Consider the following 113,206-nt stretch of genomic DNA (forward strand, 5'->3'; position numbering starts at 1 on the left):
ACCCAGGGCGTCCTGGCCGTTGAGCTGCCGCGCAGTCTGACCACCGCGATGGAGCGCGACGGCATCGAGGCCCGAGTCGAAGGCCTGGGCCAGCGAGCCGGGTTGCTCCGTCAGCTCATCGCGGCGACTCCGCTCGCCGAGATGGACCTCGAGTGGTTGAAGCTGCCCGCCGAAGGGGTTGCGGTCGAGGTGCTGCAGAGCGGATGGACGGAGGCGGTCGTCCGCGAAGGCAGCCAACCCGCGCCGAGCCGAGAGCTGGCAACAGTCTGGGCGCGCGAGCTGTTGCGCGCCTCGGCCAACACCGGCACACGCAGTCCGGCCGAGTTACTACGGCTGCTCCCACCCGACGAGTGGGCGCCCGCAGTCACCGCGCTGCGCAAGACCGTCGACATCACCGAGCTGGTCGGCGGCCTTCCCGTCCCCTGGCCCGCAACCCTGGCGACCGACCTGCTCGACCAGCTGGCTAAGGCCGGCAGTGGTCGCGACTGGGCCCGCCTCGCGAGCGTGACCGCGCGCGCCGTCCCACCCGAAGTGCTCGACCATCCGATCACCCGCGAGTCCACCGGCGAAGAAGACACCTGGCGCCGCCGTCTCGTCGAGACCCTGACCTTCCGCCGCGAAATGTACGAGGAGCTTTCATGACTGAGGTACTGCGGCCGCACGCCGAGACCGAGTACGCCGACGAGCTGGCGGCCCTGGCGAGCGCGGACGATCGGCCGCGGCCGCCGGCCTGGCAGTTGTCGCCGAGTGCGGTCGTGACGTATCTGCTCGGCGGTCAGGCCGGCGGGGTCGAGATCACGCCCAAGTACGTCGGGCCGCGGCGGCTGATCGAGGTGGCCGTGGCAACGCTGGCGACGGATCGGGCCTTGTTGTTGCTCGGCGTACCGGGGACGGCGAAGACCTGGGTCAGTGAGCATCTCGCGGCCGCGATCAGCGGGGACTCGACACTGCTCGTCCAGGGGACGGCGGGGACGGCCGAAGAGGCGATCCGGTACGGGTGGAACTACGCGCAGCTGATCGCGCAGGGCCCGAGCGAGGGCGCGCTGGTGCCGAGCCCGGTCCAGCGGGCGATGGCGGATGCCAAGATCGCCCGGATCGAGGAGCTGACCCGGATGCCGTCCGACGTCCAGGACGCGCTGATCACGATCCTGTCCGAGAAGACGCTGCCGATCCCCGAGCTGGCGACCGAAGTCCAAGCCCGTAAGGGTTTCAACGTGATCGCCACCGCGAACGACCGGGACAAGGGCATCAACGAGCTGTCCAGCGCGCTCCGCCGCCGCTTCAACACGGTCGTCCTCCCGCTGCCGGAGTCCGCCGAGGACGAGGTCGGCATCGTCTCCCGCCGCGTCGCCCAGCTCGGCTCCGCGCTCGAACTGCCGCCCGCGGACGACGCCCTCGACGAGATCCGCCGGGTCGTGACGATCTTCCGCGAGCTGCGCGAGGGCCGCACCGAGGACGGCCGGACGGCGGTGAAGTCGCCGTCCGGGACGCTGTCGACGGCCGAGGCGATCAGCGTGGTCACCGGTGGCCTCGCCCTCGCCGCGCACTTCGGCGACGGCGTCCTCCGCCCGACGGACGTCGCCGGCGGCATCCTCGGCGCCGTCATCAAGGACCCGTCGGCGGATCGCGTCGTCTGGTCGGAGTACCTGGAGACCGTCGTCCGCGAGCGCGACGACTGGGCCGTCTTCTACCGCGCCTGCCGAGAGATCTCGGGATGACCGTTCACCTCTTCGGGATTCGGCATCACGGGCCGGGGTCGGCGCGGGCGGTCGCGACCGCGCTGGCTGAGCTGCGGCCGGACGTCGTACTGATCGAGGGGCCGCCCGAGGCGGACAAAGTGGTCGAGCTGGCGTCGTCGGCGGAGATGGAGCCGCCGGTGGCGTTGCTGGCGTACGCCGTAGACGATTCGACCCGGGCGGCGTTCTGGCCATTCGCGGTCTTCAGCCCGGAGTGGCAGGCGATCAAGTACGGGTTGGCGGCCGGGGTGCCGGTGCGGTTCTGCGATCTGCCGGCCGCGCAGCAGTTCGCGTCGGCCAAAGGAGAGGGACGGCGAGGGCTGTCGATCGACCCGCTCGCGACGCTGGCGAACGCCGGCGGGTACGACGATCCCGAGCGCTGGTGGGACGACGTCATCGAATCGCGCCGGGAGGGCGCCGAGCCGTTCACCGTGATCGCCGACGCGATGCGCGAGCTCCGCCACGGCGAGCAGGCGACCGGCCGCGAGGCGCAGCGCGAGGCCTACATGAGAACCGTTGTCCGCAAGGCGATGCGCGAGGGTTTCGAGCGGATCGCGGTGGTCTGCGGGGCCTGGCACGTCCCGGCCCTGGAGCAGCCGTTGCCGCCGGCAACACATGACGCCCGCATCCTCAAAGGGCTGCCCAAACGCAAGGTCGCCTGTACCTGGGTGCCTTGGACGCACGGCCGGCTCGCGGCGACCAGCGGGTACGGCGCCGGCATCACCTCACCCGGCTGGTACCACCACCTCTTCACCGCACCCGACCAAATCACCACCCGTTGGCTGACCAAGGTCGCCCAGGTCCTCCGCGCCGAGGACCTGCCGGTGTCGAGCGCGCACGTGATCGAGGCGGTCCGGCTCGCCGACACGCTGGCGGCGCTCCGCGGCCGTCCGCTGGTCGGGCTGAGCGAGGTGACCGAAGCAACGAGAGCAGTGCTCTGCAACGGGAACGATGTTCTCCTCGACCTCGTCACCCGGGAGGCCGTCGTCGGCGAGCTGCTCGGGACCGTTCCCGGCGCGACCCCGCAGGCGCCGGTCGCGGCCGACCTCGCGGCCCAGGCCCGGCGGCTCCGGATGAAACGCGACGCGACCGAGCGCGTGATCGAGCTCGACCTGCGCAAACCGAACGACCTGGAGAAGTCCCGCCTGCTGCATCGCCTCCGGATCCTCGGCGTCCATTGGGGTGTCCCGGCCACGGACGAACGCCGCGCGCAGGGCACCTTCCGGGAGATGTGGCGCCTGACCTGGGATCCGGGTCTGGAGGTCGAGCTGGTCGCGGCCGGCGCCCACGGGACGACGGTCGTCGGCGCCGCGACCACCGTCATGCTCAAGGTTGCCGCCGACTCCGCGACCCTGGCCGAGATCACGGCGGCGTTGGAGAAATCGCTCTTAGCTGACCTGGCCGACGCCCTCCCCGAGCTGCTCCGAGGCGTCGACACCCGGGCCGCGGCCGATGCCGACGTCGGGCATCTGATGGAGGCGCTGCCCGCCCTCGCCCGCTCGTCCCGGTACGGCGACGTCCGCGGCACCGACACCGCCGGGCTCGGCGCGGTCGCGAGCCGGATGGTCTCCCGGATCTGCGCCGGCCTCGGCCGCACCGTCCACGGCCTCGACCCGGACGCCGCGAACGCCGTCCAGGAGCTGATCGACGGCGTCCAGGACGCGACCGCGTTGCTGGCTGAAGAAGTCCGCGCCGAATGGTTGCGAACGCTGGAGGGGTTGAGCGACCGGACGTCGGTCCCGCCGCTGATCCGCGGCCGGCTGACCCGGCTGATGCTCGACACCTCTCGCCTGGCCGACCACGAGGTCGCGCTCCGCCTCGGCCGCGCGCTCACCGCGGGGACGCCGACCGCCGACGCGGCCGGCTACGTCGAAGGCTTCCTGGCCGGTGGCGGCCTGCTGCTCATCCACGACGAGCGCCTGCTCGCCCTGGTCGACGGCTGGCTCGGCTCAATCCCGGACGACGCCTTCACCGAGGTTCTCCCGTTGCTCAGAAGGACTTTCGGCACCTTCGCCGCACCCGAACGCCGGACGATCGGCGCCCGCGCCAAGGTCCTGGCCGACCCGGAGAGCGCCGCAACCGTCGCGGACGACGACCTGGACGCCGAGCTGGCCGCGACCACGCTGCCGGTCGTCGCCCAGCTCCTGGGGGTCGGATGACCGACGAACGCCTTCGCCGCTGGCGCCTCGTCCTCGGCAGCGAAGCCGAGGACGAGACCGGCGCCACGCTCTCGACGGCCGACCTGTCGATCGACAAGGCGCTCGCCGCCCTGTACGACGCCGCCCCGGGCGAGCACACCGGCCAACGGGCCTCCGGGCTCGGGTCGTCCGCGCCGCGGGTGGCGCGCTGGCTCGGCGACATCCGGCAGTACTTCCCGAGCACCGTCGTCCAGGTCATGCAGCGGGACGCCGTCGAGCGGCTCGGCATCACCCGGATGCTGATGGAGCCTGAGCTGCTCGGCGCGGTGGAGCCCGACGTCCACCTGGTCAGCACGCTGCTCGCGCTCAACGAGGTGATGCCCGAGGAGACCAAGCAGACCGCCCGCGAGGTGGTCGGCCGCGTCGTCCGCGAGCTGGAGGCGCGGCTCGCCGAGCGGACCAGGGCAGCCGTCACCGGCGCTCTCGACCGCGCGGGCCGGACCGGCCGGCCGCGGCACTCCGACATCGACTGGGACCGGACGATCCGGGCCAACCTCAAGCACTTCTCACCGGCCCTCGGCACGATCGTCCCGGACCGGCTGGTCGGCTACGCGCGACGCAACCACAGCATTCAGCGGGACGTCGTCCTCGCCATCGACCAGTCCGGCTCGATGGCGGAGTCGGTGGTGTACGCCGCCCTGTTCGGCGCGGTCCTCGGGTCGATCCGCACGCTGCGGACCAGTCTGGTCGTCTTCGACACGGCCGTGGTCGACCTGACCGACCAGCTCGACGACCCGGTCGACGTCCTGTTCGGCACCCAGCTTGGCGGCGGGACGGATATCAACCGCGCGCTCACGTACTGCGAGTCGCTCGTCACCAAACCTTCGGACACCGTTCTCGTACTGATCTCCGATCTCTACGAAGGTGGGGTGCGCGAGGAATTGTTGCGGCGGGCCCGTGGTTTGGTGGAGTCAGGGGTGCAGGTGATGGCGTTGCTGGCACTGGCCGACTCCGGCACCCCGTCGTACGACGCCGAGAACGCGGCCGCGCTCGTGGAGCTCGGCGTCCCGACCTTTGCCTGTACCCCGGACCGGTTCCCGGATCTGATGGCGGCCGCCATCAGGCACGAGGACATCACCGGCTGGGCCGCGACCAACCTGACCTGAGAGGAACCCGATGACCACCGTCGAACTGACCCGCTTCCGCGTCCTGCCGGAGAAGGCCGAGGAGCTGCTCGCGGCACGGGCCGACATGCTGACGGACTTCGAGGCCGACCGCACCGGCTTCCTGAACGCCCGCCTGGTCCGCCTACCGAACGACGAATGGCTCGACATCGTCGAGTGGGAGTCCGCCGAGGACTTCGCCGCCTCCCGCGAAAAAGGCGGCAACCTCCCCGGTATCGCCCGCTTCTTCGCCGCCATCGACTCCCTCGTCACCGCCGAAGAGGGCACGATCGATTGAGTGATCCGGGGGCCGGCGCGGCCCCCGGAGACCGTCCTCAGCTGTGTGTGACGGAGACGTTGTAGACGACGACTTCGCCGTAGTTGGCGGTGCTGCAGGGGGCGGAGTTCGTGCAGTTGGCCTGGGTGTAGACGCCGGCCTTGAAGTAGCCGCCGGTGAACGTCTTCGGGATCGTTGCCTGCAGCACGTTGTTGTAATAGGCCTTGATCGAGCCGTTGCTGACCACGAACTTGGCCTGGAACCGGGTGCCGAGCTGGTAGTTGCTGGTGATCAGCTTGTAGCTCGAGTTGTTCTCGTCGGTGACGTAGAGGCTGGAGCCGTTCAGGCGGAAGGTCGCCATGTCGTTGCCGTTGTGGATCTGGCCGGCGACGACCTGCGGTTTGTCGTTCGGCCGGTGCGTGATGGCCTGGTCGATGACGAGTGTGTGCGTACCGGACGTCGACGACCAGGACGCCGCCGACGAGCCGTTCATCTCGCGGAGTTCGGAGCGCGCGTACGTCGTGTTCGGGGTGGTGACGCCGTTGACCGCGTTGCGGAAGCGGACGCCGTTGCAGTTCGGCTGATCGTTGAACCAGGGGGAGAGCTCGAAGCTGTTCAGCTGCGGCTGCCTGACCTGGCGGACCTGCGTACCGGACTGGTTGGGGTCGTCGACGGGCAGTTGCAGCGTCCAGTTGGCCAGGTTCAGTACGTCACCAGGTACTGAACAGGCTGCCGGGGCTGCGGTCGCCGTACCGGTGAGTGCCGTGGCGCTCACGAGGGCGGCGGTGAGGAGCGATCGGATGAACATGCGGTCTCCTTCGGGGCGGGGCCTACCTGTCAATAGCGCTGGGCCTTGTCGACCTGGTTGATCAACGGGTCTCCAGCGAGGAATCGGCGTGCGTTCTCCAGCAGTACGGCGAAGCGGCGTTCGTCGGCGTGCGGGCCGGCGCCCGCGACATGCGGCGTGATCAGCACCTCGGGCCGGCGCCACAGTGGATGGTCGGCCGGCAGCGGCTCGGTCTCGAACACGTCGAGCGCCGCGCCGCGCAGCCGACCGGATTGCAAAGCTTCCTCGAGGTCGTCGAGCCGCACGGTCGGCCCGCGCCCCACGTTCACGAACAGCGCACCAGGCTTGAACTTGCGCAGCCGCGCGGCGTCGATCAGCCCTTCGGTCGCGGGCGTGTGCGGCACTGTGAGTACGACGAGGTCGGCGTCCGGCAGCGCGTCGTCCAACTCCTCGACCGGCCGCACCCGAGCGAACCCCCGCGGCGCCTCCCGGATCCGCGGATCGATCCCCTCGACCCGCGCTCCGAACTCACTCAGCAGCCGCCCGATCTCGGCCCCCACGGCCCCCGTTCCCACGACCAGTACTCGCGACTCACCAAGCACCACCACGCTCCCCGGATCCCAATCCGGAGCCCACTCGGCAGCCTCCTGCGCACGCACATATCGCGGCAGGCCCCGCGCCATTGCCAACACCAGCGCCAACGTATGCGCCGCCACATGATCCGTGTACGTGTCCCGCATGTTCGTCACCACCACCCGATGCGCCACCAACTCCGGGTAGTAGAACTCCGGCGCTGGCCCAGCCTGCGGCGCCTGCAACCACCGCAGCTTGGTGCTCACCGCAAGCAACTCCGCAGGAAGCACCCCATAAACCGCATCCGCCTCCGGAAGCGCCGCAGCGTCACGGACAACCCACAGTCCAGGCAGCTCCGCCTCCAGCCGAGCCGGCCAGTCAGCGGTCTCCGGGGTCTCGGGCTGCAGGAGTACAAGCGTCGCGCTCATGCTGAAGCCGCCCGAATCCGCTGCAAGCGCTTCTTGGAGGCCAGGCCGGCGTGGTAGTAGCGGACCTCGGAGGCGCCTGCTTCGAAGAGCTCTTCGACGCCGTCCCAGCGCTCTTCCAGCACAGTGACGTTGGCGATCAGCGGGACGTCGGTGCGCGCCGCCGCAGCTTTGACCTGGCGAGCGGCCGCGCCGACGTCACCCCAGCACTTCAAGACGTAGGCGTCCGGGCGGTGTGCCTGCAGATCGACACCGACGTCCGGCCCGGTCACCCACGGGTCATCAGTTGCCATAAGCAACAGACGGCGATCGCCCGCCAATGTTTGAGCCTCGCGGATGAGCTCGCCGATGACTGCGGCGCGGTGGGTGAGCAGGGGCTCGGCCTCGGGCAGCGCGGCCGGTTGTGCGCCGAGAAGCTCGGCGTCGACCGCGGAGCGGACGGACGCGGCCAGGGAGTCGGCTGATGGGCCGAGGGCGGACCGGCAGGCGGGGCAGAAGCAGATCGACAGCAGACGGCGGGCGTTGGCCGACAGCTCGGCGCCTTCGGTCTTCTCGTGCAGGCTGCCGTGGTCGAACCCCAGCCATCCGCAGGCTTCGAGCATCAGCGCGTCGACGTCGTACTGCTCGACGACCTCCCGAATCAGCGTCAGCGCATACGTGCGGACCGATTCGTGCGACGGGCAGAGCGCGTACGGGTAGCGCTCGCCGTACGCGTTCTGCACGGTCACCTCGGGATGTGCCGCCCCGACTGCCGACGAATGGGTGAGGACGAGCCATGCCTCGACCCCCAGCCCGGCCGCCCGGAGCGCGCGCGTCGCCGTACCGAAGCGGTCCGGGTTATCCACAGCCCAGCTGGGGGCGAGTGGTCGCAGGTCGCCCCAGACGGCGTCGCGGATCGGGAAGTACGCCGCGGCGTGCGCTGCGTGGACGACGCGGTGCGCCGGGTGGAACGGCGTGATCCCGCGGACGGCGTGGTACGCCGCCTGCAGCGTGACCGTGTCGACCCCGAGCCCGGCGATCCGCTCGGCCGCGGCCGGATCGCCGACCAGATCCCAGGTGTACGCGAACACGCCGTGGCTCACCGGCGACCTCCTCAAGACTGGTGGTAAACGCTTGCCAACTCCCGCTCAGAGTAGAGCGGCGGGTCGTCCCCGGCAAGAGCTGAGAAAGCGGTTTCATATCCACAGATTGTGCATTACCTGTGGATTAGCGATTCTGAGGAAGGGTTTTCACAAGGAGGTGAGACAGTCGCGGGCACGGACGCAGCGGGTCACGATCACCCAGGTCGGCCAGGCCGCCGGGGTGTCCCCGGCGACGGTCTCGCGCGTCCTGAACGGGACGGCGAAGGTCGACGCGGTGCTCGCCGAGCGCGTTCAGACCGCCGTCCGCGCGCTCGGATACCACCCGAACGCCGCCGCCCAGGGCCTGGCGAAGGGGCGCTGGGGGACGATCGGCGTCCTGGTCCCGGATCTCGCCAACCCGTACTTCCCGGAGATCCTCAAGGCCGTCAGTGCGGTCGCCCGCGCGAACGGCCACCGGGTGATGATCATGGAGTCCGAGGAGAATCCGGCCGTCGAGCCGGAGCTGGTCGCCGATCTGCTCCGCAGCTGTGACGGCCTGCTGCTCTGCTCACCGCGGATGCGCCGCGACCAGCTTGCCGATCTGGTCGCCCGCGCGCACCCGATGGTGCTGGTCAACCGCATCGTCCCCGGCCTCGCCGTCCCGGCGATCTCGGTCGACTTCTACGGCGGTACGACGTCCATCTGCGGTCATCTCGCGCAGCTCGGCCACCGCGAGGTCGCTTACCTCAGCGGCCCGGACGCCTCCTGGGCCAACGCCGAACGCATCCGCGCTCTCCGAGCGGCCGCGGCATTCGGCCTGCACGTCACCGTCGTCCCAGCCGGCGCAACGGCCGCGGACGGCGGGGCGGCAGCCGAAGCGGCGCTCGCCACCGGGGCCACCGCGGTGGTCGCCTACAACGACCTGGTCGCCCAAGGTGCGCTGGCCCGGTTCCGGCAGCTGGACGTCGACGTCCCGGGCGAACTCTCAGTCGTCGGCTTCGACAACCTCTCGCTCGACTGGTCGGGCCAAGCCACCCTCACCACGGTCTCGATGCCGCGCGACGAGCTCGGCCGGCAAGCCGCCGACCTCCTCGAGCAACTGATGACCGGCGCCCCCGACACCGATCCCAAACTGCTCCCGATGGAGCTGCTCATCCACGAGACGACAGCCCGGGCGCGCGTCTAACCCGCGATCTCCAGGATGTCGATCTCGGTGTACGGGTCGGCCTCGGCGAACCGCAGCGCCCAGCGGACGGCGTCCTCCTTGGAGTCGACCCGGATGATCGACAGCCCCGCCACCAACTCCTTGGTCTCCGCGAACGGGCCGTCCATGACCCGCGGCGGGCCCGGCTGCGCGACCGAGATGCGGGCGCCCCGGGAGCTCGGCATCAGCCCTTCGGCGACCTCGAGGACGCCGGCCTGCCGCATCTCCTCGAGGACGGCGTCCGCCCGGGCCAGGATCTCGGCGTCCGGCGGGTTACCCGCTTCGAGTCCGTCGTTGGTCTTGTGGAGCAGCATGAACCGCATAGGGCCGACCTTAGTGGAGCTGCGCCCAGAACGCTTCCGGAATGTCGTGCTCGAGCCAACCGGCGACCTCGGCGATCTCCTGCGGCGTGCGCGCCCCGACGACCACAGCCGGTACGGCGGGGTGCCGCAGCGGGAACTGAACGGCCGCAGCGAGCAGCGGTACGTCGTACTGGCGGCACAGCGCGCGGAGCTGGTCGATCCGGGCCAGCAGCGCCGGTGGGACTTTTGCATACCCGTGCGGAGCGCCGTCCGCCGTGTCAGCCAGGACGCCGCCCTGGAACACACCCGCTGCGAGGACGGCGACGCCGAGCTGCTCACACAGCGGTAGCAGCTCGTCGGTCGCGCTCTGGTCCAGCAGGCTGTAGCGCCCGGCGAGGAGGATCGCATCCGGCCCGTCGGCCCCGGTCTCGCGGAGGAAGCGGGCGGCGACGTCCGCGTGGTTGATGCCGAGCGAGATCGCCCGGATGGTGCCGCGCCCGCGCAGCTCGCGCAGCGCCCGGAGGGTCTCGGTGGACGCCGTCGCGAAGTCGAGGTCGGGGTCGTGGATGTGCAGGATGTCGATCCGGTCGATCCCCATCCGCTCCAGGCTGGCCTCGAAGGAGCGGATGACGGCGGCGTACGAGTAGTCCAGACGCGGACCGAGGCCGGCCGGCGGCTCGGCCCAGATCGGCTGGATGTCCGGCCCGCCCGGCTCGATCAGCCGGCCGACCTTGGTCGACAACACGAACCGGTCCCGCGGCCGGCCGCGCAGCGCCAGCCCGGCGCGCTGCTCGGACCGGCCGTAGCCGTAAACGGGCGCGGTGTCGAACAGCCGGACGCCGAGCTCCCAGGCCCGGTCGATGGTCGCGATCGCCTGCGATTCCGGGACGGCGGCGAACATCCCGCCGAGGGACGCGAGCCCCAACCCCAGTCTGCTGACTCTCAACCCCGTCCGGCCCAGCTCCACAGTCCGCATGGCACGAACGCTAGGAGGCGCCACCGACAATCAGCTGGCCGATCCGGCTCGGTGCGTAGTACGTCTCGGGGGTCGGACAGACCGGCGCCTCGGTGAGCCGCTCGGGGGTCGCCAGCAGCACCGCGTGACCGCGCGTGATCGGCCCGGCGAGGTACTCGTGCCCGGGGAGCTCGGCGACCGCCGTCCGGCAGCCGAGCGCCATGCCCTCGAACAGCGCGGTGGTCGAGACGCCGACCTGGTACGTCGCCTGCGCCAGCAGATCGAGCGTGTTGCCGTCGGTGGACAGCTCGACCCCGGCCGGCATCGTGTAGTCGGCCGCGTGCTCACTCGGGTGCAGCCGGAACCGGACGGTCAGCTCGGGATGCGTCTTGGCGACGGTCTCGGCGACCTGGAGCAACCCGTGGCCGGTCGTGCCCTGGGAGAGGAAGACCGCCAGCTTCGGGTCCTTGGCGGTAGCGGCCGGCAGGTACGGCGAACCGACGACCTCGGTCCGCATCCCGGCAGGCAGCTCGGCGACGTCCGTCCAATAGTCGCCGAAGCACCACAGCTCGTCGGGCTGGTCGGCGACCTCCGGGCGGCCGGGGTAGCTGTAGCCGAGGTGGAACGGACTGATCGCGCCGTGCTGCAGCTCGACGACCCGGACGCCGAGGTCGCGGGCCGCGCCGACGATGTGCTGATGGAAGTACGCGACGACGACGTACACGGTCTTGATGCCGTGCCGTTTGAGCAGCGCGCGGTAGAGCGCGCGCAGGCGCAGGTGCTTCGGGACCTCGCGAGCCAGCAGCGCGCTGGTCGGGACGCCGACGCCCGTCAGCTCCTTGAGCGCGGCCGTGATGCCGCGGTCGTCGGCGGCCCGGGCGTGGACGGCGCCGGCCGCGGAGGTGAAGAAGTCCAGGTTCCGGCTGCCGGGGAGCGGGGTGCCGTTGATCCCGGAGTCGAGGATCAGCGTCGACGGGCCGAGTGCGGCGCGGAGCTCGTCGGTGTAGATCTCGACACCGTCCGGTTTCCGCGGATGCGGGACGACCATCGCGTCGTACCGGCCGACGAACGGGTTGCGGGTCGCGAGACCGGCCACGTGCCGGCCGACCAGACCGAGCTTGTCGGTGGCGCTTCGGCGGACCGGATGCGGGACGCCGTGAATGCCGCTGCGCCGGGTCAGCTCATGGAAGACGCGCATCCGGATGATCGGCCACGGGTGCATGCCCCGGATCTGCCAGTCGAGGAGCCGCAGCTCCTCCTCCACCTGCCAGATCGCCCGGCACAGGCTCGCCACCGTCGCCGTGCCGTTCCCGGTACTCGTCATGATTGATCCCCACTATGCCCGCCAGGCTGCCGATACCGGAGAAGAACCGGCGGACCGCCTTGAGCAGATGCGTCTTCCGGCCGAGCAGCAGCCCGGCGAGCGCGTAGCCGATCGCCGAGACCACCCGGGCCGAAGCATAGGCCAGCACCAGCACGTAGCTGACCGCGCCCGGACGGATCAGCAACCGGCTGATCGTGTCCCCGCTGCCGCTGCGGAACGCCCGCCGGACCAGCCAGCTCAGCGTCGTCCGGGCCGGCGGCACCTCCTCGGCGATACAGGCCTCTTCGCACCAGACGATCCGGAACCCGGCCCGGTGCACCCGTAGGAAGAAGTGCAGATCCGACGAGCCCGTGTACCGGAAAGCGGGATGAAAACCCGGCGTCACCGTGTGGTAGACCCGGCGGCTGACCAGCGTGTTGTTCGTGTACGCCTTCCGCAACTCCAGCCCGGTCGTGTGCCGCCCGGTCGAGTCGTGTACGTCGCTGTAGTGGTTCCACGGCGGTGCGCCGGCCGGCAGATTCCCCTTCACCGGCCCGGTGACAACGTCGGCCCCGGTGCTCTCCCACGCCAGCAACAACGTCGCCAGCCAGCCCGGCGGCGCGACCTCGTCGTCGTCCACGAAGATCAGCGCGTCATCGTTCCAGCACAGCTCCACCGACCGCTCCCGCGCGAACGGAATCCCCGGCTCCGGCTCCACCACCGACTCGATCGGATACCGGCCCCCGTCGAACCCCGCCACCACCGCGGCCGCCGTCCCATCCGCATCGTTGTCCACCACCACGATCCGGACCGCGTAATCCGCTCCCGCCGGCAACTCCTGCGCCTGCAAACTCGCCAGCAACCCCCGCAACAGAGCAGGCCGCCGAAACGTGATTACCGCAATGGCGACGCTCGTACTCATAGACCCCGAGACTATCGGTTCCGTCCAGCCGACGGAGACCTAGCCGGGCGTGTACCTCTGAGTACAGTTATTCGCGTGGAGACGGTGGAGCGGTTGATCCGGAGTATGCAGGGGTTGTTGTGGGAGCGGGGGTATGTGGGGGCGAGTCCGAAGGCGGTGCAGCGGGAGAGTGGGGCGGGGCAGGGGAGTATGTACCACCACTTCAGTGGGAAGGCGGAGTTGGCGCGGGCGGCTATTGAGCGGTCCGGGGTGGAGATGCGGGTGAAGGCCGCGGAGGAGTTGGGGGCGGAGGGGACGGCGGTGGGGCGGATCTCGGCGTACCTGGGGCGGGATCGGGAGGTGCTGAAGGGGTGTCCGGTGGGGCAACTGGCGGCGGATCCGGAGGTGGTGGCGGATCCGGCGTTGCGGGGGCCGGTGGACGAGACGCTCGGATGGTTGCGTGGGCGGCTCGCGGAGATTGTTGCTGAAGGCAAGGAAAAGGGGGAGTTCGCCGAGTCGGTGGTGCCGGAGCGGTTGGCAGCGACGATCGTGGCGACCTTGCAGGGCGGGTACGTGCTGGCGCGGGCGGCCGGGTCGGAGGAGCCGTTCGAGCTGGCGATCCAGGGGCTGCTCGATCTGCTGGCGACCGAGTGAGGACGCCGATGGGCGGCGCGCTGGGCGCCACCCATCGGGCGACTTCACTTGATCAGCTGGTTCAGGCCCTTCGCGACGTCGGCTCGCGGCTGAGGTGAGCCGAACGGACGGAAGTCCTGGGTGCAGATCGAGCCGTCGGTCGGAGGTTGCAGGTCGACCAGGTAGCTCTCGACCTTGGCGTTGACGCAGTTGCTCTTCAGGTAGCTGGTGTGACCCCAGCCCTCGACGGTGACCATCCGGCCCCGGGGGAACAGGTTGGTGTACGGGCGAGTGGTGGCGTACGGCGTCCCCGGGTCGAAGCGGGTGCCAACGACCATGACCGGGACCTGGACGTCGTTCGTCCAGTCCTTACCGGTGAAGGCGTCGGTGTCGTGCACCGGCAGGAACTCGCACTCGAATCCGATCCAGCCGCGGTAGGGCCCGAAGCCCGGCGTCCGGCGCTCCTCGGCGGCTGCGTAGGCGGGGTAGGCCAAGGGCCGTCCGGTACGACGGGAGTCGACGCAGGCTTGGTAGTTCGATCCGGCCGAGACGTACTGCTCCTTCGGCACCTGAGCCGTCCGGGCGCCGGCGGTGGATCGAGTGCGGAGCGCCTTGTCGATCTCGACGAAGTCGTGTGCCAGACCGGCCCAGGTGAACGGCGCGTATGTCGCTCGGTACGCCATCTGCACCGCCCACTGGTAATTCACCAGCTGTCGCGTCCCGTCGGACAGGGTGATCGTCACCGGCTGCGTCTTGAGGCGTTCGAGGAGCGCCTTCGTCACCGTGGCCGGGTCGCCGAGTTTCGCGAGCGAGCACCCGGCCGGGCCGGCTTTGCGGCACTCCTCGTTGAACTGCGTGAAGGTCTTGGCCGCCTCGGCGGCCTGCCCGATCCGGATGCCGAACGGCCGCGGGTCGCCGTCGCTACCGGTCCAGGCGACCGGATCGACCGTCCCGTCGAGGACGAGCGTCCGGACGGTGTTCGGGAACAGCTTGGCGTACGTCGCGCCGAGGAAGGTGCCGTACGAGTAGCCGGCGTAGTTCAGCTTCGCGTCGCCGACCGACTGCCGGAGCAGGTTCAGATCGCGGGCGACGTTCGCCGTCGAGAAGTGCGCCATCCGGTCGCCCGAGAGTTTCGCGCAGTTCAGGCTCAGCTTCGTGAGGCCCTTCATGAACGGCTTGAGCTCGGACTGCGCGACCGGGAACAGCGGGATACCGCTCATCAGCGCCGCCTCCTCGGCCGCCGTCCGGAAGCAGGTCACCGGATCGGACGCGCCGACTCCGCGCGGATCGAAACCGAGAATGTCGAAGCGCTGCCGGATCTTCTCGCTGTAGCCGAACTGCGCGGTGTCGTGCACGAGGCCGACCCCCGACCCGCCGGGCCCGCCCGGATTGACGAACAGCGTCCCGAGCTTGTGCGCCGGATCGGACGCCGGCAGCCTGGTCATCGCGATCGTCGTGGTCGGGCCGCGCGGGTGGTCGTAATCGGTCGGCACCTCTACCGTCGCGCACTGGAACGCCGCGAGGTCGGGACCACAGGAACCCCAGTCGATCTTCGGCACGGCCGGTGCGGCGTACGCCGGTGCGGGCGCCAGTAGAGCCAGCGCGGCCACGACGGCCGCCGTACGGAAAGCTCTCATCACTTCGCTCCTTGCGAGTCGAACGGACGCCGGTCCGGCGTACACGTCGAGTTGTCGGTAGGCGCCTCGAGATCGACCAGATAGGTCTCGACCAGGGCGTCGACGCACTTGCTCTGCGATGCGGCCACGTGACCCCAGCCCTGGTAACCGACCATCCGGCCGGCGGGGAACAGATCGGCGTACGGGCGCGTGTTCTTGTACGGCGTCGCGGGGTCGAAGCGGGTCCCCACCACCAGGACCGGCGCCTGGACCTTGTTCTGCCAGTGGTTGCCCCGGTAGGCGTCGCGATCCCTGATCGGGAAGAACTCGCAGTCGAGACCGATCAGCGCGCTGTACCTGCCGAAGTGCGGCGCCGTCTTGTCGAGCTTGTCCATCCAGCGCGCGTACTCCCAGGGCCGGCCGGTCGCCGGGCCGTCCACGCAGGTCTGCATGAACGAGCCGTGTGACACGTACTGCTCGGCGGGCTCGGACTTGGCCGACGTCCGAGCTGACGGAAGCCCGCGTTGGGCCCGGTCGAGCTGGACGTACAGATCCGCGAGCTCACGCCATTTGAGTGGGTCGTAGAGGGTTTGGAACGTCGAGGTGACGACGTCTCCGTAGGTGAGTCGCCCGAAGGCGGGCAGGTCGACCGGGCTCTTCTTCAATCCCTGCAGGACGCGCTCGGTGATCGCCGCTGGGTCGCCGGCCGCGGCCAGCAGGCACTTCGCGCCACCGGCCCGGCGACACTCGTCGGCGAACGCGCCGAACGCCTCGACACCAGCCGGACCTTGCCCGGACCGGACGCCGAACGGCCGCGGGTCGCCGTTCGAACCGGAGTAGGCGACCGGATCCGTCGTACCGTCGAGCACCATCGTGCGGACGCGGTTCGGGAAGAACTTGGCGTACATCGCGCCGAGGAAGGTGCCGTACGAATAGCCGGCGTAGCTCAGTTTCGTGTCGCCGACGGCCTGTCGCAGCAGTTCGAGATCGCGGGCGACGTTCGCCGTCGAGAAGTGCGCCATCTTGGCGCCGGAGCGCTTGGCGCAGCTCTGGCTGAGCTTGCGGACCATCTCGAGCCCGGTCTTGAACTCGCTCCGGTTGAGCGGGATCAGCGGAGCCGTCTGCCGCAGCGCGGCCTCCTCGGCGGCGGTCGGGAAGCAGGTCACCGGATCCGACTTGCCCACTCCGCGCGGGTCGAAGCCGAGAATGTCGAAGCGGGCCAGGACCTGCGGCCGGTACGTCGTCCGCGCGTACTGCTGGACGAAGTCGACGCCGGAGCCGCCGGGCCCACCCGGGTTGACGAACAGCGTCCCCAGCTTGCGGGCCGGATCGGATGCCGGGAGCCGGGTCAACGCGATCGTCGTGGTCGGCCCGTTCGGCCGGTCGTGGTCGAGCGGTACTTCGACCGTCGCGCACTGGAACGCGGCGAGCTCGGCGCCGCAGCTGGCCCAGCTGATCTTGGGGACGCCCGGCGCGGCGGATGCGACCCCTGGGCTGAGTAGTGCGACGGCGGTCAGCGCTGCTGCCGCCGTCCGTAGTAGTCGTGCTGGCAAGGCCTTCTCCTCTGATGTGTCATGCGGTGTCGACCGGGCCGCCGATGGCGCCCCCGGTGACTTGGTGCACGGCGCGAGCCATCAGCTCGAAGGGGTCGCCGAAGTCTTCGATGTAATTGCCATTAGCAACAAAAATGTCGGCCGCGTCGCTGACCGCGCGGATCGCCGCGGTGGCCGCGGCGGCGTGGATGCGGATCTCGACGTCCGTGATCGCGCGGTCGTGCCGCGCCGCGAGGATCGCGATCAGCTCGCGCTCCACCTCGTCACAGGCCATCAGCCAGCCGGTCCGGATGGTCGGCTCGGTCTGGCCCAGGCTGGTCATCCGCACCGCGGCCAGGTCGTCGGCCCGCTGCTGCGGGGTGCGGACCACCTGCGGCACGGCTGCGGTGAAGTGCTCGGCGAGCGACCGGTCGCGCGGCCAGCTGCGCAGCAGCTCCAGGAACCAGTCGTTACTGGCCAGCATCAGCGGCTCGATGCAGCTCTCCTTGCTGCGGAAGTGTCGCCACAAGGTCCTGGTCGAGATCCCGACCGCGGCGGCGATCTCGTCCCCGCTGGTCGCCGCCACGCCTTGAGCCCAGAACAGCCGGGCTGCTTCGCGCGAGATCTCCAGCCGCAACCGGCGTCGCCGTTCGTCGCTCATCCGTTCCTCCAGTTTGTCACTAAATGACAGCATGGCACTAAGTGACAGAAGTGTGCAAGTTAGGGTGGCGATCATGGCTATTGAGGTGATCGGGGCCCGGCACGAGCGGTACGACGAGATCCTGACCGAGCCGGCGCTCGGGCTGATCGAGCGGTTGCACCGCGAGTACGAAGGCCGCCGGCAGGCGCTGCTCGCGCGCCGGAAGGAGCGGGTCGCGGAGATCGCGGCCGGGGCGTCGCTCGGGTTCCGGCCGGAGACGGAGGCGGTGCGGGCGGATCCGGAGTGGCGGGTCGCGCCGCCGGCGCCGGGGCTGGTGGATCGGCGGGTCGAGATCACCGGGCCGACCGATCGGAAGATGACGATCAACGCGCTGAACTCCGGCGCGAAGGTCTGGCTGGCCGACCAGGAGGACGCGAACACGCCGACCTGGGAGAACGTCGTCGGCGGCCAGCTCAACCTGCTCGACGCGATCACCCGGCGGATCGACTTCGCCACCGACGCGAAGTCCTACGCGCTGAAACCCGATGCGGAGCTGGCGACGATCGTCGTCCGGCCGCGGGGCTGGCATCTGCCGGAGAAGCACCTGCTCGTCGACGGTACGCCGGTGTCCGGTGCGCTGGTCGACTTCGCGCTCTACCTCGCCGCCTGCGGTCAGCTACAGCTCGACCGCGGCCAAGGGCCGTACTTCTACCTGCCGAAGCTGGAGTCCTACCTCGAGGCGCGGCTCTGGAACGACGTCTTCGTGACCGCGCAGGAGGCGCTCGGCATCCCGCGCGGCAGTATCCGCGCGACCGTGCTGATCGAGACCTACCCGGCGGCGTTCGAGATGGAGGAGATCCTCTACGAGCTGCGCGAGCACTCGGCCGGGCTGAACGCCGGTCGCTGGGACTACATGTTCAGCGTGATCAAGACCCATCGTGAGCGCGGCGCCGAGTTCCAGCTGCCGGACCGCAACAGCGTGACGATGACCGTGCCGTTCATGCGCGCGTACACCGAGCTCCTGGTCCGGACGTGTCACCGGCGCGGCGCGCACGCGATCGGCGGGATGGCCGCGTTCATCCCGAGCAAGGACCCGGCCGTCAACGAGCAGGCCTTCGCGAAGGTCGAGGCCGACAAGACCCGCGAGGCCGGCGACGGTTTCGACGGCTCCTGGGTCGCCCACCCCGGCATGGTCGACACCTGCCGCGCCGTCTTCGACGCCGTCCTCGGCGACCAGCCCAACCAGCTCGGCAAGCTCCGCGCGGACGTCGACGTCACCGCGGCCCAGCTCCTGGACGTCGCGGCCACCCCCGGCGCGGTCACCGAGGCAGGCCTGCGCAACAACATCAGCGTCGCCCTCCAGTACCTCGCCGCCTGGCTCGAAGGCACCGGCGCCGTCGGCATCTTCAACCTCATGGAGGACGCCGCCACCGCCGAGATCTCCCGCTCGCAGATCTGGCAGTGGCGCCGCAACAACGTCGTCCTCGACACCGGCGCCCAAGTCACCACCGACCTGGTCGAACGCATCGTCGACGAAGAGATCAACGCCTTCCCCGAGTCCCTGCGCTACCAGTCCGCCCGCGCCCTCTTCCTCGAAGTAACCCTCGCCGACGAGTACGTCGACTTCCTCACCCTCCCCGCCTACGAACGATTCAAGTAGTCGGTCAGCGTCTTCGCGACGGGGGCCAGTTCGGCGTAGACGCCGGGGTAGCCGGGTTCGGCGCAGCCGCGGCCCCAGGAGACGAGGGCCAGGAGGCGGCCGTTGAGGACGAGAGGGCCGCCGGAGTCGCCTTGGCAGGCGTCGATGGTGCCGTCGAGGTAGCCGGCGCAGACGTTGGCAGCGGCGGTGTAGCCGTTGGCGGAGTAGCCGTCGATGTTCAGGCAGGTGGCGTCGCCGAGGTCCGGGACGGCGGCTTTCTGGAGGGTGTTGGCGGGGCCGGTGTTCTTGGTGTCGCCCCAGCCGTAGACGGTGGGGACGGCGCCGCGCCGGTCGGCGTCGGGGCTCGTCTCGAGCGGGAGGACCGGGACGCCGGTCATCGGCTTCGCCAGGGTGAGGACGGCGAAGTCGTTCCGCCCGTGGGAGGTGCTGTACTGCGGGTGGACCCACGCCTTGTGGACGGCGGACACCCGCCCGCCCGCGGCGGACAGCTCGGCCCGGCCCTGGATGACGGCGAGTGTCGAAGCCGCCACGGTCATGCAGTGCGCCGCGGTCAGCACCTTGTTCGGACGCACCAGCACCCCACCGCACCAGCGCTTGGAGTCACTCGTCAGCACGACCGCCCAGGGCGCCTCGCTGACGCTCACGAGCGTCCCGCCGACGATCATCCGCTTGCCGCCGCCGTCGGCCGCGGCCACCCCGGAGGTCGCCAGCAACAGCGCGCCGGTCAGCGCGATCATCCGCTTCATCATGGCGACGAATTTACTGCAAGTAATCGTTTGAACGCGGAATGTATGCCGGGGTCGCGTGAATTCTGGACGCCAAACACCCCCGCGATGGGGTTGGACGGCGTCGAGGTGGCTACTGTCTTCAGGTGCAGAAATGGCCTGGCCGTCCTTATCCCCTCGGCGCCACGTACGACGGCTCCGGGACGAACTTCGCGCTGTTCTCGGAGGTAGCCGAACGAGTCGACCTGGCGCTGATCGGCGACGACGGGACCGAACAACTCGTCCAGCTGACCGAGGTGGACGGTTTCGTCCACCACGCGTACCTTCCCGCGGTGCAGCCCGGGCAGCGGTACGGCTTCCGGGTGCACGGACCGTACAACCCGGCCGAAGGTCACCGCTGCAACGCGTCGAAACTCCTGCTGGACCCGTACGCGAAGGCGATCGACGGCCAGGTCGACGGTGACGAGTCGCTGTTCAGCTACCGGTTCGGTGAGCCAAGTGAGCTGAACACGCTGGACAACCGGGAGCACACGATGCTGTCGGTGGTCACCAACCCGTTCTTCGACTGGGGTAACGACCGCCCGCCGGGTCACGCGTACCACGAGACCGTGATCTACGAGGCGCACGTGAAGGGCCTGACCAAGACGCACCCGGGCCTGCCCGACGAGATCCGCGGTACGTACGCCGGGATCGGGCACCCGGCGATCATCGATCACCTCAAGCAGCTCGGGGTGACCGCGATCGAGCTGATGCCGGTGCACCAGTTCGCCCAGGACGGTCACCTGCAGGAGCGGGGCCTGACGAACTACTGGGGTTACAACACGATCGGCTTCTTCGCGCCGCACAACGCCTATTCCTCGCTGGGCGGCCGCGGTCAGCAGGTGACCGAGTTCAAGACCATGGTCCAGGCACTGCACGAGGCCGATATCGAGGTCATTCTCGACGTCGTCTACAACCACACCGCCGAGGGCAACGAGTTCGGCCCGACGCTGTCGTTCAAGGGGATCGACAACGCGGCGTACTACCGGCTGGTGGACTCCGACAAGTCGCACTACTACGACACCACCGGCACCGGGAACAGCCTGCTGATGCGGCATCCGCACGTGTTGCAGCTGATCATGGATTCGCTGCGCTACTGGGTGACCGAGATGCACGTCGACGGTTTCCGCTTCGACCTCGCGTCCACGCTGGCCCGTCAGTTCCACGAGGTCGACCGGCTGTCGGCGTTCTTCGATCTGGTCCAGCAGGATCCGGTGGTCAGCCAGGTGAAGCTGATCGCCGAGCCGTGGGACGTCGGCGACGGCGGCTACCAGGTGGGCAACTTCCCGCCGCTGTGGACGGAGTGGAACGGTAAGTACCGCGACACCGTGCGGGACTTCTGGCGCGGTGAGAAGTACACGCTCGCCGAGTTCGGCTCGCGCCTGACCGGCTCGTCGGATCTGTACCGCGACGACAGCCGGCGGCCGCTGGCCAGCATCAACTTCGTCACCGCGCACGACGGGTTCACGCTGCGGGATCTGGTGTCCTACAACGAGAAGCACAACGACGCGAACGGCGAGGGCGGGAACGACGGCGAGAGCCACAACCGCTCCTGGAACTGCGGCGCCGAGGGGCCGACCGAGGACGCCGAGGTCCGCAAGCTGCGGGCCAAACAGCAGCGCAACTTCCTGACCACGTTGCTGATCTCGCAGGGCGTCCCGATGCTCGCGCACGGCGACGAGCTCGGCCGCAGCCAGTCCGGGAACAACAACGTCTACTGCCAGGACAACGAGCTCGCCTGGGTGAACTGGGATCTCGACGAGGAACAGAAGGACCTGCTGGAGTTCACCGGCGCGCTGGTCCGGTTGCGCAACGAGCACCCGGTCTTCCGGCGCCGCCGCTTCTTCCACGGCGATCAGGGCGTCGACGGCCTGGGCGACCTGGTCTGGTTCACCCCGGACGGCAAGGAGATGCAGGACAGCGACTGGGGTCGCGACGATGCGCGAGCGGTCGCGGTCTTCCTCAACGGGGACGCGATCTCCGAGCCGGATCCGCGCGGTGAGCCGGTGATCGACGACTCGTTCCTGATCCTGCTGAACAGCAACCACGAGCCGGAGGACTTCCTGCTGCCGACCGCGGAGTTCGGCGAGGAGTGGTCGGTGGTGGTCGACACCGTCCGTCCGACCGGCCGGGCCGAGGAGCTGAGCCACGCGGCGGGGAGCACGATCCGGATCGAGGACCGCGGCATGGTCGTCCTGACGCGGCCGCGGCGGACTGCCGGGTGAACGGCGTCCCGCAGGCAACGTACAGGTTCCAGCTGCGCGCGGAGTTCGGTTTCGACGCCGCAGCGATGATCGTCCCGTACCTGAGCAGCCTCGGGATCTCGCACGCCTACCTGTCCCCGATTCTGCAGGCGGCGCCCGGCTCCACCCATGGGTACGACGTCGTCGACCACAGCCGCTTGTCGGAGTCGATGGGCGGCCGTCCGGCGTTCGACCGCCTGTCGGCGCGGCTCACCGAGCACCGCATGGGTGCGATCGCGGACGTCGTCCCGAACCACGTCGCGGTGCCGACACCGGCCCGGTTGAACAAGGCCCTGTGGTCCGTACTGCGGGATGGGCCGGGTTCGCCGTACGCCGAGTGGTTCGACGTCGACTGGGGTTCGGGGAACCAGCCGTTGCTGATGGCGGTTCTAGGCAACCGGATCGGTCAGGTGCTCGCTGCGGGCGAGTTGTCGGTCGACGGCGACGTACTGCGCTACTACGACCACGAATTCCCACTGCGGCCTGGTACGGCGGATCTGCCGATCGCTGAGCTGGTGACCGAGCAGTGGTACCGCTTGGCGCACTGGCGGGTCGCTGACGAGGAGCTGAACTACCGGCGGTTCTTCGACGTTGACACCCTCGCTGCGGTGCGTGTCGAGACGCAGGAGGTCTTCGAAGCCACGCACGCCTTGCTGTTCGAGCTTCTGCAGGAGGGGAAGCTCAATGGCTTCCGCATCGACCACCCGGATGGTTTGGCTGACCCACGGGGCTACCTGCGTCGGCTGGCCGAGCGGACCGGCGGCGCTTGGGTCGTGGTGGAGAAGATCCTGGAAGGCGCGGAAGAGCTACCGCAGGACTGGCCCTGTGCCGGCACCACTGGTTACGACGCCCTGCTACGGGTTGGTGGCCTGTTCATCGATCCCGCAGGTGCTGCACCGCTCGCCGCGCTGCATTCTGAGCTGACTGGTGAGCCGGCGGCATTCCACCCCGTAGTGCTGGAGGCGAAGCGCGAGATCGTCCGCCACGGTCAGTACGCCGAGGTGCATCGACTGGTCGAGTTGCTGGCCCGCATCTGCCAGGACGACGTCAGACTGCGTGACCACACCAGGCGGGCGTTCCACGAGGTTGTGGTCGAGCTGCTCGTCCAGTTCGAGATTTACCGCGCGTACGTCGTCCCGGGGGAGCAGCCGGATCCGACCGCCGTACGGGCGTTGGAGCGTGCGGCGGGTAAGGCGCGCGAGCACCTCGACGACGACCGGCAGGAGACGCTCGACGTCGTACTGCACTTGCTGCTCGGTCGAGAGACCGGCACGGCGAGCCGCATCGATGAGCATGCCCGGCACGAGCTGATTGTGCGGTTCCAGCAGACGTGTGGGCCGGTGATGGCCAAGGGCGTCGAGGACACCGCGTTCTACCGCTGGTTCCGCCTCTCCTCGCTGAACGAGGTCGGCGGCGACCCGGAGCACTTCGGTGTCACGCCGGAAGAGTTCCACGCCTTTGCCGCCGACCTGAACCGGCACTGGCCGCGGACGATGACGACGCTGTCCACCCATGACACCAAGCGATCCGAGGACGTCCGGGCCCGGCTCGGTGTGCTGTCGGAGCAGCCGGCTGTCTGGGCGGACGCCGTCCGCGAGTGGCGGCGGCTGTCGGAGGACCATCGCAGTCCGCTTCTCGACGGCAGTACGGAGTACCTCTTCTGGCAGACCCTGTACGGCACGTGGGCGGACGGTCCGATCGCCGAAGACCGGATGCAGGCCTATCTGCTGAAGGCGATCCGGGAGGCCAAGCGGCACACCACCTGGACGGAGTCCGACGAGGAGTACGAGCAGGCCGTCGCTGCCTTCACCACTGCGGTGCTGGCCGACGAGACCGTGCTGGACGCCGTACGCCGGTTCGCCGACCGGCAGGCCGGATTCGTCCGCGCCGCGACGCTTGGTCAGAAGCTGGTCCAGCTGACGATGCCCGGCGTACCGGATGTCTATCAGGGCACCGAGCTGGTCGACCTGTCGCTCGTCGACCCGGACAACCGGCGCGAGGTGGACTACGCCGACCGGATCGCCCGGCTGCATCGCCTGGACGAAGGAGCGAAGCCGGACGACCTGTCCGACGAGAAGCTGCTTGTGACCGCCCGGGCGCTGCGACTGCGTAGGCAGTACCCGCAGGCCTTTGGTGGCAGCTACACACCGCTCCCGACCTCGAACGGACATGCGGTCGCGTTCGCCCGAGGTGATGCGGTGATCACGATCGCGACCCGGCTGCCGGCTGCGCTGTACCGGTTGGGCGGTTGGGGCGACAGCACGGTTGTGCTGCCGAGTGGCGAGTGGAAGAACGTGTTGACCGGCCGGGTCGTGGGTAGTGGAGCGGCTCGGATCCAGGAGCTGCTGGAGGACCTCCCGGTGGCGTTGCTCGTAAGGAGCTGAGTGCACACCTTCACTGTCTGGGCCCCTGACGCGTCGTCGGTCGACGTAGCACTCCGGGACGGCGTACTGCCGCTGCACGCAGCCGACGGCGGCTGGTGGACGCGTGAGGTGGTCGAAGCGCACCACGGCACGGACTACGCATTCATCATCGACGGCGGCAACCCACTGCCGGATCCGCGCAGCCCTTGGCAGCCGGACGGCGTCCACGGGTTCAGCCGGGTCTTCGACGCGAACCGCTACCAGTGGACCGACGCTGACTGGGCCGGCCGCGACGTCCGCGGCTCTGTCTTCTACGAGCTGCACATCGGCACCTTCACCCCAGAGGGCACACTCGACGCCGCTGCGGAGCATCTGGACTATCTGGTCCTGCTAGGCATCGAGATCGTCTCTCTGATGCCGGTGGCCGCTTTCCCCGGCCGCCACGGCTGGGGCTACGACGGAGTCGACCTGTACGCCGTCCATGAGCCGTACGGCGGTCCAGAAGCCCTGCAGCGCTTTGTGGACCGCTGTCACGACGTTGGGCTCGCTGTCTGTCTGGACGTCGTCTACAACCACCTGGGCCCGAGCGGTAACCACCTGGGGTCGTACGGCCCGTACTTCACCGATCGGCACACCACTCCGTGGGGTCCGGCGGTCAACCTGGACGACACCGGCAGCCACGAGGTACGCCGGTTCATCTGCGACAACGCCCTCCGCTGGTTCCGCGACTTCCACCTCGACGCACTGCGTCTGGACGCCGTCCACGCGCTGGTCGACGACAGCCCGACGCACCTCCTCCAACAGCTCTCCACCGAGACCGCAGCGCTTTCTGCACAGCTCGGTCGCCCGCTAGGCCTGGTTGCGGAGTCTGACCTGAACGACCCGCAGATGGTCGAGCCGGTCGCAGACGGCGGCCAAGGGATGACCGCGCAGTGGAACGACGACTTCCACCATGCGTTGCACACGCTGCTGACCGGCGAGCGGTCCGGGTACTACGAGGACTTCGCCAACCCCGGTGTCTTCGCGAAGGCGATGACCCAGGTGTTCCTGCACGACGGCTCGTACTCGTCGTTCCGCGGCCGCGAGTGGGGCCGTCCTGTCGATCCCGACCGCCATCGAGGTGGTCAGTTCCTCGCCTACACCTCGGACCACGACCAGATCGGCAACCGGGCGCTGGGGGACCGGCCAGCGCTGACGCCGGGGCAGTACGCGATCGGGGCCGCGCTCGTGCTCACGTCGCCGTACACGCCGATGTTGTTCATGGGTGAGGAGTGGGGTGCCTCGACGCCGTGGCGGTACTTCACCGATCACGAGGAGCCCGAGCTGGCCGAGGCCGTCCGGACCGGACGGCGGCGCGAGTTCGCCGCGTTCGGCTGGGATGCTGCGGAGATCCCCGACCCGCAGGACCCGCAGACTTGGCGCAGCTCGGTCCTGGACTGGTCCGAGCTCGACGAGACGCCGCATCGCGAGCTGCTGGCCTGGTACCGCGACCTGCTGGCGTTACGCGCCCGGACGCCGGAGCTGCGCGACGACCGGCTCGCGGCGGTCGCCGTGACCGAAGGCCCGGAATCGTTGGTGATCGGCCGCGGCGACCTGCGGATCGTGGTGAATCTGGCCGCGGAACCGGCCGAGATCGCCCTGGACGCCGTCCCGGCGTACGTACTGCTCGCGTTCGGGACTGCGGAACTGGTGACGGAACATGTGCGGTTGGCCGGTCACGGGGTTGCTGTCGTGCTCGTGCGTGTTGATCCTTGGTGATTTCCGGAATCCCTTGTGTCCGGAGCGCCGGTGGCGGAGTGTTGAATCCGCCACCAGGGGCAGCAGGGGCAACGGGAGGACGTGCAGATGACAGTCGGCGGCGTCGATACCTACTACGACTACGACGAGAAACAGTGGAAGAGCCGAAGGCTCGGCGGCGGCCCGATACCGCGCGGCCCGGTCTGTCCGGCTCCCCGGAGCGCTGATCAGAGCACCCGGCACGACCAGCGGGCGGCGAAAGCTCCAAAAGTGAAGCACTGACCTTCGACGGGGTGGCAAGGACCGCCAGACCGGGTCACCCTGATTTGCGCAGACCGGGCAGCAGTGTCCGGAGTTCGAGCGCGGCCTGGAGCCGGTCGAGCCACGGCCGGCTGCGGAGCGCGCGGCGGACGGCGTGGACGCCGGTCCACGCCTGCTGGGCGATATCCGGCGTCGCCGGGCCGCCCGACCAGAGTGCGTGATCGACTGCCTGTGCGACGTTCGCAAGGGCCGGGCCGGTGTCCGGCAGCTCGCGCGCGGCGTCGGCCAGATCGCGAACCGTCATACCCGGTGTCACCGGGACGCCGTGAGCCCGCAGCCGGTCCCGCGCCTCGGCCCAGGCGCCCACCACGGCGGCGCTGCCCGGCCGCCGCCGGCGGCGCTGCGCCCGCAACTGCTTGAGTAGCGGGACGCCGAGCAGCCACAAGACGAGCAGTGTCGCCAGCACGCCGAAGATCGTCGGCAGCGGCAGGTGCACCCCGGTCGAGGCCGACTCGTCCGACTCGGAACCCGACGGCGGCGGCACCTCCGGGTCCTTGATCTCCTTGACCGGCGGTACCGACTGCCGGACCTGGTCGGTGATCGACGTGGCGCCGGTCGGGCTCGTGCTACCGCGAGCCGCGCCCTGAGCCGGGTCGAGCGGCCACCAGCCGACACCTGCCACGGCCACCTCGGGCCAGGCGTACGCGTCGCTGTTCCGCACGGTGTACCAGCCGTCCGGATCAGGTTTGGCCGGCGTCCGGAAGCCGACCACGAGCCGGGCCGGGATGGCGTTCTGCCGGGCCAGCGCGACGTACCCGGCGGCGAACTGCTCACTGCTGCCGACCGTGCCCGGCTTCGCCAGGAACGGCGTCAGCTGCGGCCAGCTGTAACCGGTCGGCGGTGTGCTCTTCTCGTCGGCGAGTCTGTGGTTGTCCCGGAAGTACTTCTCCAGCGCGATCGCTGTCTGGAAGGTGGCCCGCCGGCCCTGCAAGGGCTGCAGGTCGGCAATCTCCGGCGGCACCGGGCCGAGGTCGCTCAACCCGCCCGGCGCATTGGCGTCGATCCCGGCCGCCTTCAGGTAGTCGGCGTCCACCTCTGGCTCAGCCCAGGTCAGGTTGTAGTGCGTCGGCTGCTGCGCCGCGACCAGCGTGCCGCCGATCGGCTCCACCTGCGGCTCGGTCACATTGCTGATCGTCTCGGGTAGCAGCTGCCCGGGCAGCCACGGCCCGTCCAGGTCGTCCGGGCGGACCGTCGCCCGCCGCTCGCTCGTCGGCACCCGGACTTCAGGGCCGAGCGCGAGCCGTGCGCCCATCCGCAGTACCGGGTGGTCGGTCGTCCAGTTCGAACCGTCGAAGTTGTCGAGTGAGACCAGCCGCCAGCGCTCAACGGGCTGCGGCGACTGGTACCGGAAGGCCACTTTGTCGCGGGACTCCGGGCTCAGCCGGCGCGCCACCTCGTCGAGTGGGCTCGCCTGCCGTGCTGCGGGCGCTGTCGCCGACTGGACCCGCTGGAGCGAGTACGGCGTCCGCCCGTGCGGATCGATCCCACTGACGATCAGCCCGCAGATGACCGCGAACAACGCCACCGCAGCCGTGGTCGCCCACGGAATGACCTTGCGGTACTCGAAATGATCGGGAATCAGTAGCGCGACCGTGAGCAGACCGAGGCCGACCGCGATCAGGACGGCGTCCAGCCCGGCGGCCGCGACGTACAGCTGACTGACACCCAGAACGCCGATGGCGGGGACCAGAGCGACCAGCGGCGGCGCACGGTCGACCAGCTCGACCGCCAGCACGCAGGCGACCAGCATCAGCAGCGGGATGAAGATCAGCAGCTCCGGCTCGGGGCGCGCCGGCCAGGTCGACTCCAGCGTCAACCGCCAAGCGGACAAGCCGTTTCCAAGCGCGCGGAACGTCGCGAGCGTCGGGACGCCGAACCAGGTCGTTGCCCACAGCACTGATTCGGTGATGGCCAGTAGGCCGGCTCCGACCACCAGCAGCGGCCGCCAGGTCGCCAGCGCTGGCCACCGTCGGCAGCTCTCGGCGACGATCAGCGTGACCAGACAGATCAGCCCGGCCGGCAGCCACAGGTGCGCTGCCCCGAAGACAGGTGCGAAGCAGAGCCCGCCGAGCAGGACTCCACCCAGTACGGCGACCGTACGGCGCCTCATCGCAGTACTCCGGTCCATTGCTGCAGGGCCTCCCGAGCGGTCGCCGCAAGCACGACCTGTGCGCCCAGAATCGGCGCCACCCCTTGGAGCGGGCCGAGCCCGATCGCGGTCACCGACGAGTAGCGGCTGAGCAGCGGCGCGAGGTCCGCCGCGGAACCGCGGGCTCCGGTCACGACGACGATCGCACCGCCTGCCGACGTACCGGTGGTCAGGACGGCCGGGACCAGCCCGGAGTCGTCGCGTTGCTGCACGATGCACAGCTCGTCGAGGAAGAGTCGCGAGGCCACGGCGCCGCCGGGTGCGGCGAAGTCGGCGCCTGCGGTCGTGACGAAGCGGCAGCGGTGCCCGGCGGCCGAGGCCGCGACCAGGATCGACGCGGCCACCTCGACCGCTTCCTCAAAGGTTGCTGCAGGCAATGGTTCGGTCCGGGTGTCGAGCAGGACAGTCAACCGCGGCTGATCCGGGTCGGCGTAGTCGCGGACCATCAGCTGCCCGGTCCGCGCGGTCGCCTTCCAGTGCAGATGGCGGACTTCGTCACCGACGACGTACAGGCGGACGTCGCGCAGATCGGCCGAGCCGCGCAGCGAGTCGTCCGCCGTCCGGCCGACGTGGTGGTGCCGAGGTCGCCCGGCGACGACGGTCTTGGTCGGATGCCGTTGCGGGTGCACCCACAACGTGCCGACCTCGCCGGTCGCCTTGCTGTTCCGGGTCAGGCCGAGCGGGTCACGCCGCTCCAGCGTCAGCGGCCCGACCTCGATCCGGCCGCGCCGCGAGGTCGGCAGCTCGTACCGGTACGTCGCCTCGATCCCCGGGCCCAGCTGCCGGACGCGGACCTCTTTCCACGCGTCGCCCGCGGAGTCCCGGGCCGCGAACGAGGCCTGCCGCCGCGTCCCGTCGTTCCGCACCCGAAGCGTCGCGAGCGCGGGCCGGCCGCGCTCGACCCGGTCCGGCGAGAGCACCCGATGCACGGTCACCTGCGGCTGCCGCAAGGTCAGCACGACCGCGGCGAGAACCGCGCCCAGCCCGATCCCGGCGAGCGCCCGGAAGACGGCGTACCCGGCCAGCTCGCCCAGCCCGTAGAGGGCGAGCGAGCTCACCAGTACCGCGATCCCACGTCCGGTCAGTCGCATCCTCGCCTACCAGATCACTTCGTTGGACTTGTACGACTCGCCGTTACCTTCGATCGTCACCCAGACCCGGCCGTTGCGATCGGAGTTGTAGAACTTGTTGACGGTCAGGTTGCCGTTCCCGTCGACGCGGAGGTCGTCCTGGTGCAGGTGGCCGTAACCCGACGTCCAGCCGTGGAACGTGTAGGTCGCGTTGGGCTGCAGGTTGCGGGCGACGATCCGCATGTAGAAGCAGTAGTCGGGGTCACAGGTGTCCGGATCGTCGGTATAGGCAGGGCCCTTGGTGATCCGGACCGAACCGTTGCGGCCGGCTGTGACGGCCGAGACGGTCGCGATCGAGCCGAGTAGCAGCCGCCCGTTCGAGCCGCGCGTGACCGCTCGCACCTGGAACCGGTACCGCGTGGCGCTCTCCAGACCCGTCGCGGTGAAACGGGCCGCCGTCGTGGTGTCGGTCGTACCCCCGGTCACCCGGATGACGTCGTACCGGACGAACGTGCCGCCGTTCAGGCTCGGACGCTGCCAGCTGAGCGAGATCCGCCCGTCGCCTGGCGTCGCCCGCAGGTTCCGCGGCGCGGCCGCCGGGCCAGCCACGATCGGCGGCGGCGTGGGCCGCTGGGTCGGACGCTGTGTCGTCGGCCGTTGCGTCGGTTGCTGGGTGCGCGGTGGGTCGACCGGCCGGGACGTCGGTGGGCGCGTGGGCTCGGTACGCCGCGGCGGATCGACTCGCCGGGGCGGTGTGGTCCGCCGGCCGTTCGGGTTCTGCGTGGTCCGTGGCGGCAGGCTCGGATTGACGATCGGCGGATTGCTGGTCGTCACGGTCGGCCGCGGCACCGTCGGTTTGACCGGCGCCGTCGGCTGCTTACCCGGAGCCGTCGCGTCGACCTGGTCGATCGAGCCGTCCCGGTCGACGATGAGGGCATGCTCGCCGGTCTCGCTGTCGACGTACAGGCGCTCGTCCGCACCGCGGACGAGGGTGGGCTGAACGCCCTTACCTGGCTTGGCCTTCGGTGGCCGCGGGATGTCGTGGGTGTCCTGTTGCTTGCCGTTGGCATCCAAAGTGACGAGCTTGCCGGCCGTCGGGTCGACGAGCGCGAGGCCGCGCCCGGACGAAGCGATCTGGGTGAACTTGCCGGGTGGCAGCTGCTGCTCGATGGTCGGCGGTCCGCTGGTGTCCCGCCCGCTGATCACGCTCGCGTCGACGAGCCGCAGCTTGCCGATGCTCGGGTCGACGATCGCGATCCGGCCGCCGGCGTCGTTCGGCGCGACGATCGACTGCGGGGAGAGCTGGACGTCGGGAGTCGTGACCGCTCGGCCGAAGCCGGACGAGGTGACTGTCACCAGCCGGCCCGCGGTGGTGTCGACGAAGACGACACGGTCGCCGACGACCGTCAGCGAACCGATGTTGCCACGCGGGACGACGGCCGGGCAGCTCAGCAGTTTCGCCCCGGTCGGCAGGTGACAGAGCTCGCCGCTGAGCAGCTGGTGCACCCACAACGTCCCATCCGGCGTGACGACCGGGCGACCGAGTGCGCCGCTGCCCTCGAGGGTCACCGCGTTCTGACCGAGCCGGGCGATCGCGCCAGCGTTCCGGTAGACGGCGTACGCGACGCCGGGCGCCTCCAGCCCGATCGGCGGCTCGTCCGACGGCGCGACCCGCGGGTCGGCGACCTGCAGGTTCGACTTCTCGAACGCGGTGATGCTGCCCCGGGCCAGCACGAAACCTTGGGTGTCGGTCTGGACGGCGATGGTGCCCGGCGCGAGAGCGGGGACCGGGACCGATCCGTCGACGGTCTTGCTCCCGCCGTCGATGTGGAAGACCCGGTTGAGCGCGCTGTTGTAGATCAGGTGGCCGGACTGGAGGAACTTCATCCCCGACGTGTTCGCGCCTGCTCCGGTGACCGCCAAGGCCGTCGCGGTCACGCAGATCGCGACCACGCCGGCGAGCGCGGCGCGCGGTCGCCACGGCGTCCGCGCATCGGCTTCGGTGGCCGGCCGGAGCCGGCGGAACAGTGCTTTCATCGGTGCCTCCCCGTTCGCAGGCAGGTGTCAGCCTGCGTTGACGCCTGCTGTCGGCGCCGGCGTCGCGGCGAGCACCTCGTCGACCACGGACGCCGGCGGCCGCTGCGCCAGCTCGGCGTCCGGGGTGAGGACCAGGCGGTGCGCGAGGACCGGCTGTGCGACCTGCTTGACGTCGTCCGGGGTCGTGAACGCCCGGCCGTCGGTGGCCGCGTAGGCGCGGGCGGCCCGGACCAGCGCGATACTGCCGCGCGGGCTGGCGCCGTACCGGACGGCGCTGTGCTCCCGGGTCGCGGCGGCGAGTTTGACGGCGTACGAGCTGATCGCGGGGTCGACGTGCACCGAGCGGACGGCGGCGATCGCGTTCCGCAGCGCCGGGACGTCGATCACCGGGCTGAGCGAGTCGGGGCCGATCCGGCCGGTGTCGCCGAGCACGATCCGGACCTCGGCGTCGTGGTCGGGGTAGCCGATCTCGATCCGCATCAGGAACCGGTCCAGCTGGGCCTCGGGCAGCCGGTAGGTGCCTTCCATCTCGATCGGGTTCTGGGTGCCGATGACCAGGAACGGATCCGGCACCGCGCGGGTGTTGGAGTCGACCGTGACGCGGCGCTCGGCCATCACCTCGAGCAGCGCGGACTGCGTCTTCGGCGTCCCGCGGTTGATCTCGTCCGCGACCACGACGTTGGCGAAGATGCCACCCGGATGGAATTCGAACGTCTCGTTGCCCTGGTGGTAGACCATCACGCCGGTGATGTCGCCGGGGAGCAGATCCGGCGTGAACTGGATCCGGTTCCAGGTCGCGTCGATACTGCGCGCGATACAGCGGGCCAGCGTGGTCTTGCCCAGCCCGGGCACGTCCTCGATCAGCAGGTGGCCCTCGGCGAACAGCGCCGTCAGCGCCAGCCGGATCACCTCCGGCTTCCCGTGGATCACCCGGCCCAGGTTGTCGGCAACCAGCCGGTACGCCTCACCTGGTGGAATCGTCGCACTCATCTGTCGGTACTCCCCTCAGCATCTCGCCGAGAGTAGCGGCTCGAAGTCCAGCCGACGTCCAGAAAAGGTCCAGATGGCCGGTTACTGCAACACCGTCGGCAGCTGGAACTCGAAGATCGCTCCGCCCTCCTCGGCGTTGTACACCTTCAGGTCGCCGCCGTGCGACAGCGCGACCCACCGGACGATCGACAACCCGAGCCCACTCGACCCGCCACCGCTGTTGAACCGCTCGAACAGGTCGGCGCCGACCTCCGGGTCGATCCCCGGGCCCTGGTCGGCGACGGTGATCCGGCCGTCGGCGACGGTCACGGTGATGAGCGCCTCCGCGGCCCCCGGCATCCGCCCGTGCCGCGTCGCGTTGTCCAGCAGGTTGCCCACGGCCCGTTGGAGCAGCGTCGGATCCGCGCGGACCATACTCGGCGCGGTCACCAGCGAGATCCGGGCGCCCTGCGTCGGGAAGTCCTCGACGACGCCGGCCACCAACTGATCCAGCCAGACCGGCTGGACCGCCAGCTGCTCCACACCGGCCGCCAGCCGGGCCCGAACGAGCAAGCCGTCGATGATGTCACCCATCCGGCCCGCCAGCCGCACGGTCCGCGGCAGCAGCTCGGCCCGCTGGGCAGGGTCTCGGACGGCGGTCTCCGACAACGCCCGCAGCGCGGCGACCGGCGTCCGCAGATCATGCGCAGTCTCGGCCAGCAACGTCTCCTGCTGCTCGAGCGCGGCCATGGCCGGCCGGATGGCCCGGCCCGACAGCCAGTAGCTCCCGGCCGCGGCCAGCCCGATCAGCGCGGCGCAGAGCGCCAGCATCCACCAGATCAGCCGCTGATGTGCGTCGACCTTGTCCTGCACGTCGAGCCAGGTGACGACCGCGCCGCCGGGCTGGTTGTTCCCGGCGAAGCTGAACGGCTCTGCGCGCAGCCGCACCGCATGCCCGGAGGTACTCGTCCGGTCGGCCAGGATGATGTCGCCGGACGTCGTCGCGTCGGTCGCCAGCGCGTCGAGCGTCGCTGGGTCCATCGGCGTACAACCCGGCTTGCTGTACTCGGGTTTGAAGGAATCGCTGACGCCGCCGGACAGGATCGCGAACTCCGGGCACTTGCCGTAGAGCGGGTCCTGGTTGAGCAGCGAGGTGTTGAGCAGGTTGGTGCCGGTGACCAAGCGCAGGACGGCTGCGGTGACGACCTCGACCTGGGCGTCGGCGTCCGCCTTGTTGCGTTCGGCGTCCTGGCGGATGACGACCGGGGCGAGCACGAGCAGGCCAAGGGTGTTGGCGACGGTGAAGACGGCCGTCAGCCACCAGCGCAGGCGGCGCAACCGGTCGGCAGCGGGGCCTTTCATCCGGCGCTGCCGGGGGCGATCAGGCGGTAGCCCTGGCCGCGGACGGCCTGGATGAGGTCGGGGCCGCCGCGCAGCCGGGAGCGCAGCCGGGTGATGGTGACGTCGACGACGTTGGACATCGGGTCCGCGGCGGCGTCCCAGCAGTGCTCGAGCAGCTCGGTCCGGGAGACGGCCTGCTCGGGCCGGCTCATCAGGAACTCCAGCACGGAGAACTCCTTTGCTCGCAGGGTGACGAGGACGCCGGCCCGCCGCACCTCCCGGCGTCCGGTGTCCAGCTCGACGTCGGCGTACCGCAGGATCGGCGGCCGGATGGTCGGGCCGCGCCGGCTCAGGCTGAGCACTCGGACGATCAGCTCCTCGACCGCGAACGGTTTGACCAGGTAGTCGTCACCGCCGTGCTCGAAACCGTCGACCCGGTCGGCGAGCTGGTCCATCGCGGTCAGGAACAGCACCGGGACCGACCAGCCGTCCTGCCGGCGGCTGCGAACGTACCCGATCGAGTCGCCGTCCGGCAGCATCCGGTCGAAGACGACGCAGTCGTAGGTATTCACCCACAACGCCTCGTCGGCGGTAGCAATGTCACCGGCCAGATCGACCGCGAGCGCCGCCGAGCGGAGCGCCGCCGGGATCGCGACCTGCAGCTCGACGTCGTCCTCAACCACCAATACCCGCACTGCTCCCCCTGCCGGGTTCCGTGTCATCGAAATGTCATCGTCACCCCGGATCGTATGTGTCATGAACGGTCACTCAGCGCACTCACCGGCCCCGTCACTGGCCTTCCGCGTGCTGGGCCCGCTGGAGGTCGACGGCTCCGACGGGGTCCAGCTCGACGTCGGCGGCGGCAAGCCGGCCACCGTACTCGCCCTGCTCCTGCTGCACCGCAACGCCTGGGTCAGCACCGAGCAGCTCGTCGACGCCGTCTGGGCCGGTCGCGACGTTCCGGCGTCCGCCCAGAACAACCTGAAGACCTACGTCTGGCAGCTGCGCCGGGCGCTCCCGGACGACCGGATCGAGAGCCGGCCGGGTGCGTACCGGGTCCGGGTCGAGTCCGGTGAGCTGGACGCCGATGTGGCGTCGGCGCTCTGCGACGAGGCTCGCGCGCTCGTCGTCCGCGGAGATGCGGCCGAGGCGGTGGCCGTCGTCCAGCAGGCGCTCGAGCTGTGGCGCGGTTGCCCGTACGACGGGCTCACGGATGATGCGGCCTCGGCTGTCGACCGCCTCACCGAGCTGCACCGAACGCTGCGGGAGGACCTGGCTGACGCGCACCTCGCGCTCGGACGGCCGTCCGACGCGATCGCCGTGCTGCGGGTGCTCACGGATGAGGAGCCGCTGCGGGAGCTGGCCTGGTCGCGACTGATGGCGGCGTACCGGCAGGTCGGACGCCGGCACGACGCATTGGCCGCCTTCCAGCGTGCGCGGACGGCGCTCGTCCGCGACCTCGGCATCGAGCCGGGGCACGAGCTGACCGCGCTGCACCAGGAGATCCTGAACGAGGATGCGCCCCGGCCGGTCGTCGCTCCGGTCAGCTCGAACCTGCCGCCGCGGCTCACCACGTTCGTCGGCCGCGCGCCCGAGCTGCACGCGCTGCGCGGCGTCACTGGCGTCGTCACCGTCGACGGCATGCCCGGTATCGGTAAGACCGCATTCGCGCTCGAAGCCGCTGCGGTCTCCGGCCACGAGGTCCAGCAGTACGTCGACGTCCGCACGGCCGCAGTCGCGCCGGTCGGCGTCGGGCTGCTCATCCTCGACAACGTCGAGCATGCCGACCAGGTGCAACCGCTACTGCCGAACAACCCCGAGGCGCTGGTCCTCGTCATCAGCCGTGCTCGCCTAGCCGGTCTCGACCGTAGCGCCGCCATCACCCTCGACGCCCTCACCCCGGCCGAGGCCTCCGAGCTCACCGACGTCCCCCAAATCCTCGCCGCCGCCAGCGGCCACCCCGGCGCCATCCGCCACCTCGTCGAGCGCCTCCGCAACCGCCAGCCCTGGACCGTCACCCGCCTGACAGCCCAACTGGAACACCAGTCCGGCCGCTGCCAAGCCCTCGCCGGCCTCCTCACCCGCTTCGACGCCGCCTACCAAGCCCTCCCGACCCCCGCAGCCCGCCTCTACCGCCGCTGCAGCCCCCTCACCCACTTCGACCTAACCCAAGCCGCCCACCTAGCCGCCGTCCCAACCTCCGAAGTCGAACCCCTAATCGACCACCTCCTAGACCTGAACCTCCTATCCGAACCAGCCCCCGGCCTCTTCACCCTCCTCCCCATAGCCCGCGACCACGCCCACCACCTCCACCAAACCCCCACCCCCCACCCGGAGCTAGTCGCATGACCCCCCAAGAGCCCCACCCCGCCCAGGCTCTCCGCGACCCCCACACCCCGCACTCCACTCACGGCTCCGTCGCTCAGGCCCCTGTCCCCGCGGCCACCTTCGCGCCTGCTCACGTCGCTTCGGCGGCGCCTACTGCGACCGCTGTCGCCAACCGTGTGGCGGCCGTCGCACCGCATCAGCCGGCTACCGCGTCGACCGCACAGCACGCGGTGGCTGACACCTCGTTCGCGCCTCGGGCTGGGGGTGCTGTGGTGCCGCCGCGGGGTGTGGAGGGGGATTTGGGGGAGCGGGCGGGGCGGGGGGTGAGGGTGGGGCAGGTTGTTTGTTGGCAGTTGGCGCTGGTGTTGGTGGCGGTGGCGACGACGGGGTCGCGGACGGTGTTGGTGCTGACTTCGCTGGCGGCGGTGTCGTTGGTGTTGCTGACGGCGGTGCGGGTTCGTGGGCAGTGGTTGTATCGGTGGGTCGGCATTCTGGTGTTGTTCGCGGTACGGCGTCGGCGGATTGATCTTGGCGACAGCGTTGCCGTCAACCTGGTCGCCGCGTTCCACGGGCGTACGTCGACCGACGCGGTCAGCGTGCGGGAGCAGCCGTACGGCCTGCTCAGCCGCCCGGCCGGGATCAGCGCCGCGCTCCGGCTCGGCCCGGACGCCCAGCACCAGCTGCTCCCGCAGCTCGGTTCGCTCGCGGACGCCGCCGACGAGCAACCAGTTGGCGTCGGCCTCCAACTGATCCTGCACGCCGGTCTCAAACAGAACCAGCGCCCACGCGCCTGGATCGCCGTCGCCGCCGAGCGGACGCCGGATATCGCCACCGACGAACAGCTGCGCCAGGTCGTGGCCAACACCGTCCGCCGGCTGGTCCGCCGGTTCGACCGGGAGCAGGTCGAGTACCTCGCTCTCGACGAGGCCGACGTCCTGGCGTCGATCGGCGCCCTGGCCCACGCGAACGCCGGCCGCGGCCGCATCCAAGAACGCTGGTCCAGCTGGTCCTGCGGGCCGGTCCAGCAACTGACCGTCCGCCTGGCCGGCTCCGCATCGTTGCCTGCAGCAACTTTAACCGCACTTGTCGCCACCTTGCTCGGCACCGGGACCGGCGCCGCGCAGACCATCGCCGTCACCGTGACGGCAGCCGCCGGAGGCCCCGCCTCCACTCGCCATGACGTCGTCCTCCGCCTGGCCGCGGCCCACCCGGCCACGCTCGACTCGGCGGCGTCGGTCCTGCTCACACTGGCGCGATCCTTCGGGGTCGAGCCGGAACGCCTCGACGGCCGGCACGCGCTCGGCGTCGCCGCCACGCTTCCTCTGGGGGTCCACTTCTCATGACTGTCACCTTGATCAACCGGCCCACCGGTTTCCACCACGTCCCCGCCCAGGGTGCGATCGCCGAGCTACTGGCCGGCGCCCAGGACGAGGTCATTGCCCTCAGCAACCTCACCCCGGCCGGCCCCGCCTTCGGGCCGCGCGACGTCAAACACGGCGTCCGCTACCGGGCCATCTACCCCGACACCGCGCGGACGACGCCGAACCTGTGCCGCCACCTCGGGGCGATGTCGATGGCCGGCGCCGCCGTCCGGACGATGCCGCTGGTCCCGATGAACGCGCTCGTCATCGACGGTACGGTCGCCGTCCTCCCGGCCGACTCGGCCAACGGAAGCGTCGCCGTCCTGCGGCTGTCGAGTGTCGTCATCACCGTGTCGGAGCTGTTCGAACGCGTCTGGCCGGACGCCGTCCCGCTGGCCGCCGACGACCTGCCGGACGAGACCGACCTGTCGTCGCGTGAGCACGAGATGCTGCGCCTGCTGTCACTCGGCGCCACCGACGAGGCGGCCGCCGCGCAGCTCGGCATCTCGGTGCGGACCGTCCGCCGGATGGTCGCCCAGATCATGCACCGGCTGGGCGCCCGCTCGCGGTTCCAGGCCGGCGTGAAGGCGGCTGACCGCGGCTGGCTGCTGGATCGGGCGAGTTGATGTCGCGAGTCCTGACCGTGGCGGCAGACCGTCCGGGTGCGTATCCGACCGTTGGGTCGGCCCTGCTCGACGCACCCGACGGCGCCACGATCCTGATCGCCGCCGGCACGTACGCCGAGACGCTCGAGCTGACCGGGCGATCCGTCGTACTGCGCGCGGAGCCCAAGGCCGAGGTGGTGATCGACGGATCCGGCGCCGACTGGCCGACGATCCGATCCGTCGACGGCGTCCTGGAGTTGCACGAGCTCGTCGTCCGTTCGGCCGACAATCTGGCGGTATCGACCGAGCGGACGGCGCTCACGCTGACCGGGTGCACGATCACCGGTGGCTCGCGGCCCGCGGTGAGTGTCCATGCCGGGCCCGGCGTCCGGATCGAGCGGTGTGCCGTCCGCGGCGCGGCGACCGGCATCGTCGTCGAAGGCGCGGGCGGTGAGATCACCGATACGACCGTGCAGGACGTGTCGGGCGACGGCATCGTGATCGCGCTCGGCGCCGACCCGGTCCTCAGCGGCGGCAGTATCAGCGGCTGCGGCGGGCGCGGCCTCTACGTCTACCAGTACAGCCGCCCGACCGTGAGCGACCTGGAGATCGGGCACACCGGCGCCGAGGGGATCGGCGTCGCGCACGGCAGTACGCCGTCCGTCCGGCGCGTCAGCGTGCACGACACCCGCGGTCCCGCGATCACTGTCGGCCCGGGCTGCGGCGGCACGATCGAGGGCCTGCGACCGACCAACACCGCTGAGCCCGCGCTGCAGATCGCGCCCGGCGCGACCGTCGAGGTGATCGAGGCGAGCGCGGCCTCAGCGGTCTCCGGTGGACCGATCGACGAGCTGCTCACCGAGCTGGACGCGATGGTCGGGCTGCCGGGCGTGAAGGCCGAGGTCCGCGCGATGGTCGACGAGATCCAGGTCAACGAATGGCGGCGGACGGCGGGGTTGTCGATCGGCGCGGTCAGCCACCACCTGATCTTCGCGGGCGCGCCGGGCACCGGGAAGACGACGATCGCGCGCCTCTACGGCAAGCTGCTGAAGGCCCTCGGCGCGCTGCCCGACGGCGGTTTCACCGAGGTCTCCCGGCGAGACCTGGTCGGGCAGTACATCGGGCACACCGCGGAGAAGACCGCGCAGGTGTTCGAGAAATCGCTTGGCGGCGTGCTGTTCATCGACGAGGCCTACACGCTGTCGCGGTCGGCGGGCAGCGGCGGCGACTTCGGCCAGGAGGCGATCGACGCGCTGGTCAAGCTGATGGAGGACCACCGCGACGAGATCGCGATCATCGTCGCCGGGTACACCGCCGAGATGACCGACTTCCTGGCCGCCAACCCCGGCCTGGGATCGCGGTTCTCGAAGACGATCGAGTTCGAGAACTACTCGGCGTCCGAGCTGCTGCTGATCACCGACCGGATGGTGTCCGGCGGCGACTACCGGCTCGATCCGGCCGCGGGCGCGCCGCTGACGTCGTACTTCGACCGGATCGCCGACGGGCCGAATTTCGGCAATGCCCGCGAGGCCCGCCGGCTGGTCGAGGGGATGCGCAAGGCGCAGTCGCAACGGCTCCGGGCGCTCGGCCGGATGCCGACCACGGACGAGCTGCGCTCGCTGCTCGCGGACGACGTGCTGGCAGCGGAGGCGCGGTAGTCGTCAGGTCGCATAGAGTGACTGTGGTTGACGAAAGGAGTCGCGATGGCCGACGAGCAGGTGCCGGACACGCCGCCGTACCCCGGGTTCGACATGACCCGGCCGAGTATCGCGCGGACGTACGACTACCTCCTCGGCGGTAAGGACAACTTCGCGGTCGACCGGGCCTTCGGCGACCGGTTCGTCAACGAGCTGCCCGGCTCGCCGGTGATCGCGACCGACAACCGGGCCGCGCTGATCCGCGCCGTCCGCGAGATCGTCTCGACGACCGGGATCCGCCAGTTCGTCGACCTCGGCAGCGGGTTGCCGACCGCCGACAACGTGCACCAGGTCGCCCAGCGCTACGCGCCGGAGACCAGGGTCGTCTACGTCGACAACGACCCGATCGTGCTCGCGCACGGCCAGGCGCTGCTCGCCGAGAACGACCACACCACGGTCATCCAGGCCGATCTGCGCGAGCCGAAGGCGATCTACGACCACGAGGGCACCCGGCGGCTGATCAGGTTCGACGAGCCGGTCGCGGTGATCTTCTCCGCGATCCTGCACCACGTGAACGACGACGAGGACCCGCACGGCCTGTTCCGGTTCTGGGCCGACCGGGTCGTCCCCGGCAGTCATCTGTTCGTCAGCCACTTCCGCTCCGAGAACGACCCGCGCAGCGCCGAGCTCGAAGCTGTCCTGCAGGGCTCGCTGGGCCGCGGCCGCTGGCGCACCGAGGCCGAGATCCTGGCCCTGTTCGGCGACGATTTCACCATCCTCGACCCGGGCCTGGTCCCGGCCGCACGGTGGCGCAACCCCGAGCCGCCGGACGAGCTCGGCGACTACCAGCGCCTGATCGCCGCCGTCCTCGCCGTGAAGAAGTGAGCGGTGCGCTGAAACAAAACCGGCGTTAGGCGGCTCTTACCTTTCCGACAGCGGTTGTGGTCGGAAGGAGGAGCATGGGCGAGCCGGACGGATACGTCGAGTTCGTGGCGTCCCGCGGGACGCAGTTGTTTCGGATGGCGTACCTGCTCACAGGGGAGCGGTACGCCGCCGAGGACCTGGCGCAGATCACGCTGGGCAAGTTGTACAGCGCCTGGTCGAAGGCCCGCCGGGCCGACAATCTGGTGGCCTACTCGCGGACGGTGATGATCCGCAGCTACCTGGCCGCCCGCCGCAAGACCCGGCTGGAGCAGGTGGGTGAGCCGCATCGCGAGCCGATCGCGGCGGCCGCCGACACCCCGCTGCGGCTGACGTTGTTCGCCGCCCTCGCGCAGCTGAGTCGCGAGGACCGCGCGGTCGTCGTACTGCGGTACTGGCACGACTTGAGCGTCGAGGACACCGCGGCCCTCGTGAGGGTCAGCCCCGGGGCGGTCCGCACCCGCAGCATGCGCGCGCTGTCGCGGCTGCGTGAGCACCTCGGGAGCGACCTCAGCGAACTGATTGGAGGGCAGCAATGAACTTCGAGACCGAACTCAAGGACCGGCTCCACGCCGGAGTGGACGACGCGGACGTCGACATCGACCGCCTGATCGCCGGCGGCCGCGCGACCGGCCGTCGTTTCACCCGCCGGCGCCGGATCGGCCAGGCGCTCGCATCGGTCGTCGCGACGGCAGCGGCTGTCGGCGTCGTCGTCACGGTCGGCGGCGCGCTGGCTGGGCCCGCGCAGCCGTCGTACGGCCCAGCAGGACCGGTGACGCAGGCGCCGCCGGAGCCGATCACGCCACAGGCGGCCTGGAAGATCGTGGTCGACCAGCTGCCGAAGGGCAGCAAGTTCAAGGACGTCAAGGGCGGTCACGAAGGCCCGCTCACGAACCCGGACATCGTCTGGGCGAAGGGCGTCTACACCGACGCCAAGGGGCCCTCGCAGCTCTCGCTCAACCTCGACTGGCGCGACGACGTCGAACTCGACTGCAGCAGCGCCAAGGTCTGCACGACGCACAACCTGGCCGACGGCCGGACGCTCGTCCTCCTCAGCGACAGCGGTGCTGCGGGGGAAAAGATGAACGAGGCTCGCATCCAACATCAGGACGGCTGGATTCTCACCGTCCACTCCGACAACGCGTCGACCTGGAAGGGCGCCGGCACCCGCCCGCAACCGCCACTGACCGTTGAGCAACTCCGGGCGATCGTCCTCAGTCCGCGCTGGCAGGAGCAGGTCCCGGCCGAGTTGGTGGACGCCGCCGCGCCGCTCTTCGTACCGACCAGCATGCCGGTCATGCCGCCACACACGCCCTCGAGCCCGACCATGACGGAGACCCCCAGATGATCACCGCACTTGTCGCCAGTTTCGGTCTCCTGGTCGCCCCGGCCACCGTGGGCTGGGCGGAGCAGCCGATTCCCGCGACCGGTTCGTCGTTCGACGCGATCAGTTCCGCGGGCGGCGAGATGTGGGGTGTCGGCTACAGCCGGGAGGAGCCCAAGGACTGGGATCGCACCGTCGCGGCCCGCTGGGTGAACGGCGGCTGGCAGCCGACCGAGCAGCCGCGCCCGTTCGGGCGGTTGCTGGATGTCGCTGTCGGATCGGCGGGCGACGCCTGGGCGGTCGGAGCCTGGGGCGGTCCGGACGGCGCCGGCGGGCCGTTGGTCCAGCACTGGAACGGGACGAGCTGGCGCGAGATCCCCCTAGCGGAGCACCCGAACAGCGTCCTGCAATCGGTCGCGGTTCACGGCGACGAGATCTGGGTGGTCGGCATCGAGGGCGAAGAGTCCAAGGTCTTCGTCGAGCGCTACAACGGCAAGAGCTGGCTCCCGCTCACGGACGACGTCCTCGGCGTCCCGGGCTACGCGTCGGATATCGCCGTCCTGTCGCCGATCGACGTCTGGGTCGCGGCCTTCGACGACGGCATCAAGCACTACGACGGCGAACGCTGGACCAAGGCCGACCTCCCGGGCCCGGACGGCGCCTTCCTGAACGACTTCGCGGTCGTCGGCCCGAACGACATCTGGGCGGTCGGCCATCGCGAGGACCCGGTGCTCTTCCGGACGCCGGTCGCCTATCACTTCGACGGGAAGCGCTGGACCGAGGTGCGGATGCCGAAACAGTCCGGCCAGCCCCTGGCCGTCGAAGTGGTGAACGGCAAACCGCTCGTCGTCGGAGACGGCAGACCGCACAGCACGGCCTGGCGCTGGACACCGACCGGTTTTGTCAGCGTGCCGACCCCGGCGAACGCGTCGCTGCTGTTCGGCGCCGCGGTCCACAACGGCCAGTTCTGGGCGCTCGGCTCCCAGCCGAGCAAGCTCGAAGGACTCAGCGACACCTATCTGGCGACGCTCACCGACGAGTAGCCCGGGGTACTGGGCCGATGTGAGCGAGAACGAGTGTCTGGTGGCAGCCCCGGTCGAGGACGTGTTCGCAGTCCTCACCGACGGCTGGCGATACGCGGCCTGGGTCGTCGGCGCTTCCCGCGTCCGGGACGTCGACGCCCGCTGGCCCGATGTCGGCGGCCGTATCCACCACTCGGTCGGCGCCTGGCCCTTCCTGATCGACGACCACACCGAAGTCCTCGCCATCGAGCCGGGTCGGCTCCTCCGCCTCAAGGTCCGCGCCTGGCCCGTCGGTGAAGGCGAGGTCGAGTTCATCGTCAGCGAGGCCCCCGAAGGCTGTCACGTCCTGATGACCGAGAAGTCCACCAAAGGCCCCGCCGCCCTCCTGCCCACCCCGCTGGCCGACGTCCCCCTCCACGCCCGCAACGCCGAAACCCTGCACCGCCTCAAACTTCTTGCCGAACAGCGTTAACCCCGAACCGACAACGAGTGCCGGAACTGGTCGGTGGGATCCCAAGCGCGTTTGGCTTGGCGGAGCCGGGCGTAGTTGTCGCCGTAGTAGAGGGCGATCGGGAGGTCGGGGTCGGGGTAGTTGATGTAGGCGCCCTGGTTGCGGCGATCGTGGCGAGGGACGCCGTCGGTATCGCGGTAGACGTCGGCGTACAGGTTTCGGACCCAGCTGATCGCGGCGGCGTCGTCGTCCGGGCTGGTGCCGGAGGCTTGGTAGATCGCCTTCAGGACCGAGCCGCGCTGGACGACCGCAGTCGCGTCGGGCGCGGTGGCGTTGATCTGACCGCCGAGCGAGACGAGCCAGACGGCCCCCTGGGTGTCATCAGCCGACAAGTGCTTCCACAGGACGTCGATCTGCTCCTCGGTGTAGCGCTCGCGCAGGTATCCGGTCTTCACGACGAACCGATTGCCGAGAATTTCCTCGCTGTTGCCCGCCGCCAGAACGTTCTTCAGCCACGGCTTGCGCTGCTTCTCCAGTGAGTACTTCGCTTGGACGCCGGACAGCAGCGTCGACAGGTACGCCGTGAGCAGTCGCTCGGATCCGTCGACCTGGCCCTTGATCGCGATGGCGCCGTACGGACGGCTGAAGAGGAGCAGCGCGCTGTGCAGGCGATTCTCGGGAGCGCCGGGTGCGCTGTGCGCGCGGTGCCAGTCGCCGTGCTGACGGACGAGTCGGGTGAAGGATCGTTCGTCCAGGGTGTCCCAGGGCAGCGCGATCAGGAAGTCCAGGACGTCGCCGGGCGGCCGGGGCAGGAGGTCGCCCGGATTGTTGCCGTGGGCACCTGGCGTGCGCATCCAGAATTTGCTGACGACACCGAAGTTCCCGCCGCCGCCACCCGCGTGTGCCCACCACAGCTCGCGGTTCGGATCGTCGGCCGCGCGCGTCGCGACCGTCGTCCGGGCCGCTCCGGAGGCGTCGACGGTGACTACTTCGACGGCGTACAGGTGGTCGACCCCGAGCCCGAACTGACGTGACAGCGGCCCGTGCCCGCCGCCGAGCAGGTGGCCGCCGGCGCCGACCTCGGGGCAGCTGCCGAGCGGCAGTGTGACACCCCAGTCCAGGTAGAGCCGGCGGTACACCTCGCCGAGGGTGGCGCCCGGCTCGACGGCGAACGCGCGCCGGGCGGGGTCGTAACCGACGTGCCGCAGCCGGGACAGGTCGAGGATGACGTCGGTCCGCGGGTTGTCGACGAAGTCCGCGAAACAATGCCCGCCGCTGCGGACGGCGATCCGCTGCCGCGCCCGGACCGCCGAGTTCACCGCCGCGACGAGCTGAGCGGTGTCGGAGACCAGGTGAATGCGGTCCGGCGTCGAGTGAAACCTTTGATTGATGCCCCGGGCAACGAGATCGGTGTACTGCGGGTCGGTCGGGCGGAGTTTGGTCGCAGGCGGCACCTGGTTGGGGGTCGATGCGGGGGAGAGCTGGAGGCCGGCGGCTGCACCGCCGAGGCCGGCCAGGATGGATCGGCGGTGGAGTCGCATGTGGCTCCTAGGTGAAGAGGAGGACGACGGCGGCGTTGAGGGTAAGGCCGATGCCCAGGCCGCCGACGGTCCAGCCGAGGAGTTTGGGGGTGTTGCGAGTGAGCCAGGTGTTGAGGCGCTCGAGGACGGGGTCGATCTTGGCGTGTGCGGTGACGCGGGCGATGCCGAGGAGGACTGCGGGAAGGCACATGAGCAGGCAGTAGCCGAGCAGGGTGAGGCCGGTGTGCGGCCAGCTGAGGCCGGCTTGGCTGATCAGGGCGATGGCGGCCAGGTAGGGCACCATGCTGGCGGCTTCGATCGCGGCGGCGACGAGGGCGAGGCTCATCAGCGTGCGTGGGCTGCCCTGGCCGGACGTCACGCGGGTGCGCCAGCGCTGTACCTTGCCCGGCCCTTCGCCCTGGCGTTTGGCGCGAGCCTCCAACCAGTAGCTCAAGGCAACGAGTACGACGCCGATGACCAGCTGGGCGATCCGCAAGGCCGTTGGCGAAACGTTCGTGCGGATGCCATGCAGGACCGGCTCGAAGCCGAGGGTGAGCAGTACGCCGAGCACGAAGTAGAACGCGGTGACCGTGGCCAGGTAGATCCCGATCCGCCCAGCGTGCAGCCGGCCCGGCGTCATCAGCAGCCAGATGGGGATCAGTAACGTCCCGAAACTCGTGCTGTCGATCAGGCTCAGACCGGCAAGGCCCAGTAACAACGCCGTGCTCATCCGAACACCCGATCCAGGTAGGCCGTCAGCGCCGGCTGCAGGCTCTCCACCGGGTACGCCGGCGCAGTGGTCAGGTGGTGCAGCGCGAGCCCGTCCACAAAGGCGACCAGCGCGGCCGCCTCCGCGGCCGGATCGCGATCAGCCGCAACCTCGCCTCGCCGCTGCGCTCCCTCGAAGGCCGCCTGCAAGCCGGCCAGCAGCTTCAGCTGCGCCTGCTGATGGGTCGCGGCCAGCTCCGGATCGGTCAGACTGCTGTGCAGGAAGGCCAACCAGAAGCGCAACTCCCGGACCCGCGCCTCGTCGAGTGGCAGGAAGACCGCCATCAGCCGCTCGAGATAGCCGCGCACCGGCATGACGAACTCGACCTCCTGCGCGCGCTGCTCGGTCCGCTCGTACACGTAGCCGACCCCGAACCGGATCAGCTCGTCCTTCGTCCGGAAGTAGCGCTGCACCAACCCGACCGAGACGCCCGCCGCCCGCGCGACCTCGACCAGCCGGGCCTCCTTCAACCCCATCTCGGCGACCACGACCAGCAGGGCTTCGGCGATCTGGCCGCGCCGGGTATCGGCGTCCGCGTGTCGGGTCATGGTTGAAATAATACGGCATTATTTTTCCGGCGCAAGAGCCGATCCCCCTGCCGGTCGACAGGGGGATCGATGGATCAGCCGGACTTCCAGGTGAACTTGTTCGAGGTGTAGGTGCCTTCGGGGCCGGTGACGGTGGCCCAGACCAGGCGGCCGACGCCGCTACAGGGGAAGCGGTCGTCGACGAGGAGGTGACCTTCGGAGCTGGTCCGGAGGGTGGCGCCCTCGTTGAAGGGCTCCCAGCCCTGGACGTGCGGGACGATCTTGTAGTTGGTGTTCGGCCGCAGGTTCTCGATGCGGACCTGGATGAACGCGCAGGCCGGCGGCTCGCAGTTCTCGTACGACGTCCCGGCGCCGCGGGAGGCGACGACGCGTTTCGTCCGCTCCGGAGCGCCGACCGGCGCGGCGGACAGGCTCGTGTACTTGCCTTGCAGCTCTTGGCCGTCGGGCGCTCGGGTGATCGCGCGGACGAAGAACGTGTACGTCTTGCCGGTGGTGAGGCCCTTGATCGTGGCTTCGGTGCCGGTCACGTTGACGCGGGGCGCGGCGGTGGCCGAGCCGAGGCTGACGGCGTACCTGAGGAAGGTGCCGTCACCCATCGTCGGGCGGTCCCAGCCGAGGGTGAGCTGACCCGGGGTGCCGTCCTTCGAGACGATGATCTCGCGGGGTGACTCGGCCGCTGCGTAGCTGCCCTTGACCTGGTTGGAGCGGGCGGCCGGGCCGTAGCCGATCCGGTTCACCGCGCGCACGCTCACGTAGTACCCGCTCTTACCGGCGAGATCGGCGACCGTCGCGGACCGAGCGCTCGCGCTGACCGTCCGGGAGCCGCCCGTCCAGATCAGCTGGTAGCCGGTGATCGGGGCGCCGTGCGGCGCGGCGCCGCTCCACTTCACCAGCGGGCCTTCGGGGTACGCGCGGGCGGTCACTCCGGTCGGAGCGCCCGGCACGGTCGCCTTCGGCGGATCCGGTTTCACCGGGGGTTTCGGCGGATCCTTCTTCTCGGGCTTACCGTCCCCGGGATCGTTGGACTCCGGCTTGTCCCGCCCCGGTTTCTCGGTCTCGGGCTTCTCCGGCGTCTCGGTCTTCGGCGGGGTGCTCTTGGGCGGCGGGGTGCTCTTGAGTGGCGGCTTCGGCGTGTTCCGCGGGGGCTGCGGCGTGTTCTTCGCCGGCGGCGTTACCCGCTTGGGCGGAGTCTCGTCGTCACTGGTCTTGCCGCCGACCGGCACCGGCTCCGTCCGGCCCTGCCCGTCGACGACCACGACGCGGTCGCCCTTGCCGCTCTCGACGTACACCTGGGCGTCGTCGCCGCGGATCAGCCGTGGCTCCTCTTGCAGACCGGCGGTCGGATGCTCGTTGTGCACCTTCTGCTGGTGGACCTTGCCGTCGCGATCCAGCGTCACCAGGTCGGAGTCCTTGCGGTTCAGCAGCGCGAGACCACGCCCGGACGACGCCACCCGGTCGTACCTGCCCTGCGGGATCTTCGTCGTGACCGGCGCCGCGGGCTTCGCGCCCGGCCGCTCCGGCAGGCTGACCAGGTGCACCTGGCCCTTGTTCCGGTCGACGAGCGCGATCCGGCCGTCGACGTCGTTCCCGGCGATCAGCGCGTCCTCCGGGACGGCGAGCTCACTCAGGTCGCTGCGATCGTCCAGACCACCGGAGCTCAGGTCGTAGACCTTCTGCGCGGTCAGGTCGACGAAGACCGCCTGGTCGCCGATCGCGGTCAGCCCGCCCTTGTGACCCTGCGGAGCCGAGGCCGGGCAGGACATCCGATCGGCCGTCGGCGGCAGCTGGCATAGCTCGCCCTGCCCGACGCGATGCACCCAGAGCGTGCCGTCCGATGTCGCGACCGGGTCGCTCAATGCGCCGTCCAGGAAGGCGGTCGTCCGGCGTTCGCCCAGCCGGACGATGTGACCGGACCGCTGGTAGACCGCGAAGACCGCCCCGGCCGCCTCGACGCCGACCGGCTGCTCGTTGACCGGAACCTCGATCTGCTCGGCCACGGTCAGATCCGACTTGCCGAATTTGTCGATCCGGGACTTCGAGAGCACGTAGACGTCGGTGTCGGTCTGGACGGCCTGCGCGCCCTCCTCGCCGGTGCTCAGCGGGACCTGCGCGTCGATCGCCTTCGTCGCGCTGTCCAGGTGGAAGACGCGGCCGATCGAGCTGTTGTAGATCCAGTGTCCGGACTGGGTGAACTTGAGACCACTGGTCGGATTGCCGGCGCCGGTCAGCACGACCACGCTCAGCAGCGCGACACAGCCGGCGACGACGGCGGCGAGCCCGGCGCGACCTTTGACGGGGCGAATCATGGTCGGCTTCACCTTTCCAGAGTAGGTGCCAAGGGTCCAGGAGTGGTCCAGACGGCGTCCACTAGCTCTTGCAGGTGGCGCCTCGAATACTGCGCGGCGTGCTGTAGAAGACCTCGCGCCCGTCGGTGCCCTGGACTTCGAAGCAGTACTTCAATCCTGGACTGACCTGCACGGTCGACGTCGTCCCGCTGCCCCGGTAGATCGATCGCGGCGCCTTCCCGCCCTGCTCGGCGACGAAGACGGCGTACGTCAGCGGCTGCGGGAAGGACCACTTCAGGACGACGCTCGTCCCCTTGTCCTGCGGCGGATCGAGCTGGATCCGCTGCGTCGTCGCGGGCGCCTGGGACGGCTGCGGCGTGGCCGGGACGCCGGCCGCCGGTCGCTGCTCGGTCGCCGTGGTCTCGGGTTTCGGACGCAGCAGAATCGGCAGGACGACGACCAGCGCGAGCGCCGCCGCGGCCCCGATCAACACCTCTTTCCGCGGCCACCGGAGCTTCCGGCGCGGCGGGCGGACGGTCGTCGCCACCGGGATATTCCGGTGCGCGGGCAGCTCGTCGCGGAAGTCGTCGAAGTCGAGCTCGTCGGCGGGCGCCGTCGTACCGGTCAGCAGGGTCTCGAACTCCCGCGTCACGGCCGCCGCATCCGGCCGGGTCGCCGCCTCTTTGGCGAGCATCCGGCGGATCAGCGCGGTCAGCCCCGGCGGCACATCGCGCCCCGACACCTCCGGCGCCGGCTCACGCAGGACCCGCAGGACGACGTCGTCCGGCGTCTCACCCGGCCGGGTCGGGAACGGCGACTGCCCGGTCAGCGCGAGGTACAGCACCGCGCCGAGCCCGTAGACGTCGGCCTCCTCCGAGAGTTCGCCGTCCCGCAGCACCTCCGGGGCCGTGTACGCCGCCGCGGTGGTCAGGTCGCGCGGGAACCGCAGGCGGAGCGCCAGCCCGAAATCCGCCAGCACCGGCTGGCCGTTCGGCCGCTCGAGCACGTTGCTCGGCGTCACCCCGCCATGGACCAGCCCGGCCTCATGAGCCTCGGCCAGCACCGACCCCAGGATCTGCCCGAGGACGACGACGTCCCCGATCGGCAGCCCGCGGCCGCGCACCAACTCCACCAGCGACTGCGGGCAGAACTCCATCCGGACGCCCGTCCGCCCGTCGGGCAGCTCCTCGATCGCCTCCGCCAGCAGCACCGACCCGGCGACCCGGAGCCCGGCGAGCTTCGCCTGCTCGACCTCGACCGCGTTGAACGTCCGCCGATCCAGCCCGCGCGGATAGATCTTGAGCACGGCCGTGGCTCGCTCACCCACCGGCGGCACCAAGAACACCGAGGCCACCGGCCCTTCGGCCCGCGGCACCAACGCATCCGGAGAAATCTCAGCCATCACCGTCATCTTCGCACCGATCCGGACACGTCAGCGAGCGTCCGCGACGTCGACGTACGCACAACCATGGGCCAGTAGGAACCGCAGATCCCCGAGCACCTCGGCGGCGACGTCACCTGGATCGACCGGTTGGTCGAGCCGGCTGACCACCGAGGCCCGGACTTCGCAGCTGTGCCAGATCGTCGGCGCCAGCGATCCCCACTGCCACAGCTCGTAACAGGTCGGGTCGAGCAGGGCGGTCGCGCCCAGGCCCGGCAGCCCGACGGCGTGCAGGTCAGGCTGGTCCGGGCTGTTGCCCAGGCCGACGAACTGGATGTCGATCCGGTTCGCCGTCAAGAACTCGGTGTCGGTCGCGGAGACGGTCGCGATCAACCCGAGGCTCGCCAGCTCTTCCAACTGCTCCGGTACGTCGGCCAACCCGGCCTCGGCACCGGCGGCGAGGATGTGCTCGACCGTCCACGGTGCTTTGCCGTTGTCCGGCGTACCGTGGCTGAGAACCCAAGCGCCGAAGGTGTCCTCGGACAACTGATGCAGGCGCCAACCGCGGCGGACTGTCCGGAACTGCCGTCCGGCCTCGTCGGTCCGCAGCCCGGTGTAGTGGCCGATGGGATACAGCGTGGTCGTCATCAGTGGGTCCGCCGATCGAGGTAGGCCGCGCGGACGCAGAGCAGCCCGTGGACGGAGGTGAGGACGCCGGCCAGGACGCGGTGCGGATCCGTCTCGTCGGCGGTGGTGATCCCCGCCGTCCGGGCGACCTCGGCGGCGTCCTCGCAACCGGCCCACAGCTGAGGTGCGAGATGAGCCCAGGTCCAGACGTCGTACACGGCGGTCGAGACCTGGACGACGGGCTGGTTCAGCAGGCCGATGTTCTGCATCCAGGGTTGGTCCGGATCCGGTCCGAGACCGGTCAACAACGGGACCAGCTGATGGGTCTGCGCGAAGTCGGTCGCGTCCTCCGGGTCGACGGCGGCCAGCAATCGGTCGGCCTGTAACTGATCGACGACCGCGGCCGCCTCGGCCGGGTCGATCCCGAACCGTTCCGCGCCGGCGATCAGCGATGCCCGGGTGGGCTGATCGCGATCATCGATGCCGTGCGCAAGCATCCAGACGGCGAACTCGACGTCGCTGAGCTCGGCCAGGTCCGCGCCGGCCCGCACCTGGTGCCGGCGGTCCGTCCCGCCGGCGGCGTACCGGGCGCCCAGATCATGTCCGATCGGCAGCAGCAATGCGTCCACGGCGTCCTCCTTTTCCTTCTCTGCCAGCACGTTAGGTCTGCGGACGACGCTGTCGAGGGGCGCGGCAGGAACAGGACGCGGACCCCTTCGGCGCCCTGCCCGGCGGGCACGGTGGTGTTGGCCCTCCGTGGTCCCGCGAAGCCGCAGAGCAAGGAAGAACCCCATGAACATCACCGGACTGCTCCGGGTCACGGTCGCCGCGCCGCAACGCCGGCTCGACCTGGCCCTGCCCGAACAGGCCTCGGTCGCCGAGGTCCTGCCCGGCCTGCTCACCAAGGCGGGTGAGCACCTCGCCGATCAGGCCGCGCCCGACGGCGGCTGGGTGCTCCGCCGTGCCGACGGCGCCGAGCTCGCCCTCGGTCGCACCCTCGGCTCCCATCGGATCCGGGACGGCGAGATCCTGCACCTGGTGCCGCGGGAACTCGACTGGCCCGAGCTCGAGTACGACGACCTCGTGGACGCCGTCGCCGCCGGTGCCGGGAAACTCGGCGCGATCTGGACCGCTCGGCACACCCGCTGGGCCGGGCTGATCGGTGCCGCGCCGGCGCTGCTGGTCGGCCTGACCGCGATCCTGCGGCACGCCTCGCCCTGGGCCGAGACCGCGACCTGGCTGCTGCTCAGCGCCGTCCTGCTGATCGCGGCCGGAGTCGCGCTGGCACGCGTTGTCGGGGACTCAGGTGCCGGTGCGCTCGTCGCCGGCTTCGGACTGCTGTTCGCCGGGCTCGGTGGGCTGTTATTGCTGGCCGGCGCGGACCGGTGGCCGGCGATCGGCGCACCCCAAGTGCTGGCCGGCGGCACCGCGCTGATGCTGGCGGGGATCGCCTGCTATCTCGGCGTCGTCGACAAGGCCACCCTCTTCGCGGGCGCGACGAGCACCGGGCTGCTCGCGCTGATCGCCGGCTGGCTCGGTACGGCGGACTCGCTGGACGGGCCCGATGTGGCCGCTCTGGTCGGCGCGTCGGCGTTCGCGTTCTCGCCGTTCTACAGCCAGCTCTGCCTGCGGCTCGGCCGGCTGCCGATGCCGATCCTGCCGCGGACGACGGCCGACCTGGTCCGCGACGACCCGCAACCCGCTCGCCGCGAGGTGTACGGCGCCGTCCTGCGCGCGGACGGTCTGCTCACCGGCCTACTGATCGGAATGGCACTCACTGTCTCGACCAGTCTGATCCTGCTGACCCTGGACCGCGGCGTCTCGGCGAACCTGCTGACCGGACTGCTCGCGGCCGGATGCTTGCTCAGGGCAAGGATCTATCCGGTGGTCAAACATCGACTGCTGTTTCTGCTCCCGGGCCTGGTCGGGCTGGCCTGTCTGGCGCTCGGTCCGCTGAGCCGGAGCGCCGGCGATCCGATCACCGTGGTGGTACCGCTCGCGATCCTCTTCGCGGCCGCCACGATCTTCTTCGGGCTGCGCTACAGCAGCAAGCTCCCGAGCCCGTACCTCAGCCGGTACGCCGAGATCCTCGAAGTGCTCGTCACCTTGTCGCTGATCCCACTCGCCTGCTCGGTGCTCGGCCTGTACGCCGTCGTCCGGGGCTGGGGAGGCTGAGATGGCGACCAGGAAGGATCAGCTGCAGTCGCACCAGTTCTCCGTCCAGCGGATGGTGTCGGCCCTCGTCACCCGGGAGACGGATCCGGAGACGCCGCCGTTCAAACGGGTCGGGCTCTCGGCCATCTGGAGCGTCGGCGTCCTGGTGCTAGCGCTCGCGGTCGTCTGGGTCTACGGGATGATCGTGCCCGGCGGGAACAAGGTGTGGAGCAAAGGCGACGGCGTCATCGTCGAGAAGGAGACCGGCACCCGGTACGTCTACCTCGACCAGCATCTGCACCCGGTGACCAACTACGTTTCCGCACTGCTTGCCATCGGCAAGAAAGGTGAGACGCGCCGGGTCTCGCAGAAGTCGCTGGCCGGCGTCCCGCGGGGGCCGCGGATCGGCATCCAGGATGCTCCGGACGCCTTACCTGCAGCCAAGAAACTGCTGACCGGCGCCTGGACGCTCTGCTCGCAACCCACCATCGATCCTGCCGGCGCCCGGAGCAGCGAGTCCGTGCTGATGATCGGCCAACAGCCCGCCGGCGGGCAGGCCCTGGCCGACTCGGTGATGCTCGTCGAGGTGATCGGGACCGGCGACCGCTACCTGCTCCGCAACGGCTACCGGCATCGCATCGTCAAGGCGGACGCCGTCTCGGTCGGCCTGGCGCTCAATTCCAAACCCTGGGCCAGAGTCGGCTCGGCCTTCGTCGACGCGCTCCCGGACGGCGAGCCACTCGCCCCGATCAAGATCGGCGCCATGGGCAAACCGTCGTCCGCCGTCCCAGGCCGGAAGGGGACCGCGATCGGGCAGCTCTTCGTCGTCCACTCGTCGGGTGGCGGCGTCCAGCACTACCTGGCGACGAAGGACCGCCTGCTTGCGATCTCGGCGCTGCAGTTCGACATCCAGGCCGAGTTCCCGGCGACCGCCGCGGCGTACCGAGGCAAGCGACCCAAGCCGATCGAGCTCACCCCCGCCGAAGCCGTCACCGCCAACGACCCCGACCCCACCGTCGAAGAGGGCATGGCGCCCCGCAGCCGCCCCACCTTCATCGCCCCCCGCGACGGCCTCGGCACCATCTGCGCCACCTTCGCCCCCGGCACCACCCCGCCCACCATCACCATCGACCCAGCCATGCCACTCCGCGACCCCATGACCGTCACCCCCAAAATCGGCCGCCGCGGCACCGCCCTCGCCGACCGCATCCTCATCACCCCCGGCACCGCCGCCGTAGTCCGCGCCGCCCAATCCGACCGAGCCCCCAGCGGCACCATCTCCGTCATCACCGACACCGCCCGCGCCTACCCCCTAACCACCCCCGACCTCCTCCCCACCCTCGGCTACGAAAACACCCACCCCACCCCCATCCCCGCCGCCCTAATAGCCCGAATCCCCCAAGGCCCCGGCCTATCCCCCCAAGCCGCCCGACAACCCACCCCCTAACGGAAGAACGGAAGAACGGAAGAACGGAAGGACGGAAGAACAGAAGAACAGAAGTACAAAATCGCGGCTGTAGAGGCTGGGAGGCCGCGTCTTCTGAGACATGGTGAGTGGAGCACGAGCGACTGCCTGCCGCGCATGCGCGGGTTGACCTCACCCGAGCAGGCAGGTAGGTGATCACCGAACGCGGCTGGAAGTTCGTGCCGGACGGATTCACCTGGTACTCCGAGGCCCAGCCCCGCAGATTTCGAAGCCGGCTGTTGTCGAGTTGCGTGAGTGCCTTGAACTCGGGGCCGGTTGATTCAGATCTGGGAAGGGTAGTCAGAGCGGCATGAGCGACGCTGACGGGTTGGTCATCGAGCGGCATGACGCAGTTTCAACGGCGGAGCTGAGGGACGACGTTCTGCCGGTGTACGCCGCATCGCATGAAGATCAGATGCTTGATCCATGGTTTCACCCGGATCAGTTCTGGGGCCGGTTGATCGAGCTGTACCTTCCTGGTCGTGACTTCGAGCTGGTCGCCGCGCGAATCGACGGCGCGATGGTCGGCTATGCCTTCGGTAGTCCGCGGGACCGGCACGGCGCGATCTGGGATGACCTGCACGCGACTTACCCGGGCTGGGGCGTCCCGGTGGAGTCCGTCCCGATGTACATGTTCCGCGAGTTTGCAACTCACCCTGAGTACCAGCGGAAAGGCGTTGGGCGCCGAGTGCATGATGCCCTGCTTGAAGGTCGCCCCGAACCGGTCGCTGAGCTGTTGGTGCGCAAGGACAACGTGCCGGCACAGGCGGCGTACCGGTCATGGGGCTGGGTGCAGCTCGGCGAGAAGCAGCCGTTCCCGGACTCGCCGGTGTTCGACCGGCTAGTGCTGAAAGCTCCGTTCCCCCTCTAGTAAAGCAGCGCAATAGTAAGAAGAACTGCGATTTTCCCAGGAAACGTTGGGGTTGTAACCGTGGTGATGGATCGACAGCGACCCTGACCCCGCGTGCCGAAGGGCCCGACTCGGGTGTTGAGTCGGGCCCTTGGGGTTGCTTAGTTGGCGTAGCGCTGAGGGGTGGGTGGGGTTACTGCCTCTGACTGTTCGACTTTCCAGAGGTCCTCGTCGAGTAGTTGGAGGGTTTCGGTTTGCTGGTTCTTCTCCGGGCGGCGCCGGCTGTTGACGGGGACTGTCGGGAACGCGCCGGGGAGGTCTCGACCGGAGCGTCCTCGGAGTTCGGATGGGACTCCTGGGGTGTCATCGCGACGGTCGCGTTTGCGGCCGGTTGGGCGGATGGCGCCTGCGCCGGGTTTGCCGCCGCGACCACCGGCCCCGGCGCCGGCTGCACCGCCGGGGGGCATCATCGGCGGGGGCATCCCGCCGCCGGCGCCACCTGGAGCAGCGGTGGACGCCGAACCGAGTCCGTTCGACGGAGTCGGGGCTTGCCCTCCGCTCAAGCCGGACGGCGCTTGGAGGGCTTGGGCGGCTCGGGCGACTTGGTCACCGCCGAGAGCGCCCGGTAAGCCGATGCCGGGCTTGCCGACGCCCTTGATGCCACCTAGGCCGCCGATGCCGGCTCCGCGCGGCAGACCGGCTCCGCCGCCCCTGGGGCCACCAGCCGGCGGCACTCCGATCCCGTTCATCGCCGGCGGTCCAGCCGGCCCGATCGGGTGCGCAAGGTCCGGCAGGACCGGCGGCGTCAACGGCGGCAACACCGGAGGCTTCGGCAACGTGGTTCCCGGCGGCATCCCCGCCAGCGAAGGCCCGCCCGGCGGCGTTCCGCCTGGGGGCATTCCGCCGGGTGGCATTCCGGCCGGTGTCTCGGCGGGGCCGCCCGGCGCGCCGGGGTCGGTTGGCGTCTCGCCGCCGGGAGCGGTTGGGGCGGTGGCTGGGGTGTCGCCGGGTGCGTTCGGTGCCCCGCCGGGTGGCGCGCCTGCGTTTCTGTTGTTGGGCGCGGTCGGTGCGCCCTTCGGCCCGCCCGGTCCGTCCCAGCGCAGCCTCTCGGCCGTCCCCAGAATCGGCTGGCCTGTGGTGTTGTAGTGCGCTGCCAGCAGGTTGAGTTGCTCACCTGCCGCCACCACCGGGGGCCGGGCAGCGTCGGTGGCTCGCATCTCGAACTCGGCGTCGAATGTGGTGACCGTGTCCTTGTACTCCTTCACGAATGAGCGGAGCAGGTCCAACGCGCTCTTGGTCACTGGATGGATCGAGTCGATACGCGCTGCCAGTTGCTTTAGCGACGCCGGAATTCCGCCGCCGTCCATAGCGCCCAGATCACCTGCCGAGATGGCGATCTCGTCGTGGTTGCTCTGCAGCGACCGGACCGAGGCCTCGGCGTTGTCGCGGTAGACATTCGAGTCCTCCGGACTGCGCCACTTCTCGTCGAGCAGGTCCGCGTTGTAGGCCCGGAACGCGACTGCGGTGCGTTGCATCCCGGCCGCGGCGGTGGTCCACATGTCGGCTGCTGTGTTGAGCGGCTGTACCAGCGCCTTCTCGGACTGGGCGAAGTTGTCGATGGCAACCATCGCCGCCAGCAGATCGTCCAGGAGCATCGCGCTCCGGGCCGCGGCCGCATAGTCGCCTTTGGCGGCCGAGCCGGCGCCTTCGCCCCCGGCCGGAACAGCTTCGAAACCAGGCATCAGATTCCTCCCCGGCCGGCGGCGTTCTCGGCCGCGATGTTCGCGAGGACGAAGTCCGGGTCGAAATTGATGTCGATCGGCGCCGGCGCATCGGATGGCTCGAGCAACGACTTGGCCCGTTGCGTGGTCAGCTCGTGCAGGCTCTGATAGTTGGCGAAGATCGCCGTCAGCGCCTGCTCGTAGCCCTGCATCCCCTGCGACGTCTTCGACATCACTTGGGCCAGCACGTCGCGGGCCTGTCGCTCGACTTTCATGAACGCCGCACCTTCCGGCATGGTTCCCGCGGCGGCTTCCGAGACGGACAGTTTCCCGGTTGCGGCGACCGCATTGGTCATCGCTGCCTGCGGGCCCATCCGGAACTTCAGCACGAACGGCTCGTCGAGGGTTGCGTTGACGTTGCCGCTGTTGTCCAGTGCCATGGTTTCTCCTTTCGTTTTCAGTTCGTCGGGTCGTCCGACGGGGGTTGGGTCAGTTGGATCAGTTGGGTGGTGCCTTGGCGGCTGACGAGCCAGCCGCGGCCGGGGGGCATGGGCTGGGCGCGGAGGCCGCCGAGGAGGGGGCCTTCTTCGCGGCTGCCGGACATCAGGAGGCCGGGGGAGCCGACGTCGCGGATGCGGGCCAGGACGGGTTCGAAGAGGCCGCGCATGGCGCCGCCGGTACGGCGGGCGGCGTAGATGCGCAGGCCGATGTCGGCGGCTTGGGGGATGAAGGGAAGGAGGGGCATCAGGGGGTGTGCCTCGGAGGAGGCGACCAGGTCGTAGTCGTCGATGAGGACGAAGATGTCCGGGCCCTCCCACCAGGAACGGTCGCGGAGCTGTTGCGGGGTGATGTCGGATCCGGGCAGTCGCTGCTGGAGGATGTTGGCCAGGCCGGCGATCAGCTCGGCCGTGGCCTGGTGATTGCTGCCGTAGCCGAGCAGGTGGTCGCTCTCGACCGCCCCGAGCAGGCTGCGGCGGTGGTCGATGACCAGGATCCGCGCCTCCTGCGGGGTGTGCGTCTCGCGGATCCGCGTCGCCAGCGTCCGCAGGAAGCCGGACTTCCCGGCGCCGGTGTCGCCGAGCAGGATGAACGTCGGGTTCTGCACCGGATCGAGGAGCACCGGTTCGAGGCTGCGCTCGGCCACGCCGATCGCCAGACCGTGCTCCTTCGAGCTCACGCCGTCGGCGCTCGCGTAGCTGACCTCGGTCGGCAGCAGCTTGATCGTCGGCGCGGCCTGCCCCGGCCACGCCTGCCGGACGACGTCCACCAGCGCGGCGAGGCCGACCGCGACGCGTTCTTCGCTGTCTTCCAGCCGGGGCGCGGCGATCAGGAAGTGGTGCCGCGAGGTCAGGATGCCGCGTCCGGGCGCCCGTTCGGGGACGAGCGCCGCCGTCCGCCGATCCACCAGCGAGTCGATCGGATCGCCGAGCCGCAGTTCGAGTTTGGTGCCGCACAGGTCGCGGATGTTCGTCCGCATGTCGAACCAGCGGGCGGCGGTGATGATCAGGTGGACGCCGTACGCGAGTCCGCGGGTGGCGATATCGCCCAGCGCCTGCTCGAGGTCGTCGAAGTCGTTGCGGATCGTCTGCCAGCCGTCGATCACCAAGAACACATCGCCGTACGGCGAGTCCCCGGCCCGGCCGGTCCGGCGCAGCTCCCGATAGGTCTCCATCGAGTCGACGCCGGCCTCGGCGAACGCGCGCTCCCGCTCGGCGATGATGCCGAGCAGTTCCAGGACCGTACGGCGGACGGCGTTCGTGTCCTGCCGACCGGCGATGCTGCCGACATGCGGCAGCTCGCGTAGCGCGGTCAGGACGCCGCCGCCGAAGTCGAGGCAGTAGAACTGGACCTCCTCCGGCGTATGAGTCAGCGCCAGACTGGTCAGGATGCTGACGACCGCCGTGCTCTTCCCGCTCTGCGGGCTGCCCGCGATCGCGACGTGCCCACCGGCGGCGGACAGGTCGAGCGTCAGCGGATCGCGGCGCTGATCGAGCGGCTTGTCGACGACGCCCGCGACGACCACCAGGCGGCCAGGCTGGACGGACGGCGTCCCGCTCTGGTCGCCGAAGCCGGGGAGCAGATCACCCAAGGCCGGCGCCTTGTCCAGCGGCGGCAGCCAGATCTGGTGCGCGGGGTCGCCCTTGCCGTCGAAGCGATCGACGAGGACGTCGAGGAGCGATTCGCCGACGTTCTCATCGAAGACGCCGTCCGGATCGGTCGGCTCGTCCTCGGTGTCGTCCTCGAGGATCGGTGCGACGTACCCGCTGGAGTAGTCGAACAACTCGACCGAGTTGTCCGGGGTGACCTGCAACCCGCCGGCAGTGGGACGGCGATGGACGCCGGACACGTACGCGGACCGGAAGCGATCCATCTGCTCGGTCCCGACCCGGAGGAACCCGTGGCCGGGCGCCCGCGGCAGATGGAACGCGTCGTTGACGCCCAGCACCGTACGGCTGTCGATATCGGAGAACGTCCGGAGACCGATCCGGAACGACAGATGCGTCTCCAGGCCGCGGAGCCGACCCTCTTCCAGGCGCTGGCTGGCCAGCAGCAGATGGACGCCGAGCGATCGGCCGACCCGACCGATCTGGACGAACATGTCGATGAAGTCCGGCCGAGCGGTCAGCAGCTCGCTGAACTCGTCGCAGATCACCAACAGGGTTGGAACCTCGGGCAGCTGCGCACCGGCCGCGCGCGCCTTCTCGTAGTCCCGTAGCGAGGAGAAGTTGCCGGCGGTGCGGAGCAGCTCCTGGCGGCGGAGCAGCTCACCGTTGATCGCGTCCGTCATCCGGTCGACCAGGTGCAGCTCTTCGGCAAGGTTGGTGATCACCGCGCTGGTGTGCGGCAGCTTGTCGAGCCGGGTGAAGGTCGCGCCGCCCTTGAAGTCGACCAGGGCGAAGTTCAGCGACCGCGGCGGATGCGTGATCGCCAACGCCAGGACCAGCGTGCGGAGCAGCTCCGACTTGCCGGAGCCGGTCGCCCCGATCAGCAGGCCGTGCGGGCCCATCCCCTCCTGGGCCGATTCCTTCAGGTCCAGCTCGATCGGCTGGCCGTCGGCCCGGAGTCCGAAGCGGACGCGGAGCCGGTCCCGGCTCGGCCGCGGCAACCAGGTGTCCTCGGGGTCGAAGTCGTACGGGTCGCCGAGATCGAGCAGCTCGGCCAGCCCGAGGTCGGCGCTCAGCGGCTGATCGCCCTGGGCGCCCGCGGTCAGCCGCAGCGGGGCGAGCTGCCGGGCCAGGCCTTCGGCGGTCGTCAGGTCGAGCGCGTCCGCCTGACCCAGCCGCTCGTCGCCGTCCATCGTCTCGGCCTGAATGTTGCCGTCAGCATCGATATCGAGGCTGATCGCGGTCGAGTCGATCGCTCGCGGCGGCATCAGGGTCAGGTCGAGGACCGTCACGCCTTCGACTCCGGAGCCGGCCAGCAGGTGATCCGAGCCGTCGAGGTCACCGCCATCGAGGACGACGACCAGGTGCGGGCCGGTGACCCGGGCCGCCGTGTCCGGATCGAACCGGGGCCGGTCGGCGATCACGTCATCCAGCAGCGCCTCGATCGCGGTGATCGAGGAGGCGATCAGACGCAGTGGCCCGAGTGCATCCGTGCGTTCCGGGTGCAGTGCGTGCGGCAGCCACTTCGCCCATTCCCAATCACCGCGGTTCTCCGGCGCGGTACAGACGGCGATCCGCAGATTGTCGGGGGCCTGGAACGTCGCCAGCTGGGCCAGCATCGCGCGGACCAGACCGATCGAGCGCTCCCGGTCGCCGGGCAGGTAGATCCGGCTGAACCCGGTCACCGCGATGGCCAGCGGGAGCCCGGGAACGGCGGCGTACGTCGATACGAACCGCCGCAACGCCAATGCGGACAGAGGTTCCAGCCGCTCGAGCGGTTGCGTGTCCGGCGGGACGACGGACGTCGCCGGGTTCTGGGCACCGACGCCGATCCGGGTGACGCCGAAGTCGCCGTCGTCCTGGCGGCGTTCCCACAGGCGATAGCTGGCCGCGAGCGCCCACAGCGAGTCGGGCTCCGGGTGGTGGTAGGTCAGCGTCTCGCGCTGCTGATCGATGGAGCGCCCCAGGCGCAATCGCTGCTGGGCAAGGTGTCGCAGGTAGGTCCGCCGGGCCTGCCCCATCTCGGACTTGCCGCCACCGGTCCGGCTGAACATCGAGACGACGATCATCGCCACCATCGCGAGCCCGAACAGGCCGAAGATCACGTACCGCAGGCCGCTCGCGACGCTGCCGGTGAACATCAGCATCATCGCGCCCATCATCGCGACCATCGGCAGCACCATCAGCATCTGCGCCCACTGCCGGCCGCCGGGCTCCGGGACCTCAGGAGGTGCCTCCAGCAACAGTTCGCCCGTGGGCAGCTCCGGAGCCGGCCGTCGCATCGGCCGCCGCACCATCATCGTCGCCATCGTCATCTGCCTTCCGTCGGACCTGTCCTCTGTGATCTTGCGGCGGCCGCGCACTGTTGCGGGGCGGTTGGCAGGAAGGTGTCGTCACCGGTCCGCGGCGGCCGTCGGTTCCTACGGTGTGACTGGAAGTTCCAACCCAGGAAGGAGAAAGTGATGGCCGGACCCTTCATTCAAGGTCTCACCGAGGAAATGGCGCACCACGCCAACCAGACGAGCCAGTACGCCCAGCTGCTCGGCGACAACGTTCGCCGCTCGGAGGGCGCCACGCTCGACCTCGGCGCCGCGATGCGCGGAGAGGCCTACCAGGCCAACGTTCAGGGCCACGACAACTGGTCGCAGTCCGCGGCGATGCGCGGCCAGATGCAGGCAGAGGTGCAGGCCGACGGCACCTCGCAGATCGGCGGCCACTACGGCCAGCTGAGTATGAACAACGTCCAGTCGCTGAACGCGGCGCAGCCGACCGCCTGAGCGACAACCCTTACCCAGAAAGGAAACGACCCCGATGCCTGAGATCTTCCAGCAGTTCGGCGGCATGCTCGACGCCGCGCACTCGTACCGCACGATCGGGCAGGACCGGATGGCCGCGGCCGAGGACCAGCTCAGCCTGGCCAACGGGCTGTCGTCCGGCGCCTGGATGGACTCGTCGTTCGACGACTACTTCGCGAACGTGAACATCCAGGTGAACCAGACGACCGCGCACGCGAACGACGCGGTCACCCGTGGCAACGTCATCGACCAGTGCCAGATGGACGGCCAGGCGACGCTGGCCACCTGCCGTGGGATCGCGGCCAGCCTGCGCGTCTGATCCCCGCAACGGATGAGCCCCAGCCGATCCGGCTGGGGCTCATCTTGTGCTCAGGCTCAGTCGCGGCGGGTGAAGAGGAACTCGGGTGGCAGTTCGGCGTCCCGCGGTGCGGTGCGATCGATCGTCGACCGCCGGACGGCCCAACTCCGCCGGCGACCGACTGTCAGTAACACGCTGACCAGCAGGACGATCAGAGCCGCCGCGGTCGCAAAGATCGTCAGGTCACGTGCGGTGCTGCCTTGCCCGCTCCACCAGGCGCTGTGCGCCAGCTTCGCGGCGTCGACCGGTGGTACGGCGGCGGCCGGCATCGGTTGCGCAGCGCCTTTCGGCATCGCCTCGGTGACTGCCCGATAAGGATCGACGATTCCGGCGCCGTACTCCTGACTGTTCGCGCCACCGCGTGCGGGACTGGCCGTTGCCAGGAGCCGTTTGATCACGTCCGCGGCCGGCATCGACGGCCACGCGGCCCGGACGAGCGCCGCCGTCCCAGTCACGTAGCCGGCGGCGAAACTGGTCCCGGACTGATAGGCGTGGCCGGCGATCCGCGTGCTGGTCAGGACCGAGTCGCCCGGGGCGACGAGGTCGACGTACCGGCCGGTCTGCGACGCGTCCATCCGGGCGCCGTTGATATCGATCGAGCCGACGCCGATCACGCCGGGGTAGTCGGCCGGGTACGAGCGCAGCGGACCGGCCGAGTTCGCCTGCTGGTTGCCGACCGCGGCCACGACGACGACGTCCCGGCGGACGGCGTACGCGATCGCATCCCGGACCGGTTTGTCGTCGCGGGTGCCGGCGATCGACAGGTTGAGCACACGAGCGCCGTGGTCGACCGCGTAACGGATGCCGTTGGCAAGGATCGTCGGCGGGATCTCCTCGGTGCGGCCGGTGTTGTCGGCCTCCCGCTCGCTGACCTTGACCGGCAGGATCCGGGCGCCGGGTGCGATCCCGCTGAAACCCAGACCCGCTTGGCGATCGGCGGCGATGATCCCGGCGATGCCGGTGCCGTGGGAGACGCAGTCGTAGCTGCCTGGGAGCTTGCCCTGGTGGTAGAAGTCCCGTCCGATCAGGACTTTGCCGCGTCTGCGGAGCTGCGGATGGTCGCGGTCCACACCGGAGTCCACGATGCCGACGGTCACGCCGGCGCCGGTGCTGAACGGCCAGGCCCGCTCCGGCTCGAGCAGTTGCTGGGCCCACGGCAACAACCGCTCGACCGGGTGCGCCGGCTCGGCGCTCCGGCAGGCGCCCTTGGGCGGCGCGGCGCGCGCCGTCGACGCGTCGATGAGCGACAGCGGTGCGATCAGGAGCGCTGTGGTGACCAGCGCGGCACCGAAACGTGCGGGCGTCATGGTGTTCACCCGCCCAGCGTGCGCGGCCGCGCGGCAGCCGCCCGGGTCGTGGCCGGAAGAGGTCAGCGCCCGTGCGGGGTGCGAACGCGCTCGGAGACTGGGGCCATCCGAACAAGGAGGCGCAGATGCCGGACTGGCAGCACGATTCCTCGATCGACTGGTCCTGGGTCGGGAAGTTCGACGAGTTCGAGCGCGAGGCCCAGCAACTGCGCCGATCCGTTCAGGACACGATCGGCGTCGCCGAGTCGCCCGACGGTCTGATCGAGGCGAAGGTCGGCGTCTACGGCGAGGTCCACGAGTTGTTTCTGGACGCGCGGGCGCTCCGCGAGCCCGACGCGGCCGCGCTCGCGGACCGGATCCGCGCCGCGATCAACGCCGCCGGCCGGGACGCGCAGGACCAGGTCCGCGGGATGACGAAGTACATCGACCCGGACGCCGACGATCCCGCGGAGCTCGCCTTCGGCTCCTTCCTCGGGCTGCTCGGCAAGGCGGCGAAGGAGACCCGGCGATGAGCGGCGACTTCGACATCTTCCCGGAGGAGGCGAACACGATCGTGCTCCGGTTCGAGGCCGTCGGCAAGGCCTTCGCCGAGACCTGGCGCCGGATCGGCCCGGAGATGCTGCGCAAGGAACAGGAAGCCGGCGGCGGCATCAACGAGGAGAGCGTCGCGTTCCGGGCGACGTACAACGAGGCGAAACCGCTGCTGGAGGAGGCTTCCGACGGCGTCGGCTCGAACTTCCACGCGATCGCGGCGACCGGGAACAAGATGATCATCCAGGTCGCCGAGATGCATCAGCTGCAGACCGACCGGCTCCGCCGACTCCAGTGATCCCCGAGCCGAACACCTACCTGTGGACGGAGCTGCAGCGCTTCAGCGACGCCTACATCTTCCCCCGGACGAACGAGGACGCCGTCCGCGACCTCGGGAACCTGTGGAACGACATGTCGGAGGCGCTGAAGACCGCGCTCGGCGACGCGGGTGCGGTGAACGGCTCACTGGCGATGGCCTGGAAGGACTCGCTGGCGGTCGGCTACCGGTACGACGTCGACCAGATCGTCAACGGCGCCGAGGGGTATCAGACGCTGGTCAAGGCGTATTCCGATATCGCGCAGCTGTGCTGGGGGCATGCGAAGACGGTGGCCCAGATCAAGAGTCAGATCTGGTCCGAGGTGATCATGACCGGGGTCTTCTTCTTCGCCACCCTGCTGCTGCCGCCCGGGATCGGGACGCTGATCCAGGCCCAGTTGCTGCGCACGCTGGTGACCCGGTTCTCCTCGATCATCCGGTCGGCGGCCGGGCTGGCCCGCACGGCCGGCCGGTCGCCGCTCGGCAACCTGGTCCGCGAGCTGGGGCAGGAATCCATCGAGGAGTCGATCACCCAACTCGTGGCCAACGGCATCGATATCGCCCGCGGCTACGAGGACAAGATCGATTTCAGGCAGCTCGGGGTCGCGGCGGCGGCCGGGCCGCTCGGCGCGGGAATGGGCAAGATCATCAACCCGGTCGGGCGGATCGGCAGCGCGCCGGCGCTCCGGATCGCCGACACGTTGCGGATCAGCGGCCGCGCCCGCGATGTCATCGGGATGTCGGGACACACCTTCGTCGTGAACGGCATCACCTCGCCGGTCTCGAGCCTGGCCGCGCAGTCGGCGTTCGACGGGACGTTCTTCGAGAAGAACCTCTTCGACTACGTGCACGCGGTCGCCACCGGCGGCCCGATGGCCGGCCTGCTCGGCGCCGGTCGGGTCGGCGCGGTGCACACGGCCGACGCGATCGGCCAATGGGCCGGCGGGAAGCTCGGCATCCAACCGCAGAACATCACCCTGGACACGATCCCGCCGGGCGGCGGTCCGCCGGGCCCTGTCGATACCCCCGTCGTACCGGGTGCTACCGACACCGCGACGCCCGCGACGCCCGGGACTGCCGAGGCGACGCGGCCGGGTGGAGCACAGCTGGGGAGTGCGCCGGGTGCGCAGGCGGGTTCGTCCGGGGGGACGGCGAGTGGGAACGGGGTGGCGGACTTCGACGGATCCAGGTCGGGTGCCGTGGCGGATCATGCCAATCCCGGTCGGCAGGGCGGGATGGACGCCGACGGGCACACCCAGCGGCAGCAGAGCGCCGAGCAGGAGCAGGTGGTGGATGACACCACCGACGCGGTGGACGACTCGGCGTCCGGGCTCGAGACTGGCGTTCCGGAGGGGGAGCAGACGGCTGACATGACCACGCAGGACGTGGCGTCGGCGGTGCCTGGGGACGGTACGGAGGCGTCGGTCGAGGATGCGGACCCGTCGGTGCCAGGCGAGCAGTCAGGGAGCGACGTCGCGGTGGAGGGGCCGGACAGCGGTGCGGTCGAGCAGCTGAAGGCCGACGGGCCGGACGGCGGCACGGTCGAGCAGTTGTGGGCGGACGGCGGCCTGGTTGAGCAGCCGACTGTTGAGGGGACGGACGGACAGCTGACTGTCGAGTCGGGGCTGGTGGGGACGCCGCCGCGTGCGGACGCGGTCGACGCCCGGACTCCCGAGAGCCGCGCAGTGGAGCCCAGAGCAACGCGGGTGGGCCGAGTGGGCGCGGAGGAGCTGGCAGAGCCTGGAACGGCCGCTGTGGACGATGCCGGTGCCACGCCAGCGTCACAGGATCGCACGGATGGCGATCAGGTCACGGGCGAGGCAGTGGTCGTGGAGGAGCTGGCAGAGCGTGGAACGACCGCTGTGGACGACGCCGGTGCGACTCTGGCGTCAGAGGACCGCACGGACGGCGCCCTGGTCACGGGCGAGGCAGCGGGCGTGGAGGAGCTGGCAGAGCGTGGAACGACCGCTGTGGACGACGCCGGTGCGACTCTGGCGTCAGAGGACCGCACGGACGGCGCCCCGGTCCTGGATGAGACCGTGGTTGAGGAGTCGACGGCCGAGGACCTGGCGGTTGCTGAGGTTGCAGTTGATGAGTCGGCGGCGGAGCAGGTTGCTGCTGTTGCGCCGGCTGGGCCGGTGTTGGCGGCGGAGAGTAGGGCGCCGGGGCGGGGGCCTGATGGGAACGCTGCTCGGCTTCCGGGGTTTGTTGCGGATGGGCCGGTTCGGGAGCATCGCGGGGTGCTGCGGGTGGCCGCTGAGCTGGTTCGGTCGCCGGTGCTGCGAGTGTTTGCGGATGTTCGGGCGATCGTGCCGACCGGGCCGGCGACGATCGACCTGATCACCCGGACGGGCAAGCGAGTGGAGGCGCTGCTCGAGGTTGGGCCGGTGGCCGACGGGCATCCGGCCGAGTTCAGGCTTGCTGCTGATGGGTCGCCGCGCGTGGTGGTGCGGATCTCGGAGCAGATCAAGGACGCGGATATCGGACGGGCGCTCGTCCACGAGCTTCGGGAGCTGGGGCGGCGGTTCGACGGTCGATCGGTCGACGGGCCGGCGTTCGATGCGCACCAGCACGGCCGACTGGGCGAACTGCTGTACCTCCACGACGAGCTGATGCAGGAAGCGTCGCCGTCCGAGGCTCGGCGGACGGAGTACGCGGCGAAGATGCGGCAGTTGCTGGACGACATTGAGCTGTCGCGGCCGGAGAGCGATGAACGGCTCAAGGAGCTGAACGTGCGCGACCGGGCCGGCGTCCGGCGGGCTGCTGCGTTTGCGCTCGACCCGACGCCGGAGGCCGCGCCGCAGGAGGCTGCGGAGTTCGGATGGTTCAACGAGGCCTCACCGGTGGTCGCTAACCAGGAGACCGGGCCGACGGCGGAGATCACGCCGTGGGTGTCCAGCGGCCTGCCTGGACAGGACTCCGAGGTCGGGCCGAACTGGGCGCGTTGGGTGGTCGACAAGGTGACCGGGTTCCCGCGGATCGCGGAGGCGCGGTTGTTCGCGGACTTCGGGCAGACCCGTCGTCCGAGCGCGGATCGGGCCGAGCGCAAGAGCGCCGTCGCCCGCGGTAAACCACAGCCGGGGGCCCCGAAGGACGATGGCGGGCACGCGATCGCGTGGCGGTTCTTCGCGAAGGTCGCGGCGACGATGAACTACTTCCCGCAGGCGGGCAGCTTCAACAAGGGCGCGTTCGAAAGCCTGGAGAACGAGATCGGCGACTGGCTCGCCCAGGGCTGGCGAGTGGACCTGAAGGTGTTCTTCCCGCCGAACGAGCCGCGACCGACCTCGGTGACCGTGGTGTACGCCGTCTCGGACCCGGCGAATCCGGAGCACGTGATCTGGACCGGCGGGCGGACCTGGGAGAACAGCGCCGTCCCGCACCGGGCCGAGCTGGACGGGCCGAACGAGACGAAGCTCCCCTTGCCGAGACGGCCCGGAGCCACCCAGAAGCGGACGGACGCGCAGTACCAGCGGTACCAGAAGCGGAGTATCGAGGCGTTCGACCCGGATCGCAGCAACCTGTTCGAGCCGGACGACCCGACGGTGATCGGGAACGCGGAGCGGCTCGGGCCGTTCGAGGCGGCTGGTGAGGTCAAGGATCACCAGCAGCTCTGGACCCGGATCATCGCCGAGCTGGGGCTGGCGAAGCTGGCGCAGTTCATCGACGTCCGGTGGATTCGGATCGCTCCGGACGGGCGGTCGCTGATCCTGCAGCCCTGGTCCGGTGGGCCGATCACGGTGCGGCTCGAGATCGGGCCGGTCGCGGACGGGCACCCAGCCGAGGTACGGCTGCGGTCGCGGCACCGGCTCGCGGTGGTGCGGATCTCCGAGCAGATCGAGTTCGCGGACGTCGGGCGGGCGCTCGTCCATGAGCTACGGGAGGCCGGGCACGCGTTCAGCGGACGACCGGACGCCGTTGCGCGGTTCTCTGATCACCAGCAGGGCCGAGTCGGCGAGCTGCTCTACCTCGATCACCAACGCCGAATGGCCGATGCCGAGGGCAACCAACAGCTGCGGGCCTGGTACGCCGAGCGGATGCGTGAACTGTTGCACGACCTCAGCCTGCAGCGGGCGGCCGATGATGCGCGCGTCGATGCGTTGGAGCGGCACCACGACCGAGCCGCCGTACGCCGAGCCGCAGCCGCCCTGGACCCGGTGACGCAGCCGATTCCACTCGATCCACCGACCGTGCCTACGCATCCGGTTGTGGAGCAGCCGACCGTCGGGATGCTTCGGGGCGTCGTCCGGTCGTTGCTGCATCTGGACGGGCTGGCTCGCTGGTTCGCGGATGTCGGTCAGGTCGAGTACGAGATGACTGCCGCGCTGAGCGATCCGGCCGTTCTCGCGGCCGCGGGCATCACCGCCGTCCAGCCTGGGCCCGGCGGCCTCCTGCACCTGCAGTCCGCGCACGGGTGGATCACGGTCGAGCTGCGGGCGGGCGAGGTCGCGCGCGGGTTGGCCGGTGAGTTCGTCGTGGAGCTCGACGGGAGTACGCCGGTCCAGATCGTCGTGTCGAGTCGGGCGGCGGACCGGTCGGTGGCTCGGATCGTCACCAATCTCCTGAGCCAGTTGGTGAATCTCGACAGCACCGCCGTCCCGAATGTGCTGGAGGGTGGAAGTCAGGTGAAGCGGCCGGTGCCGTTGAGTCAGCAGGACAACGGGCGGTTGGCCGAGGTTCGGCTGCTCAACCATCGCCTCGCGACCATGTCGCGCGCACGGCTGATCGAGCGGTTGCACCTCCGGACCGAACTGCGGGCGCTGCTTGAGGAGCTGGCCGTCGTCCGCGGGCAGAAGGAGGCGTCATTCCGCCGGCTTGCGCTGTCGGACGCCGATGCTGCGATGCTGAAGCGGCATCTGCAGGGTTGGCAGGTCGGCGATACGCGGCTGCAGCAGCGGACCTATCTGCGGCGCGATGCGACAGTTGGGCTGCTGCCGACCGCGGTGGCCGCGGCCGGCGTCTTCATCCTCACCGGCAACGTTGGCGCCGCGCTGGGCACGTTCCTGCCGACGGCTGTGGTGACGGCCGCGTTGGCGGTCGGGCAGCGCTGGCTGGACGCCGCCAAGCAGTGGGCCGCCGACGAGGGCGGCCGGAAGCGCAAGGCCGCGCACGCCAAGAGTCTGCCCAGCATGGCCGATGCGATCGAGGCGGACCCGCGCACAGTGGCGGGGAAGCCGCTGCCGGAGCTGAAGGGGAAGGAGCTGATCCCGGCGCGCTGGCGGTACCTGGTGAAGATCTGGGTGCCGGCTGGGCTCGGAGTCGGGACGGCGTTGCTGCTGACGCCGGTGTTCCCGCCGCTGCCGGTCATCGTGGGGACGCTCGGTGTCGCGGTGCTGCGGAGCTTCACCGAGCGGTACAGCGACAGCCGGAAGAAGGAGCTGGAGACGCTCCGGAACGAAGAGATCGCGATGCGGATGGCGGCCGATCCAGCGGCGTACCACAACCAGCTCGGGGACTGGCTGGCCCAGCTGTACGAGGCGATCACCGGGCGCCCGGGTACGTTCGCCATCGGCCGTCCGGACGGTTCGCTGCCGTCACTGGACGAGGAGAGTGTGTACTCCGACGCGCCGGACCATGTCGGGCTCGCCGCCCGCCGTGCCGCTGGACCTGCCCAGCCCGGGGCGGACCCGGACACGACGTCGCTGGGTCGCCAGCTCGACGAGATGGCGGAGATGCTCGTTCTGGGCATTCTGACGATGGCGGCGTCACTGGTCGCGTCGGGCGTGACTAATGCGGTGATTCAGCGATTCACCGATCGGGCGAGTGCTGCGGTGTCGGAGTACAACTACCAGGTTGCGGGCGCGCAGGAGGCGCAGGAGGTGAACGCGGCGCTGGGGCAGCTGTTGCAGGAGGCGGTCGCGTTGTCTGAGCTGGCGTCCCGCCTCCGGGATGGGCCGCCGGTACCGGAGCGGCTGGCGGACCGGACTCTCGACCGGTTCCGGGGCCGGTTTCCGGTCGTGCCGCAGCCGCCTGCGGTTCCGGACCCACACGGTGGGCCGTCGGGGCGGAACCCGCGGTGGGTGTTCGCGTTGTACGGCGCTGGTTCGGTCGTCACCGCTGGGGTGTTTCTGTACGTCGACAGCTTGGTGCAGCTGGGGCCGACGGCGTACATCACCGTTCTGTTGGCCGCTGCTGCGCAGCTGGTCGGGGCGCCGATTGGCCAGTGGCTGTGGAACAAGGCTGATGCACAGCGGAACCTGCATCGGGCGCGGGCGGACAACAAGCGCGCGCCGTCGCGGCAGGCGGTCGCTGATCAGGTCGGGCTGCTGCGGTACCAGCTGGACCGGCTCGGGCTGGCGGCCGCGGACGTGCTCGGCTCGGCGGCGGACACGGCTGAGCTGCCGGTACCGGGGAGCGATCTGAGCGGGTCGACCGATCGGGTTCGCGCGGCGGTGCGGACGGCGCGGTTGGCGATCGTGCCGACGGTCGCAGAGCGGCCGCGGGTCGGGTTCCAGGAGCGGCAGGACCTGCACGCGAGTCTGGACGAGATCGAGCAGCAGGCTGATGCGGTCGACGAACTCGCCGAGGCGGTGGAGCGACGTGAGCCGGGTGCTGACACGCGGCTGGCCGAAGCACGGGCCCGACTCGATGAGCTACTCGCGGACAACGCCGTCCATCCGGACCGGCGGGTCCGGCTGCCGGAGCTGGAGACAGTCGACCCGGCCGCCGGCGCGCGCGTGGTCGGCAACCCGCTCGTCCGAGCCCAGGCGCTCGCAGCCGAGGCCTGGCGCCGACTCATTGCCGAGCCCGAGGGGACGCCGTACCGCGTCCGCCGCGCAACCGCGCTGGACCGAGTCATCCAAGCGCTGAACATGCTGGAGGAGTTCCTCGCGGTCACCGGACCCGAGCGGCGGACGGACGGCGTCGAGGCCGCGCTGACCGAGGCCGTCAAGATGATCAACGCCTTCAAAGCCCTCCAACGCCGAGCCGGCGTAGCCGGCGACACCCTCCTCAACGACCTAGACCTCCGCCGCTACGTCCACGATCTGTTGCTGGCCCGCAACCCGCGAGCCCTGGCCGCCGCCGATACCCGAGAACTCGAGCTGGCGAACCCCCATCAGCCAACCGTCGAACTGGAGCAACCCACGGTCGAGCTGGAGCCGCCGACAACCCCATTGCCCAAAGCAACTATCGTCCCGCCGATGCCGCCACCGGAACCCGACACCGCCCCGGTCCACCGCTGGGACGGCACCGCAGCGCCTGGCACCGCCGCTGCGGCCTACCACGAACGCCTCCGCCAGGCTCGCGAGCAAGCCCGCAACCACCCGCCACCACCCCCGCCATCCGACACCTGACAACGCGCATCTCGTGCCGACCACGCCCGCCGTAGGCTGGCTCGACGTCGCGGCTCGCCGCGTGCGGCGCTTCGGCGGCAGACGCCGCCGCGGACTACGTTGACCGGCTTCGTCGTGCGCGTGATCGGCGGCCGCCGATCACGCCTCCGGGGTGAGGGATTGCCAGGGGGTGGTGATGGGGGCCAGGTCGCCGCGGAGCCAGAGGGGGAGTTGGTCGTGGTGGTGGGGGTGGCCGGGGAGGGCGGAGGCGCCTAGGGGGACTATCCAGCGGCTGTTGGCGCGGTTGGTGAGGTCGAAGGCGTAGCGGGCTACGGAGGCGCGGAGGGCGAGGTCGGTGCCGGGGAGGCTGGAGGTGGACCAGACGCAGTTGTGGTCACCGGAGAGGGCGAGGTCGATGGGGGTCTCGGTGGGGGTGAAGAGGGGGGTGCGGAGGGCGCTGTGCGGGGAGAGTTGGTGGGTTTCGCCCCAGGGTGGGCGGGGGTTGTCGGCGGCAACGGATTCGAGGGCTGCCTGGACCAGCGCGGTCGCGTCGAGGTCGGGTGATTCGAGGAGAGACTCGAAGGCGAAGGAGACCTGGGAGAGTAGGTTGAAGTACCCGGCGAAGGCGGGCGGCGCGTCGGCGTTGTCGAGTAGCCCGAAGCGCTCGGTCAGCTGCGCGATCACGGATTTACGAACGGCGGCGTACGTCGACGCGGTGGTGCTGTCGGCGTCCATCCGCCGGTCCCAGGCGAGTAGTTCGGTGCGGAGGGCAACAGCCTTCGCGGACAGACCGGTCAGCCCCGGCAGCCGATCGAGCAGCTGGTACGCCGAGCCGAGGTAGGTGTCGGTGTGAATCCCAGCCATGTCGTCGATCGACCAGTCAGTCCGCTCGGCGAGCAGCTCGCGGATCCGCCGGGCCCGGTGCGGCGCGGCGAACTCGACGCCCAACGGCGCCGCGATCTCCCGCGCGTTCGCCATCACCTCCGGCCCATCGACGGTTGCCCTGGGCATCGGATGCCAACCGGTCCAGTCGAACGCGTCGTCCCAGCCCGGGACGACGCGCAGTGAGTTGGCTGCGTTCCGCTGCGGCACCACTCCGGCGACCCGATGCAGCAGCCCGCCCTCGACGTCCGCCGCGAAAACGACGTTCACCGGCTCGACCCAATCCTCCAGTGCAGCGTCGATCTCGGCGACGGTAGTTGCCTGCAGCAACCGCGGCATCGCCTCGAAACCCAGCCGCCGCAGGACGCGCGGCGGATACCGCAGACTGAGCGTCTGGCCCGCATGGTCGACGACGATCGGACCGCGCCCGGTCTCGATCACCTCGATCGAGACCGGATCGCCCCCGGCGACCTCGATCACCTCGTCGTGTCGAGTAACGGTCTCCCAGCCGGCCGAGCCAAGCGCCTCGACCGTCGTCCCGGTCCGGCGGAGTTGCTCGGCGTACAAATCCTGGTAGTCGGACTGCGCATTGGTGATCGCCCACGCGACCTTCCCGGTGTGCCCGAAATGCGCAACCCCAGGTACGCCGGGGACGGCGAACCCGACGACGTCGTACGCCGGACAGGCCAGCCGAACCTGCTGATAAACGCCCGGACTCTCCACGAACCGATGCGGGTCACCGGCAACGATCGCCTGCCCGGTCGAGGTGAAACCACCCGGGATCAGCCAGCCGTTGGACCCCGCCGTCTGCGGCCCTTCGGCCTTGAAGAGGTCGAGGTACTCCTCGCCGAGGTGCGTGGCGACGTGCGTCCGCCAGAGCTTCATCGGGAAGCCGGCGAACAGAATGTGGACGCCGAGCCAGATCGCGAGCGGCGTCCACGGCTCCCACTTCTGCACGACCAGCCCGGTCTGCGCGAACTCCGGCGCCTGCCCGGACGCCGCGGGCAATGCGCTGTTGACGCCGTCGACGTACGCCGAGACCCACGCGCGCGTCGCGTCGTCGAGGGCGTCGTAGCACTGCTGGGCGGTGTCGGCGAGCCGCGCCTGCCGGGCGAGGGTGTCCCACGGGACGGCGTCCGGGCCGAGGAAGGCGGCGCTGGTACCGAGCGCGCGGCGGCGGATCAGCTCGAGCTGCCAGGCCCGGTCGCGGGCCGTGGTGGCGCCTTGGAGTTCGGCGAGGGCGAGGTGGTCCCCGGCTCGGAGGTGGGGAACGCCATACGCGTCACGGAAGACCTCGCCGTTCACTCAAAGACTCATTTCAGTTAGGTTAGCCTTAGCTAACTTTGATCGTCAGCTACTGAGACCAACGTACGAAGCGCGGCAGGCCCGTCGCAACGGCAATTCAGGAGGTAGGTCGTGGGGCACGGCTGGGAAGGCGTGGTACTCAAGCTCTTTCGCGGGAAGGACTTCGTGTTCACCGTGACGGGCGCCGAACACGTCACCGATCGGTACCGCCGGGTGCACTTCACCGACGGCGGCCTGCTGCAGGCCATCGGCGTCCATCCGACGATGTGGGTGCGGCTTTGGTTCGACAATGCGGGTAAGCCGCATCAGCGCGCGTACACGCTGGTCGATCCGGATGTCGAGAGCGGCACCTTCAGCATGGAGTTCGCGCTGCATGAGGGCTGTGCGAGCGACTGGTCCCTGAAGGCGCAGCCCGGCGACACCATCGAAGCCACCGTGCAGGGCACCGGCTTCGAGATCCCGGACCCGCTGCCCGGCCGGATGCTCGTCGTCGGCGCGCCCGCCTCGTTGCCGGCGATCAACTCGCTGCTCGCGGTGGCGCCCAAACTGCCCGCGACGATCTGGTTCGAAACCACCCACGAAGGCGATCGCGACCTCCCCTTCCGCATCAACCCCGAACACCACGACCTCCGAACCATCGCCAGCGACACCCTCCTGGACGGCGTCAAGGCCGACCTCCGCGAAGCCATCGAGCACCCCGGCGACGCCTACGTCTGGATCGCCTGCGACACCCGCACCACCCGCGCCCTCACCGCCTACGTCACCAAAGAACTCGAAGTCCCCAAACACCGAGTTAAATCCCTCGGCTACTGGCGAGCCGCCTGACTAACCTGAGCCAGGTGATCAAGCCACTCGACCTCACCGACCGGCCGCTCGCCGAACGGCTCCTGGAGATCCAGCACGCCGCCTACGCCGTCGAGGCCGAGCTGATCGGGTTCGATGGCATCCCGCCATTACAGGAGGATTTGGCCGGCCTGATGGCGTCCACGGAGTACTGGCTCGGCCGGTACGACGACGCCGTCCTGGTCGGAGCGGTCGCCTACGAGCTGGACGCCGAATCCCTCGAGATCACTCGCCTGGTCGTTGATCCGGCCCACGCGCGCCGCGGTCACGCCCGGGCGCTGCTCGATCACCTGGATGGGCTTGGGCTGCGGCCGATCGGGCGCGTCTCCACTGGCACGCTGAATGCCCCGGCGGTCGCGCTGTATGAGGCGCGCGGCTATCGGGAGACGGGCCGCACCGAGGTGGCGCCCGGTGTTCAGGCCACGCACTTCGTGCGCTCTGTTAATAACTAACCTCGTTCTGTATCCTCCAGGGTGAAAAGTTTCATCTTCGGTTCCGCCCCACTGGAGGATGAGATGGTCCGTTGGATTGTCGTGCTGGGTTTGGCGTTGTCGGCAGTGGCTGTGCCCGCGCAGGCCGAGGAGCTTGCCGGCCCGAGCGCGGCGCAGCTGAAGGCTCGTGCCGCGGGTTGTGAGACGCAGCTCTCGAATGGGAAATACGCGCATGACGCGGGTGGGTCGCGGACGGTCGCGGTCTGCCGGTCGGGGGACGCGGTGCACTGGACGGCGGACTTCGACGTGGATTGCGACGGTCAGCGGACGACGCAGTGCAACGAGAACACCGATCCGTCGTTCCAGCCGAACACCTCGTGGAACCAGTCGGACGGGCGGCCGTTGAACTCGGCCGGGTTGCCGTTCATCGTCGTCCCGTTGTCGAGCTCGATCTGGAACTTCCGGACCGCGGGGATCGACGGCGGGACGATCGCGGCGGTCGTCTACCAGGACAAGGTCGCGTACGCCGTCGTCGGGGACCAGGGCCCGAGCACGATCGCCGGCGAAGGGTCGTACAAGCTCGCGCAGCAGCTCGGGATCAACCCGAACCCGTCGACCGGCGGCGTCTCCGGCGCGGTCGTCACGTACATCCTCTTCCCCGGGGTGTCCGCCGTCCCGATCGAGAACCAGTCGCAAGCGGTCTCGAAGGGGGAGTCGGCGGCGACGGCGTTCGTGAACAGCGCACAGACGTGCGCGTCGACGAACCTCGACTTCACCGCGTATCCGTCCATCCAGGCGGGGTCGACCGGCGGCGCCGTCCGCGCGGCCCAGTGTCTGCTCGGTGTCTCGACCGAACCCTCCGGCACGTTCGACACCGCGACGACCGATGCCGCGAAAGCCTTCCAGACTCGGGTCGGTCTGCCTGCCGACGGGTTGATCGGCCCGAAGACCTGGACTGCGCTCCTGGCCGCCGGCGACCAATCCACGATCCGCAACGGCTCCAGTGGCCCGGCGGTCCGTCGTCTGCAGCGTTCCCTCACCGCAGCCCTCGGTCGAACCGTCGCCATCGACAGCCAATTCGGCCCAGCCACCGAGACCGCCGCCCGCGACTACCAGCGCACCAGAGCGCTCGTCGTCGACGGAGTCGTCGGCCCGGCGACTTGGGCAGCGCTGCAAGCAGGCAAGTAGGCGTCGCTAACGACATGAGGTAGTGGCCGAATCGGCCGCCGGTCGGGCGGTGCTGAGCGTGGCAGCGCCGCCCGGCCGGTTGGTATGTCCTGTCGTTAGCGCTCCGAAAGTGGACGGCGGAGTGCGGTCGGGGTCAGGTGCGGGGACTGCCAGGCGGCGTTGGAGTCGTACAGGTTGGTGCCGGGCGGGACGATCTGGTCGATCCGGTCGAGGGTGTCGTCGTCGAGGGTGCGGTCGGCCGCCTTGAGCAGGCCGGTGAGCTGGTCCATCGTGCGCGGGCCGTTGATGACCGACGTGACGGCCGGGTGGGTGGTGACGAAGGCCAGGGCCAGCTCGGGCAGCGAGATCCCCAGGTCGTCGGAGACCTCGATGAGCTGTTCGACGGCGTCGTACTTGGCGGCGTTCGCCGGGAGGGCCGGGTCGAAGCGGTCGGGCGCGAGCGCGGCCCGACCGGTGGTCAGGTCGATCGGCTGGTCCTTGCGGAGCTTGCCGGTGAGGAAACCCCAGGCCAGCGGGCTCCAGGTCAGGACGCCGAGGTTCAGCCGCCGAGCGGTCGGGAGAACGGAGCGCTCGATCCCACGGCTCAGAATCGAGTACGGCGGCTGCTCGGTCCGGAACCTGCCGTACCCGCGGCGCTCGGCGACGTGCTGCGCCTCGACGATCTCCTCGGCCGGGAAGGTCGACGTCCCGAACGCGCGGATCTTGCCCTGGCTGACCAGATCGGTCAGCACCCAGAGCGTCTCCTCGATATCGGTCCGGTGGTCGGGCCGATGGATCTGGTAGAGGTCGATCCAGTCGGTGCCGAGCCGGCGCAGGCTGTGCTCGACCTCCTGGACGATCCAGCGCCGCGAGTTCCCGCTGCGGTTGCGCCGGTGCTCGTCGTCCAGCGGGAAGTGCACCTTGGTGGCCAGGACGACGTCGTCGCGCCGGCCCTTGAGCGCCTTCCCGACGATCTCCTCGGACTCACCCGCGGAGTACATGTCGGCGGTGTCGACGAAGTTGATGCCCTGGTCGAGCGCGGCGTGCACGATCCGCACGCAGTCGTCGTGGTCGGAGTTGCCGACCGCGCCGAACATCATCGTGCCGAGGCAGTGCGTGCTGACCTCGATCCCGGTCCCGCCCAGCGTGCGATAACGCATGAAACTCCCACCCTTCGAGGTCTGAACGTCTCGAACGCTAGGAGCTAGAGCGCTGTCTAGGTCAAGTCGCTCGTAGGGTGGCCGGTATGGAACAGTTCGCGGACCTGTGGGATCCGGAGCCCGGCTGGCTGAACACCGCCTCCTACGGCCTGCCGCCGCGGCCGGCCTGGGAGGCGCTGCAGAGCGTCCTCGCGGACTGGCGCGTCGGCGCCACCAGCTGGGAGCCGTGGGACGAGTCGACGATCAGGTCACGCGCGGCCTTCGCCCGCCTGATCGGCGCGGATGTCGCGGACGTGTTCGTCGGCAGCACGGTCTCCGGCGCGGTCGCCCCGATCGCGGCCGCCCTGCCGGATGGCGCGCGCGTGCTCACCGACGACGTCGAGTTCACCTCGAACGTGTTCCCGTGGAAGGTGCATGAGGACCGCGGCATCGAGGTGGTCGGCGTCCCGACCGCGGAGCTGCTCGCCGCGATCAAGCCGGGGATCGACGTGGTCGCGGTGAGTGTCGTCCAGTCCTCGACCGGCGACGTCCTGGACGTCGCGAAAGTCGTTGCCGCGAGCAAGGAAGTCGGCGCGCTCGTGGTCCTCGACGCGAGTCAGGCGATGGGCTGGCTGCCGTTGTCGGTGGCCGGCGTCGACGCGCTGATCGTGCACACCTACAAGTGGTTGATGTCGCCGCGCGGAGCGACCCTCGGTTACCTGTCGCCGCGCCTGCAGGAGCGTTGTCGCCCCGCGGCCGCCGGGTGGTACTCCGGCGTCGGCGGCGGCAGCTCGTACTACGGCACCACGATGGAGCTGTACGCCGATGCCCGCCGCTTCGACCAGTCGCCGTCCTGGTTCTGCTTCGTCGGAGCGGCCCCTGCGCTCGAGCTGGTCGAGCAGATCGGCGTCGAGACGATCAACCGGCACAACGTCGCGCTGGCCAACGAGTTCCGCGCGGGCCTCGGTCTCCCGCCGTCGGATTCGGCGATCGTCAGTACGACGCTGCCCGGCGCCGAGGCCGCCTTCGCAGCGGCCGGGATCCGCGCCGCCGTCCGCGACGGCAAGCTGCGGGCGTCGTTCCACATCTACACGACCCAGGCCGACGTCCACCAAGCTCTGGCCGCTCTCAAGCCGCTGACCTAGAGCCTGATCTAGGGTTGACGGTATGGGGCTGAGTATCGGGCAGGTGGCAGAGCGGACCGGGCTGAGTGTGCACGCGTTGCGCTTCTACGAGCGTGAGGGCCTGCTCGCCGACCCGGTTCGCCGGGAGTCCAACGGCCGCCGCGTCTACACCGAGGACGACGTCGACTGGCTCGCGATGTGCATCAAGTTCCGCTCGTCGGGGATGCCGCTCGACACCATCCGCCGTTACACCGATCTGGTCCGTCAGGGCGCCGGCAACGAGGCGGACCGGCTCGAGTTGCTGCGCAGTCATCAGGCCGCGGTCGAGGCCCAGATTCGCGACCTGGAGAACTGCCTGACCGTCATCACGCATAAGGTCACCATCTACGAAGAACATCTGGCGGACGGGACGGCGTACTGCCTCTGGGCGCCGCCGGAGCAGCAGACGGATCCCGCCGCTTCGTAAATCCTTGTGCAGGTGCACAGTGTTGAGCGCGACGCACGCGCGCTACCTGGGCTCTAAGGTTGGGCCCGTGCAAGATGGATTCGTAGCTGAGTTGGAAGCCGCGGTCGCTGAGCTGCCCGCGCCGCCCGGTGGTCCGCAGGTGCTGGAGCTGCGGCGCCGGTTCGTGACGGCGCTGGTCCGGCGGCTGGTCGGCCTGAAGAGTTCGGACGACGTCCCGGCGGCCGAGGCCGCGCATGCGGTGGTCGCGGCGGAGGTGCCGCCGGATGCGGTGATCACGGGATTCCGCGCGGCCGCGTCGGCGGTGTGGACGCTGGCCCGCGATCTGGGTCGGCAGCGCGACCAGGCGAAGTACGTGGCGATGTTGGAGAGCGCGGGCGACATCTGGGTCGAGTACGAGCAGTGGGCCTCGGCGTTCGTGGCGGCGTACGAGGTCGAGGCTCGGCAGCGGGATCGGGTCGCTGCCCAGGAGCGTGAGGCGCATCTGCAGGTCGTGCTGAGCGGCGCCGCCGGGTTCGAGCGGAGCGCCGAGGCGCTCGGGTTGCCGCTCACCGGGCAGTACTGCGTCGTCGTCCTGGAGGAGGCGCTGCCGGACGCCGAGCAGCGGCTGAGCGCCAAGGGGCTGCGGTCGTGGTGGAGCCTGAATGTCGGGATCGTCAGCGGTGACCCCGGCGATCTCGACGGCGGTCGGGTCGGCGTCAGCCCCGACTACGAGCAGCTGGCTGACACGCCGCGGGCGCTGCGGCTGGCGCGGATCGCGGTCGACACCATCCCGCCGGGCAGCAGCGCGATCAGCCGGTACGGCGACCGCCCGCTGGAGGCCCTGCTGGTCAGTGCGCCGGAGGCGGCGCGGTCCTACGCGGACGCCGTCCTTGGGCCGCTCTTCGAGCTGCCGACCGACGATCGGCAGACGCTGCTGCAGACAGTCGATGTCTGGTCGAAGGCCGGTGGCAACGTCACCGACACCGCTGCTGAACTGCGTTGTCACCGCAATACCGTGCGGCATCGTCTCGGCCGGATCGAGACCCTGACCGGGCGTTCGCTGTCGGAGCCGCGAGGGATCGCCGAAGTCCTGACTGCCCTGCAGGCCTACGACCTCCGAGCTCCGGAGCACTCTCAGGACGGTTGATAGGCGGCGGCTATCACGTCATAGGCAGCATTACTTTGACCCTGCGGTGCGGGTGACGGAATGTTGTATACATGACGAGTGAGGTAGTGGCCGCCGCCTCTGTCCCGGTTCCCGGACGTGCCCAGCGGGTGCGCGAGATAGCCACTGAACGCCGTGGGCTCCGAGGTGCGTTACTGCCGATCCTGCACGCCGTCCAGCACGAGCTCGGGTACGTCGCGCAGCCCGATGTGGCCGTGATCGCCGACGTCCTCAACCTCTCGGTCGCGGAGGTGCACGGCGTCGTCACCTTCTACAAGGACTTCCGCCGCGCCCCCGCTGGCCGCACCACCGTCGCCATCTGCCAAGCCGAAGCCTGCCGCTCCGTCGGAGCCGTAGCCCTCGCCGACCATGCCCGCGCCACCCTCGGCTGCGCCTTCGGCGAAACCACCCCCGACCAGCGCGTCACCCTCGAAGAGATCTACTGCTTCGGCAACTGCGCCCTCGGCCCCGCCGTCCAAGTAGGCCCAAAACTCCACGGCCGAGTAACCCCCACCCGCCTCGACGCGTTGCTGGGAGAAGCCCGATGACCAACCCGGCCCCCGGCGCCGAGAGCGCCGCCTCGTCCTCCGCCCCGACCCCGGCCGCCGGCTCCCCGCAAGCCGCCGAATCGCTGCCGGCTGCAGCCTCGGCCGAAGCGCCCTCCCCGACCTCGGGGCCGGCTTCGCCCTCCGCCTCCACCGCCCCGGACTTCGTCCGGGTGTTCGTCTCGCGCGACTCCGCCGCCCGCTCCGTAGGAGCGGACGAGGTAGCCGAGCGGATAGCCGCCGCGGCGGCCCGGCGATACGCCGTCGCTGGCGGCGGAGCCGACGTACCCGGAGCTGTCGGCGGCGTCGCCTCCGGGGGAGCCGCCGCAGGCGGCGTACAGGTGGTGCGGAACGGGTCTCGGGGGATGTTGTGGTTGGAGCCGCTGGTCGAGGTTGAGACTGCGGAGGGGCGGGTGGCTTATGGGCCGGTTGCTCCGGAGGATGTCGACGGGTTGGTGGCGGGTGGGCTGTTCGAGGGAGCTGCTGACCTCGAGGCGTATCTCGGGGTGACTGAGGAGTTGCCTTGGATGAAGGGGCAGCAGCGGTTGACGTTTGCTCGGGTTGGGGTGACTGATCCGTTGTCGGTGGACGACTACACCGCGCACGGCGGGTTGGTGGGGTTGACGAAGGCTCTTGCGATGACGCCGGGTGACGTGGTGGAGACGGTGGTGGGGTCGGGGTTGCGGGGGCGTGGGGGTGCCGGGTTCCCGACCGGGATCAAGTGGCGGACGGTGCTGGGGGCCGAGTCGGAGCTGAAGTTCGTTTGCTGTAACGCGGATGAGGGCGACTCCGGCACGTTCGCGGACCGGATGCTGATCGAGGGCGACCCGTTCACGCTGATCGAGGGGATGACGATCGCGGCGTACGCCGTGGGTGCGTCGGAGGGGTACGTGTACCTCCGGTCGGAGTACCCGGATGCGGTGGCCACGCTCAGGGCCGCGATCGACCTCGCCCGCGGCGAGGGCTGGCTCGGCGCCGACGTCCTCGGGTCGGGGTTCGCTTTCGACCTGCACGTCCGGGTCGGCGCCGGCGCGTACATCTGCGGCGAGGAAACCTCGATGCTGGAGAGCCTCGAAGGTAAACGCGGTACGGTCCGCGCCAAACCTCCGATCCCAGCCCTGCAAGGGCTTTTCGGCCGCCCGACCGTCGTCAACAACGTGTTGTCGCTGGCAACGGTCCCGATCATTCTCAAGGACGGCGCTGAAGCTTACGCCGCCTACGGCACCGGCCGCTCGCTCGGCACCAGCGTGTTCCAGCTCGGCGGCAACATCGCCCGCGGCGGCATCGTCGAGACCGCCTTCGGTATCACGCTCGGCGAGCTGGTCAACGAGTTCGGCGGCGGGACGTCGTCCGGCCGGCCGGTCCGCGCCGTCCAGGTCGGCGGGCCGCTCGGCGCGTATCTTCCGGTCGACCAGTTCGACCTCCCGATGGACTACGAGGCATTCGCCGCCGCCGGCGCGATGGTCGGCCACGGCGGGATCGTGGTGTTCGACGAGACGGTCGACATGGCCTCGATGGCCCGGTTCGCGTTCGAGTTCTGCGCCGCCGAGTCCTGCGGTAAGTGCACTCCGTGCCGGGTCGGCGCCGTCCGCGGTGTCGAGACCATCGACCGAATAGTTGCCGGTGACAACCGGGAGCGGAACCTCGTCGTCCTCGACGACCTGTGTGACCTGATGACCGACGGATCCCTGTGCGCGATGGGCGGCCTCACTCCGCTCCCCGTCCGCAGTGCGGTCCGGCACTTCGGAGAGGACTTCGCGAAATGACGCTCTTGAAGGAACCTGATTTCGGTACGCCGGCCCGTCCGGGCGAGGCGACGATCGAGCTGACGGTGGACGGCGTCGCCGTCCAGGTGCCGCCGGGGACTTCGGTGATGCGGGCCGCGAAGCATGCGGGCGTCGACGTCCCGAAGCTGTGTGCGACCGACAACCTGGAGGCGTTCGGGTCGTGCCGGTTGTGCATCGTCGAGATCGACGGCGTGCGCGGGACGCCGGCGTCCTGTACGACGCCGGTCGCGGCGGGGATGAACGTCCGGACGCAGAACGAGAAGCTCGGCAAGCTGCGGCGCGGCGTGATGGAGCTCTACATCTCCGACCACCCGCTCGACTGCCTGACCTGCTCGGCCAACGGCGACTGCGAGCTGCAGGACATGGCCGGCGTCACCGGCCTGCGCGAAGTCCGGTACGGATCAGGGGTCGACGCCGGTGCCAATCACATGGCCGCGCCGACCGATTCGTCCAACCCGTACTTCGATTTCGAGGCGTCGAAATGTATCGCCTGTTCGCGCTGCGTCCGGGCCTGTGACGAGGTCCAGGGAACGCTGGCGTTGACGATCGAGGGCCGCGGGTTCGACTCCAAGGTCGCTGCGGGCGCCGGCGTTTCGTTCTTCGAGTCGGACTGCGTGTCCTGTGGCGCCTGTGTGCAGGCCTGCCCGACGGCGACGCTGCAGGAGAAGTCGGTCATCGAGCTGGGGATGCCGACCCGCTCGGTCATCACGACTTGCGCGTACTGCGGCGTCGGTTGCTCGTTCAAGGCGGAGCTGCGCGGCGACGAGCTGGTCCGGATGGTGCCGTACAAGAACGGCGGCGCGAACGAGGGCCACTCGTGCGTGAAGGGCCGCTTCGCGTTCGGGTACGCCAGCCACCCGGACCGGGTGCTCGAGCCGATGGTCCGCGACTCGATCGCCGACGAGTGGCGCAAGGTGTCCTGGGAGGAGGCGATCTCCTTCACTGCAAGGCGGTTGCGCGAGATCCAGGCGCAGCACGGGCAGGGTTCGATCGGCGCGATCACCTCCTCGCGGACGACGAACGAAGAGGTCTACACGGTTCAGAAGATGGTCCGGGCCGTGTTCGGGAACAACAACGTCGACACCTGCGCGCGGGTCTGCCACTCGCCGACGGGTTACGGGTTGAAGCAGACGTTCGGCGAGTCGGCCGGGACGCAGGACTTCAAGTCGGTCGACGAGGCCGACGTGATCCTGGTGATCGGCGCGAACCCGACCGACGCGCACCCGGTCTTCGGATCGCGGATGAAGCAGCGGATCCGCAAGGGCGCCAAGCTGATCGTGATCGACCCGCGGCGGACGGATCTGGTCCGCTCACCGCACGTCGAGGCGGCGTACCACCTGGAGCTGCGCCCGGGGACGAACGTCGCGATCATCAACGCGATCGCGCACGTCGTCGTCACCGAGGGGCTCGTCGACCGGGAGTTCGTGGCGAACCGGTGCGAGGACTTCGAGGCCTGGGAGGAGTTCATCGCCCGGCCCGAGCACGCGCCCGAGGCCGTCGACGAGCTGACCGGGGTATCGGCGGAGAAGATCCGCGCGGCGGCCCGGCTGTACGCGACCGGCGGCAACGGCGCGATCTACTACGGCCTCGGCGTCACCGAGCACAGTCAGGGCTCGACCATGGTGATGGGGATGGCCAACCTCGCGATGGCGACCGGGAACATCGGCCGCCGCGGCGTCGGCGTCAACCCGCTGCGCGGTCAGAACAACGTGCAGGGCTCGTGTGACATGGGCTCGTTCCCGCACGAGTTGCCGGGCTACCGGCATGTGTCGGACGACGGCGTCCGCGAGGTGTACGAACAGCTCTGGGGGACGCCGCTGCTGAACGAGCCGGGACTGCGGATCCCGAACATGTTCGACGCCGCGATCGACGGGTCGTTCCGGGCGCTGTTCGTCCAGGGTGAGGACATCGCGCAGTCGGATCCGAACACGCAGCACGTGTTCGCGGCGCTGGGTGCGCTGGAGTTGCTCGTCGTCCAGGACCTGTTCGTCAACGAGACCGCGAAGTTCGCCCACGTGTTGTTGCCGGGGACATCGTTCCTGGAGAAGGACGGGACGTTCACGAACGCCGAGCGGCGGATCAACCGGGTCCGGCCGGTGATGGCGCCGCAGACCGGGAAGCAGGAGTGGCAGATCATCTGCGAGATCGCGCAGGCGATGGGCTACCCGATGCACTACGACTCCGCGGCGCAGATCATGGACGAGATCGCGCTGACCACGCCGACGTTCATGGGGGTGTCGTTCCAGGCGCTCGACGAGGCCGGCTCGATCCAGTGGCCGTGCAATGTCGAGCATCCGGACGGGACGCCGATCATGCACGAGGAGGAGTTCACCCGCGGCAAGGGCCGGTTCATGGAGACGGTCTACGTGCCGACGTCCGAGCGGTCGACGCGGAAGTACCCGCTGATCCTGACCACCGGGCGGATCCTGTCGCAGTACAACGTCGGCGCCCAGACCCGGCGGACGGCGAACGTCGCCTGGCATCCCGAGGACATCCTCGAACTGCACCCGCACGACGCCGAGGTCCGCGGCATCGAGGACGGCGACACCGTCGCCCTCACCAGCCGGGTCGGACGTACGACCCTGCACGCCAAACTCTCCGACCGGATCCCCGTCGGCGTCTGCTACACCACCTTCCACCACCCCGTCACCGGAGCCAACGTCATCACCACCGACAACTCCGACTGGGCCACCAACTGCCCCGAGTACAAGGTCACCGCCGTCCAGGTGGACCTCCTCCCCGACCAAACCGCCCACGCCGCAACCGAAGCCGCTCTCGTCGCCGGTGGCACCCGATGACCGGCGCCCTCCCACCCCACGTCCGCCTGGCCAACGAAATCGCCGCCCAGTTCGCCCACCGCCCACCCACCGAAGCCGCCACCGCCATCGCCAACCACCTGAGAACCGTCTGGGACCCCCGCATGAAGAACGCCCTCATCGCCCACGTAGCCGCCGGCGCCGAGGACCTCGACCCAGTAGCAGCCCTAGCCGCCCAACAACTCCAAGCAGCCCCCAAGTGACCCCAGAAGACGCGGGTGGGGTGCGGGACGGTCAGGTAGCTGCCCGCGACCTGCACACCAGCCGGCACAACCAGGCTTCTTGGGATGTGGGGCGGGGGGTGGCGCATTTGGTGGGGCGGGGTGGGGTGGGGGTTTCGGTTGGGTTGGAGGGGGCTTTGGGGTGTGTTCTGGCGGGGCCGTTGGTGGCTGGGGCGGCGGTGCCGCCGGTTGATCGGGCGGCTATGGATGGGTATGCGGTGTGTGGGGTTGGGCCTTGGCGGGTTGTGGGGTGGGTGGGGGTGGCGTCCACTCAGGCTGGGGTTTTGGGGGACGGGGAGGCTTGTGGGATCACGACTGGGGCTGCGGTTCCGGGCGGGGCTACGGGGGTGGTGCGGGAAGAGGATGTTGTGCGGGAGGGGGAGTGGGTTCGGGGGAGTGTGGTGGTGGGGCGGCACATCAGGCGGGCTGGGGAGGAGTGCCGCGCGGGGGAAGTGGTGTTGCCTACTGGGGTTTTGGTGGACGGGCCGGTGCTGGGGTTGGCGGCTTCGTTGGGGTTGAACCGGTTGGTGGTGGTGCCGCGGCCGGTGGTGGATGTGGTGGTGACTGGGGATGAGCTGGTACAGGCGGGCGCCTCGGGCGCGGGCCGGGTACGCGATGCGATCGGGCCGATGCTGCCCGGGTTGGTGACCCGGGCGGGTGCCGAGCTCGGCTCGGTACAACACCTGGCGGACTCGCGGACGGCGTTGCGGACGGCGATCGCGGACAGCTCGGCCGCAGTCGTGTTCGTGTCAGGTTCGTCGGCGGCTGGGCCGGCTGACCACTTGCGGCCGGTACTCAAGGAGCTGGACGCCGAACTCCTGGTAGACGGCGTGGCCTGCCGACCGGGCCATCCGCAGGCGTTGGCGCGACTCCAAGACGGCCGCCTGGTGATCGGCCTACCCGGCAACCCGTTCGCCGCGCTGGCCGCCTTCCTGACACTCGGCGTCGCAGCGATCACCGGGCTCAGAGGATTACCACTCGCACGGTTGCCGATCGCAACGATACCGGGCGGTCTCGACTGTCATCCGCACAGCACGAGACTGGTCCCGGTCCGCGTGACCGACCAAGGCGCCGTACCGGTCGGCCACGGCGGATCGGCCATGCTCAGAGGCGCCGCCGCGGCAGATGCCTTGGCGGTGGTCGACCCAGGCCCAGCCCAAGCGATCGCCGCGCGACTGCTGCCACTCGACCCGGGAGTGCGACCGTGGGGCGGCTGATCGCCCGCCGTCCCGTCGTCCGGATCGGACCGGACGGCGATCGCACCCGCCCCGACTCGCTCGCGGTCGAAGAACCCTTGGAAATAAGGGTCGACGGCAAACCCCTCGCCGTCACGATGCGCACCCCCGGCCACGACGTCGAGCTCGCCCACGGCTTCCTGCACACCGAAGGCGTGATCGGCAGCGTCGACGACATCCGCGACGCCCGGTACTGCGACTCCCGCGACGACGAAGGCCGTAACACCTACAACGTCCTCGACCTCGGCCTCGCCCCCGGCGTCCCGCCGCCCGTCACCGGCGTGGAGCGCAACTTCTACACGACGTCGTCCTGCGGCGTCTGCGGTAAGGCCTCGCTGGACGCCGTCCGCCTCAAAACCAGATACTCCCCGGCGGACGACGACGTCCGGCTCCGGTACGACGTCCTCGCCGTACTCCCCGACGCGCTCCGCCAGCGCCAGCAGGTCTTCGACCGCACCGGCGGCCTGCACGCCGCCGGCCTCTTCACCCCGACCGGTGACCTACTCGTCGTCCGCGAGGACGTCGGCCGCCACAACGCCGTCGACAAAGTCATCGGCTGGGCGCTGCTCGCGAACCGCATCCCCGCGACCGGCCTGATCCTGATCGTCTCCGGCCGGGCCTCCTTCGAGCTCGTCCAGAAGGCCGTCATGGCCGGCATCCCTGTCCTCGGCGCGGTCTCGGCCCCCAGCTCACTCGCCGCCGACCTCGCGGATGAATCCGGCCTCACTCTCGCCGGATTCATCCGCAACGGCTCGATGAACGTCTACACCCACCACCAGCGCATCACGAGCTAGGCCAGTGATCCACCCCAGTTGTCGGTCACGAGCTGATTCGTCGCGTCGATCCTGAACCGGTGCTCCATCGACCCGTCGGCGATCCGGTAGAAGACGTGATGTGCATCCGGCGTGGACAGGCCGATCGGGTCGCCGGTGACGACCCCGGCGGCGCCCCAGTTGTCGGCCTGCGGCGGGTCGACCGTCGGCGACCAGAAGAAGTGGATCAGATCGCCGTTCTCCTTGCGGGCGAAGACGTGCTGCTGGTTCTTGTGCGCGATCGCGTGCGGGTTCCCGACGAACGGCCCGCCGGTCCACACATCGCCGAGCACCTGCCCGTTCGACAACGAGAACCGATGCTGCAGCTGGCCCGTGCCGTTCCGGAAGAACACATGCGCCTGCGACCCGTTGCTGAACCCGGTCGGATCCGAAGTCACGCCGGACGGCACGCCCCAGTTGTCGAACGCCGGATTCTGTCCGGGCGCCCAGGACCAGTGCTTCAGCTCGCCGTTCGGCCCGCGGCCGAAGATGTGCTGTTGATCGCGATGGACGAGCGCGAACGGGTTCCCGACGAACGGCCCGCCGGCCCAGACGCCGGTCGTGATCTGGTTCGTCCCCTGGTCCCAGAACTTGTGCTCCAGATTGCCGTCCGGGTTGCGGTAGAACAGATGCTGCTGGTTCCGGTACGCGAACCCGGTCGGGTTCGACAGCACCCGCCCCTCGGTCCCCCAGGTGTCGAGTACCGGGTTACCGGTCCCGGCCTGCCACCAGTGCCGCACGGTGTTGTCGTTGCCGCGGGCAAAGACATGCTGCTGGCCGTTGTGCACATAGCCGATCGGCTTCCCGGCCAGGTTGCTCGAACCCCAGTTCTGCACCTGTTTGTCGGTGCCCGGCGACCACATCAGGCTGACCAGCGACCCGCCGGTCCCGACCCCGACGACGCGCTGCTGGTCGCGATACCGGTACGCCTGCCCGGCGTTCCCGTTCAGCAGCGCCGTCACGTCGGCCCGCATCACGTCCAGGTCGATGAACGACGGATCGATCTTCCCCTGGGTGCTCGTCTCCCGGTGCCCGCGGACGAAGCTCGCATCCTTGCCGAGCTGCTCCAGGACGGCGACCGTCGCGCGCAGTGACGCGTCGTACTGCGCCGGCGTCATCTCCTGCACGATGCCGATCTCGGGCTGATTGCCGGCGTAGTCGATCTCCCAGCCGATCATCATGGTGTTGCCGTCACCGGCCGGGATCGACCCACTGGCCTTCGCTGGACCGGCGTGGTTGGCGCGGTTGGCGGAGATGAGGTGGAAGACGCCGTGGTAGTCGACCAGCGCCTGACACAGCGGACCCTGCAGGTTCGGCCGGCCGTTGATGCAGATCCCGAGCGACGGATGCGGGTTGGTCGCGCTCGACTTACCGGCGGTGTGGTGCCACAGGACGCCGATCGGATTGAACGACCCGGCCACGCCCCGAGCCTTCCAGTTACCTTCCTCGACGACCTGCAGACCAGCTGCTCGCAGTACGTCGGCGAGCCAGGGGATGCTCGCCATCAGGACGGGCCGATCAGATCGGCCAAGCACTCGGGCGCCTTCTTCAAGGCCTGAGCCGGAGCCGCCGGCAGGCCGATCCGGGCGGCGAGCGCCACCGCGGGAATGCTGAGCAGAACACGACGACGGGACAACCTGGGCAGGGTCATGGGTCCTCCAACGATGGCGGTCGGTGGAGAAATGGCACCAGTCAGCCGGGACCGCGGCAATCGATGCAATCCAGGTGGAACGACCCGTACGGTCGGTGACGAAAAGCTTGTCTGCGCGGTTACAGCGTGGCAGGCCCGTAGATCGCGTGCGAGCGGTCGCTGCCGAAGGCCCAGTAGCGGTCGCCGTACGACCAGTGCCACCACTCGGTCGGGTAGTTCACCAGGCCGGCCGAGGTGAGGACGTCGGCGAGCAGCTCACGATTGTCCCGAGCCTCCCGGCTGATGTTGGTCGCGCCGAAGAAGCACGCGCCGTCGCTCTGCTCGGGTGTCGCGTCGATCTCGGTGCCCAGGTCGAGCGGTCCGCTCGCGCCGATCAGCGTCAGGTCGACCGCGGCGCCCGCGACGTGCGGCGCCACCTCGATCGGCGACACGAACCGGCTGGCCAGCCGCCGGACCTCGGCCTCGGCCATCCCCGGGTTCAGCGTGCGCAGCTCGGCGCAGTACCCGTCGTAGATCGCGCGCTGCGACTCCAGCGGCCGCAGCCCCTCGACGACGTGCAGCCGGATGCCGGACGGCAGGAACGCGTCCGCGATCGCGAGCCGCTCGACGACGCCTTCCCGGGCGTACTGCGTCCCGGACGCCGACAACCCGCGGGTCGCCAGGTCGACCAGCGGCTCACCGCTCTCGACGACGTCGATCCGGGTGATGCGCTCGTCGCTGATCAGCACCGTCACCGCTGCGCCACCGCGGTGTCGATCAGCACTCCGATGATGTCGGCGTAGGAGTAGCCGTTCGCGGCCCACATCCGCGGGAACTGCGAGGCCGGCGTGAAACCGGGCAGCGTGTTGATCTCGTTGACGACCGGGCCGCCGTCCGTCGGCAGGAAGAAGTCGACCCGGGCCAGACCGGCGCAGCCGAGGATCTCGAAGACCTCCAGCGCCGTTTGCTTCAGCTGCTCGGCCAGCTCGGGCTCGAGCGGCGCCGGGATCAGGAACTGGGTCGCGCTCTCGGCGTCGTACTTCGCGGTCGCGTTGAAGAACGGCTGCGCCGGGTCGGAGATGATCTCCAGCGCCGGGCCGACCTCGACCCGGCCGTCCGGGAACTGCAGGACGGCGAGGTCGATCTCGCGGCCGATCATCTCCTTCTCGACCAGGACCTGCGGGTCGAGCTCCGCGGCGGCGGCGATCGCGGCGCCGAGCGAGGCCAGGTCGGTGGCGCGGCCGACGCCGAAGCTGGAGCCGCCGTTCGCGGGTTTCACGAACACCGGGAAGTCGACGTCCGCGGCCTTGAGCTTCTGCAGCGCGCCCTCGGCGTCCCGGGTCTCGGCGCCGAACAGGCGGACGCCGGGCGTCACCGGGATGCCGTTCGCGCGCAGCACGGCCTTGGTCAGGTGCTTGTCGAGGCCGACCGCGCTGGCGGTGACGCCGCTGCCGACGTACGGGACCTTGAGCTGCTCGAGGAAGCCCTGCAGGCGGCCGTCCTCACCGCCCTCGCCGTGCAGCCCGATCAGGACGACGTCGACCGAGCGGAGGATGTCGATGGTCTCGTGCAGGCCGTCGGCCCACTCGTCGGCGCGGTCGAGGACGAGCGGTACGGCGGTGTGCCCGAGCTCGGTCACCGCGTCCGCGATCCCGCGACCGCTGGCCAGTGACACGTCGTGCTCGGGGCTGGCGCCGCCCATGACGACCGCGACCTTCATCGAGTTGCCTCCTGATAGCGGCGCGGCACCCGGGTGCCGATACCGCAGTAGATGTCGTGCGGGATGGTGCCGGCCCAGTCGGCCCACTCCTTGGCGGTGGGCTCACCCTGCGAGCCGTCGCCGAAGATCGTCACCGGTTCACCGGGGTCGACCGCGGCGGCACCCGCGTCGACCACGAACTGGTCCATCGCGATCCGCCCGACGACGGGCATCCGGACCCCGCGGCACAGCACACTAGCCTGCCCGGCGGTGACCCGCGGAATCCCGTCGGCGTACCCGACCGGGACCAGGAGCACGGTGGTGTCGCGCTCGGCGACGAAGTCGTGGCCGTACGAGACGCCCTCGCCGGCCCGGATCCGGCGGACCTGGGCGGCCTTGCTCATCAGCCGCATCGCGGGCCGCAGGCCGATCCCGGTCTCGTCGATGCCGTACAGCCCGGCGCCGATCCGGATCAGGTCCAGCTCGGGGGCGTCGAGCGTGATCGCACCGGCCGAGTTGGCCAGGTGCAGCACGCTCGGCGTCAATCCTGCGCGCCGGGCCAGCAGCACCCCGGTCCGGAGCAGCTGCAACTGCTTCCGGCTCTGGACGGCGTCGGGAGCGTCGCCGTGCGACAGATGCGACCAGATCCCCCGGACCACGAGCGTGCCGAGAGCCTCGTGGCGCGCCGCGGCCCGGGTGAGTTCGATCCACTGGTCAGGGGTGCTGCCGGCCCGGTGCAGACCGGTGTCCAGTTTCAGGTGGACATATTTCACGGCGGGTACGGAGGCTACCTGCTGCAGCTCGCTGACGGTGGAGACACTCACGTCGACGTCCATGTCGCCGAGCAACATCAGCTCGGCGGCGTCGTACAGCCAGGTCAGCAGCGGAGCGGTCAGACCGGCCGCGCGCAGCTGCAGCGCCTCGTCGGCCCGGGCGACGCCCAGCCAGGTCGCGCCCGCCTCGATCGCGGCCCGGGCCACCGGGACGGCGCCGTGGCCGAACGCGTCGGCCTTGACCACCGCCAGCACGTCCTGCCGCGGGGCCAGCCGACGGAACGTCCGGACGTTGTCACGGATCGCCGACAGGTCGATCACCGCCTCGGAGAGGCCGGCGATACCCACCGGCGCCGGACGCTGCCGGGCCTGGACCACGTTCATGTTCCTCATTGTTGTAGCTGGCAACCATCAACTGCATCGGATCGCGGACGGATGTTGCGGAGATCTTGCGTACGACCTGAGTCGTACTCCTGATCTGACGCCGAGCTCCCACTCATGGTTCACCGTTCGCCCCCAACACCTTCGCCGGGGACGGCCGCTGAGACAAATCCGCGACTCTCGGTAGTCAGATGCTACTGAGAGTTGCTGCCAGGTCGCCGCGTGCCGGAGTCGGCCCGGTCGCCGTCACCAGGATCGCCTCGGTCGACCAGTCGAGTGCCTGATAGAGGCGCGTGCCGACGTCGGTGGCCATCAACAGGCCGTGGTCGGCGCCGCGTTCGCTCGCGCGCCGGACCAAGCTGTCCATGACGACCCGGCCGAGGCCGCGCCGCTGGTGGGCCACTTTGGTCTCGATATCGTGCATGACCACATCGGAGCCGACCACGGCTGCCATCCCATGAGCGGCGACGCTGCCGTCCTCGGCATGCACATGCACATAGATCAGCGGGCCCTCATCGACGACGAGGACGTCGTACGCCGGCGGCGCTGTCGCGACCGGATGGCCCGCGAGCGGCCGGGTCATCAGCGTCTTCAGCTCGTCGAACGGCTGCAACCCGACGGCGCTGAACTGCTCGGCGACGGCCGCGGCGTCCTGCGCGGTCGTGGTTACGGTGAGCCAGGTCGTCTCGGTGGCAAGCGGCGCCAGGCGCTCGACGTAGTCCGCGGAGGAGGCGAACAGCTCGCGTTCCCGGCTGGGTGCGTTGATCTGGGCGAAGATCGCCTCGACGTACTCAACTGGGGGTTCGAGTCCCCGACACAGCCGCCAACCTGCGATCCAACGCCTCACCAGCTCCATGGGCGGGAGTGTATTTCGCGGTCAGGTCCCCAGGACGAAGGTCTGAATCGCGACCACGGCGGCTCCGCGGGCCCACTCGGTGAAGTCGGCGGGCTGCAGCACCATCGGCAGCTCGACGCCGGACGGATGCCGATCGGCGTGCAGGCCGGCGAGCAGCTCGGCCCGGGCGACCTCGGCCAGCCGGACGCCCTCGCCGCCGAGGACGACGAGCTCGGGCATGGTGAAGTTCGCGGCGGCGGCGATCAGCCGGCCGAGCGCGCGACCGGCCTCGCTGATCACGGGCTGGGCCGCGGGGTCGCCCTTCGCGGCCAGGTCCAGGCACTCTTCGTAGTCGACCGGACGGCCCAGCGCGGCGCCGATCCGGTCGGTGATCGAGCCGACCGTGAGCAGGCTCATCGCGCAGCCGCGGTGCCCGCGATCGCAGCGCGGCCCGTCCGGGACGAGCGGATGGTGGCCGATCAGGCCGATGCTGGTGTCCGGGCTCTCGACCGTCCGGTTGTGGACGACGAGGCCGTAGCCGACGCCGGCGCCGATCGTGATCAGCGCGAACCGGTCGGTACCGCGGCCCGCGCCGAACCAGTGGGTGGCCTCGGTCAGCGCGTTCAGGTCATTCGCGACCACGACCGGCGTACCGGTCCCGGCGGCGAGCAACTCACCGAGCGGGACGTCGACCCAGTCCAGGTACGGGCCCCAACGAACCTCCGAGCCGTTCGCCACCCGGCCGCCGAGCGTGACGCCGAGCCCGCTCAACGACCCAGCCGCCTGGGCTGCCAGCTCATCGGTCAGCTCGAGGACCAACGCAGCCACCTCGGACGGCGTGTGATCGGTCAACGGCCGCTCGACACTCGCGATCACCTCGGCCCGCAGCGTGGTCAGGACGCCGATCGCCGTGTCGCCGGTCAGTTTGACGCCGACGAAGTGATGCGCCGCCGGATCCAGATCCAACGGCTGCGACGGCCGGCCGACCCGAGCGTCCGGCGTCTCGACGTCCACCTCGACCAGCAGGCCGGACTCGACCATCGGCTTGGTCAGCCGGGTCAGGCTCCCGGGGGACAACCCCACCCGCCGGGAGAGTTCGGCGCGCGACAACGGCCCGTCCAGCAGGATCTCCAGCGCCACCTGCTGGGACGGCCCGTCCAGCGGTCGCCAACTCCCCATTCGGTCAGCTTAATTCTTTGATCCTGCGTTCCAGCCGCCGGAGCCGGGTGGCGCGGCTGCTGGTCGCGGCGAGCGCGAAGAGCGCACACAGCATCACCAGCAGCCCGGGCATCGGGTGCGAGATCACGAGCAGCATCACCAGCCCGGTGCCCACCAGCAGTCCGGCGGCGATCCGCAGCCGGATGATGTCCGTCCGCAGTCGCTGCGCGACCCATACCAGTTCGATGCTCATCAGGCCGAGCATCCCATCCGGCCGGGGTCTCAGTGGGGGAGCTTGCGGGTGTCGATCAGGTGTTGCGCGACATCGCGGAGTTTGGTGTTGGTGTCCTGGGAGTAGCGCTTGAGGATCGCGAAGGCGCGATCGCCGTCCACGTCGAACCGCTCCATCAGGATGCCCATCGCCTGGCCGACCAGCTTGCGGGCGTCGACCGCCTGCGCCATCGTCTCCTCGTGCCGGGCTGCGGCGAGCGCGACCGACGCGTGCCGGGCGAGGATGTGGGCGATCGCCTCGTCGTCCTCGGTGAAGGCGTCCGGCTCCGGGCTGTAGAGGCCGAGGACGCCGACCGTCAGGCGGGCCGCGTCACCCGTCGCCAGCGGGACGTCGAGCACGCTGCGGACGCCGAGCGCGGCGACCTTCGCCGCCCACTCGGGCCAGCGGCCGTCGGCGTCGGTGTCGCGGATCAGGATCGTCGACCGGTCCCGCAGCGCGGTGACCAGCGGCCCTTCGTCATTGGTGATCTGCAGGCCGTAGACGTCCGCGACGACCGGATCGGTCACCGCGGCGATCTCCGGACTGCCACCGCGCGTGTACAGCGCGACACCGGCGTACGTACAGTTCAGCGCTTGCAGGGCGAACTGGACGACGGCCTCGATCGTCTCCTCGACGCCGGGGGCGTCGTGCATCTCGATCGCCAGCCGGGCAAACGCATCCGCCGAGGCTGCGGCGAGATCCTGCTCGGTCAACGGGGGCTCCAACGGTCTCAATTACTTCGGCGTACCCCGGGCCGGGGCGGTCCGCAGGAGACATCATGCAGCCTGGAGCCTGGGGAGCGGCAGTAGGGTTGCGAATATGGCGGACTTCCCGGCCTTGCTGAGCGGCCGGACGAATTGGCGACGGGAGTTCGCGGCGCCGATGCGCTCCTTCTTGCGCACCGAGGCCGGCAGCTCCGGCGTCCTGGCGGCAGCCATCCTGCTCGCGCTGTTGTGGGCCAATCTGGCCCCGGCGTCGTACGACGATTTCTGGCGCACGGAGCTCTCCTTCGTGTTCGGCCATCGCGAATTCGGCCTGGAGTTGCGGGAGTGGATCAACAGCGGGCTGATGACGCTGTTCTTCCTGGTGGTCGGGCTGGAGGCGCGCCGCGAGTTCGACCTCGGCGACCTGCGCGACCGCAGCCGCTTCGTCCTCCCGGTGCTCGCCGGCGTCTCCGGGATGGCCGCGCCGATCCTGATCTACCTGGCCTTCAACGCCGGGACGGACACCGCGCACGGCTGGGGCGTCGCGATGTCGACCGACACCGCCCTGGCGCTCGGTCTGCTCGCGCTGGTCGGCCGCGGCGTCCCGGATCGGGTCCGGGTCTTCCTGCTGACGGTGTTCGTCGTCGACGACCTGCTGGCGCTGGTCGTGATCGCGGTCGTCTACAGCGAGAACATCGAGCTGATGCCGTTGGCGATCGCGCTGGTCGCGTTCGGCGTCGTCCTCGCGCTCTCGCTGCTGCGCGTCCGCAACCCTTGGGTGTACGTCGTTCTCGGCGTGATCACCTGGGGTGCGCTGCTCACCAGCGGCGTCGACCCGGTCGTGGCCGGGCTCGCGATCGGTTTGACGGCGCCGGCGTACTCGCCCGGTAGGGAGGAGCTGGAGCAGGCGAGCGGGCTGTTCCGGGTCTTCCGCGAGCAGCCGACCCCCGAGCTGGCGCGCTCGGCGACGGTCGGGCTGACGGCCACGATCTCACCGAACGAGCGGCTCCAGTTCCTCTACCACCCGTGGACGTCGTACCTGATCGTGCCGATCTTCGGTCTGGCCAACGCCGGCGTCACGATCGATGCCGCCTTCCTCGGCCGGGCCTTCACATCACCGGTCACACTCGGCATCCTGATCGGCTACGTCGTCGGCAAGCCGCTCGCGGTGATAGTGGTGTCCTGGCTGCTCGACCGGTTCTCCCGCGGCCGCTACGGACCGCAGGTCGGTTGGGCGGCGGTGGCCGGCAGCGGAACGATCGCCGGCATCGGCTTCACCGTGTCGTTGCTGATCGCAACGATCGCGTTCGAGGGGCCGGCGCTGGCCGAGGCGAAGATCGGGTTGCTCTCCGCGGTGATCGTGTCATCCGCGGTGACCTGGGCGGTCTTCCGCGCGGTCAAGCTGCTCAGCCCGCCGCGGAAGGCGCTCGCGCTACTCGGCCGCGCCGACGAGCTGATCGACCTGGTCGACCTGGTCGATCCCGAGATCGACCACGTCCGCGGTCCGGAGAATGCGACCGTGACGCTGGTCGAGTACGGCGATTTCGAGTGCCCGTACTGCGGGATCGCGGAGTCCGTCGTCCGGGATCTGCTGACCGACGACGACCTGCGGTACGTGTGGCGGCATCTGCCGCTGTCCGACGTCCATCCGCGGGCGCAGATCGCGGCCGAGGTCGCCGAGGCCGCGCACGCGCAGGGCGCGTTCTGGGAGATGCACGACCTGCTGCTGGCCAACCAGGACAACCTGCAGCCGCGGGATCTGATGGGGTACTCCAAGCAGCTCGGTCTGGACGACGACCGGATCCACGACGAGGTGAAGCGGCATGTCGCCGCCGCGCGCGTCGCCCGGGACGTCGAGTCGGCCGATCTGAGCGGGGTCTCCGGGACGCCGACGTTCTTCATCAACGGCCGCCGGCATTACGGCGCCTACGACGTGGAGACGCTCAAGCAGGCGATCAAGGTCGCACGGGCACGGGCGAAGATCGACCAGCACTATGGCTGAATCTTGATGTAGCAGGTCATTTCCGCCACTTCTCAGCGCGGAGATGGACTCCGATGCTGGGTGCATGACCGAACAGAGTGCAGCTGTCGCCCACTTCGCCGGGCGGCTAGCTTTCGAGACCGATGTTTCCGACGTGGCGGCCGAGGTTGGAGCGCGGACGCCGGGGTGGGTGCTGATCGACAGCCGGAGTCAGGAGAGCTGGGATCAGGGGCATGTGCCCGGCGCGGTTCATCTGCCGACGCGGGAGATCGCGGCGCACGCGGCGGACGTCGTACCAGTCGGGGTGCGGGTGGTGACGTACTGCTGGGGGCCTGGGTGCAACGGCGCGACGCGGGCGGCGTTGGAGTTTGCTCGGTTGGGGTACTCGGTCAAGGAGATGATCGGCGGTTTCGAGTACTGGGTCCGGGAGGGATTGCCGGTCGAGACCGCTGCCGGGATCGAGCGGCGGCAGTCCGATCCGCTGACCGCTCCGGTGGGCATCGCCTGCGCATGCTGAGATGAATAACCATTCATTTCGTTGCAATTCGATCCGGGGAGTTCTAGGCTCGGAGAGGTGATGACAACAGTCGGGATCGACCACCTGATGAATCGCTGCTGGCCCGCCGTGGACAGCACCGAGCTTGACGGCTGGCTGGTCCGACGAACGGCCGGCGTCACCCTCCGGGCGAACTCGGTACTCCCGGCCGGCCTGCCGGGTGATCTCGGCAAGGCCTTGGACTACGTGGAATCGCTGTACCAGGCGCACGGCATCAAGCCGTCGTTCCAGATCAGCCCGGCGGCCCAGCCGACCGATCTGGATACCCACCTCGAAGCCCGCGGCTACCAGCTGAAGAACCCGACGCTCGTCCAGTGCGCCGCGATCGCCGACGTCCTCGCGGTGCTCCCGTTGTCGCCGACCGAGGTGAATATTTCCACGTCGCCCAGTGCGGAGTGGACGGACTTCTGGTGGGGTTCGGACGGTCACGGCGGCGCTGCCGAGCGGGCCACGGCTCGACAGATCCTGGTTGGCGGCTCGGCTCTGTATGCCGACGTTCGTGTGGCGGGCCGGATCGTCGCGATCGGCCGCCTCGCGCTCGCCGACGGCCGGCTCGGCGCGATCGACGCCACTGGCTGGTCCGGCCTCTACTGCATCGCGGTCGACGAAGCCTTCCGTCGGCAGGGCCTGGCCCAGGCGGTCATCCGCGGCTTGTTGCACGAGGCAACAAACCGCGGCTTCGACCAGGTCTTCCTCAGCGTCCTGGCCGACAACGCCCCCGCCCTGGCCCTCTACGAGCGCTTCGGCTTCAGCACCGTCTCCCGCTACCACTACCGCACCCTCGCCGGACCAACGAACGGGTAGAGGTAGGCCCGGGGGCCGGCCGCTGCGCTCGCCAGGGTCCGGCCCGGGTGCCTACTACCCGTTGGTCCGTACGCACTACAGCGTGATCTTTTCCAGGTGATCAAGCACGACGAACTTGGCGCCGCTCTTCTCGACCGAGGTGCGGAGCGGCGTCAGGTCCGTCCACGGGACGCTCGGTTCGCCGAGGGGTTTGTCGAAGTCGTCCCAGTGCGTGGCCAGAGCGGTCTTGACCGGGCGGATCGTCTCGAAGAGGCGGTCGGTGATCCCGGGTTCGCCGCCGGGGGCGACGAAGACGGCGTCCACCTCCAGGTCACGCAGGGCGTTCGGGTCGAAGTTCGCCGTGCTCAGGCTGAGGATGCGCAGGCCGCCGATCGTGATCACGTAGGCGAGCGTGCCGCCCTCGACCAGGTCCTCGATCACCCGCGGGCGCGGCGGGACGCCGTCCAGGTGGTAGCCGGGCCAGACGTAGTTGTGCCGCTTGCCGCCGCAGGAGTGCAGCGACGGGAAGACCTCGATCGTGAACCCGCCGAAGTCGAAGTACTCGCCGCCGCGGACCGGCGACATCAGCTCGGCCGGCGTGCGCATCGCCTTGAGCTGGTTGACGTGGGTCTGGGTGCCGATGACGGTCGCGTCGGTCTTCGCGGCGACGTACGGGACGTCGGCCATGTGGTCGTAGTGGCCGTGGTGGACCAGGATCGCGTCGGCGGTGCTGAGGTGCCGGTCGATCACCGCCCGGTCGATCACCAGCTTGGCCTTCGGGTTGACCCCCTCCGGCGAGAACGTGCCGGTCTTGAACCGGGTCAGCCAAGGGTCGGTCAGCACGATGTGCTTCCCGCAGCGGATCTGCCAGGCGTGCGTGCCGAGCCAGGTGAACTCGACCGGCTCCCGCTTGGCCGTCTGCTGCTTCGGCGCTTCCGCGGCGGTCGCCTGCCGGACCGCCCCCGCGCCGACCGCGGCCGCGCCTGCTGCCGCCGCTCCTGCCAGCATCCCTCGTCGACTCACTGCCACTGGTCCGTCTCCTCACTGCTCAGCGTTCGGAGCCTCCAGTCAAAGCGAGTGCTTGACCGCATGTCGAATATGCTCTGGAGCATGAGGCAAGTGCCTGGAGATATCACCGCAGGTCAGCGACGTCATGCTGACTGAGCGGCACCTCCAGATTTTCGTCGCGCTGGCCGAGGAGCAGCACTTCGGCGACGCCGCCCGCGTCGTCGGCATCACCCAGCCGCCGCTGTCCCAGGGCCTGCGCCGGCTCGAGGCGCTGATCGGCGCGAAGCTCTTCGACCGCGGCGCGGGCGGCGTCGAGCTGACCGCCGCCGGCGCCGCACTGCTTCCGTACGCCCGCCGCGCCCTCGGCTCGATCGACGAACTCCGGCAGGCCGCAGAGGGCCGGGACGGCGAAGGCCCGGAGATCCGGCTCGGCCTGGCACCCGAGGTGCCACCAGCCGCCGGAGCAGCGGTCGCAGCGGCTTGTGGGACGGCGTTCCCGGGTTCCCGCGTCACTGTGGTCTCTGGGCCGACCACCTCCCTGGTTGGTCAGGTGTCAGCGGGCCGACTGACGCTGGCCGTCGTCCTGCATCCAGCCGTCCTGGACGGGCTGGAGGCGGGTCCGGTGCGCTTGCTGCCGACCTGGGCGCTCGTGCCCGGCGATGGGGAAGGCGAATCGACGCTTTCGGAGCTTGGCGACCTGCCGATCGCCGTCCGACCGCGTGCCGAGGCGCCAGCTGCGCGGGACCTGTTTCTGGACACGCTGGCGCTGCACCGGCCGGACGGCGGCACAGTGGTAGTCACCGACGACCGGGCCGGGCTGGCAATGGCTGCCGCTGGTCAAGCGATCCTGGTGACCGCAGACCCGTCGTTGGCCGCTCCCGGAGTCGGACGGCGGCGGCTGGTCGACGATCCGCTGCCGACCCGGCTGCGGCTGGTGTGGTCCCGCACCCGGACCCCGTTCGCCCGCCCGGCCGATGTGATGGCCCAGCTCTCGGAGGCGTTGTCGTGAACGCCTTCCGAGCCGTCTTCGAGGACGCCGGCGTCCGCGGCTGGCTGCATGCGGTCGCGGTCGACCGGCCGGATGCGGCGATCGAGCTGGACGCCGACGTCGTCGTCCCGATGGCTTCGGTCTACAAGCTGCCGCTGTTGGCCGCCTTCTGTCGGCTGGTCGACGACGGCGTCCTTGATCCGCGGGAGCGGCTGACGCTCGATCCGACGTCCAGGACGGCTGGTCCGACCGGCATCTCGCTGTTCGCGGATCCGGTGACGATGTCGCTGCGCGATCTGGCCGTGTCGATGATGACGGTTTCCGACAATGCGGCCGCGGACGCTCTGCTCGACGTAGTCGGCCTGCAGCGGTTGGCCGAGCTGCTCGATTCCTTCGGTCTGCAACGGACGTGGGTACGCCGAGGCACCGCGGACAACCTGCGCGACCTGCAACGGCGTACCGGGCTCGACACCGCGGACGCCGCACTCGCTCTGCTGGCCGACAACGACCGGACCACCCCGGACGGCGTCTACGAAGCGGCCAACGCGTCCGCCTCCTCGACGCGGGACATGACGCTGCTGTTGCGGCAGCTCTGGACCGGCTCACTGCTGTCGGAGGCTCAGACGGCTTTCGTGAAGGCGACCATGCACCGGCAGATCTTCCAGCACCGGTTGGCCTCCGGCTTCCCGCACGACACCATCGGCGTCGCAGGTAAGACCGGCACCTTCGGCTCGCTCCGCCACGAGGTCGGCGTCGTCACGATGCCCGGCGGCGACGCCTACGCGATCGCAGTGTTCACGCTGACGGCCCGCGCCGACTTCCGCCAGCCGCGCGCCGACGCCACGATCGGCGCCGCCGCGCAGCTGGCGGTCAATCGGCTCAGACGTCGATGACGGCGTACGCCTCGATCTCGACGATCGCGTCCGGGCGGAACAGGCCGACCACCTGTACCGCCGTGCTGGCCGGTGGGTTGGCGGTGTCGACGTACTCGTCGCGGACCCGCCGGATGCTGGGCAGCGCGCCGAGATCGGTCATGTAGTAGTTCAGCTTCACCACGTCGGACCAGACCGCGCCGGCGGCCTTGAGGGCTGCGTCCAGGTTGGCGAAAACCTGGCGGGTCTGCGCCTCCGCGTCGCCCGCGCCGACGAGAGCGCCGTCGGCGTCGAGGGCGACCTGCCCCGCGATCGCCACCCATTGCCCCGCGCCGGTGACGACATGGCTGTAACCATTGCCCGGAGCAACGCCTTCGGGCCGCGGGTGTTCGAGCTTGCTCATCCAGCCTCCTTCAGTTGACCTTTCGCAGCCTAGGCTCGTTCGGGTGCGGATCCGCAACGTTTTCCTGACGCTGACAATGCTGGCGACCTGCCTCGTGGCTGTGCCCGCGCGGGCCGCGGCCTTCCTGCCCGTCGATCCGGGGGCGGCGGGGAAGTACGGCGTCGCCGTCAGTGAGTACAACCTGGGCGATCGGGTGGCCGAGATTCCGGCGTTCAAGATCAAGAGCGAGCTGGTCGGCCGGGTCTACACGCCGGTCGGGGATTCCGGCCGGCGGCCGCTGGTGCTGTTCCTGCACGGGATCCATGCGGCCTGCTACGGCAACGACGACCCGGGCGAGTGGCCGTGCCCGAAGGGGACGAAGCCGGTGCCGAGCTACCGCGGGTACGACGCCCCCGCGAAAGCGCTGGCCAGCCACGGCTATCAGGTCGTCTCGATCAGCGCGAACGCGATCAGCGTCGCGGACTTCGACACCCAGCTGACCGGCTCGCTGGCCCGGGCGGAGCTCGTGCTCGCGCATCTGCGGCTGTGGCAGCGCTGGTCGACGTCCGGTGGCGGGCCGTTCGGCCGGGCGTACGTCGGCCGGGTCGACCTGCAAAGGGTCGGGCTGATGGGGCACTCGCGCGGTGGCGAAGGTGTCGCGCGGGCCGCGCAGCTGAATGCCGCGCTGGGGGAGCCGTTCGGGATCCGCGCGGTCCTGCCGCTGGCGCCGGGCAACTTCCTGCGGCCGAACCTGCCCGGTATCGCGCTCAGCGTGATCCTGCCGTACTGCGACGGCGACGTGAGCGACCTGTTCGGACAGCGGTACTACGACGATTCGCGGTACTCGATGACCCGCGACCCGGCCGCGCGCTCGACCGTCCTGATCATGGGGGCCAATCACAACTTCTTCAACACCGAATGGACGCCGGGCCGTTCGGTCGCGCCTTCTGAGGATGACTGGCGGGTCGCGGGTGATCCGTGCGGTAAGGGCTCGAAGCAACGACTCTCGGCTGTTGAACAGGAGGCGGCCGGACGGGCCTATATTGCTGGGTTCTTCCGCCTTGAGCTCGGTGGTGAGCGAGCGTTGTTGCCCTTGCTGGACGGCTCGGGAACGCGGGCTCGCTCTGCCGGGCGGGCGGTGGTTTCGGTGGTCGCGCAGTCGCCGGATCGGTACGACGTCGCTCGGCTCGACTCGGCGTCCGGCGTCCTGAGTGGTTCGGTTCGGCGTCGGCTGTGTGCTCAGGACTGCGTGCGGGACGGGTACGGGCGGACGCCGCACTGGACGACGATTTCGCCGACCGAGACGGCGCCGACGACGCGGGTGACCGCGCTGAGCTGGACGGGGAAGGACGGGCGGCTGCGATTCGACCTACCGGCGGGGCATCGCGACGTCCGCCGGTACTCGACGTTGTCGTTGCGAGTGGCAACAGAAGCGTCGACTTCGTTCTCGGTGCGCATGGTGGACGGGCGTGGGCGGGCGGCCAGTACGCCGGTGTCGGTGCGGCCGTTGCCGGGGAAGGTCGAGGATCTGCTGCCCAAGGTGATGTTGCAGACCGTCCGGGTGCCGTTGACGGGCGTTGATCTGCGCGACGTGCGGTCGGTGGAGATCCGGACTGATCGGGTCGCACGCGGTACGGCGTACTTCTCGGATCTGGCGTTCTCGAAGCCGGCTTTGAGTCGGCCGCGGCAGTTGCCGGTGCTGACGGTGGCCGATGTGGACATGCGGGAAGGGGATTCCCGGACGGCGGACTTCCAGGTGCGGCTCTCGCGGGTGAGCCCACGGCCGGTGTCGTTCTGGGCGGAGACGTCGGGGGACACGACCGACGTGGTCGGGTCGTTCCACGGGCTGGTGACGATCCCGGCGGGACGGCGGACGGCGACGGTCAAGGTGCCGGTGCGGGCGAACGCGCGGGACGGGCTGGACCAGCGGTTCATCCTGGTGCTGTCGGGGTCGCGGGAGGCGATCATCGGGCGGTCGCTGGCTGAAGGGCTGGTCCGGGACGACGATCCGACGCCGACCGTGACGATCGGGCCGGGCGTCGGGACCGAGGGGCGTGGCGGGGTGGTGTTCCCGATGAAGCTGTCGGCGCCGTCCGATCGGGGTGCCGATCTGACCGCTGAGTTGCGGAGCGGGACGGCCAAGCTCGGGGCGGACTTCCTGGATCCCGACGGTGGGCTGTACCCGCAGATCGAGCCGGGGAAGACGAGCGGGCAGTTCGTCGTACCGATCAAGGACGACAAGCTGCGGGAGCAGGCGGAGACGTTCACGGTGGTGATCACTGCGGCGGATGGCGCCGTCACCCGGCTGCCGTTGCGGGTCACCGGCACCATCCGCGACAACGACTAGCTGGTCGGTAGTCCTTCGACCGGTGATGACGCCAGGCCCGAGTGCCAGCGGCGGGGGACGCGACCGGCCAGGCGGGCGGCCCGGCCCGCGCTGACGGCGTCCCGCATGGCGGCCGCCATCAGGGCCGGCTTCTCGGCGCGGGTGACCGGGGTGGCCAGCATGACCGCCGAGCAGCCGAGCTCCATCGCGAGGGCGGCGTCGCTCGCCGTGCCGATCCCGGCGTCCACGATGACCGGGACCTGCGCGGCCTCGGTGATCAGCGACAGGTTGTGCGGATTGCGGATGCCGAGGGCGGAGCCGATCGGGGCGGCCAGCGGCATCACGGCAGCGCAGCCCGCCTGCTCGAGGCGACGGGCCAGGATCGGGTCGTCGTTGGTGTAGGGCAGGACGGTGAAACCGTCGGCGACCAGGGTCTCGACGGCGTCCAGGAGTTCGACCGGATCCGGCAGCAGGAGGTGGTCGTCGGCAACGACCTCGACCTTGATCAGGTCGGTGCCGAGCGCCTCGCGAGCCAGCCGGGCGGTCAGGACGGCCTCGGCCGCGGTGTGGCAGCCGGCCGTGTTGGGTAGGACCTCGATGCCGTGCCGCTTGAGCACGTCGAGGACCGAACCCTCGTGTCCCGTGCCCAGCCGGCGCATCGCGACCGTGGTCAATTGGGTGCCGGAGGCAACGAGCGCCTCTTCCATCACTTCCAGGTTGGCCGAGCCGCCGGTGCCCATGATGAGCCGGGAGCTGTACGTGCGGCCGCCGAGCTCGAACGGATCGTCCATCTCAGCCGCCCTGCACCGCGCCGACGATCTCCACCCGGTCACCCGCGGTGAGGATCGTCCGGGACCACTCGTCCCGGGTCAGCACACTCTGGTTCACCGCGACCGCGATCCCGGTCCGCCGGTCGGACACCTCCTCGACCAGCTCCGCCACGGACCGCCCGGCCCCGCGACTGGTCGCCGTCCCGTTCACCCACACCGCATCGTCGTCCATTGCTTCCTCCCTACGCCGGTATTACCCGATTCAGGTTCAGCGGTCGGCGACGCCGGCTCTGTCGCCCTCTCAGCCCGCTCCGGTGCGAGCTCCCGCGGTTGCTGGTCCTGATTTTAGTGTCCTGTCAGCAATGTGGCCAATCTGGATCTCAGTCCTCACAGCCGAGGCCGTCCTTGTCGGCGTCCAGGCGGTAGATATCCGAGCCGGTGACCTCGACCGGGCCATCGACGTACTCGGGCCCGTTACCCGACCCGCCGGAACAGTCGACGTCACTCGCGATGGGGACGCAGCCGCTGTAGTTCGGGTCGCACTCGTTCGATGTACTCGCCTCGACCTTCGTCCCGACGACCGTCACCTTCGACACCGGCTGCTTCGACACCTCCTGCCGAACGAGGCGCTTGGCCGTCGCCTTGGCCCCGACGTACGTCACCTCATACGTCATCTTGCGCTCGCCGGCCACACCCGCCGTCCGCACTGCCCGCTCGCCTTTCGGCATCGAGCTGTCCGTCACGGTCTTCGACTTGAACGGGATCGTCCGGTACTCGACCACCCTCTTCTTGCTGGTCTGGACCGGCTTTGGCTTCGAGACCGTTGGACTCTTCGGTGTCGGCTGGACGGTCGGTGTCGGCTGGACGGCGACTCGGCCGCCTGCGACCGCGGCCGGCTCGCCTTCCGCCGTACCGCACCCTGCGATCAGCACCCCGACACCCGCAACGGCAACAACAAAACGCCACACAATGCCCCCCAATCCGCCGGCGGTTCCCCCCGCGGCGGAATTGTCAGCGCCCGGTGTATCCGGGCGAAGACAACTGCTTACACCCGGATCGGCCGCGCGGCCAGGCCTCAGGCCACCCCGACCCCGCTCAATGCAGCGCAGGCGATCCCGGTAGCCAGCCCGATCCAGGCCAGCGCGATCAGCGGACCCGCGGAGATCGACGGCTCGGGCAGCTGCAACCGAAGCACCGCGAACAACCGCTCCTCGGCCGGCCGGACCTCCCGCAACAACACCGCCGACGGATGCGCACCCACCGCATCGACGTCCTCGACCGCGGCCCGCGCGGCCTCCACCGCTGCCCGCACCACCGACACGATCACCGCCCCCGCCGCCACCGTCAGGACGCCGATCAGCGCGAACGTCGTCTCCGCCATCCCCGCCGTATCCGGAGCAAGCACCTCCCGCAGCACCTGCACCGACCACATCCCGAAGAACCCCAACACCCCCGCAGCCACCCCGACCCCCGCGAACACCGCCCCCAACGGATTCTGCGCCCGCACCACCGCCGCGAACTCCCGCGCGTCCCGCGCCAGATCCGGAGCGTCCGCCACCAGCCCCTCAGCGGCCGCCAACGCCTCCGCCCGAGCCCGCAACGTCACCCCCACCACAATCCGGTCGGCCAGCCCCATATCCGCCGCCAACCCCAAAATCTCCCGCCAGCCCCCCAGCACCTCCCCATGCCCCACCACAATCGCGCCCCGCCCCAAAACCCCCATACCGCCCCCTAGCCAAGCCGCCCCACAGCCTCACCAGTACTCCCCACCCCCCGACAGTACTCCCCCCACCACCCCCCGAACACCCTCAAACCCCACCCCACTCCCCACCCCACCCCCCAAACCTGCAACACTTACCCCACCCCCTTCACCACCGGGGCCTCTAGCTCAATTGGCAGAGCAGCGGACTTTTAATCCGCGGGTTGTGGGTTCGAGTCCCACGGGGCCTACCAGCACCAACTTCAAGGACACCGCCTCCGGCGGCGACTGTCCCTCTTGGCGCCTCCGGCGCGTCCGCTCCGGCGGTCCTGAGCTAGTCGCTCGATGACTGTTCGCCTGTGTCTGGCACTCCATTGCCTCGTGATGCCCCGAGTCGAGGTCGGCGTCAGCACGCTCTTGCCTTCGCGAAAAATTGTGCTTCACTGAGTACTAGTAGTCAATGAGTGCTCATGGAGGTTCGGATGTCGGTGATCGGCGAGCGTCGAACACAGCTCGGGCTCACTCAGCAGCAAGCAGCTGAGAAGGCCGGTGTCAGCCTGGCGACCTGGCGGCGATTCGAGCAGTCGCCTGGCCTTGGCATTCGTAGCGAAACACTTCGTGGGGTTCTGCTAGCGCTCCGCCTCAATCGTGAAGAATTCACAGCTCTCCTTGATCCAGGGCAGGCTGCACCCTCGGATCCCCGGTGGGCGGCTGAGGTGGCGAAACTGAATGAGCTATGGACCGATCGCATCGAGGGCCTGACTCCGCGCATGGTAGGTGCGCTCGAAACCACGCTCGACATGGGGCAACACATGCTGGAGTCCGAGCTGACAGGCAGCTACTTCGATCCGATGCAGCATTCGATTCTCGAAGAACTGGATCCGAGAATTTTCGTTGCTGTTGGCAATAACCTCCGTTGGTACCGGATGATCGCAGAGCGCATGCGGCACCTCGTGCAAGAGCTCGGCCGGGGCCGCTGGATCGACGAATCCTGTGAGTGTTTCGCTGATGCGGCGATTTTCGCCGCCGCCGTTCGATGCGCAGCGGAGACCTGGGACGACGACGAATCGGAGGGTGTGTGGCACGAGCTTGTCGACAACCTGGATGACAAGCTCCGAGACGATCGCTGGGGCTACATCGAGGAGCAGCTCGACGACCAGATCCCGTTTCGCGAGTGGGACTGTGTCTTCCCGGCGTACCGCAAGGCCCGCCTACTCATCGAGCGACGGCACCCTCATACCTGGTTCGACGAGCCCGACGAAGAGCTTCAGCAGTGGCGTGATCTGGCACCTTACCACGCCCTCGCTCAGGAGCTGGCTGGTCCTGGGTTCGTTCGCCCGTTAGCCATGCCTGATAAGGCCGCAACCCGGTGCCCGTGGGTTCCGTTCGACGAAGTAGAACTCGTCGTCCCGAAAGCAGTCGCTACAGCGGTCATGGCCTGGTCTGACAGCCAGGAGGAGAAGCGTGGCAACTGGCCGGACCCCCGTAAAGCGCAGCAACCTCACCCTCCTTGGCCCAGTCAGGACAACCCTGTCATGCGCTACCTACTCTGGAAGGCGGAAGCAAACATCGCCGCAGGGGTAAAGCCGGCAGAGGTGATGGTCGACCTCGCAGTAACCGCGTGGTTCGAGGGTGGCGTCGAAGGCTACGATCGCGGCCACCACGAGGCCCGCCGGAAAACCAAATAGCATCTCGATCGCGCCTACCAGGGCGTCGAGGTGGTCAGCTCTTTGTTCGAGAACTTGATCGAGATCGGCGTATCAGCGCCGTAGCGGATCAGGTTGGGGGGAATGCGAGGACGTGGAGTAGGCCGGTGAGGGATGCTGCTCCGATGATTTCGCCTGACTTGATCCGGTCGCGGATTGAGTTGAGGGGGAGCCAGGCGACGTGTTCGGCCTCGTTGATGTCTGCGGGATCGCCGATGTGGTCGGCACCGTAGGACACGAACAGGAGGTTTTCGGCGTCCGTTGTGCCTACTGACGGTTGTAAGGAGACGAGCGGCTTTGCGGTTCTTGGGCGCCAGCCGGTTTCTTCTTCGACTTCGCGAGCTGCGGTGACGGCCGGATCCTCGTTCGGGTCGACGTAGCCGCCTGGAAGTTCCCATACCCAGCGGTCGACGATGAAGCGGTGGCGCCACAGCATCAGCACGTTCTCTTGTGCGTCGTCTAGCACGACCATCATGGCGGCCTTGGGCATTCGCAGGACGTACTGCTCGAAGCGCACGCCGTCGGGTAGTTCTACCGACGCAATACTCAATCGCAGTCGGCGGGTGTCATCGACCAGTCGCTCACCATGGATCGTCCACAAGGTCGACTCCGCACCACCGTCAGCCGTCACGCCACGACACTACCCACCGAGCTCCGTTGGGCGGATTTGGTGGATCAGGGGAGCAGCGGATGTCGGTGAGTGGCGCTATCGTGTCGGGGATCGTCTGAGGGGGAGATCAATGAGCGGTGAGGCAGAGGTTCCTGTGTGGACCTTGTCGACGTCCGAGGTGTCGAACGTTCCGGCGGTCGGGGGTGGGGATGCTCTGACGCCGGATCGGTTGGCCGAGCTTCGTACGGCACTTGCCACGTTTTCCGCGGTGCCGCTGGTGACTTTGGAGGCACGTCCGCTGCCGAAGAAGCGCGATCGCTCGGCAGGTTTGCCTCTGGATGCTGTGAGCCCACTTGCGCAGGAGCTGTCGCGTCTGGTCTCTGCGAGCGCCAAGAACGTGCCGGCTGTCGGGCGCGTCGCGAGCTCTGGTGAAGTGCTCTACCGGATGGTGGTGCCGGCGAAGGTTGCTGCGCAGGTTGGCAAGGGTCTGGTCAAGCCGATGGCTGCGAAGGGTGCCGCCGGCGGGGTTTACAGCGCCTTGGTAGATCGTGCGAGCAATGTGGTGGTCGCCAACGCGACCATGGTTCCCGTTGGACGTGCGGCCGCGGGTGCCGCGGGTACCGGTGCCGCCGGAACTGCGGTGGGTGCGGTCGCCGCGGGGGGAGCGATCACGGTCGCTGCTCCGCTGGTTCTGATGGCGGTTGCCGTCGGAGTCAGTGCGTACGCCGATCATCAACGGCAGAAGGCGATCGAGCACATCGCGGAGCTCCTGGAGAAGCTTCACGACGACAAACTGGAGCACGAGCGCAACGAGCTCGACGGCTGCCGCGATGCCATCGACAAGGCGACCGCGTTGTTGCTGGATCGTGGCAAGGTCGGAGCTTCCCTCGGCCTGGATTCGGCAGTGCACGCCATCAGCACTGCTACGCAGAATGCCGAGCGGCGAGTGAAGAAGTGGGAGGCCGCGCTCGACGAGATCGTCGACAACCGCGCTGAGATCGCCGACTTGGAGAGGCAGTTTCCTGGGATCGGCGAAGAGGGCGGCGAGTTCCGCACGCACCTTGAGTTGGCTGCTCTTGCGATCGCGCTGAAGCGGCGTGTGGTCGTCCTGCAGGGAGTGGAGGCGGGCCAGAGCGATCCGGACAACCCGTTCGAGAACTTCGTGCGGAGCCTCAAAGCCGACCAGCAGAGGATCGACGAGCTGGATGCGCGAATCGGCAGCGTTGTCCTTCGACTCTCAGCCATCGAGCTGCGCTCGCCCAAACGGCTCATCGACAAGTTCATGACGCGCGGGCAGGTCGATGACCTCCTCGAGACTTCCTACCGGCTCAGGGCTCTGGGCGACTCGATCAGCGCGACCGGTCGGACGTCGGAGGTCGTCATCGAGATCGAGAAGCACGAGGACGGGACACTCCTGGTACTTCCGGCGCAAGCGTCCTGACCGAGTCGGGTTCCTGGTCTTCGCGGTGGATCCTGACGCCGACGTCCTCGACGACGCGACGGCGAAGCACGTGTCGGTTGTGCGTGACGAAGATGGTCCGCTCATTGGCGACCGTCGGGCGGTCGAGGATCTGGTCGACGCGCTCGCCGTCGATCGGGTCACCGACAGCGTCTGCATGTGTACTGGTGACGCTGCGGCCGAGTTCTTCGATGCCGACCGCACGCTGCTCGCGGTTGTCCGGCTCGACTTCCCGAACCGCATCGAGTGGCCGCACTGGCCTGGCCAGGCATACGTCGCCGACCCGGACCGGCTTTGCCGGTGGTTTGCGGATCACTACGACATCGTGAAGTAGACCGCGTCGTATGGGAGGACGCAGCCGGCGTCGTCCGAAGTGTGGTGCTCGACGATACGGAGTGAAGCGGATCCGGACGGCGTTCTGCGGGCGCGCTGATCAGCGTAGGTCGACGGTGACTTGACCCTCTGTGAGGAGGGAAAGGAGCTCGTCGAGGGCTGGGGGCGGCAGGTGGGTTCGGGCGGTGCTTGAGTTGTGCCAGGTAAGGGTGAACGGGGGTTGGGCGCCGAAGCCGCCGCAGAGGCAGTCGTGGACGGCGTCCAGGTTCCAGCCGAAGTAGCCGCCGGGGCCGTTGATTGCTTCTCCGAGTGCGCAGAAGAAGCCCTCGACGTTTGTGATGAATCGGCCGTCGAGGTTGTAGCTGCGGTTGGCGGGGTGGGGTTGAGTGCTGGGGTGGTGGGCGAGCGCTGCGCCGGACCAGTGGTGGCGGAGTTCGCTGTTGTAAGGAGTCCAGAGGTTCGTCTGAGTGGGGCGGCCCGCGCGCCAGAGGTCGAGAACCGTCAGGATTGCTGTGGGGCAGGGCTCTTGGGGATCGCTGGTGATCGTCACGTCGACGAGGCCGTCGCCGAGCGGGGAACGATGGCTGGACTCGAGGGTCCCGGATACGAAGGCGTCGATGACTCGTACTGCCGAACCGTCAGTTGCGATCTGATGGACCTCGGCTCGGATTCTGACCTGCTTCGTGCGTTCGAGTGCTTGCCGCAGGACGGGCGTGGGCTCGCATCCGATCAGGCGGACGTGTGGGACCGGTGGTTCGGCCTGTTCGCGGAAAAGGCCGAAGATGTCCTGACAGGTGCCGTACGGCGAACTGTTCGGGCCGAGGAGGATGAACTCGGTAACGCTGCTGTCGCGGCGTACGGCGTCCGTCCGGTCGAGGAGCTCGACGAAGCCGGAGAGCTCGATGTCAATCGTTCCAGGCACGGTCGGGCTCGCTCGCAGGCCGACGATGCAGAGGTCGACGAGGTCTTCGCCCCACCAGGAGGGCGGCGTATCAGGCGCTGACGGTGCGGTGATCGAGAGGCTTCCGAGCTGGGCTTGCTCGGTCCCGAGTAGATCCTCGGGCAAGTGGTTGAGGAGTTCGGCGAGGAAGCCTGCGGGGGTACAGGCGAGCAGCGTGAAGGCTTCGCGTGGGCGGGGTGGTAGGTCGACGAAGAGTCCTTCGATTTCCCAGCAGGTTGTCAGCGGGACGTCGTTGTGGTCCTGGAAGTCGACGTCGCCGTGGAGGAGCCAGCGCGGGGTGTAGTCCTGGGGATTCATGGTCAGTTGTGGGGACGTACTAGGCCGAGGTTGTAGGCGGTGATGGTGGCTTGGACTCGGTCTCGGGCGTTGAGTTTGGTGAGGAGGGCGTTTACGTGGGTTTTGGTGGTGCCTACGGTGATTGTGAGGGTGGTGGCGATTTCGGCGTTGGAGTGGCCGGCGGCTATGAGGGTGAGGACTTGGCGTTCTCGGGGGGTGAGGGTGTTGAGGAGGGGGGAGGGGGTGGTGGGTGGGGGTTGGGGTTGGGTGAAGGTTTGGATTAGGCGGCGGGTGATGGTGGGGGCCAGGACGGCTTCGCCGGAGGCGATGATGCGGATGGCGGTGAGGAGGTCTTGGGGTTGGGCGTCTTTGAGGAGGAAGCCGGAGGCGCCGGCTCGGAGGGCTTCGTAGACGTATTCGTCGAGGTCGAAGGTGGTGAGGACGAGGACTCGGGGGAGGTCTGCTTTTTCGGTGAGGAGGCGGGTGGCGGCGAGGCCGTCGAGGCCGGGCATGCGGATGTCCATGAGGACCACGTCGGGGTTCAGGTCTGCGGCCAGGGTTACGGCGGTGGCGCCGTCGCCGGCTTGGGCTACGACGGTGAGGTCGGGTTCGGCGTCGACGATGGCGACGAAACCGGCGCGGACGACGGTCTGGTCGTCGACGATCAGGACGCGGATCGGGTCGCGGCTGGTGCCGGGGGTCATCGGGGGCTCCTGGGGGCTGGGGCGCCGTCGTCGTCGAGGGTGGCGAGGAGGTCGCGCATGGCGGTGAGGGCGGCGCGGGCTTCGGCGGTGGTGCCTTCGAGGTCGCCGGATTCGGCGCGGTCGATCAAGGTCTGGGCGCGAGTCAGGACGCTGTGGTGCAGGCCGCCGGCGATTCGGAGGCGTTCGGTGTGGACTTCGTACTCCGTCGCCCGGACGAGCTCGGCGAGCGTGGCGCCTGCCTGGTCCGACTCCCGGAGTCGCCGCCGCCGAATCAGTCCGCCGACCACCCAGCAAAGGCCCAGTGGGATCGCCAGGACGACGGTGACCACCACGCCCATCCCGACCGGGAACCCCCAGCCCGACGGGTCGTCCGGAGCCGCCGCGACCCTGACGAGGCCACCTGTTGATAGGCCGACGCCGACGGTGGCGATGCCGGCTGACAGCCAGGTGATGACTGGGTCGCCGCCGTACGCCGCCACCGCGTAAACCGCGGCTGCTGACGCGAACAGGCTCAGCGCGAGCGCAGGCGCGAGTGAGTCGGGTAGCCAGCCGAGGCCGATGGCCAACGGCCAGAGGCATCCAGCGAGGACGACGCCGAGCAGTGCGGTCCAGGGGCGGTGGAGGCGGCCGAGCAGGATGAGGCCGGGCAGCAGCGCGATGAGGACGCCGAGGCTGACCGTCGCTGCGTCGGGTGTCGGTTTCGTTGCCGCGAGCATCGCGCCGGTGCCGCCGACCGCGGGTGTTGCGACGGCGAGCAGGACGCCGATCTCGGTCCACCACCCGCCAGCGGCCAGGCGCGCGGCGGACGACGGCGCGGGGACAGGGGCCGCGGATGAGGACGGTGGTCGTGGTGCGGATGACGCGGCGGGAAG

Annotated in this window: 98 protein-coding genes, 1 tRNA gene and 1 riboswitch (2 of these 100 cut by a window edge); of the genes, 50 read left to right on the forward strand and 49 right to left on the reverse strand. The window is 69.6% G+C overall.

What is annotated here, in order from left to right; all coding sequences use genetic code 11:
• The 5 genes in view from ACZ6ZD_RS11680 to ACZ6ZD_RS11700 are tightly spaced (at most 10 nt apart) and all read left to right on the forward strand, a layout consistent with a single transcriptional unit that may run on beyond the window.
• Positions 1–642, forward strand: the 3' end of a protein-coding gene (locus ACZ6ZD_RS11680; RefSeq protein ID WP_465670899.1) for a DUF5691 domain-containing protein. 765 nt of this gene lie to the left of the window's left edge; 642 of the gene's 1,407 nt are visible here — the last part of the coding sequence; its start codon lies off the left edge, out of view; the stop codon is at positions 640–642.
• Positions 639–1,718, forward strand: a complete 1,080-nt coding sequence (locus tag ACZ6ZD_RS11685; RefSeq protein WP_465670901.1) for an ATP-binding protein — start codon at positions 639–641, stop codon at positions 1,716–1,718. The genes ACZ6ZD_RS11680 and ACZ6ZD_RS11685 overlap by 4 nt, the downstream gene beginning before the upstream one ends.
• Positions 1,715–3,895 carry a DUF5682 family protein gene (locus tag ACZ6ZD_RS11690; protein WP_465670903.1) on the forward strand — a complete coding sequence of 727 codons (2,181 nt, stop codon included), beginning with the start codon at positions 1,715–1,717 and terminating at the stop codon, positions 3,893–3,895. The genes ACZ6ZD_RS11685 and ACZ6ZD_RS11690 overlap by 4 nt, the downstream gene beginning before the upstream one ends.
• Positions 3,892–5,040, forward strand: a complete 1,149-nt coding sequence (locus ACZ6ZD_RS11695; RefSeq protein ID WP_465670904.1) for a VWA domain-containing protein — start codon at positions 3,892–3,894, stop codon at positions 5,038–5,040. Before ACZ6ZD_RS11690 ends, ACZ6ZD_RS11695 begins: the two co-directional genes overlap by 4 nt.
• A gap of 10 nt (positions 5,041–5,050) precedes the next feature.
• Positions 5,051–5,335, forward strand: coding sequence for an antibiotic biosynthesis monooxygenase family protein (locus tag ACZ6ZD_RS11700; protein ID WP_465670906.1), 285 nt, complete (start codon positions 5,051–5,053; stop codon positions 5,333–5,335).
• A 37-nt stretch (positions 5,336–5,372) separates the two neighbouring features.
• Here the strand turns inward: ACZ6ZD_RS11700 and ACZ6ZD_RS11705 are convergent, their stop codons facing one another.
• The 3 genes from ACZ6ZD_RS11705 to ACZ6ZD_RS11715 are packed head-to-tail and all read right to left on the reverse strand — an operon-like array spanning position 5,373 to position 8,181.
• Positions 5,373–6,122 (reverse strand): polysaccharide lyase family 7 protein, encoded by a 750-nt coding sequence (locus ACZ6ZD_RS11705; RefSeq protein WP_465670908.1) that lies wholly within the window; start codon positions 6,120–6,122, stop codon positions 5,373–5,375.
• 29 nt (positions 6,123–6,151) lie between these two features.
• Complete coding sequence (locus ACZ6ZD_RS11710; protein ID WP_465670910.1) at positions 6,152–7,102, reverse strand: D-2-hydroxyacid dehydrogenase; 951 nt, start codon at positions 7,100–7,102, stop codon at positions 6,152–6,154.
• On the reverse strand, positions 7,099–8,181 hold the full coding sequence (locus ACZ6ZD_RS11715) for a hypothetical protein (RefSeq protein ID WP_465670912.1): 1,083 nt from the start codon (positions 8,179–8,181) through the stop codon (positions 7,099–7,101). The genes ACZ6ZD_RS11710 and ACZ6ZD_RS11715 overlap by 4 nt, the downstream gene beginning before the upstream one ends.
• A gap of 157 nt (positions 8,182–8,338) precedes the next feature.
• Here ACZ6ZD_RS11715 and ACZ6ZD_RS11720 point away from each other — a divergent pair, with 157 nt between their 5' ends.
• A complete protein-coding gene (locus tag ACZ6ZD_RS11720) occupies positions 8,339–9,346 on the forward strand; it encodes a LacI family DNA-binding transcriptional regulator (RefSeq protein WP_465670914.1) in 1,008 nt (335 codons plus the stop codon).
• Here the strand turns inward: ACZ6ZD_RS11720 and ACZ6ZD_RS11725 are convergent.
• From ACZ6ZD_RS11725 to ACZ6ZD_RS11740, 4 genes are read right to left on the reverse strand one after another with little or no spacing between them, the layout of a single operon-like run.
• Complete coding sequence (locus tag ACZ6ZD_RS11725) at positions 9,343–9,687, reverse strand: YciI family protein (RefSeq protein WP_465670916.1); 345 nt, start codon at positions 9,685–9,687, stop codon at positions 9,343–9,345. The genes ACZ6ZD_RS11720 and ACZ6ZD_RS11725 overlap by 4 nt on opposite strands.
• A gap of 10 nt (positions 9,688–9,697) precedes the next feature.
• Positions 9,698–10,642, reverse strand: coding sequence for an aldo/keto reductase (locus ACZ6ZD_RS11730; protein WP_465670918.1), 945 nt, complete (start codon positions 10,640–10,642; stop codon positions 9,698–9,700).
• A gap of 10 nt (positions 10,643–10,652) precedes the next feature.
• Positions 10,653–11,843 carry a hypothetical protein gene (locus ACZ6ZD_RS11735; RefSeq protein ID WP_465672682.1) on the reverse strand — a complete coding sequence of 397 codons (1,191 nt, stop codon included), beginning with the start codon at positions 11,841–11,843 and terminating at the stop codon, positions 10,653–10,655.
• Complete coding sequence (locus ACZ6ZD_RS11740) at positions 11,803–12,846, reverse strand: glycosyltransferase family 2 protein (RefSeq protein ID WP_465670920.1); 1,044 nt, start codon at positions 12,844–12,846, stop codon at positions 11,803–11,805. The genes ACZ6ZD_RS11735 and ACZ6ZD_RS11740 overlap by 41 nt, the downstream gene beginning before the upstream one ends.
• 75 nt (positions 12,847–12,921) lie before the next feature.
• Between ACZ6ZD_RS11740 and ACZ6ZD_RS11745 the strand changes: the two genes are divergently transcribed.
• Positions 12,922–13,479: a TetR/AcrR family transcriptional regulator gene (locus ACZ6ZD_RS11745; protein ID WP_465670923.1), complete on the forward strand. Its 558-nt coding sequence runs from the start codon at positions 12,922–12,924 to the stop codon at positions 13,477–13,479.
• Positions 13,480–13,523: 44 nt separating this feature from the next.
• Here ACZ6ZD_RS11745 and ACZ6ZD_RS11750 read toward each other — a convergent pair whose 3' ends face one another.
• The 3 genes from ACZ6ZD_RS11750 to ACZ6ZD_RS11760 are packed head-to-tail and all read right to left on the reverse strand — an operon-like array spanning position 13,524 to position 17,267.
• Positions 13,524–15,095: an alpha/beta hydrolase gene (locus ACZ6ZD_RS11750; RefSeq protein ID WP_465670925.1), complete on the reverse strand. Its 1,572-nt coding sequence runs from the start codon at positions 15,093–15,095 to the stop codon at positions 13,524–13,526.
• Positions 15,095–16,627 carry an alpha/beta hydrolase gene (locus tag ACZ6ZD_RS11755; RefSeq protein ID WP_465670926.1) on the reverse strand — a complete coding sequence of 511 codons (1,533 nt, stop codon included), beginning with the start codon at positions 16,625–16,627 and terminating at the stop codon, positions 15,095–15,097. The genes ACZ6ZD_RS11750 and ACZ6ZD_RS11755 overlap by 1 nt, the downstream gene beginning before the upstream one ends.
• Positions 16,628–16,646: 19 nt before the next feature.
• On the reverse strand, positions 16,647–17,267 hold the full coding sequence (locus ACZ6ZD_RS11760; protein WP_465670928.1) for a TetR/AcrR family transcriptional regulator: 621 nt from the start codon (positions 17,265–17,267) through the stop codon (positions 16,647–16,649).
• Between the two features lie 73 nt (positions 17,268–17,340).
• Between ACZ6ZD_RS11760 and aceB the strand changes: the two genes are divergently transcribed.
• Entirely contained in the window at positions 17,341–18,906 is a 1,566-nt protein-coding gene (aceB, locus tag ACZ6ZD_RS11765; protein ID WP_465670930.1) for a malate synthase A, read from the forward strand.
• Here the strand turns inward: aceB and ACZ6ZD_RS11770 are convergent.
• Positions 18,888–19,655 (reverse strand): S1 family peptidase, encoded by a 768-nt coding sequence (locus ACZ6ZD_RS11770; protein ID WP_465670932.1) that lies wholly within the window; start codon positions 19,653–19,655, stop codon positions 18,888–18,890. The genes aceB and ACZ6ZD_RS11770 overlap by 19 nt on opposite strands.
• 122 nt (positions 19,656–19,777) lie before the next feature.
• On the opposite strand from ACZ6ZD_RS11770, the gene glgX reads away from it, so the two are divergent.
• From glgX to treZ, 3 genes are read left to right on the forward strand one after another with little or no spacing between them, the layout of a single operon-like run.
• The gene (gene glgX / locus ACZ6ZD_RS11775; protein WP_465670934.1) at positions 19,778–21,895 is read left to right on the forward strand and encodes a glycogen debranching protein GlgX; all 2,118 of its coding nucleotides are present in this window, start codon (positions 19,778–19,780) and stop codon (positions 21,893–21,895) included.
• Positions 21,892–24,297: a malto-oligosyltrehalose synthase gene (gene treY / locus ACZ6ZD_RS11780; RefSeq protein ID WP_465670936.1), complete on the forward strand. Its 2,406-nt coding sequence runs from the start codon at positions 21,892–21,894 to the stop codon at positions 24,295–24,297. The genes glgX and treY overlap by 4 nt, the downstream gene beginning before the upstream one ends.
• Complete coding sequence (treZ, locus tag ACZ6ZD_RS11785; RefSeq protein WP_465670938.1) at positions 24,298–26,034, forward strand: malto-oligosyltrehalose trehalohydrolase; 1,737 nt, start codon at positions 24,298–24,300, stop codon at positions 26,032–26,034. It begins immediately after the preceding gene.
• Positions 26,035–26,329: 295 nt separating this feature from the next.
• Here treZ and ACZ6ZD_RS11790 read toward each other — a convergent pair whose 3' ends face one another.
• From ACZ6ZD_RS11790 to ACZ6ZD_RS11815, 6 genes are all read right to left on the reverse strand, one after another.
• On the reverse strand, positions 26,330–28,444 hold the full coding sequence (locus tag ACZ6ZD_RS11790; RefSeq protein WP_465670940.1) for a transglutaminase TgpA family protein: 2,115 nt from the start codon (positions 28,442–28,444) through the stop codon (positions 26,330–26,332).
• The gene (locus ACZ6ZD_RS11795) at positions 28,441–29,574 is read right to left on the reverse strand and encodes a DUF58 domain-containing protein (protein WP_465670942.1); all 1,134 of its coding nucleotides are present in this window, start codon (positions 29,572–29,574) and stop codon (positions 28,441–28,443) included. Before ACZ6ZD_RS11795 ends, ACZ6ZD_RS11790 begins: the two co-directional genes overlap by 4 nt.
• Before the next feature lie 6 nt (positions 29,575–29,580).
• Positions 29,581–31,590 carry a fibronectin type III domain-containing protein gene (locus ACZ6ZD_RS11800; protein ID WP_465670944.1) on the reverse strand — a complete coding sequence of 670 codons (2,010 nt, stop codon included), beginning with the start codon at positions 31,588–31,590 and terminating at the stop codon, positions 29,581–29,583.
• 27 nt (positions 31,591–31,617) lie between these two features.
• Positions 31,618–32,580, reverse strand: a complete 963-nt coding sequence (locus tag ACZ6ZD_RS11805; protein ID WP_465670946.1) for an AAA family ATPase — start codon at positions 32,578–32,580, stop codon at positions 31,618–31,620.
• 81 nt (positions 32,581–32,661) lie between these two features.
• The gene (locus ACZ6ZD_RS11810) at positions 32,662–33,921 is read right to left on the reverse strand and encodes a sensor histidine kinase (RefSeq protein ID WP_465670948.1); all 1,260 of its coding nucleotides are present in this window, start codon (positions 33,919–33,921) and stop codon (positions 32,662–32,664) included.
• Positions 33,918–34,583, reverse strand: coding sequence for a response regulator transcription factor (locus ACZ6ZD_RS11815; protein WP_465670950.1), 666 nt, complete (start codon positions 34,581–34,583; stop codon positions 33,918–33,920). Before ACZ6ZD_RS11815 ends, ACZ6ZD_RS11810 begins: the two co-directional genes overlap by 4 nt.
• A gap of 73 nt (positions 34,584–34,656) precedes the next feature.
• Between ACZ6ZD_RS11815 and ACZ6ZD_RS11820 the strand changes: the two genes are divergently transcribed.
• The 9 genes from ACZ6ZD_RS11820 to ACZ6ZD_RS11860 all read left to right on the forward strand — a co-directional run bounded on the left by ACZ6ZD_RS11820 (position 34,657) and on the right by ACZ6ZD_RS11860 (position 43,570).
• Entirely contained in the window at positions 34,657–36,249 is a 1,593-nt protein-coding gene (locus ACZ6ZD_RS11820; RefSeq protein WP_465670952.1) for an AfsR/SARP family transcriptional regulator, read from the forward strand.
• A 353-nt stretch (positions 36,250–36,602) separates the two neighbouring features.
• Complete coding sequence (locus ACZ6ZD_RS11825; protein WP_465670954.1) at positions 36,603–37,571, forward strand: hypothetical protein; 969 nt, start codon at positions 36,603–36,605, stop codon at positions 37,569–37,571.
• Positions 37,568–38,215 (forward strand): helix-turn-helix transcriptional regulator, encoded by a 648-nt coding sequence (locus tag ACZ6ZD_RS11830; protein WP_465670956.1) that lies wholly within the window; start codon positions 37,568–37,570, stop codon positions 38,213–38,215. Before ACZ6ZD_RS11825 ends, ACZ6ZD_RS11830 begins: the two co-directional genes overlap by 4 nt.
• A complete protein-coding gene (locus tag ACZ6ZD_RS11835; RefSeq protein ID WP_465670958.1) occupies positions 38,215–39,852 on the forward strand; it encodes an AAA family ATPase in 1,638 nt (545 codons plus the stop codon). Before ACZ6ZD_RS11830 ends, ACZ6ZD_RS11835 begins: the two co-directional genes overlap by 1 nt.
• A 45-nt stretch (positions 39,853–39,897) precedes the next feature.
• On the forward strand, positions 39,898–40,716 hold the full coding sequence (locus tag ACZ6ZD_RS11840; RefSeq protein ID WP_465670960.1) for an SAM-dependent methyltransferase: 819 nt from the start codon (positions 39,898–39,900) through the stop codon (positions 40,714–40,716).
• 74 nt (positions 40,717–40,790) lie between these two features.
• On the forward strand, positions 40,791–41,291 hold the full coding sequence (locus ACZ6ZD_RS11845) for a SigE family RNA polymerase sigma factor (protein ID WP_465670962.1): 501 nt from the start codon (positions 40,791–40,793) through the stop codon (positions 41,289–41,291).
• On the forward strand, positions 41,288–42,100 hold the full coding sequence (locus ACZ6ZD_RS11850; protein WP_465670964.1) for a hypothetical protein: 813 nt from the start codon (positions 41,288–41,290) through the stop codon (positions 42,098–42,100). The genes ACZ6ZD_RS11845 and ACZ6ZD_RS11850 overlap by 4 nt, the downstream gene beginning before the upstream one ends.
• Positions 42,097–43,119 (forward strand): beta propeller repeat protein, encoded by a 1,023-nt coding sequence (locus ACZ6ZD_RS11855; protein WP_465670966.1) that lies wholly within the window; start codon positions 42,097–42,099, stop codon positions 43,117–43,119. Before ACZ6ZD_RS11850 ends, ACZ6ZD_RS11855 begins: the two co-directional genes overlap by 4 nt.
• Positions 43,120–43,138: 19 nt before the next feature.
• Positions 43,139–43,570: an SRPBCC family protein gene (locus ACZ6ZD_RS11860; RefSeq protein WP_465670968.1), complete on the forward strand. Its 432-nt coding sequence runs from the start codon at positions 43,139–43,141 to the stop codon at positions 43,568–43,570.
• On the opposite strand, the gene ACZ6ZD_RS11865 is transcribed toward ACZ6ZD_RS11860, so the two are convergent.
• The 7 genes from ACZ6ZD_RS11865 to ACZ6ZD_RS11895 form a co-directional block, all read right to left on the reverse strand.
• Positions 43,567–45,090, reverse strand: coding sequence for an FAD-binding oxidoreductase (locus ACZ6ZD_RS11865; protein ID WP_465670970.1), 1,524 nt, complete (start codon positions 45,088–45,090; stop codon positions 43,567–43,569). The two genes, ACZ6ZD_RS11860 and ACZ6ZD_RS11865, sit on opposite strands and share 4 nt — an antisense overlap.
• Positions 45,091–45,097: 7 nt before the next feature.
• On the reverse strand, positions 45,098–45,799 hold the full coding sequence (locus ACZ6ZD_RS11870) for a GAP family protein (protein ID WP_465670972.1): 702 nt from the start codon (positions 45,797–45,799) through the stop codon (positions 45,098–45,100).
• Positions 45,796–46,386, reverse strand: a complete 591-nt coding sequence (locus ACZ6ZD_RS11875) for a TetR/AcrR family transcriptional regulator (protein ID WP_465670974.1) — start codon at positions 46,384–46,386, stop codon at positions 45,796–45,798. The genes ACZ6ZD_RS11870 and ACZ6ZD_RS11875 overlap by 4 nt, the downstream gene beginning before the upstream one ends.
• Before the next feature lie 74 nt (positions 46,387–46,460).
• Positions 46,461–48,704, reverse strand: coding sequence for a fibronectin type III domain-containing protein (locus ACZ6ZD_RS11880; protein ID WP_465670976.1), 2,244 nt, complete (start codon positions 48,702–48,704; stop codon positions 46,461–46,463).
• A 49-nt stretch (positions 48,705–48,753) separates the two neighbouring features.
• Positions 48,754–50,073, reverse strand: coding sequence for a serine/threonine-protein kinase (locus ACZ6ZD_RS11885; RefSeq protein WP_465670978.1), 1,320 nt, complete (start codon positions 50,071–50,073; stop codon positions 48,754–48,756).
• A 30-nt stretch (positions 50,074–50,103) separates the two neighbouring features.
• Positions 50,104–50,700 carry a hypothetical protein gene (locus tag ACZ6ZD_RS11890; RefSeq protein ID WP_465670980.1) on the reverse strand — a complete coding sequence of 199 codons (597 nt, stop codon included), beginning with the start codon at positions 50,698–50,700 and terminating at the stop codon, positions 50,104–50,106.
• On the reverse strand, positions 50,700–51,308 hold the full coding sequence (locus tag ACZ6ZD_RS11895; RefSeq protein WP_465670982.1) for a hypothetical protein: 609 nt from the start codon (positions 51,306–51,308) through the stop codon (positions 50,700–50,702). The genes ACZ6ZD_RS11890 and ACZ6ZD_RS11895 overlap by 1 nt, the downstream gene beginning before the upstream one ends.
• A gap of 163 nt (positions 51,309–51,471) precedes the next feature.
• Here ACZ6ZD_RS11895 and eccD point away from each other — a divergent pair, with 163 nt between their 5' ends.
• The 3 genes from eccD (at position 51,472) to ACZ6ZD_RS11910 (ending at position 55,169) form a co-directional block, all read left to right on the forward strand.
• A complete protein-coding gene (gene eccD / locus ACZ6ZD_RS11900; RefSeq protein WP_465670984.1) occupies positions 51,472–52,854 on the forward strand; it encodes a type VII secretion integral membrane protein EccD in 1,383 nt (460 codons plus the stop codon).
• A gap of 1 nt (position 52,855) precedes the next feature.
• Entirely contained in the window at positions 52,856–54,280 is a 1,425-nt protein-coding gene (eccB, locus tag ACZ6ZD_RS11905) for a type VII secretion protein EccB (protein ID WP_465670986.1), read from the forward strand.
• 328 nt (positions 54,281–54,608) lie between these two features.
• Positions 54,609–55,169 carry a GNAT family N-acetyltransferase gene (locus ACZ6ZD_RS11910; RefSeq protein WP_465670988.1) on the forward strand — a complete coding sequence of 187 codons (561 nt, stop codon included), beginning with the start codon at positions 54,609–54,611 and terminating at the stop codon, positions 55,167–55,169.
• A 140-nt stretch (positions 55,170–55,309) separates the two neighbouring features.
• Here the strand turns inward: ACZ6ZD_RS11910 and ACZ6ZD_RS11915 are convergent, their stop codons facing one another.
• From ACZ6ZD_RS11915 to eccCa, 3 genes are read right to left on the reverse strand one after another with little or no spacing between them, the layout of a single operon-like run.
• Positions 55,310–56,890, reverse strand: a complete 1,581-nt coding sequence (locus tag ACZ6ZD_RS11915) for a hypothetical protein (protein WP_465670990.1) — start codon at positions 56,888–56,890, stop codon at positions 55,310–55,312.
• A complete protein-coding gene (locus tag ACZ6ZD_RS11920; RefSeq protein ID WP_465670992.1) occupies positions 56,890–57,309 on the reverse strand; it encodes a hypothetical protein in 420 nt (139 codons plus the stop codon). The genes ACZ6ZD_RS11915 and ACZ6ZD_RS11920 overlap by 1 nt, the downstream gene beginning before the upstream one ends.
• Positions 57,310–57,326: 17 nt before the next feature.
• The gene (eccCa, locus tag ACZ6ZD_RS11925; RefSeq protein WP_465670994.1) at positions 57,327–61,289 is read right to left on the reverse strand and encodes a type VII secretion protein EccCa; all 3,963 of its coding nucleotides are present in this window, start codon (positions 61,287–61,289) and stop codon (positions 57,327–57,329) included.
• Between the two features lie 147 nt (positions 61,290–61,436).
• Between eccCa and ACZ6ZD_RS11930 the strand changes: the two genes are divergently transcribed.
• Both ACZ6ZD_RS11930 and ACZ6ZD_RS11935 read left to right on the forward strand, forming a co-directional pair.
• A complete protein-coding gene (locus ACZ6ZD_RS11930) occupies positions 61,437–61,751 on the forward strand; it encodes a hypothetical protein (protein ID WP_465670996.1) in 315 nt (104 codons plus the stop codon).
• A 34-nt stretch (positions 61,752–61,785) separates the two neighbouring features.
• Positions 61,786–62,088: a hypothetical protein gene (locus tag ACZ6ZD_RS11935; protein WP_465670998.1), complete on the forward strand. Its 303-nt coding sequence runs from the start codon at positions 61,786–61,788 to the stop codon at positions 62,086–62,088.
• Between the two features lie 56 nt (positions 62,089–62,144).
• Here the strand turns inward: ACZ6ZD_RS11935 and mycP are convergent, their stop codons facing one another.
• Positions 62,145–63,434 (reverse strand): type VII secretion-associated serine protease mycosin, encoded by a 1,290-nt coding sequence (mycP, locus tag ACZ6ZD_RS11940; RefSeq protein ID WP_465671000.1) that lies wholly within the window; start codon positions 63,432–63,434, stop codon positions 62,145–62,147.
• Between the two features lie 125 nt (positions 63,435–63,559).
• Here mycP and ACZ6ZD_RS11945 point away from each other — a divergent pair, with 125 nt between their 5' ends.
• The 3 genes from ACZ6ZD_RS11945 to ACZ6ZD_RS11955 are packed head-to-tail and all read left to right on the forward strand — an operon-like array spanning position 63,560 to position 71,573.
• The gene (locus tag ACZ6ZD_RS11945; RefSeq protein ID WP_465671002.1) at positions 63,560–63,946 is read left to right on the forward strand and encodes a YbaB/EbfC family nucleoid-associated protein; all 387 of its coding nucleotides are present in this window, start codon (positions 63,560–63,562) and stop codon (positions 63,944–63,946) included.
• Positions 63,943–64,263, forward strand: coding sequence for a hypothetical protein (locus tag ACZ6ZD_RS11950; RefSeq protein WP_465671004.1), 321 nt, complete (start codon positions 63,943–63,945; stop codon positions 64,261–64,263). The genes ACZ6ZD_RS11945 and ACZ6ZD_RS11950 overlap by 4 nt, the downstream gene beginning before the upstream one ends.
• A complete protein-coding gene (locus ACZ6ZD_RS11955) occupies positions 64,260–71,573 on the forward strand; it encodes a WXG100-like domain-containing protein (protein ID WP_465671006.1) in 7,314 nt (2,437 codons plus the stop codon). The genes ACZ6ZD_RS11950 and ACZ6ZD_RS11955 overlap by 4 nt, the downstream gene beginning before the upstream one ends.
• Before the next feature lie 138 nt (positions 71,574–71,711).
• On the opposite strand, the gene ACZ6ZD_RS11960 is transcribed toward ACZ6ZD_RS11955, so the two are convergent.
• A complete protein-coding gene (locus ACZ6ZD_RS11960; protein WP_465671008.1) occupies positions 71,712–73,739 on the reverse strand; it encodes a penicillin acylase family protein in 2,028 nt (675 codons plus the stop codon).
• A gap of 111 nt (positions 73,740–73,850) precedes the next feature.
• On the opposite strand from ACZ6ZD_RS11960, the gene ACZ6ZD_RS11965 reads away from it, so the two are divergent.
• From ACZ6ZD_RS11965 to ACZ6ZD_RS11975, 3 genes are all read left to right on the forward strand, one after another.
• Positions 73,851–74,564: a siderophore-interacting protein gene (locus ACZ6ZD_RS11965; protein WP_465671010.1), complete on the forward strand. Its 714-nt coding sequence runs from the start codon at positions 73,851–73,853 to the stop codon at positions 74,562–74,564.
• A 14-nt stretch (positions 74,565–74,578) separates the two neighbouring features.
• Entirely contained in the window at positions 74,579–75,034 is a 456-nt protein-coding gene (locus tag ACZ6ZD_RS11970; RefSeq protein ID WP_465671012.1) for a GNAT family N-acetyltransferase, read from the forward strand.
• 63 nt (positions 75,035–75,097) lie between these two features.
• Positions 75,098–76,201: a peptidoglycan-binding protein gene (locus ACZ6ZD_RS11975; protein ID WP_465671014.1), complete on the forward strand. Its 1,104-nt coding sequence runs from the start codon at positions 75,098–75,100 to the stop codon at positions 76,199–76,201.
• Positions 76,202–76,296: 95 nt separating this feature from the next.
• Here the strand turns inward: ACZ6ZD_RS11975 and ACZ6ZD_RS11980 are convergent, their stop codons facing one another.
• Complete coding sequence (locus tag ACZ6ZD_RS11980) at positions 76,297–77,340, reverse strand: aldo/keto reductase (RefSeq protein ID WP_465671016.1); 1,044 nt, start codon at positions 77,338–77,340, stop codon at positions 76,297–76,299.
• Positions 77,341–77,426: 86 nt separating this feature from the next.
• Here ACZ6ZD_RS11980 and ACZ6ZD_RS11985 point away from each other — a divergent pair, with 86 nt between their 5' ends.
• The 9 genes from ACZ6ZD_RS11985 (at position 77,427) to fdhD (ending at position 87,451) form a co-directional block, all read left to right on the forward strand.
• On the forward strand, positions 77,427–78,464 hold the full coding sequence (locus tag ACZ6ZD_RS11985; protein ID WP_465671018.1) for an aminotransferase class V-fold PLP-dependent enzyme: 1,038 nt from the start codon (positions 77,427–77,429) through the stop codon (positions 78,462–78,464).
• Positions 78,465–78,486: 22 nt separating this feature from the next.
• Positions 78,487–78,909 (forward strand): MerR family transcriptional regulator, encoded by a 423-nt coding sequence (locus ACZ6ZD_RS11990; RefSeq protein ID WP_465671020.1) that lies wholly within the window; start codon positions 78,487–78,489, stop codon positions 78,907–78,909.
• A gap of 67 nt (positions 78,910–78,976) precedes the next feature.
• Positions 78,977–80,035 carry a PucR family transcriptional regulator gene (locus ACZ6ZD_RS11995; RefSeq protein ID WP_465671022.1) on the forward strand — a complete coding sequence of 353 codons (1,059 nt, stop codon included), beginning with the start codon at positions 78,977–78,979 and terminating at the stop codon, positions 80,033–80,035.
• Positions 80,036–80,106: 71 nt separating this feature from the next.
• Positions 80,107–80,601, forward strand: coding sequence for an NAD(P)H-dependent oxidoreductase subunit E (locus tag ACZ6ZD_RS12000; RefSeq protein WP_465671024.1), 495 nt, complete (start codon positions 80,107–80,109; stop codon positions 80,599–80,601).
• Positions 80,598–82,364, forward strand: a complete 1,767-nt coding sequence (locus ACZ6ZD_RS12005; RefSeq protein WP_465671026.1) for an NADH-ubiquinone oxidoreductase-F iron-sulfur binding region domain-containing protein — start codon at positions 80,598–80,600, stop codon at positions 82,362–82,364. Before ACZ6ZD_RS12000 ends, ACZ6ZD_RS12005 begins: the two co-directional genes overlap by 4 nt.
• Positions 82,361–85,183: a formate dehydrogenase subunit alpha gene (gene fdhF, locus ACZ6ZD_RS12010; RefSeq protein ID WP_465671028.1), complete on the forward strand. Its 2,823-nt coding sequence runs from the start codon at positions 82,361–82,363 to the stop codon at positions 85,181–85,183. Before ACZ6ZD_RS12005 ends, fdhF begins: the two co-directional genes overlap by 4 nt.
• Positions 85,180–85,404 (forward strand): formate dehydrogenase subunit delta, encoded by a 225-nt coding sequence (locus ACZ6ZD_RS12015; protein ID WP_465671030.1) that lies wholly within the window; start codon positions 85,180–85,182, stop codon positions 85,402–85,404. Before fdhF ends, ACZ6ZD_RS12015 begins: the two co-directional genes overlap by 4 nt.
• Before the next feature lie 125 nt (positions 85,405–85,529).
• Positions 85,530–86,639 (forward strand): molybdopterin molybdotransferase MoeA, encoded by a 1,110-nt coding sequence (locus ACZ6ZD_RS12020; protein WP_465672684.1) that lies wholly within the window; start codon positions 85,530–85,532, stop codon positions 86,637–86,639.
• On the forward strand, positions 86,627–87,451 hold the full coding sequence (fdhD, locus tag ACZ6ZD_RS12025; RefSeq protein WP_465671032.1) for a formate dehydrogenase accessory sulfurtransferase FdhD: 825 nt from the start codon (positions 86,627–86,629) through the stop codon (positions 87,449–87,451). The genes ACZ6ZD_RS12020 and fdhD overlap by 13 nt, the downstream gene beginning before the upstream one ends.
• Here fdhD and ACZ6ZD_RS12030 read toward each other — a convergent pair.
• The 9 genes from ACZ6ZD_RS12030 to ACZ6ZD_RS12070 all read right to left on the reverse strand — a co-directional run bounded on the left by ACZ6ZD_RS12030 (position 87,448) and on the right by ACZ6ZD_RS12070 (position 94,929).
• Positions 87,448–89,004 (reverse strand): DUF8189 domain-containing protein, encoded by a 1,557-nt coding sequence (locus ACZ6ZD_RS12030; RefSeq protein WP_465671034.1) that lies wholly within the window; start codon positions 89,002–89,004, stop codon positions 87,448–87,450. The genes fdhD and ACZ6ZD_RS12030 overlap by 4 nt on opposite strands.
• A complete protein-coding gene (locus ACZ6ZD_RS12035; protein WP_465671036.1) occupies positions 88,974–89,120 on the reverse strand; it encodes a hypothetical protein in 147 nt (48 codons plus the stop codon). Before ACZ6ZD_RS12035 ends, ACZ6ZD_RS12030 begins: the two co-directional genes overlap by 31 nt.
• 119 nt (positions 89,121–89,239) lie before the next feature.
• The gene (locus ACZ6ZD_RS12040; RefSeq protein WP_465671038.1) at positions 89,240–89,854 is read right to left on the reverse strand and encodes a M15 family metallopeptidase; all 615 of its coding nucleotides are present in this window, start codon (positions 89,852–89,854) and stop codon (positions 89,240–89,242) included.
• On the reverse strand, positions 89,851–90,819 hold the full coding sequence (locus ACZ6ZD_RS12045; RefSeq protein ID WP_465671040.1) for a D-alanine--D-alanine ligase family protein: 969 nt from the start codon (positions 90,817–90,819) through the stop codon (positions 89,851–89,853). Before ACZ6ZD_RS12045 ends, ACZ6ZD_RS12040 begins: the two co-directional genes overlap by 4 nt.
• Positions 90,816–91,955, reverse strand: coding sequence for an alanine racemase (gene alr / locus ACZ6ZD_RS12050; protein ID WP_465671042.1), 1,140 nt, complete (start codon positions 91,953–91,955; stop codon positions 90,816–90,818). Before alr ends, ACZ6ZD_RS12045 begins: the two co-directional genes overlap by 4 nt.
• A 184-nt stretch (positions 91,956–92,139) precedes the next feature.
• Positions 92,140–92,808 (reverse strand): GNAT family N-acetyltransferase, encoded by a 669-nt coding sequence (locus ACZ6ZD_RS12055; protein ID WP_465671044.1) that lies wholly within the window; start codon positions 92,806–92,808, stop codon positions 92,140–92,142.
• A gap of 21 nt (positions 92,809–92,829) precedes the next feature.
• On the reverse strand, positions 92,830–93,966 hold the full coding sequence (locus ACZ6ZD_RS12060; protein ID WP_465671046.1) for an ROK family transcriptional regulator: 1,137 nt from the start codon (positions 93,964–93,966) through the stop codon (positions 92,830–92,832).
• A gap of 4 nt (positions 93,967–93,970) precedes the next feature.
• A complete protein-coding gene (locus tag ACZ6ZD_RS12065) occupies positions 93,971–94,198 on the reverse strand; it encodes a hypothetical protein (RefSeq protein ID WP_465671048.1) in 228 nt (75 codons plus the stop codon).
• Between the two features lie 29 nt (positions 94,199–94,227).
• Positions 94,228–94,929 (reverse strand): GAF and ANTAR domain-containing protein, encoded by a 702-nt coding sequence (locus tag ACZ6ZD_RS12070; RefSeq protein WP_465671050.1) that lies wholly within the window; start codon positions 94,927–94,929, stop codon positions 94,228–94,230.
• A gap of 106 nt (positions 94,930–95,035) precedes the next feature.
• Here ACZ6ZD_RS12070 and nhaA point away from each other — a divergent pair, with 106 nt between their 5' ends.
• The 3 genes from nhaA to ACZ6ZD_RS12085 all read left to right on the forward strand — a co-directional run bounded on the left by nhaA (position 95,036) and on the right by ACZ6ZD_RS12085 (position 98,261).
• Positions 95,036–96,922: a Na+/H+ antiporter NhaA gene (gene nhaA / locus ACZ6ZD_RS12075; protein WP_465671052.1), complete on the forward strand. Its 1,887-nt coding sequence runs from the start codon at positions 95,036–95,038 to the stop codon at positions 96,920–96,922.
• Between the two features lie 64 nt (positions 96,923–96,986).
• Entirely contained in the window at positions 96,987–97,418 is a 432-nt protein-coding gene (locus tag ACZ6ZD_RS12080) for a rhodanese-like domain-containing protein (protein WP_465671054.1), read from the forward strand.
• Between the two features lie 60 nt (positions 97,419–97,478).
• Positions 97,479–98,261 carry a GNAT family N-acetyltransferase gene (locus ACZ6ZD_RS12085; RefSeq protein WP_465672686.1) on the forward strand — a complete coding sequence of 261 codons (783 nt, stop codon included), beginning with the start codon at positions 97,479–97,481 and terminating at the stop codon, positions 98,259–98,261.
• Between the two features lie 75 nt (positions 98,262–98,336).
• Here ACZ6ZD_RS12085 and ACZ6ZD_RS12090 read toward each other — a convergent pair whose 3' ends face one another.
• Positions 98,337–99,263 (reverse strand): MBL fold metallo-hydrolase, encoded by a 927-nt coding sequence (locus ACZ6ZD_RS12090; RefSeq protein ID WP_465671056.1) that lies wholly within the window; start codon positions 99,261–99,263, stop codon positions 98,337–98,339.
• Between the two features lie 130 nt (positions 99,264–99,393).
• On the opposite strand from ACZ6ZD_RS12090, the gene ACZ6ZD_RS12095 reads away from it, so the two are divergent.
• Positions 99,394–100,257 (forward strand): LysR family transcriptional regulator, encoded by an 864-nt coding sequence (locus ACZ6ZD_RS12095; protein WP_465671058.1) that lies wholly within the window; start codon positions 99,394–99,396, stop codon positions 100,255–100,257.
• A complete protein-coding gene (locus ACZ6ZD_RS12100) occupies positions 100,254–101,129 on the forward strand; it encodes a serine hydrolase (protein WP_465671060.1) in 876 nt (291 codons plus the stop codon). Before ACZ6ZD_RS12095 ends, ACZ6ZD_RS12100 begins: the two co-directional genes overlap by 4 nt.
• Here ACZ6ZD_RS12100 and ACZ6ZD_RS12105 read toward each other — a convergent pair.
• Positions 101,116–101,511: a RidA family protein gene (locus ACZ6ZD_RS12105; RefSeq protein WP_465671062.1), complete on the reverse strand. Its 396-nt coding sequence runs from the start codon at positions 101,509–101,511 to the stop codon at positions 101,116–101,118. The genes ACZ6ZD_RS12100 and ACZ6ZD_RS12105 overlap by 14 nt on opposite strands.
• 43 nt (positions 101,512–101,554) lie before the next feature.
• Here ACZ6ZD_RS12105 and ACZ6ZD_RS12110 point away from each other — a divergent pair, with 43 nt between their 5' ends.
• Positions 101,555–103,837 carry a Calx-beta domain-containing protein gene (locus tag ACZ6ZD_RS12110; RefSeq protein ID WP_465671064.1) on the forward strand — a complete coding sequence of 761 codons (2,283 nt, stop codon included), beginning with the start codon at positions 101,555–101,557 and terminating at the stop codon, positions 103,835–103,837.
• On the opposite strand, the gene ACZ6ZD_RS12115 is transcribed toward ACZ6ZD_RS12110, so the two are convergent.
• The 4 genes from ACZ6ZD_RS12115 to ACZ6ZD_RS12130 form a co-directional block, all read right to left on the reverse strand.
• Positions 103,834–104,607: a thiazole synthase gene (locus tag ACZ6ZD_RS12115; protein ID WP_171675624.1), complete on the reverse strand. Its 774-nt coding sequence runs from the start codon at positions 104,605–104,607 to the stop codon at positions 103,834–103,836. The two genes, ACZ6ZD_RS12110 and ACZ6ZD_RS12115, sit on opposite strands and share 4 nt — an antisense overlap.
• Before the next feature lies 1 nt (position 104,608).
• A complete protein-coding gene (gene thiS, locus ACZ6ZD_RS12120) occupies positions 104,609–104,818 on the reverse strand; it encodes a sulfur carrier protein ThiS (protein ID WP_465671067.1) in 210 nt (69 codons plus the stop codon).
• Positions 104,809–104,924, reverse strand: a riboswitch (TPP riboswitch). (Overlaps the previous gene by 10 nt.)
• A 42-nt stretch (positions 104,925–104,966) precedes the next feature.
• On the reverse strand, positions 104,967–105,518 hold the full coding sequence (locus ACZ6ZD_RS12125) for a G5 domain-containing protein (protein WP_465671069.1): 552 nt from the start codon (positions 105,516–105,518) through the stop codon (positions 104,967–104,969).
• Between the two features lie 143 nt (positions 105,519–105,661).
• A complete protein-coding gene (locus ACZ6ZD_RS12130) occupies positions 105,662–106,309 on the reverse strand; it encodes a hypothetical protein (protein WP_465671071.1) in 648 nt (215 codons plus the stop codon).
• Between the two features lie 154 nt (positions 106,310–106,463).
• Between ACZ6ZD_RS12130 and ACZ6ZD_RS12135 the strand changes: the two genes are divergently transcribed.
• Positions 106,464–106,539: transfer RNA gene (locus tag ACZ6ZD_RS12135), tRNA-Lys, on the forward strand.
• 228 nt (positions 106,540–106,767) lie between these two features.
• Positions 106,768–107,973 (forward strand): helix-turn-helix domain-containing protein, encoded by a 1,206-nt coding sequence (locus ACZ6ZD_RS12140; RefSeq protein WP_465671073.1) that lies wholly within the window; start codon positions 106,768–106,770, stop codon positions 107,971–107,973.
• 88 nt (positions 107,974–108,061) lie between these two features.
• On the opposite strand, the gene ACZ6ZD_RS12145 is transcribed toward ACZ6ZD_RS12140, so the two are convergent.
• Positions 108,062–108,622, reverse strand: a complete 561-nt coding sequence (locus ACZ6ZD_RS12145) for an NUDIX hydrolase (RefSeq protein ID WP_465671076.1) — start codon at positions 108,620–108,622, stop codon at positions 108,062–108,064.
• Positions 108,623–108,731: 109 nt separating this feature from the next.
• On the opposite strand from ACZ6ZD_RS12145, the gene ACZ6ZD_RS12150 reads away from it, so the two are divergent.
• Positions 108,732–110,042: a hypothetical protein gene (locus ACZ6ZD_RS12150; RefSeq protein ID WP_465671078.1), complete on the forward strand. Its 1,311-nt coding sequence runs from the start codon at positions 108,732–108,734 to the stop codon at positions 110,040–110,042.
• Positions 110,043–110,067: 25 nt separating this feature from the next.
• The gene (locus tag ACZ6ZD_RS12155; protein WP_465671080.1) at positions 110,068–110,394 is read left to right on the forward strand and encodes a hypothetical protein; all 327 of its coding nucleotides are present in this window, start codon (positions 110,068–110,070) and stop codon (positions 110,392–110,394) included.
• Positions 110,395–110,493: 99 nt separating this feature from the next.
• Here the strand turns inward: ACZ6ZD_RS12155 and ACZ6ZD_RS12160 are convergent, their stop codons facing one another.
• The 3 genes in view from ACZ6ZD_RS12160 to ACZ6ZD_RS12170 are tightly spaced (at most 2 nt apart) and all read right to left on the reverse strand, a layout consistent with a single transcriptional unit that may run on beyond the window.
• Positions 110,494–111,651, reverse strand: a complete 1,158-nt coding sequence (locus tag ACZ6ZD_RS12160; RefSeq protein ID WP_465671082.1) for a barstar family protein — start codon at positions 111,649–111,651, stop codon at positions 110,494–110,496.
• A 2-nt stretch (positions 111,652–111,653) separates the two neighbouring features.
• On the reverse strand, positions 111,654–112,334 hold the full coding sequence (locus ACZ6ZD_RS12165) for a response regulator (protein WP_465671084.1): 681 nt from the start codon (positions 112,332–112,334) through the stop codon (positions 111,654–111,656).
• Positions 112,331–113,206, reverse strand: the 3' end of a protein-coding gene (locus ACZ6ZD_RS12170; RefSeq protein ID WP_465671086.1) for a sensor histidine kinase. Its footprint extends 1,098 nt past the window's final position; 876 of the gene's 1,974 nt are visible here — the last part of the coding sequence; its start codon lies off the right edge, out of view; it ends in the stop codon at positions 112,331–112,333. Before ACZ6ZD_RS12170 ends, ACZ6ZD_RS12165 begins: the two co-directional genes overlap by 4 nt.

The sequence above is a fragment of the Kribbella sp. NPDC104218 genome, from assembly GCF_055584105.1.

Bases quoted from the DNA above. Each gene is read 5' to 3' on its own strand.
- ACZ6ZD_RS11920 (WP_465670992.1), bottom strand. From the start codon at position 57,309: ATGGCACTGGACAACAGCGGCAACGTCAACGCAACCCTCGACGAGCCG.
- ACZ6ZD_RS11795 (WP_465670942.1), bottom strand. From the start codon at position 29,574: ATGCGACTGACCGGACGTGGGATCGCGGTACTGGTGAGCTCGCTCGCC.
- ACZ6ZD_RS11685 (WP_465670901.1), top strand. From the start codon at position 639: ATGACTGAGGTACTGCGGCCGCACGCCGAGACCGAGTACGCCGACGAG.
- ACZ6ZD_RS11840 (WP_465670960.1), top strand. From the start codon at position 39,898: ATGGCCGACGAGCAGGTGCCGGACACGCCGCCGTACCCCGGGTTCGAC.
- ACZ6ZD_RS11740 (WP_465670920.1), bottom strand. From the start codon at position 12,846: ATGAGTACGAGCGTCGCCATTGCGGTAATCACGTTTCGGCGGCCTGCT.
- ACZ6ZD_RS12005 (WP_465671026.1), top strand. From the start codon at position 80,598: ATGACCAACCCGGCCCCCGGCGCCGAGAGCGCCGCCTCGTCCTCCGCC.
- ACZ6ZD_RS11875 (WP_465670974.1), bottom strand. From the start codon at position 46,386: ATGACCCGACACGCGGACGCCGATACCCGGCGCGGCCAGATCGCCGAA.
- ACZ6ZD_RS11760 (WP_465670928.1), bottom strand. From the start codon at position 17,267: ATGAGCGACGAACGGCGACGCCGGTTGCGGCTGGAGATCTCGCGCGAA.
- ACZ6ZD_RS11770 (WP_465670932.1), bottom strand. From the start codon at position 19,655: ATGATGAAGCGGATGATCGCGCTGACCGGCGCGCTGTTGCTGGCGACC.
- ACZ6ZD_RS11855 (WP_465670966.1), top strand. From the start codon at position 42,097: ATGATCACCGCACTTGTCGCCAGTTTCGGTCTCCTGGTCGCCCCGGCC.
- ACZ6ZD_RS11820 (WP_465670952.1), top strand. From the start codon at position 34,657: ATGAACGGTCACTCAGCGCACTCACCGGCCCCGTCACTGGCCTTCCGC.
- ACZ6ZD_RS12000 (WP_465671024.1), top strand. From the start codon at position 80,107: ATGACGAGTGAGGTAGTGGCCGCCGCCTCTGTCCCGGTTCCCGGACGT.
- fdhF (WP_465671028.1), top strand. From the start codon at position 82,361: ATGACGCTCTTGAAGGAACCTGATTTCGGTACGCCGGCCCGTCCGGGC.
- ACZ6ZD_RS11850 (WP_465670964.1), top strand. From the start codon at position 41,288: ATGAACTTCGAGACCGAACTCAAGGACCGGCTCCACGCCGGAGTGGAC.
- ACZ6ZD_RS11865 (WP_465670970.1), bottom strand. From the start codon at position 45,090: ATGCGACTCCACCGCCGATCCATCCTGGCCGGCCTCGGCGGTGCAGCC.
- ACZ6ZD_RS12065 (WP_465671048.1), bottom strand. From the start codon at position 94,198: ATGAGCATCGAACTGGTATGGGTCGCGCAGCGACTGCGGACGGACATC.
- ACZ6ZD_RS12105 (WP_465671062.1), bottom strand. From the start codon at position 101,511: ATGAGCAAGCTCGAACACCCGCGGCCCGAAGGCGTTGCTCCGGGCAAT.
- ACZ6ZD_RS11870 (WP_465670972.1), bottom strand. From the start codon at position 45,799: ATGAGCACGGCGTTGTTACTGGGCCTTGCCGGTCTGAGCCTGATCGAC.
- ACZ6ZD_RS11930 (WP_465670996.1), top strand. From the start codon at position 61,437: ATGGCCGGACCCTTCATTCAAGGTCTCACCGAGGAAATGGCGCACCAC.
- eccD (WP_465670984.1), top strand. From the start codon at position 51,472: ATGAACATCACCGGACTGCTCCGGGTCACGGTCGCCGCGCCGCAACGC.
- ACZ6ZD_RS11810 (WP_465670948.1), bottom strand. From the start codon at position 33,921: ATGAAAGGCCCCGCTGCCGACCGGTTGCGCCGCCTGCGCTGGTGGCTG.
- ACZ6ZD_RS12080 (WP_465671054.1), top strand. From the start codon at position 96,987: ATGACCGAACAGAGTGCAGCTGTCGCCCACTTCGCCGGGCGGCTAGCT.
- ACZ6ZD_RS11990 (WP_465671020.1), top strand. From the start codon at position 78,487: ATGGGGCTGAGTATCGGGCAGGTGGCAGAGCGGACCGGGCTGAGTGTG.
- ACZ6ZD_RS11735 (WP_465672682.1), bottom strand. From the start codon at position 11,843: ATGCACCCGTGGCCGATCATCCGGATGCGCGTCTTCCATGAGCTGACC.
- ACZ6ZD_RS11695 (WP_465670904.1), top strand. From the start codon at position 3,892: ATGACCGACGAACGCCTTCGCCGCTGGCGCCTCGTCCTCGGCAGCGAA.
- ACZ6ZD_RS11885 (WP_465670978.1), bottom strand. From the start codon at position 50,073: ATGGCTGAGATTTCTCCGGATGCGTTGGTGCCGCGGGCCGAAGGGCCG.
- ACZ6ZD_RS11915 (WP_465670990.1), bottom strand. From the start codon at position 56,890: ATGCCTGGTTTCGAAGCTGTTCCGGCCGGGGGCGAAGGCGCCGGCTCG.
- ACZ6ZD_RS12055 (WP_465671044.1), bottom strand. From the start codon at position 92,808: ATGGAGCTGGTGAGGCGTTGGATCGCAGGTTGGCGGCTGTGTCGGGGA.
- mycP (WP_465671000.1), bottom strand. From the start codon at position 63,434: ATGACGCCCGCACGTTTCGGTGCCGCGCTGGTCACCACAGCGCTCCTG.
- ACZ6ZD_RS11945 (WP_465671002.1), top strand. From the start codon at position 63,560: ATGCCGGACTGGCAGCACGATTCCTCGATCGACTGGTCCTGGGTCGGG.
- ACZ6ZD_RS11730 (WP_465670918.1), bottom strand. From the start codon at position 10,642: ATGCGGACTGTGGAGCTGGGCCGGACGGGGTTGAGAGTCAGCAGACTG.
- ACZ6ZD_RS11835 (WP_465670958.1), top strand. From the start codon at position 38,215: ATGTCGCGAGTCCTGACCGTGGCGGCAGACCGTCCGGGTGCGTATCCG.
- ACZ6ZD_RS12045 (WP_465671040.1), bottom strand. From the start codon at position 90,819: ATGAAGGTCGCGGTCGTCATGGGCGGCGCCAGCCCCGAGCACGACGTG.
- ACZ6ZD_RS12115 (WP_171675624.1), bottom strand. From the start codon at position 104,607: ATGGACGATCCGTTCGAGCTCGGCGGCCGCACGTACAGCTCCCGGCTC.
- thiS (WP_465671067.1), bottom strand. From the start codon at position 104,818: ATGGACGACGATGCGGTGTGGGTGAACGGGACGGCGACCAGTCGCGGG.
- ACZ6ZD_RS12060 (WP_465671046.1), bottom strand. From the start codon at position 93,966: ATGGGGAGTTGGCGACCGCTGGACGGGCCGTCCCAGCAGGTGGCGCTG.
- ACZ6ZD_RS12160 (WP_465671082.1), bottom strand. From the start codon at position 111,651: ATGAATCCCCAGGACTACACCCCGCGCTGGCTCCTCCACGGCGACGTC.
- nhaA (WP_465671052.1), top strand. From the start codon at position 95,036: ATGGCGGACTTCCCGGCCTTGCTGAGCGGCCGGACGAATTGGCGACGG.
- ACZ6ZD_RS11980 (WP_465671016.1), bottom strand. From the start codon at position 77,340: ATGCGTTATCGCACGCTGGGCGGGACCGGGATCGAGGTCAGCACGCAC.
- ACZ6ZD_RS11690 (WP_465670903.1), top strand. From the start codon at position 1,715: ATGACCGTTCACCTCTTCGGGATTCGGCATCACGGGCCGGGGTCGGCG.
- ACZ6ZD_RS11750 (WP_465670925.1), bottom strand. From the start codon at position 15,095: ATGAGAGCTTTCCGTACGGCGGCCGTCGTGGCCGCGCTGGCTCTACTG.
- ACZ6ZD_RS11700 (WP_465670906.1), top strand. From the start codon at position 5,051: ATGACCACCGTCGAACTGACCCGCTTCCGCGTCCTGCCGGAGAAGGCC.
- ACZ6ZD_RS11800 (WP_465670944.1), bottom strand. From the start codon at position 31,590: ATGAAAGCACTGTTCCGCCGGCTCCGGCCGGCCACCGAAGCCGATGCG.
- ACZ6ZD_RS12165 (WP_465671084.1), bottom strand. From the start codon at position 112,334: ATGACCCCCGGCACCAGCCGCGACCCGATCCGCGTCCTGATCGTCGAC.
- ACZ6ZD_RS12150 (WP_465671078.1), top strand. From the start codon at position 108,732: ATGAGCGGTGAGGCAGAGGTTCCTGTGTGGACCTTGTCGACGTCCGAG.
- ACZ6ZD_RS12130 (WP_465671071.1), bottom strand. From the start codon at position 106,309: ATGGGGGTTTTGGGGCGGGGCGCGATTGTGGTGGGGCATGGGGAGGTG.
- ACZ6ZD_RS12095 (WP_465671058.1), top strand. From the start codon at position 99,394: ATGCTGACTGAGCGGCACCTCCAGATTTTCGTCGCGCTGGCCGAGGAG.
- ACZ6ZD_RS11910 (WP_465670988.1), top strand. From the start codon at position 54,609: ATGAGCGACGCTGACGGGTTGGTCATCGAGCGGCATGACGCAGTTTCA.
- ACZ6ZD_RS11845 (WP_465670962.1), top strand. From the start codon at position 40,791: ATGGGCGAGCCGGACGGATACGTCGAGTTCGTGGCGTCCCGCGGGACG.
- ACZ6ZD_RS11985 (WP_465671018.1), top strand. From the start codon at position 77,427: ATGGAACAGTTCGCGGACCTGTGGGATCCGGAGCCCGGCTGGCTGAAC.
- ACZ6ZD_RS11710 (WP_465670910.1), bottom strand. From the start codon at position 7,102: ATGAGCGCGACGCTTGTACTCCTGCAGCCCGAGACCCCGGAGACCGCT.
- ACZ6ZD_RS12035 (WP_465671036.1), bottom strand. From the start codon at position 89,120: ATGACCCTGCCCAGGTTGTCCCGTCGTCGTGTTCTGCTCAGCATTCCC.
- ACZ6ZD_RS11935 (WP_465670998.1), top strand. From the start codon at position 61,786: ATGCCTGAGATCTTCCAGCAGTTCGGCGGCATGCTCGACGCCGCGCAC.
- alr (WP_465671042.1), bottom strand. From the start codon at position 91,955: ATGAACGTGGTCCAGGCCCGGCAGCGTCCGGCGCCGGTGGGTATCGCC.
- eccB (WP_465670986.1), top strand. From the start codon at position 52,856: ATGGCGACCAGGAAGGATCAGCTGCAGTCGCACCAGTTCTCCGTCCAG.
- ACZ6ZD_RS11890 (WP_465670980.1), bottom strand. From the start codon at position 50,700: ATGACGACCACGCTGTATCCCATCGGCCACTACACCGGGCTGCGGACC.
- ACZ6ZD_RS12015 (WP_465671030.1), top strand. From the start codon at position 85,180: ATGACCGGCGCCCTCCCACCCCACGTCCGCCTGGCCAACGAAATCGCC.
- aceB (WP_465670930.1), top strand. From the start codon at position 17,341: ATGGCTATTGAGGTGATCGGGGCCCGGCACGAGCGGTACGACGAGATC.
- ACZ6ZD_RS11705 (WP_465670908.1), bottom strand. From the start codon at position 6,122: ATGTTCATCCGATCGCTCCTCACCGCCGCCCTCGTGAGCGCCACGGCA.
- ACZ6ZD_RS11805 (WP_465670946.1), bottom strand. From the start codon at position 32,580: ATGAGTGCGACGATTCCACCAGGTGAGGCGTACCGGCTGGTTGCCGAC.
- ACZ6ZD_RS12140 (WP_465671073.1), top strand. From the start codon at position 106,768: ATGTCGGTGATCGGCGAGCGTCGAACACAGCTCGGGCTCACTCAGCAG.
- ACZ6ZD_RS11725 (WP_465670916.1), bottom strand. From the start codon at position 9,687: ATGCGGTTCATGCTGCTCCACAAGACCAACGACGGACTCGAAGCGGGT.
- ACZ6ZD_RS11790 (WP_465670940.1), bottom strand. From the start codon at position 28,444: ATGAGGCGCCGTACGGTCGCCGTACTGGGTGGAGTCCTGCTCGGCGGG.
- ACZ6ZD_RS11975 (WP_465671014.1), top strand. From the start codon at position 75,098: ATGGTCCGTTGGATTGTCGTGCTGGGTTTGGCGTTGTCGGCAGTGGCT.
- ACZ6ZD_RS12085 (WP_465672686.1), top strand. From the start codon at position 97,479: ATGACAACAGTCGGGATCGACCACCTGATGAATCGCTGCTGGCCCGCC.
- ACZ6ZD_RS11950 (WP_465671004.1), top strand. From the start codon at position 63,943: ATGAGCGGCGACTTCGACATCTTCCCGGAGGAGGCGAACACGATCGTG.
- eccCa (WP_465670994.1), bottom strand. From the start codon at position 61,289: ATGACGATGGCGACGATGATGGTGCGGCGGCCGATGCGACGGCCGGCT.
- ACZ6ZD_RS11830 (WP_465670956.1), top strand. From the start codon at position 37,568: ATGACTGTCACCTTGATCAACCGGCCCACCGGTTTCCACCACGTCCCC.